The organism is Shinella lacus (assembly GCF_010994755.1).
GTDB lineage: Bacteria > Pseudomonadota > Alphaproteobacteria > Rhizobiales > Rhizobiaceae > Shinella > Shinella lacus.
In genome coordinates this window covers 342,968-453,817 of record NZ_WHSB02000001.1, presented here as the reverse complement: position 1 = coordinate 453,817, position 110,850 = coordinate 342,968, and the positions used below count along the sequence as shown (strand labels likewise).

The 110,850-nt window shown below is 64.4% G+C and carries 113 protein-coding genes and 1 other annotated feature (2 of these 114 only partly in view); of the genes, 58 read left to right on the top strand and 55 right to left on the bottom strand.

The annotated features are described in order from the left end of the window. On the bottom strand, positions 1-561 hold the 5' portion of the coding sequence (locus GB927_RS02115) for a fatty acid desaturase (protein ID WP_256114887.1). The gene continues 480 nt to the left of window position 1, outside the view; 561 of the gene's 1,041 nt are visible here — the first part of the coding sequence; its start codon is at positions 559-561; the stop codon falls past the left edge of the window. 224 nt (positions 562-785) lie between these two features. Here GB927_RS02115 and GB927_RS02110 point away from each other — a divergent pair, with 224 nt between their 5' ends. Next, positions 786-1,655 carry a bile acid:sodium symporter family protein gene (locus GB927_RS02110; protein ID WP_256114886.1) on the top strand — a complete coding sequence of 290 codons (870 nt, stop codon included), beginning with the start codon at positions 786-788 and terminating at the stop codon, positions 1,653-1,655. A 181-nt stretch (positions 1,656-1,836) separates the two neighbouring features. On the opposite strand, the gene GB927_RS02105 is transcribed toward GB927_RS02110, so the two are convergent. Further along, positions 1,837-2,667, bottom strand: coding sequence for an oxidoreductase (locus GB927_RS02105; RefSeq protein WP_256114884.1), 831 nt, complete (start codon positions 2,665-2,667; stop codon positions 1,837-1,839). A 120-nt stretch (positions 2,668-2,787) separates the two neighbouring features. Here GB927_RS02105 and GB927_RS02100 point away from each other — a divergent pair, with 120 nt between their 5' ends. Further along, positions 2,788-3,672, top strand: coding sequence for a LysR family transcriptional regulator (locus tag GB927_RS02100; RefSeq protein ID WP_256114883.1), 885 nt, complete (start codon positions 2,788-2,790; stop codon positions 3,670-3,672). Positions 3,673-3,844: 172 nt separating this feature from the next. Here the strand turns inward: GB927_RS02100 and GB927_RS02095 are convergent, their stop codons facing one another. Further along, on the bottom strand, positions 3,845-3,997 hold the full coding sequence (locus GB927_RS02095) for a hypothetical protein (protein ID WP_256114882.1): 153 nt from the start codon (positions 3,995-3,997) through the stop codon (positions 3,845-3,847). Between the two features lie 52 nt (positions 3,998-4,049). Here GB927_RS02095 and GB927_RS02090 point away from each other — a divergent pair, with 52 nt between their 5' ends. The 3 genes from GB927_RS02090 to GB927_RS02080 are packed head-to-tail and all read left to right on the top strand — an operon-like array spanning position 4,050 to position 5,515. Continuing rightward, positions 4,050-4,421 (top strand): hypothetical protein, encoded by a 372-nt coding sequence (locus tag GB927_RS02090; protein ID WP_256114881.1) that lies wholly within the window; start codon positions 4,050-4,052, stop codon positions 4,419-4,421. 13 nt (positions 4,422-4,434) lie between these two features. Beyond that, positions 4,435-5,355 (top strand): dihydrodipicolinate synthase family protein, encoded by a 921-nt coding sequence (locus GB927_RS02085; protein ID WP_256114880.1) that lies wholly within the window; start codon positions 4,435-4,437, stop codon positions 5,353-5,355. Between the two features lie 13 nt (positions 5,356-5,368). Further along, a complete protein-coding gene (locus GB927_RS02080) occupies positions 5,369-5,515 on the top strand; it encodes a hypothetical protein (RefSeq protein ID WP_256114879.1) in 147 nt (48 codons plus the stop codon). A 302-nt stretch (positions 5,516-5,817) separates the two neighbouring features. Here GB927_RS02080 and GB927_RS02075 read toward each other — a convergent pair whose 3' ends face one another. From GB927_RS02075 to GB927_RS02055, 5 genes are all read right to left on the bottom strand, one after another. Then, positions 5,818-6,603, bottom strand: coding sequence for an SDR family oxidoreductase (locus GB927_RS02075; RefSeq protein WP_256114878.1), 786 nt, complete (start codon positions 6,601-6,603; stop codon positions 5,818-5,820). Between the two features lie 40 nt (positions 6,604-6,643). Beyond that, entirely contained in the window at positions 6,644-7,594 is a 951-nt protein-coding gene (locus tag GB927_RS02070; RefSeq protein WP_256114877.1) for a sugar-binding transcriptional regulator, read from the bottom strand. A gap of 22 nt (positions 7,595-7,616) precedes the next feature. Further along, positions 7,617-9,086 (bottom strand): FGGY family carbohydrate kinase, encoded by a 1,470-nt coding sequence (locus GB927_RS02065; protein WP_256114876.1) that lies wholly within the window; start codon positions 9,084-9,086, stop codon positions 7,617-7,619. Between the two features lie 81 nt (positions 9,087-9,167). Then, on the bottom strand, positions 9,168-10,136 hold the full coding sequence (locus GB927_RS02060; RefSeq protein ID WP_256114875.1) for a transketolase family protein: 969 nt from the start codon (positions 10,134-10,136) through the stop codon (positions 9,168-9,170). After that, a complete protein-coding gene (locus tag GB927_RS02055) occupies positions 10,136-10,945 on the bottom strand; it encodes a transketolase (RefSeq protein ID WP_256114874.1) in 810 nt (269 codons plus the stop codon). The genes GB927_RS02060 and GB927_RS02055 overlap by 1 nt, the downstream gene beginning before the upstream one ends. Positions 10,946-11,155: 210 nt before the next feature. Between GB927_RS02055 and GB927_RS02050 the strand changes: the two genes are divergently transcribed. The 4 genes from GB927_RS02050 to GB927_RS02035 all read left to right on the top strand — a co-directional run bounded on the left by GB927_RS02050 (position 11,156) and on the right by GB927_RS02035 (position 15,499). Further along, a complete protein-coding gene (locus tag GB927_RS02050) occupies positions 11,156-12,130 on the top strand; it encodes an ABC transporter permease (RefSeq protein WP_256114873.1) in 975 nt (324 codons plus the stop codon). A 120-nt stretch (positions 12,131-12,250) separates the two neighbouring features. Next, positions 12,251-13,183 carry a substrate-binding domain-containing protein gene (locus tag GB927_RS02045; protein WP_256114872.1) on the top strand — a complete coding sequence of 311 codons (933 nt, stop codon included), beginning with the start codon at positions 12,251-12,253 and terminating at the stop codon, positions 13,181-13,183. Between the two features lie 25 nt (positions 13,184-13,208). Further along, the gene (locus GB927_RS02040) at positions 13,209-14,696 is read left to right on the top strand and encodes a sugar ABC transporter ATP-binding protein (protein ID WP_256114871.1); all 1,488 of its coding nucleotides are present in this window, start codon (positions 13,209-13,211) and stop codon (positions 14,694-14,696) included. Between the two features lie 14 nt (positions 14,697-14,710). Next, positions 14,711-15,499, top strand: coding sequence for an SDR family oxidoreductase (locus tag GB927_RS02035; RefSeq protein ID WP_256114870.1), 789 nt, complete (start codon positions 14,711-14,713; stop codon positions 15,497-15,499). Between the two features lie 21 nt (positions 15,500-15,520). Here the strand turns inward: GB927_RS02035 and GB927_RS02030 are convergent, their stop codons facing one another. After that, complete coding sequence (locus GB927_RS02030) at positions 15,521-17,005, bottom strand: MDR family MFS transporter (protein ID WP_256114869.1); 1,485 nt, start codon at positions 17,003-17,005, stop codon at positions 15,521-15,523. 214 nt (positions 17,006-17,219) lie between these two features. Between GB927_RS02030 and GB927_RS02025 the strand changes: the two genes are divergently transcribed. Further along, positions 17,220-19,007, top strand: coding sequence for a diguanylate cyclase (locus tag GB927_RS02025; protein ID WP_256114868.1), 1,788 nt, complete (start codon positions 17,220-17,222; stop codon positions 19,005-19,007). Positions 19,008-19,016: 9 nt separating this feature from the next. On the opposite strand, the gene betI is transcribed toward GB927_RS02025, so the two are convergent. After that, on the bottom strand, positions 19,017-19,655 hold the full coding sequence (betI, locus tag GB927_RS02020; protein WP_256114867.1) for a transcriptional regulator BetI: 639 nt from the start codon (positions 19,653-19,655) through the stop codon (positions 19,017-19,019). 102 nt (positions 19,656-19,757) lie between these two features. Between betI and choX the strand changes: the two genes are divergently transcribed. Then, positions 19,758-20,705: a choline ABC transporter substrate-binding protein gene (choX, locus tag GB927_RS02015; RefSeq protein ID WP_256114866.1), complete on the top strand. Its 948-nt coding sequence runs from the start codon at positions 19,758-19,760 to the stop codon at positions 20,703-20,705. Positions 20,706-20,710: 5 nt separating this feature from the next. Further along, complete coding sequence (locus tag GB927_RS02010; RefSeq protein ID WP_256115405.1) at positions 20,711-21,727, top strand: alcohol dehydrogenase catalytic domain-containing protein; 1,017 nt, start codon at positions 20,711-20,713, stop codon at positions 21,725-21,727. Positions 21,728-21,734: 7 nt separating this feature from the next. Here the strand turns inward: GB927_RS02010 and GB927_RS02005 are convergent, their stop codons facing one another. Beyond that, a complete protein-coding gene (locus GB927_RS02005; RefSeq protein WP_256114865.1) occupies positions 21,735-22,436 on the bottom strand; it encodes a GntR family transcriptional regulator in 702 nt (233 codons plus the stop codon). A 124-nt stretch (positions 22,437-22,560) separates the two neighbouring features. On the opposite strand from GB927_RS02005, the gene GB927_RS02000 reads away from it, so the two are divergent. The 7 genes from GB927_RS02000 to GB927_RS01970 all read left to right on the top strand — a co-directional run bounded on the left by GB927_RS02000 (position 22,561) and on the right by GB927_RS01970 (position 28,927). Then, a complete protein-coding gene (locus tag GB927_RS02000; RefSeq protein ID WP_256114864.1) occupies positions 22,561-24,075 on the top strand; it encodes an aldehyde dehydrogenase family protein in 1,515 nt (504 codons plus the stop codon). 120 nt (positions 24,076-24,195) lie between these two features. Further along, the gene (locus GB927_RS01995; RefSeq protein WP_256114863.1) at positions 24,196-25,146 is read left to right on the top strand and encodes a sugar ABC transporter substrate-binding protein; all 951 of its coding nucleotides are present in this window, start codon (positions 24,196-24,198) and stop codon (positions 25,144-25,146) included. 69 nt (positions 25,147-25,215) lie between these two features. Beyond that, positions 25,216-26,235 (top strand): ABC transporter permease, encoded by a 1,020-nt coding sequence (locus GB927_RS01990; protein WP_256114862.1) that lies wholly within the window; start codon positions 25,216-25,218, stop codon positions 26,233-26,235. Then, complete coding sequence (locus GB927_RS01985) at positions 26,235-26,966, top strand: ATP-binding cassette domain-containing protein (RefSeq protein ID WP_256114861.1); 732 nt, start codon at positions 26,235-26,237, stop codon at positions 26,964-26,966. Before GB927_RS01990 ends, GB927_RS01985 begins: the two co-directional genes overlap by 1 nt. Before the next feature lie 31 nt (positions 26,967-26,997). Further along, positions 26,998-27,840 (top strand): 5-dehydro-4-deoxy-D-glucuronate isomerase, encoded by an 843-nt coding sequence (gene kduI / locus GB927_RS01980; protein WP_256114860.1) that lies wholly within the window; start codon positions 26,998-27,000, stop codon positions 27,838-27,840. Further along, a complete protein-coding gene (gene kduD / locus GB927_RS01975; RefSeq protein ID WP_256114859.1) occupies positions 27,837-28,592 on the top strand; it encodes a 2-dehydro-3-deoxy-D-gluconate 5-dehydrogenase KduD in 756 nt (251 codons plus the stop codon). The genes kduI and kduD overlap by 4 nt, the downstream gene beginning before the upstream one ends. Positions 28,593-28,600: 8 nt before the next feature. Beyond that, entirely contained in the window at positions 28,601-28,927 is a 327-nt protein-coding gene (locus GB927_RS01970) for a cupin domain-containing protein (RefSeq protein ID WP_256114858.1), read from the top strand. 25 nt (positions 28,928-28,952) lie between these two features. Here the strand turns inward: GB927_RS01970 and GB927_RS01965 are convergent, their stop codons facing one another. From GB927_RS01965 to ehuR, 4 genes are all read right to left on the bottom strand, one after another. Further along, positions 28,953-30,149, bottom strand: a complete 1,197-nt coding sequence (locus GB927_RS01965; protein ID WP_256114857.1) for a M20 metallopeptidase family protein — start codon at positions 30,147-30,149, stop codon at positions 28,953-28,955. Continuing rightward, positions 30,136-31,314, bottom strand: coding sequence for a M24 family metallopeptidase (locus GB927_RS01960; RefSeq protein ID WP_256114856.1), 1,179 nt, complete (start codon positions 31,312-31,314; stop codon positions 30,136-30,138). The genes GB927_RS01965 and GB927_RS01960 overlap by 14 nt, the downstream gene beginning before the upstream one ends. Positions 31,315-31,331: 17 nt before the next feature. Beyond that, positions 31,332-32,105, bottom strand: a complete 774-nt coding sequence (eutA, locus tag GB927_RS01955) for an ectoine utilization protein EutA (protein WP_256114854.1) — start codon at positions 32,103-32,105, stop codon at positions 31,332-31,334. 80 nt (positions 32,106-32,185) lie between these two features. Beyond that, entirely contained in the window at positions 32,186-33,568 is a 1,383-nt protein-coding gene (ehuR, locus tag GB927_RS01950) for a MocR-like ectoine utilization transcription factor EhuR (protein ID WP_256114853.1), read from the bottom strand. A gap of 121 nt (positions 33,569-33,689) precedes the next feature. On the opposite strand from ehuR, the gene GB927_RS01945 reads away from it, so the two are divergent. Beyond that, positions 33,690-34,139: a GNAT family N-acetyltransferase gene (locus GB927_RS01945; protein ID WP_256114852.1), complete on the top strand. Its 450-nt coding sequence runs from the start codon at positions 33,690-33,692 to the stop codon at positions 34,137-34,139. A gap of 89 nt (positions 34,140-34,228) precedes the next feature. After that, on the top strand, positions 34,229-35,776 hold the full coding sequence (locus GB927_RS01940; protein WP_256114851.1) for a T6SS phospholipase effector Tle1-like catalytic domain-containing protein: 1,548 nt from the start codon (positions 34,229-34,231) through the stop codon (positions 35,774-35,776). A 56-nt stretch (positions 35,777-35,832) separates the two neighbouring features. Here GB927_RS01940 and GB927_RS01935 read toward each other — a convergent pair whose 3' ends face one another. From GB927_RS01935 to GB927_RS01915, 5 genes are all read right to left on the bottom strand, one after another. After that, positions 35,833-37,338 (bottom strand): calcium-binding protein, encoded by a 1,506-nt coding sequence (locus GB927_RS01935; protein WP_256114849.1) that lies wholly within the window; start codon positions 37,336-37,338, stop codon positions 35,833-35,835. 106 nt (positions 37,339-37,444) lie between these two features. Then, positions 37,445-38,383 (bottom strand): AraC family transcriptional regulator, encoded by a 939-nt coding sequence (locus GB927_RS01930; protein WP_256114848.1) that lies wholly within the window; start codon positions 38,381-38,383, stop codon positions 37,445-37,447. A 222-nt stretch (positions 38,384-38,605) separates the two neighbouring features. Beyond that, the gene (locus GB927_RS01925; RefSeq protein WP_256114847.1) at positions 38,606-39,247 is read right to left on the bottom strand and encodes an Isoquinoline 1-oxidoreductase subunit; all 642 of its coding nucleotides are present in this window, start codon (positions 39,245-39,247) and stop codon (positions 38,606-38,608) included. A gap of 13 nt (positions 39,248-39,260) precedes the next feature. Continuing rightward, positions 39,261-41,414, bottom strand: coding sequence for a xanthine dehydrogenase family protein molybdopterin-binding subunit (locus GB927_RS01920; RefSeq protein ID WP_256114846.1), 2,154 nt, complete (start codon positions 41,412-41,414; stop codon positions 39,261-39,263). 3 nt (positions 41,415-41,417) lie between these two features. Then, positions 41,418-41,876, bottom strand: a complete 459-nt coding sequence (locus tag GB927_RS01915; RefSeq protein WP_256114845.1) for a (2Fe-2S)-binding protein — start codon at positions 41,874-41,876, stop codon at positions 41,418-41,420. Between the two features lie 303 nt (positions 41,877-42,179). Here GB927_RS01915 and GB927_RS01910 point away from each other — a divergent pair, with 303 nt between their 5' ends. After that, positions 42,180-42,479: a hypothetical protein gene (locus tag GB927_RS01910; RefSeq protein ID WP_256114844.1), complete on the top strand. Its 300-nt coding sequence runs from the start codon at positions 42,180-42,182 to the stop codon at positions 42,477-42,479. A 33-nt stretch (positions 42,480-42,512) separates the two neighbouring features. Here GB927_RS01910 and GB927_RS01905 read toward each other — a convergent pair whose 3' ends face one another. From GB927_RS01905 to GB927_RS01895, 3 genes are read right to left on the bottom strand one after another with little or no spacing between them, the layout of a single operon-like run. Beyond that, positions 42,513-44,870 carry a xanthine dehydrogenase family protein molybdopterin-binding subunit gene (locus GB927_RS01905; protein WP_256114843.1) on the bottom strand — a complete coding sequence of 786 codons (2,358 nt, stop codon included), beginning with the start codon at positions 44,868-44,870 and terminating at the stop codon, positions 42,513-42,515. After that, positions 44,867-45,340, bottom strand: coding sequence for a (2Fe-2S)-binding protein (locus GB927_RS01900; protein WP_256114842.1), 474 nt, complete (start codon positions 45,338-45,340; stop codon positions 44,867-44,869). Before GB927_RS01900 ends, GB927_RS01905 begins: the two co-directional genes overlap by 4 nt. Continuing rightward, the gene (locus GB927_RS01895; RefSeq protein WP_256114841.1) at positions 45,337-46,188 is read right to left on the bottom strand and encodes an FAD binding domain-containing protein; all 852 of its coding nucleotides are present in this window, start codon (positions 46,186-46,188) and stop codon (positions 45,337-45,339) included. The genes GB927_RS01900 and GB927_RS01895 overlap by 4 nt, the downstream gene beginning before the upstream one ends. Before the next feature lie 203 nt (positions 46,189-46,391). Here GB927_RS01895 and GB927_RS01890 point away from each other — a divergent pair, with 203 nt between their 5' ends. Further along, a complete protein-coding gene (locus GB927_RS01890; RefSeq protein WP_256114840.1) occupies positions 46,392-47,351 on the top strand; it encodes an AraC-like ligand-binding domain-containing protein in 960 nt (319 codons plus the stop codon). On the opposite strand, the gene GB927_RS01885 is transcribed toward GB927_RS01890, so the two are convergent. Beyond that, positions 47,309-48,199, bottom strand: a complete 891-nt coding sequence (locus GB927_RS01885; RefSeq protein ID WP_256114839.1) for a LysR substrate-binding domain-containing protein — start codon at positions 48,197-48,199, stop codon at positions 47,309-47,311. The genes GB927_RS01890 and GB927_RS01885 overlap by 43 nt on opposite strands. A 31-nt stretch (positions 48,200-48,230) precedes the next feature. Beyond that, positions 48,231-49,139 (bottom strand): LysR substrate-binding domain-containing protein, encoded by a 909-nt coding sequence (locus GB927_RS01880; protein ID WP_256114838.1) that lies wholly within the window; start codon positions 49,137-49,139, stop codon positions 48,231-48,233. Between the two features lie 108 nt (positions 49,140-49,247). Between GB927_RS01880 and GB927_RS01875 the strand changes: the two genes are divergently transcribed. The 6 genes from GB927_RS01875 (at position 49,248) to GB927_RS01850 (ending at position 53,381) form a co-directional block, all read left to right on the top strand. Next, entirely contained in the window at positions 49,248-49,922 is a 675-nt protein-coding gene (locus tag GB927_RS01875; protein ID WP_256114836.1) for a cysteine hydrolase family protein, read from the top strand. Continuing rightward, on the top strand, positions 49,919-50,221 hold the full coding sequence (locus tag GB927_RS01870; RefSeq protein ID WP_256114835.1) for a GYD domain-containing protein: 303 nt from the start codon (positions 49,919-49,921) through the stop codon (positions 50,219-50,221). The genes GB927_RS01875 and GB927_RS01870 overlap by 4 nt, the downstream gene beginning before the upstream one ends. Before the next feature lie 120 nt (positions 50,222-50,341). Further along, positions 50,342-51,181, top strand: coding sequence for a transporter substrate-binding domain-containing protein (locus GB927_RS01865; protein ID WP_256114834.1), 840 nt, complete (start codon positions 50,342-50,344; stop codon positions 51,179-51,181). A 17-nt stretch (positions 51,182-51,198) separates the two neighbouring features. Then, positions 51,199-51,876, top strand: a complete 678-nt coding sequence (locus GB927_RS01860) for an amino acid ABC transporter permease (RefSeq protein ID WP_256114833.1) — start codon at positions 51,199-51,201, stop codon at positions 51,874-51,876. Between the two features lie 24 nt (positions 51,877-51,900). Further along, positions 51,901-52,641, top strand: a complete 741-nt coding sequence (locus GB927_RS01855) for an amino acid ABC transporter ATP-binding protein (protein WP_256114832.1) — start codon at positions 51,901-51,903, stop codon at positions 52,639-52,641. A gap of 11 nt (positions 52,642-52,652) precedes the next feature. Then, positions 52,653-53,381: an MBL fold metallo-hydrolase gene (locus GB927_RS01850; protein ID WP_256114831.1), complete on the top strand. Its 729-nt coding sequence runs from the start codon at positions 52,653-52,655 to the stop codon at positions 53,379-53,381. Between the two features lie 16 nt (positions 53,382-53,397). On the opposite strand, the gene GB927_RS01845 is transcribed toward GB927_RS01850, so the two are convergent. The 5 genes from GB927_RS01845 to GB927_RS01825 form a co-directional block, all read right to left on the bottom strand. Continuing rightward, positions 53,398-54,882, bottom strand: a complete 1,485-nt coding sequence (locus GB927_RS01845) for a SulP family inorganic anion transporter (RefSeq protein ID WP_256114830.1) — start codon at positions 54,880-54,882, stop codon at positions 53,398-53,400. 67 nt (positions 54,883-54,949) lie between these two features. After that, positions 54,950-55,005, bottom strand: a sequence feature (sul1 is cis-regulatory element that is thought to sense ions involved in sulfur or methionine metabolism; They are found in Alphaproteobacteria). A 130-nt stretch (positions 55,006-55,135) separates the two neighbouring features. Continuing rightward, complete coding sequence (locus GB927_RS01840) at positions 55,136-55,462, bottom strand: Atu4866 domain-containing protein (protein WP_369431616.1); 327 nt, start codon at positions 55,460-55,462, stop codon at positions 55,136-55,138. Continuing rightward, positions 55,462-56,190: an SDR family oxidoreductase gene (locus GB927_RS01835; protein WP_256115403.1), complete on the bottom strand. Its 729-nt coding sequence runs from the start codon at positions 56,188-56,190 to the stop codon at positions 55,462-55,464. Before GB927_RS01835 ends, GB927_RS01840 begins: the two co-directional genes overlap by 1 nt. 159 nt (positions 56,191-56,349) lie before the next feature. Further along, positions 56,350-56,481: a hypothetical protein gene (locus GB927_RS01830; RefSeq protein WP_256114827.1), complete on the bottom strand. Its 132-nt coding sequence runs from the start codon at positions 56,479-56,481 to the stop codon at positions 56,350-56,352. A gap of 104 nt (positions 56,482-56,585) precedes the next feature. Then, complete coding sequence (locus GB927_RS01825) at positions 56,586-57,476, bottom strand: LysR family transcriptional regulator (RefSeq protein ID WP_256114826.1); 891 nt, start codon at positions 57,474-57,476, stop codon at positions 56,586-56,588. A 106-nt stretch (positions 57,477-57,582) separates the two neighbouring features. Here GB927_RS01825 and GB927_RS01820 point away from each other — a divergent pair, with 106 nt between their 5' ends. Next, complete coding sequence (locus GB927_RS01820) at positions 57,583-58,071, top strand: carboxymuconolactone decarboxylase family protein (protein WP_256114825.1); 489 nt, start codon at positions 57,583-57,585, stop codon at positions 58,069-58,071. A 132-nt stretch (positions 58,072-58,203) separates the two neighbouring features. Then, a complete protein-coding gene (locus GB927_RS01815) occupies positions 58,204-59,211 on the top strand; it encodes a magnesium and cobalt transport protein CorA (protein WP_256114824.1) in 1,008 nt (335 codons plus the stop codon). A 55-nt stretch (positions 59,212-59,266) separates the two neighbouring features. Here GB927_RS01815 and GB927_RS01810 read toward each other — a convergent pair whose 3' ends face one another. From GB927_RS01810 to GB927_RS01800, 3 genes are all read right to left on the bottom strand, one after another. Beyond that, positions 59,267-61,231 carry a methyl-accepting chemotaxis protein gene (locus GB927_RS01810; RefSeq protein ID WP_256114823.1) on the bottom strand — a complete coding sequence of 655 codons (1,965 nt, stop codon included), beginning with the start codon at positions 61,229-61,231 and terminating at the stop codon, positions 59,267-59,269. A gap of 126 nt (positions 61,232-61,357) precedes the next feature. Continuing rightward, the gene (locus GB927_RS01805; protein WP_256114822.1) at positions 61,358-62,533 is read right to left on the bottom strand and encodes an MFS transporter; all 1,176 of its coding nucleotides are present in this window, start codon (positions 62,531-62,533) and stop codon (positions 61,358-61,360) included. A gap of 13 nt (positions 62,534-62,546) precedes the next feature. After that, on the bottom strand, positions 62,547-62,762 hold the full coding sequence (locus GB927_RS01800) for a DUF1127 domain-containing protein (protein ID WP_256114821.1): 216 nt from the start codon (positions 62,760-62,762) through the stop codon (positions 62,547-62,549). A gap of 113 nt (positions 62,763-62,875) precedes the next feature. Here GB927_RS01800 and GB927_RS01795 point away from each other — a divergent pair, with 113 nt between their 5' ends. Beyond that, positions 62,876-64,384, top strand: a complete 1,509-nt coding sequence (locus GB927_RS01795) for a winged helix-turn-helix domain-containing tetratricopeptide repeat protein (protein ID WP_256114820.1) — start codon at positions 62,876-62,878, stop codon at positions 64,382-64,384. Between the two features lie 49 nt (positions 64,385-64,433). On the opposite strand, the gene GB927_RS01790 is transcribed toward GB927_RS01795, so the two are convergent. The 5 genes from GB927_RS01790 to GB927_RS01770 all read right to left on the bottom strand — a co-directional run bounded on the left by GB927_RS01790 (position 64,434) and on the right by GB927_RS01770 (position 69,422). Further along, positions 64,434-65,168: an SDR family NAD(P)-dependent oxidoreductase gene (locus tag GB927_RS01790; protein ID WP_256114819.1), complete on the bottom strand. Its 735-nt coding sequence runs from the start codon at positions 65,166-65,168 to the stop codon at positions 64,434-64,436. Between the two features lie 11 nt (positions 65,169-65,179). Next, a complete protein-coding gene (locus tag GB927_RS01785) occupies positions 65,180-66,148 on the bottom strand; it encodes a quinone oxidoreductase family protein (protein WP_256114817.1) in 969 nt (322 codons plus the stop codon). Between the two features lie 54 nt (positions 66,149-66,202). Continuing rightward, positions 66,203-66,769 (bottom strand): TetR/AcrR family transcriptional regulator, encoded by a 567-nt coding sequence (locus tag GB927_RS01780; RefSeq protein WP_256114816.1) that lies wholly within the window; start codon positions 66,767-66,769, stop codon positions 66,203-66,205. A 104-nt stretch (positions 66,770-66,873) separates the two neighbouring features. Continuing rightward, entirely contained in the window at positions 66,874-67,632 is a 759-nt protein-coding gene (locus tag GB927_RS01775; protein ID WP_256114815.1) for an alpha/beta fold hydrolase, read from the bottom strand. Positions 67,633-67,664: 32 nt separating this feature from the next. After that, the gene (locus tag GB927_RS01770; protein WP_256114814.1) at positions 67,665-69,422 is read right to left on the bottom strand and encodes a cytochrome c biogenesis protein DipZ; all 1,758 of its coding nucleotides are present in this window, start codon (positions 69,420-69,422) and stop codon (positions 67,665-67,667) included. Positions 69,423-69,694: 272 nt separating this feature from the next. Between GB927_RS01770 and GB927_RS01765 the strand changes: the two genes are divergently transcribed. The 5 genes from GB927_RS01765 to GB927_RS01745 all read left to right on the top strand — a co-directional run bounded on the left by GB927_RS01765 (position 69,695) and on the right by GB927_RS01745 (position 73,595). Then, a complete protein-coding gene (locus GB927_RS01765) occupies positions 69,695-70,732 on the top strand; it encodes an alpha/beta fold hydrolase (RefSeq protein WP_256114812.1) in 1,038 nt (345 codons plus the stop codon). An 89-nt stretch (positions 70,733-70,821) separates the two neighbouring features. Then, entirely contained in the window at positions 70,822-71,562 is a 741-nt protein-coding gene (locus tag GB927_RS01760) for a response regulator (protein ID WP_256114810.1), read from the top strand. After that, positions 71,559-72,863: an ATP-binding protein gene (locus GB927_RS01755; protein ID WP_256114809.1), complete on the top strand. Its 1,305-nt coding sequence runs from the start codon at positions 71,559-71,561 to the stop codon at positions 72,861-72,863. Before GB927_RS01760 ends, GB927_RS01755 begins: the two co-directional genes overlap by 4 nt. Before the next feature lie 168 nt (positions 72,864-73,031). Then, positions 73,032-73,448, top strand: coding sequence for an organic hydroperoxide resistance protein (locus tag GB927_RS01750; RefSeq protein WP_256114808.1), 417 nt, complete (start codon positions 73,032-73,034; stop codon positions 73,446-73,448). A 24-nt stretch (positions 73,449-73,472) separates the two neighbouring features. Then, positions 73,473-73,595 (top strand): hypothetical protein, encoded by a 123-nt coding sequence (locus GB927_RS01745; RefSeq protein ID WP_256114807.1) that lies wholly within the window; start codon positions 73,473-73,475, stop codon positions 73,593-73,595. Positions 73,596-73,686: 91 nt separating this feature from the next. On the opposite strand, the gene GB927_RS01740 is transcribed toward GB927_RS01745, so the two are convergent. Then, positions 73,687-73,836 (bottom strand): DUF1127 domain-containing protein, encoded by a 150-nt coding sequence (locus tag GB927_RS01740; RefSeq protein ID WP_256114806.1) that lies wholly within the window; start codon positions 73,834-73,836, stop codon positions 73,687-73,689. A 170-nt stretch (positions 73,837-74,006) separates the two neighbouring features. Between GB927_RS01740 and GB927_RS01735 the strand changes: the two genes are divergently transcribed. From GB927_RS01735 to GB927_RS01725, 3 genes are all read left to right on the top strand, one after another. Continuing rightward, positions 74,007-74,567, top strand: a complete 561-nt coding sequence (locus tag GB927_RS01735; protein ID WP_256114804.1) for an SDR family oxidoreductase — start codon at positions 74,007-74,009, stop codon at positions 74,565-74,567. Between the two features lie 89 nt (positions 74,568-74,656). Beyond that, on the top strand, positions 74,657-74,929 hold the full coding sequence (locus tag GB927_RS01730) for a CopG family ribbon-helix-helix protein (protein WP_256114803.1): 273 nt from the start codon (positions 74,657-74,659) through the stop codon (positions 74,927-74,929). Next, positions 74,917-75,210, top strand: a complete 294-nt coding sequence (locus GB927_RS01725; protein ID WP_256114802.1) for a type II toxin-antitoxin system RelE/ParE family toxin — start codon at positions 74,917-74,919, stop codon at positions 75,208-75,210. Before GB927_RS01730 ends, GB927_RS01725 begins: the two co-directional genes overlap by 13 nt. Positions 75,211-75,236: 26 nt before the next feature. Here the strand turns inward: GB927_RS01725 and GB927_RS01720 are convergent, their stop codons facing one another. The 4 genes from GB927_RS01720 to GB927_RS01705 form a co-directional block, all read right to left on the bottom strand. Further along, positions 75,237-75,476, bottom strand: a complete 240-nt coding sequence (locus GB927_RS01720; RefSeq protein WP_256114801.1) for a BrnA antitoxin family protein — start codon at positions 75,474-75,476, stop codon at positions 75,237-75,239. 138 nt (positions 75,477-75,614) lie between these two features. After that, positions 75,615-75,995, bottom strand: a complete 381-nt coding sequence (locus GB927_RS01715; protein WP_256114800.1) for a DUF6481 family protein — start codon at positions 75,993-75,995, stop codon at positions 75,615-75,617. A 34-nt stretch (positions 75,996-76,029) separates the two neighbouring features. Further along, positions 76,030-76,254, bottom strand: a complete 225-nt coding sequence (locus GB927_RS01710) for a hypothetical protein (protein WP_256114798.1) — start codon at positions 76,252-76,254, stop codon at positions 76,030-76,032. A 128-nt stretch (positions 76,255-76,382) separates the two neighbouring features. Further along, positions 76,383-76,592 (bottom strand): cold-shock protein, encoded by a 210-nt coding sequence (locus GB927_RS01705; protein WP_256114797.1) that lies wholly within the window; start codon positions 76,590-76,592, stop codon positions 76,383-76,385. A 322-nt stretch (positions 76,593-76,914) separates the two neighbouring features. Between GB927_RS01705 and GB927_RS01700 the strand changes: the two genes are divergently transcribed. The 7 genes from GB927_RS01700 to GB927_RS01670 all read left to right on the top strand — a co-directional run bounded on the left by GB927_RS01700 (position 76,915) and on the right by GB927_RS01670 (position 85,128). After that, positions 76,915-77,418, top strand: a complete 504-nt coding sequence (locus GB927_RS01700; protein WP_256114796.1) for a hypothetical protein — start codon at positions 76,915-76,917, stop codon at positions 77,416-77,418. A gap of 117 nt (positions 77,419-77,535) precedes the next feature. Next, a complete protein-coding gene (locus GB927_RS01695; protein ID WP_256114794.1) occupies positions 77,536-78,033 on the top strand; it encodes an RNA polymerase sigma factor in 498 nt (165 codons plus the stop codon). Positions 78,034-78,116: 83 nt separating this feature from the next. Further along, positions 78,117-79,067: a FecR family protein gene (locus GB927_RS01690; RefSeq protein WP_256114793.1), complete on the top strand. Its 951-nt coding sequence runs from the start codon at positions 78,117-78,119 to the stop codon at positions 79,065-79,067. Positions 79,068-79,169: 102 nt separating this feature from the next. Beyond that, complete coding sequence (locus GB927_RS01685; RefSeq protein WP_256114792.1) at positions 79,170-81,578, top strand: TonB-dependent receptor; 2,409 nt, start codon at positions 79,170-79,172, stop codon at positions 81,576-81,578. A gap of 2 nt (positions 81,579-81,580) precedes the next feature. Continuing rightward, a complete protein-coding gene (locus GB927_RS01680) occupies positions 81,581-82,462 on the top strand; it encodes an ABC transporter substrate-binding protein (protein ID WP_256114791.1) in 882 nt (293 codons plus the stop codon). Between the two features lie 3 nt (positions 82,463-82,465). Next, the gene (gene fhuB, locus GB927_RS01675; RefSeq protein WP_256114790.1) at positions 82,466-84,439 is read left to right on the top strand and encodes a Fe(3+)-hydroxamate ABC transporter permease FhuB; all 1,974 of its coding nucleotides are present in this window, start codon (positions 82,466-82,468) and stop codon (positions 84,437-84,439) included. Continuing rightward, positions 84,436-85,128, top strand: a complete 693-nt coding sequence (locus tag GB927_RS01670) for a siderophore-interacting protein (protein WP_256114789.1) — start codon at positions 84,436-84,438, stop codon at positions 85,126-85,128. The genes fhuB and GB927_RS01670 overlap by 4 nt, the downstream gene beginning before the upstream one ends. Before the next feature lie 23 nt (positions 85,129-85,151). Here the strand turns inward: GB927_RS01670 and GB927_RS01665 are convergent, their stop codons facing one another. From GB927_RS01665 to GB927_RS01645, 5 genes are all read right to left on the bottom strand, one after another. After that, positions 85,152-85,691 carry a chromate transporter gene (locus GB927_RS01665; RefSeq protein ID WP_256114788.1) on the bottom strand — a complete coding sequence of 180 codons (540 nt, stop codon included), beginning with the start codon at positions 85,689-85,691 and terminating at the stop codon, positions 85,152-85,154. Beyond that, complete coding sequence (locus GB927_RS01660) at positions 85,684-86,244, bottom strand: chromate transporter (RefSeq protein ID WP_256114787.1); 561 nt, start codon at positions 86,242-86,244, stop codon at positions 85,684-85,686. Before GB927_RS01660 ends, GB927_RS01665 begins: the two co-directional genes overlap by 8 nt. A gap of 41 nt (positions 86,245-86,285) precedes the next feature. After that, positions 86,286-87,293 (bottom strand): aldo/keto reductase, encoded by a 1,008-nt coding sequence (locus GB927_RS01655; RefSeq protein ID WP_256114786.1) that lies wholly within the window; start codon positions 87,291-87,293, stop codon positions 86,286-86,288. Between the two features lie 2 nt (positions 87,294-87,295). Further along, on the bottom strand, positions 87,296-87,535 hold the full coding sequence (locus GB927_RS01650; protein ID WP_256114785.1) for a hypothetical protein: 240 nt from the start codon (positions 87,533-87,535) through the stop codon (positions 87,296-87,298). 89 nt (positions 87,536-87,624) lie between these two features. Continuing rightward, on the bottom strand, positions 87,625-88,977 hold the full coding sequence (locus tag GB927_RS01645) for a Rieske 2Fe-2S domain-containing protein (protein ID WP_256114784.1): 1,353 nt from the start codon (positions 88,975-88,977) through the stop codon (positions 87,625-87,627). A 215-nt stretch (positions 88,978-89,192) separates the two neighbouring features. On the opposite strand from GB927_RS01645, the gene GB927_RS01640 reads away from it, so the two are divergent. The 4 genes from GB927_RS01640 to GB927_RS01625 all read left to right on the top strand — a co-directional run bounded on the left by GB927_RS01640 (position 89,193) and on the right by GB927_RS01625 (position 92,678). Next, positions 89,193-89,945 carry an IclR family transcriptional regulator gene (locus GB927_RS01640; RefSeq protein WP_256114782.1) on the top strand — a complete coding sequence of 251 codons (753 nt, stop codon included), beginning with the start codon at positions 89,193-89,195 and terminating at the stop codon, positions 89,943-89,945. A 65-nt stretch (positions 89,946-90,010) separates the two neighbouring features. Beyond that, positions 90,011-90,964, top strand: coding sequence for a PDR/VanB family oxidoreductase (locus GB927_RS01635; protein ID WP_256114781.1), 954 nt, complete (start codon positions 90,011-90,013; stop codon positions 90,962-90,964). 55 nt (positions 90,965-91,019) lie between these two features. After that, positions 91,020-91,718 (top strand): class II aldolase/adducin family protein, encoded by a 699-nt coding sequence (locus GB927_RS01630; RefSeq protein ID WP_256114780.1) that lies wholly within the window; start codon positions 91,020-91,022, stop codon positions 91,716-91,718. 21 nt (positions 91,719-91,739) lie between these two features. Next, positions 91,740-92,678, top strand: a complete 939-nt coding sequence (locus GB927_RS01625) for a LysR family transcriptional regulator (protein ID WP_369431623.1) — start codon at positions 91,740-91,742, stop codon at positions 92,676-92,678. Positions 92,679-92,723: 45 nt separating this feature from the next. Here the strand turns inward: GB927_RS01625 and GB927_RS01620 are convergent, their stop codons facing one another. Next, positions 92,724-93,776 carry an ABC transporter substrate-binding protein gene (locus GB927_RS01620; protein ID WP_256114779.1) on the bottom strand — a complete coding sequence of 351 codons (1,053 nt, stop codon included), beginning with the start codon at positions 93,774-93,776 and terminating at the stop codon, positions 92,724-92,726. A 256-nt stretch (positions 93,777-94,032) separates the two neighbouring features. Here GB927_RS01620 and GB927_RS01615 point away from each other — a divergent pair, with 256 nt between their 5' ends. The 3 genes from GB927_RS01615 (at position 94,033) to GB927_RS01605 (ending at position 97,955) form a co-directional block, all read left to right on the top strand. Next, entirely contained in the window at positions 94,033-95,025 is a 993-nt protein-coding gene (locus GB927_RS01615; protein WP_256114778.1) for an ABC transporter substrate-binding protein, read from the top strand. Positions 95,026-95,090: 65 nt separating this feature from the next. After that, positions 95,091-96,815, top strand: a complete 1,725-nt coding sequence (locus GB927_RS01610; RefSeq protein ID WP_256114777.1) for an ABC transporter permease — start codon at positions 95,091-95,093, stop codon at positions 96,813-96,815. Positions 96,816-96,830: 15 nt separating this feature from the next. Beyond that, the gene (locus GB927_RS01605) at positions 96,831-97,955 is read left to right on the top strand and encodes an ABC transporter ATP-binding protein (RefSeq protein WP_256114776.1); all 1,125 of its coding nucleotides are present in this window, start codon (positions 96,831-96,833) and stop codon (positions 97,953-97,955) included. Positions 97,956-98,000: 45 nt separating this feature from the next. Here the strand turns inward: GB927_RS01605 and GB927_RS01600 are convergent, their stop codons facing one another. Beyond that, positions 98,001-99,416 carry an aldehyde dehydrogenase family protein gene (locus tag GB927_RS01600; RefSeq protein WP_256114775.1) on the bottom strand — a complete coding sequence of 472 codons (1,416 nt, stop codon included), beginning with the start codon at positions 99,414-99,416 and terminating at the stop codon, positions 98,001-98,003. A 96-nt stretch (positions 99,417-99,512) separates the two neighbouring features. On the opposite strand from GB927_RS01600, the gene GB927_RS01595 reads away from it, so the two are divergent. Next, the gene (locus GB927_RS01595; protein WP_256114774.1) at positions 99,513-100,412 is read left to right on the top strand and encodes a LysR family transcriptional regulator; all 900 of its coding nucleotides are present in this window, start codon (positions 99,513-99,515) and stop codon (positions 100,410-100,412) included. A 4-nt stretch (positions 100,413-100,416) separates the two neighbouring features. Here GB927_RS01595 and GB927_RS01590 read toward each other — a convergent pair whose 3' ends face one another. From GB927_RS01590 to GB927_RS01575, 4 genes are all read right to left on the bottom strand, one after another. Further along, on the bottom strand, positions 100,417-101,379 hold the full coding sequence (locus GB927_RS01590) for an aminotransferase class IV (protein WP_256114772.1): 963 nt from the start codon (positions 101,377-101,379) through the stop codon (positions 100,417-100,419). 87 nt (positions 101,380-101,466) lie between these two features. Further along, positions 101,467-102,711 carry an aminotransferase class III-fold pyridoxal phosphate-dependent enzyme gene (locus GB927_RS01585; protein WP_256114771.1) on the bottom strand — a complete coding sequence of 415 codons (1,245 nt, stop codon included), beginning with the start codon at positions 102,709-102,711 and terminating at the stop codon, positions 101,467-101,469. Between the two features lie 55 nt (positions 102,712-102,766). Continuing rightward, the gene (locus GB927_RS01580; protein WP_256114770.1) at positions 102,767-104,368 is read right to left on the bottom strand and encodes an ABC transporter substrate-binding protein; all 1,602 of its coding nucleotides are present in this window, start codon (positions 104,366-104,368) and stop codon (positions 102,767-102,769) included. A gap of 45 nt (positions 104,369-104,413) precedes the next feature. After that, complete coding sequence (locus GB927_RS01575) at positions 104,414-106,588, bottom strand: alpha-ketoacid dehydrogenase subunit alpha/beta (protein WP_256114769.1); 2,175 nt, start codon at positions 106,586-106,588, stop codon at positions 104,414-104,416. Positions 106,589-106,715: 127 nt separating this feature from the next. On the opposite strand from GB927_RS01575, the gene GB927_RS01570 reads away from it, so the two are divergent. The 3 genes from GB927_RS01570 to GB927_RS01560 are packed head-to-tail and all read left to right on the top strand — an operon-like array spanning position 106,716 to position 109,778. Continuing rightward, a complete protein-coding gene (locus GB927_RS01570; RefSeq protein WP_256114768.1) occupies positions 106,716-107,861 on the top strand; it encodes an acyl-CoA dehydrogenase family protein in 1,146 nt (381 codons plus the stop codon). A gap of 3 nt (positions 107,862-107,864) precedes the next feature. Next, complete coding sequence (locus GB927_RS01565) at positions 107,865-109,121, top strand: four-carbon acid sugar kinase family protein (protein ID WP_256114766.1); 1,257 nt, start codon at positions 107,865-107,867, stop codon at positions 109,119-109,121. A 12-nt stretch (positions 109,122-109,133) separates the two neighbouring features. Next, positions 109,134-109,778, top strand: coding sequence for a class II aldolase/adducin family protein (locus GB927_RS01560; RefSeq protein ID WP_256114765.1), 645 nt, complete (start codon positions 109,134-109,136; stop codon positions 109,776-109,778). Between the two features lie 3 nt (positions 109,779-109,781). Here the strand turns inward: GB927_RS01560 and GB927_RS01555 are convergent, their stop codons facing one another. Beyond that, on the bottom strand, positions 109,782-110,850 hold the 3' portion of the coding sequence (locus GB927_RS01555) for an acetoin dehydrogenase dihydrolipoyllysine-residue acetyltransferase subunit (RefSeq protein ID WP_256114764.1). It continues 218 nt past the right edge of the window; the window shows 1,069 of its 1,287 coding nt (coding positions 219-1,287); its start codon lies off the right edge, out of view; the stop codon is at positions 109,782-109,784.

Sequence of the window (110,850 nt, the reverse complement as noted above, 5' to 3'; positions counted from 1 at the left end):
TGCGCCGGATCGCATCATGCCGAACGGCAGTCTCTGTTGGAAGAGAAAGAGCCAGGCAGGGCCAATTCCGAACATGACCAGGGGATGCCGGTAGAGGCGATAGCCGAGCCGCCCCCGCGGCTTCAAGGCCCGGTATTCCGCGACGGTGAGGGTGGTGATGTCACCCACTCCGCGCTCATCGAGGTTGCCCGCCGAGGCATGGTGCTGCGAGTGGGCGCGGCGCCAGTAATCGTAGGGCGTCAGGGTGAGAACGCCGATCGCCCGGCCCGTCCAGTCATCCAGGCCGCGCCGGCCGAAGAGCGAGCCGTGCCCGCAATCATGTTGCAGCATGAAGAGGCGCAGCAGAAAGCCTGCGGCCGGGACGATCAGGATCAATCCGAACCAATAGCCAAAATGCATCGAGGCCCATGCGGCGGCCCAGAGGAGCGCGAAGGGGATGAGCGTCACCGCCAGTTCGAACACGCTGCGGCCCGTACTCGGCTTGCGATAGGCGGCGAGGATCTTGAGCCAGGCTTTTCCCGGGTCGCCGCCGTCATGGGCGGTCGTTTTTATGGCAGTCATAGGTGTGGGGTGACTTTCGGTTCTGCAGTGCATGCTGCTCGGCGCCGATGGCGTAGCCTGCCGACGCCTCCTGGGCAAGCGATAGATCCTCTTTTTCGTGTTCCCAACGTGTTTGTGAACGGGCGTGCGCATCTTGGCGGGATCGATTGCATCTGGCGGGACAATGGAACAATGCTACGATCCACACGGGCGCGATCAACGGCCTCTGTGGAAAAGGAAGAAAGATGGAGCAGTCCGCCCTGATCGAGATTGGTTTGCCGATCGCCGTGTTCGTCATCATGACCGGCATCGGCATGACGCTGGTGCCCACCGATTTCCAACGGGTGGTGGCGCGGCCGAAAGCGCTGATCTGGGGCATCGTTGCCGCACTCTTCCTTGTCCCGATGGCGGGCATGCTGATTGCCATACTCCTCGGCCTGCCGCCCAAGATCGCCGTCGGCCTCGTGATCGTTGCCGCCTGCCCGATCGGCACCACGTCCAGCCTGTTTTCCTATTTTGCGCGCGGAAACGTCGCGCTGTCGATCGCGTTGAGCGCGGTCGGCAGCCTCGTGGCGATTGCCACGCTGCCGCTGTTTGCCAACTTCGCCATCGAGCGCTTCAGCGATGGCGACGGGCGTGTCTACCTGCCCGTGCTGCGCACGATCGGCATCATGGTCGGCCTCATCCTGCTGCCCGTCATCGTCGGCATGGGCATCCGGCACAGGATCCCGACATTCGCAGCCCGCGCCGAACGGATGGTGGGCGCATTCGGCGCGGTCGTGCTGGTGGTGCTGATCGTCGGCATCGGTGTTTCGGTCTATGGCCGCTGGGCGGAAATCCTTGCCAGCGCCGGGCCTGCCGTCATCGCTCTGGTCTTCAGCGGGATCGCCATTGGTTTTCTCGGCTCCCGCATTCTCGGCCTGTCCGGCCCCGAGACGGTGACCGTCGCCCTGTCGATCAGCATCCGAAACGCCGCGATCGGCATGTTGCTCGCGATCACCATGATGAATTCGCCCGAGATCGCCGTCCCGCCCGCGCTGTTCGGCCTGCTCATGTACGCCGTCGGCTTCAGCCTCGTCGCCTATGGCCGAATGACCATAAAGCCATCATCCTGAGGCTCAGTCGACGAGGCGATCGCGCTTTCGCAATTGCGGGAACATGATCGCCCAGGAGAGCGAGACGAGAAGCGTGCCGGCGGCGCAGATGACGATGGCGCCGTCCCACAATCCCGCCGACCATAGAAAGCGTGTCGGCGGGGATTGATTCTTCCAGATCCAAGAAGGCCAGCAGCACGCGTTATCGCGTGAAGTCGGTTGAGACCGAAACGCTCCGCCAAGCTGCCAGGATTTCGGCATCGGAGGCATGTTTCTTCTCGATCGCCGCGACGGTGTCGCTGCCGAGGGGCAGGCGGACCGGCGGATTGGGGGCGTCGACGAAGTCGATCAGTACGTCCGCCAGTTTCGAGGGATCGCCCGGCTGGTTGTGGCTCACTTCGGCGGCCAGCCGCCGGACGGCGCCCGCGGTGCCGTCATAGTCTTCAATGATCGGCGAGCTGACGGAGAGCGAGGAGGCATCCAGGAAGTCCGTCCGGAAATATCCGGGCTCCACGGCGGTAACGTGGATGCCGAGCGGGGTGAGCTCCGCATGCAGCGATTCGCTGAGGCCCTCGACCGCGAACTTTGCCGACGAATAGACGCCGAACCCGGCGCCTGCCCGATACCCGCCGATCGACGAGATGTTGAGGATGCGGCCCGAACGGGCCTTCCGCATATGCGGCAGGACGGCGCGCGTGACATTGAGGAGGCCGAACACATTGGTGCGGTAGATCGCTTCCACTTCGGCCGCGGTTGCCTCCTCGATGGCGCCCAGCAGGCCGAAGCCGGCATTGTTCAAGAGGACGTCGATGCGCCCGAAGCGCTGGATGGCCGAATGGGCGGCGGCGATCGCCTGGTCCTCGTTGGTGACGTCGAGCGCCACTGCGAGCAGGTTGGCATGGTCGCCGAAGCGGTCGAGGATGGCTTTGGGATTGCGCGCCGTGGCGACGACGTTGTCGCCCTTGGCAAGCGCGCGTTCCGTGATGAGGGCGCCGAAGCCACGCGAGGCGCCAGTGATGAACCAGGTTTTCATAGGAATGACCTCAGGTTTGAATTTGAGCGGCCATCGTTGGCCGGCAAGATGAATTTAGGCCTTTGCCATTCCGCCGATTAGCGAGATAATATTGTCGATCATCATGAATCTGGCTCAGCAATGCGCGCGACCGACCTTTCCGAACTCGCAGCCTTCGAGGCTGTCGCCCGCCATCGCAGTTTTCGAAAAGCGAGCGAGGAGCGCGGCGTGACCGCTTCGGCGATCAGCCATGCGGTGAGCAATCTGGAGACCCGCGTCGGCATCCGCCTGCTGAACCGCACCACGCGAAATGTCTCCGCCACCGATGCGGGCGCGATGCTTCTTGCGCAGCTGTCGCCGGCCCTGCGCGATATTGGTTCGGCGCTCGACGCGCTCAACCAGTTCCGCGAGACGCCCTTCGGCAAGGTCCGCATCAACGCCCCCAATTCGATCGCGCCCTTCGTGCTGGGGCCTGTCATGGGCGAGCTGATCCGGGACAATCCCAAGCTGGAACTGGAAATCGTCGCGACCGATCGGCTCGTCGACATTGTCGAGGATGGGTTCGATGCGGGCATCCGGCTGGGCGAAAGCCTTCGGGAAGGCATGGTGGCCGTCAAGATCAGGCCGCGGCTGCGCTTTGCCGTGGTGGGATCTCCCGCCTATTTTGAAACGAAGCCCATCCCCCGGTCGCCGGCCGACCTGACGGCCCATGTCTGCATCCGCAACATGTACCCGAGCGGCGCCTTTTATCCTTGGTCTTTCGCGCGGGACGGCGAGGCGATCGACGTCGAACCGCGCGGACCGCTGGCCTTGCATGACCACGAATTGATGGTGGAGGCAGCCCTTGCCGGCATCGGGCTCGCCTATATCTGGGAGGCGCGCGCCAAGCCCTACGTCGAGAGCGGCCGGCTGGTCGAGTGCCTCCAGGCGTGGTGCCCGCCGGAGGATTGGCTCTATCTGTATTACCCGACGCGCCGGCACATGTCCGCGGGCCTGAGAGCCGTCATCGACGCCATGCGGGTGTGATGCGCCGAGGCCGCAGCCGTCTTTATGAAATCCCTATTCGTTCCGCCCTGTTTCCCAATCGAGAAGTTATGCCGGCGCGCCTAACTTGAGATGGCAGTCAGCAATGGATGGCTGCGATCTCTTGTGAGGTGCCGCCATGCGGAACGATTTTCCGAAACACTCGCTTCCACCGCTATCGACGCGGATGATCTTTCTCCATCATCGCGTGCGGATGCACCATCGTTTTCACCACGGCAGCGTGGGAACGCAAAGCCCGTCGCTCGCTGTGCGTCTTTCGCTCCTGGCGCTTGCCGTCGCCATCGTGGTTTTGATCGGCGTCATCCATGCCTAGGGCCTCCACGTCCAACGCGCATCGTTCCCAAGGCGGCGAGGGTGTGTTGACCGCTGCGCATGAACTCGCGGAGCGGATCAGCGCCGCCCGGCGCCTGCGCGAACATCACCTGTGGGAAATCCTGCGCTGCTTGCCCTCGCTTGCCGAAGTGCGCGACGACGTCGTCTTCCGGCAGCAGTTCCGCGCGTTGATGGAACGCGATGACCTGGAGGGTGCAAGCCGCGCGCTGGTCGATGCGGCCCGTCCGAGGCGCCATCTGGATCGCCTGCAATTCATCGACGGCAACTGGATCGCCCGCATTCTCTCCCGCGAGACCACGCCCTCCCGCTCCGTCGCCGTCCATGTCGACCGCGTGGCCGCCATCATGGCGGCCCTGGTTGCGGCGGACCGGCGGGCTGACGGTCCCGCAAAACACTGAAAGGATTTGCATCATGCAGGATTATCGACGCCGTCTTCCCGTGCAGGGATTGGTCTGCGACCTCGTTACGCCCTTCCGCGGGGATGCCGTGGACCATGACGGCCTTGCCGTGCTCGTGCACTGGCAGATCGCCAGCGGCGTCTCGGGGCTCTCGGTCTGCGGCAGGGTCGGCGAGGTCGGCGCGCTCAGTCGCGAGGAGCGCCGTGCCGTGCTTGCCACGGTGGTGCGGGCGACGGGGCTCGCCGTTCCGGTTCTGGCCTCTGTCGGCACCTATGCGACGGAGACCACCATCGGCCTCGCGCTGGATGCGGAAGCGGAAGGTGCAGACGGACTGGTCGTCACGACACCCTATTACAGCAAGCCGACGCAGAAAGGCATCATCGCCCATCTGCGCGCCGTTGCGGAAGCCACCACGCTTCCGGTCCTGGTTCTTGCGGATCCTGCCGTAACCCGATCGGACGTCACGCCCGAAACGCTGAGCGAACTCGGCGAGATCCCCGGCATTCATGGCTTCATCGACGCCTCCGGCGACATCGCGCGGCTCGCCGTGATCGACCGGCCGTTGCGCGAGCGGTTGGCGCTCTATTCCGCCCACGACGCGACCGCCTTCGCCTTCAATGTGCTCGGCGGATGCGGAACGCTATCGCCCGCCGCAAATCTTGCCCCGCGCATGACAAGCGCGCTCCACCAGGCCCTGCGCACCCGCAGTGTCGATCTCGCGCTCGACCTGAAGGATCGGCTCGCCCCGCTCTTCGCCGCCCTTGGCGACATGCCCGATCCCGCCATGCTCAAGCACGGTCTCGCGCCCTTGCTGGGCATCGACGAAACGGTGCGGCTACCGCTGGTATCCGCCTCAGTGCCGGCCGGTGTGGCTATTCGCCATGCGCTGGCTGGCCTGCCGGAATGCGCGGCACAGCTCGCCAAGGCAAGCTGATCTGGAGGCTCCCATGAAACGCAAACGGAAAAATCCCAAGGCCGTCGCGACCACCATGCCGTCGCCACGGCCTGAACTCCCGATGCCGGCGCTGGTGTTGCGTGTGGTCCTGATCCTCGCCGCGGCCGCGCTCGTCCAGCATTTCCTGCCGCATCCCTGAGCCACCTCTCCCCATTGAAGAAAGGAAGAACCATGCATCCGCATGCCAGACAGCCGCGTCCTCCTCGCGTGACGAGCCGGACAGAACCACCCCGCTTCACCGTCGGCCGCGATTGCCACGGCTGGTGGGTCGTCGATGATCGCCTCGGCCGCGTCGGCGGCATTTTCGCAAGCGAAGACGCCGCGATGCATTATGCCTTGGAAGAGAGCAACCGGGACCGGAACGCCGTGCGGTGCCAGCGCCGCGGCAAACCCGTCGAGTTCCGGCCTCCTGTGGCTCCACCGTCGCGTGTCAGGCGCTGATCAAGACATGATCAGGCCGCCATCCACATTGATCGTCTGGCCGGTGATGTAGGCGGCATCGGGCGATGCGAGGAAGGCGACGAGGGCGGCGACTTCGGCGGGCGTGCCGGCGCGGCCCATGGGGATGCCTTCCACCCATTCGGCCATCAGCTCGCCCGGGCCGTATTCGCCGAGCATCTGGCCCCAGACGCGGTCGTTATAGTCCCACATCTCGGTGTGGATGATGCCGGGGCAAATGGCGTTCGCCGTGATGCCTTCGCGGGCGAGTTCCTTGGCAAGGCTCTGCGTCAGGCCGACCACGCCGAATTTCGAGGCGGCATAGTGGGGCGTGTAGATGAAGCCCTGGCGGGCCTGGCCGGAGGCGGTGTTGACGAGGCGTCCCTTGGTGCCGCTGGCGCGAAAGCGGCGGATCGCCTCCTGGCAGCACAGGAAGACGCCCTTGGTGTTGACGTCGAGGTTGAGGTCCCATTCGCGCTCGGTGAGGTTCTCGACCTTGGCGATGGTGATGACGCCGGCATTCTGGACGGAGACGGACAGGGCGCCGAGCTTCGCCTCGGCCTCACCGTAAGCCTCCTGAACGGCCTTGGCGTCGGTCACGTCCAGCGCGAGGCCCAGCACCTCGGCGCCGGTTTCCTCGGCGAGCGTCGCGGCCGCCGCGACCGTATCCTTCTCGATCGCGGCGATGGCGACCTTCGCGCCTTCTTCCGCGAAGCGCTTGGCGATGCCGCGCCCGATGCCCTTGTTGCCCCCGGTGACGAAAACCGTCTGGCCTGCAAAACGTCTCATGGTCTCTTCTCCATAATGCGCAGCAGGCCGGCGGCTGAAATCAGGCCGTCAGCCGCGCTGCTGTGAACTTGTCGGTGACAAGCACATCGATGACGCCCAGTTTCAGGGCGCCGGCGATGGCCTGGGTTTTCGATTCTCCGCCCGCGAGCGCCATGACGCGGTTCGTCCGGCGCAGGTCCTCCAGGGAGATACCGATGACGCGCTCGTTGAGTGGTGTTTCCACCGGCTTGCCCTGGCTGTCGTAGAACCGGTAGGAAATTTCGCCGACCGCGCCGGCCTCGTGCAGCATCGCCATTTCCTGGCGGGAAAAGGTGTTGCCGGAGCGGGCGAGCAGTTCGGACGGCTCGACGGCGCCGATGCCGATGATGGCGAGGCTGAGGCGGCCAAAGAGGTCCATCGTCTCGCGCACGACCGGGTCGGCCAGCATGACGAGTTTTGCCTCGCGCGACGAGGTGATGCCCTGCACGAGCAGCAGCCGCGGCTCACCGCCGGTGAGCCTCGCGAGGCGCGCGGTAAGCTGCGTGGCATGCGTTTGCACGGATGCATCGCCCATGCCGCCGAGGATTTGCGCGATGTATTTGGCCTTGGCGTTCTTCAGCGGATGGATGTTGTCCACCATGCGCAGGATCGTCTGGCTCCAGCTGGAGACGCCGATAATCTCGTCCTGCTGCAGGGTGACTTCGAGGAAGTGGGCGGCGGCTTCACCGATGCGGGCCATGATGGCGCCGTCGCGGTCTTCTGAACAGTCTATGACGATGGCTTCGGTGAGGCCGTAGCGTTCGCGCAACGCGTTTTCGAGGTCCGCGAAGGTGCCGGCGGGGGGGATGACCGTGGTGCGCACGATGTCTTCCTGCTCGGCCCGCTTCAGCATGCGCGAAACGGTGGCCTGCGACATGTGCATGGTCTCGGCGATCTCCGCCTGCCGCTTGCCCTCGATATGGTACATCTGGGCGATGCGGGCGATCAGTCGCAGCTCGTTCAATCGTCCCATGCAGTCCTCCATTGGTGAATTTTTATTCACTCATAGTTGAAGGACCCGGAACGGTCGAGCGGTAGATTGCGTCCTGCCAGACCGCAAGACGATCCGCGGTATCGGCGTTGCGCGGGACGATGGGATTACCGGCGCGCGGCAGGGCGGCAATGGCGGCAAGATCGGTCCAGACGCCCAGCGAAAGGCCGGCGAGATAGGCGGCGCCAAGGGCCGAAGCCTCCGGCGCATCGCATTGCGTGATGACATGGTTCAGCGTGTTGGCGACGCATTGCATCAGGAACGTGTTCCGGCTCGGCCCGCCATCGGCATAGAGGCGGCCGAGCGGCGTCGGCGATTGCGCGGACATGGCCTTGAAGACGTCATGGACCTGGAACGCCATGGAATCCGTCACCGCGCGGGCCATCTGGGCGCGGGTGGTGGTGAAGGTGATGCCGGAAAACAGCGCCCGCGCATCGGCCTGCCAATAGGGCGCGCCAAGGCCGACGAAGGCCGGCACGAAGCCCGGCCCGCCGGGCTGGGCGGTGGCGGCGAGATCGGTGAGGGCCTGCACATCCGGCAGGCCGAGCATCTCTGCCATCCAGGGCAGGGCGGCCGCGGAGACGAGGATGTTGCCCTCGAAGGCATAGGTCGGCTTGCCGCCGATCGACCAGGCGATGGTCGTGGTGATGCCCTGTTCGGGCGCGATGAACCGGGGCAGCGTCGTCATGATCGACGAGCCGGTGCCGAAGGTCACTTTGCCGTCGCCGGGATTGAAGGCGCCGTGGCCGAAGAGCGCGGCATGGCTGTCGCCGATGGCGGAGGCAATCGGGATGCCGTCCCGGAGGCCCGGCACGTTCTTGGTGGCACCGAAGCGGGAGGCGCTGTCGCGCACCTCGGGAATGGCGGATTTCGGCACGCCGAAGAGGGTGCAGAGCTCGTCGCTGCAGGTCTGCCGGTTGAGGTCGTAAAGCTGGCTGCGGGCGGCATTGGCGGCATCGCAGGCATGCACCGCGCCATCCGTGAAGCAATGGATCAGCCAGGCGTCGATGGTGCCGAGTCGGACCGTTTTTCCAGCGGGCACGCGGTCGAGCAGCCACTTCATCTTGGGGCCGGGGAACATCGGGTCGATGGGCAGGCCGGTGAGCGCCTGCACGCGCGGCGCATGGCCGGCCGCGATCAACTCGGCGCAGGCCGGCGCGCTGCGGCGGCACTGCCAGCTCACCACCGGGCCGAGCGGTTCGCCGGTCTCGGCATCCCAGACGGTGACGGATTCGCGCTGGTTGGAGATCGCGATGCCGAGGATATCGACTGCGGGTCCGGCCTGCAGGCAGGCGGCGATCGCTTCCTGAACCGATTGCCAGATGCGCAGCGGGCTCTGTTCGACCCAGCCGGGTTGCGGATGCTCGATGCCGACCGGAGAAGCGCCGCGCGACAGAATTTCGCCGGCCGTGGAGACAAGCACGGCCTTGGAATTCGTGGTGCCCTGGTCGATGGCGAGGATGGCGGTCGTCATGGCGGCTCCGGCAGGCAGAAATGGGGGGCGCGGCGAAAGGGAGGCCTTGCCGCGCCCGGCACGTCATCTAATCCAGCGCGATCACGCGCGGGAAGACTTCCGTGCAATCAAAGCGATGGCGGCCTCGGCGATTGCCGCGGGCGACATGCCGAATTCGTTGAGCAGGAACTCAGCCGAACCGGTGGGGGCGAAGATGCCGGGCACGCCGAGGATCTTCATCGGCACGGGCGCTTCGGCCACCACATATTCAGCGATGGCCGAGCCGAGGCCGCCGATGGTGGAATGTTCCTCCGCCGTCAGGATGGCGCCGGTTTCGCGCGCGGCAGCCACCACGGCCTCGACGTCGATCGGACGGACCGTCGCCATGTTCAGCACACGGGCCTCGATGCCCTGCTCGGCGAGAAGCTCGGCCGCTTTCAGGATGCGGTGCGTGACCGTGCCGTTGGCGATGAGGGTAACGGCATCGCCGTCACGCAGCAGGTTCGCCTTGCCCAGCTCGAACTTATGGCCCGCCGGCAACAGGTCCGGCACGCCGACGCGCGAGAGGCGCAGGAAGACCGGCCCGTCATAATGCGCGGCCCATTCCACGGCGGCGGCCGTCTCGATCGAATCGCAGGGCGCCACGACCGGCAGGTTCGGCAGCACGCGGGTCCAGGCGAAATCCTCGATGGAATGGTGCGTCGGGCCGAGTTCGCCGTAAGCCATGCCGGAGGAAATGCCGATCAGCTTCACATTGGCGTTGGAATAGGCGATGTCGGCCTTGATCTGCTCCAGCGAGCGGCCGGTCAAAAAGCAGGCGGCGCCGCAGACGAAGGGCAGCAGCCCGCCATTGGCAAGGCCGGCGCCGACGCCCACCATGTTCTGTTCGGCAATGCCGACATTGACCAGCCGTTCCGGCCAGCGGGACTTGAAGCCGCCGAGCTTCGAGGAGCCGACGGAATCGTTGCAGACGGCCACGATCTTCGGATTGTCCGCCCCGAGGCGTTCCAGCGTGGCGACGAAGGCGTCGCGGCAATCGTGCAGCTTGGGAGAGGTCATCACGTCTTTCATCACAGCGTCTCCGAAAGCTCAGCCACGGCAATCTTGTATTGTTCGGCGTTCGGCACCTTGTGGTGCCAGTCCACCGTGTCCTGCATGAAGGAGATGCCGTGGCCCTTGTTGGTGTGGGCGACGATGCAGTGCGGGCGGCTGCCGCGCTTTTCCAGCGCCGGCACGATCTCGTCCATCACATTGCCGTTGATCTCGGTGACATCCCAGCCGAACGCTTCGAGCTTGGCCGGGAAGGGGGCAAGGTTGTTGGTGTCCTTCAGCGACGCGCCCTGCTGGAAGCGGTTGTGGTCGATGATCAGCGTCAGGTTGTCGAGGCCGAACTGTGCGGCGGCCGCAATCGCCTCCCAGTTCGAGCCTTCCTGCATTTCGCCGTCGCCGGTCATGACATAGGTGCGGTAGGCGGCCCCCGTCAGCTTGGCGGCCTTCGCCATGCCGACCGCGACCGGCAGGCCATGGCCGAGCGGCCCCGTATTGGTCTCGACGCCCGGCACCTTGTTGCAGTTCGGATGGCCGTTGAGGCGCGAATGCGGCTTCAGGAACGTCGCGACCTCTTCTTCCGGAATGAAGCCGCGCTTGGCGAGCGTCACGTAAAGCGCCAGTGCCACATGGCCCTTCGACAGCACGAAACGGTCGCGGTCCGGGTTTGTCGGCTGGTCGGGCCAGATGCGCAGCACGCGGAAATAGAGCGCGGTCAGGATGTCGATGGCCGACATCTCCCCGCCAATGTGTCCGGCGCCGGCTTCGAAAACCGCTTGCAGATCGCGAAGGCGGATCTGGCGAGCGATGCGGTCGAGATCGTTCGGCTGCATGAAACCCTCATAGTGAATAAATATACAGTTGCCTATATACTTGCATGGAGATCGGGCAAGTCAAGCGGAAATCGCGGATGGGGGCACAAAAATTAGCTGGCCGCATCGTATTGACAGGACCCGGATCGATCATATACGAATTTACACACGGTAATGAATATTTATGCGTGCCGCCAATCTAAGGTGGCTGGCTGACCGGGAGGAGCGTTCATGCTGGTTGCAGCGAAGGAAAAACAGGGCATCGTGGGCGGGCTGCTGCCATCCCTGCGCGGGGCCACCGGGCCGCTGATTGGCCTGATCGTTCTGTGCCTTTTCCTCACGTTTGCGACGGACAAGTTCCTGTCGATCCGCAACTTCCTCAACGTGCTCGACCAGATCACGGTGCTGGGCGTCATGGCCGTGGGCATGACGCTGGTCATCCTGATCGGCGGCATCGATCTTGCGGTGGGTTCCGTCATGGCGCTGGCGATGATGGTGCTCGGCTATCTCCACGTCGTTGCCGGCGTGCCGATGGGGCTTGCCATTCCGCTCGCTTTGCTCGTCGCCTCGCTCAACGGTCTCGTCGCGGGCCTGTTGATCACGCGCTTCAACGTGCCCGCCTTCATCGCGACGCTCGCCATGATGTCGATTGCGCGCGGCCTTGCGAACATGATCACCGACGGCCAGCAGATCATCGGTTTTCCGACCTGGTTCAACATGATGGCGATCGTGCGTTTCGGCGGCTTCCTGACGCTGACCGTCGCCGTGATGGTCGTGGTCTTCATCGTCGGCCTGCTCTATCAGCGCTACCGCCATGGCGGGCGCGTGCTCTACGCCATCGGCGGCAATGCGGAAGTGGCGCGGCTTGCCGGCATCAATGTCCAGCGCGCGACCGTGCTCGTCTATGTCGTGTGCAGCTTCCTCGCCGGACTTGCCGGCATGGTGCTCGCCGCGCGCCTCGACTCGGTCCAGCCGTCCTCGGGCGTTTCCTACGAACTCGACGCCATCGCGGCGGTCGTTATTGGCGGCACGTCGCTATCGGGTGGCACGGGCGGTATCGGCGGCACGATCATCGGCGTTCTCATCATCGGCGTGCTGCGCAACGGCCTCAACCTGCTCAGCGTCTCGCCCTTCATGCAGCAGGTCATCATCGGCGCCGTCATCGTGCTCGCCGTCACGGCCGAAACCTATCGCAAGCGCAAATAACGGCTTTCACCCCGCGGCCACGCGGCGGGGTGCGGAAAACGGTCGGCAATGGTGCGGACCGGCAAAAGGGAAGGTGGTCTCCGGCAAACGGAAACCACCGGGAAACTCGGAGGAGAAACCATGAAACTGTCCAAACTGCTGATGGCGGCAACCGCGGCTGCGGTCCTTGCCTCTCCCGCGGCTGCCGCGGAGGTCAAGACGATCGGCCTTGCCGTCCCGAACCTCCAGGCCGACTTCTTCAACCAGATCAAGCTCGGCGTCGAAAAATACGCCAAGGAAAAGGGCCTCACGGTCATCGTCGTCGACGCGAAGAACGACACGGCCACGCAGGTCAGCCAGGTGCAGGACCTGATGACCCAGGGCATCGACGCCTTTATCTACATTCCCGCCGGTGCTGCCGCTGCCGCCGTGCCGACCCGCCTTGCCCGCGAAGCCGGCATTCCGGTGATCAACGTCGACCGCGTTCCGGATGGCGCACCGGGTGACACCTTCATCGCCGGCGAGAGCGTCGAATCCGCCTATGCCGTCTGCAAGCACATCATCGAGAAGGCCGGCGGCTCGGGCAAGATGGCGATCATCCACGGCCAGAAGGGCACGACACCGGAAGTCGACCGCTTCACCGGCTGCAAGCGCGCCATCGACGAGAACAAGGGCATCGAGTTGGTCGACCAGCAGTGGAGCAACATGTGGTCGGCCGACGAGGGCTTCACGATCGCGCAGAACATGCTGCAGGCAAACCCGGACATCACGATCATCTTCGGCCAGGCTGACGGTCTCGCCATGGGTGCGGCCAAGGCGGTCGACGTCGCCAATCTCTCGGACAAGGTGATCATCGGCGGTTATGACGGCGACGTCTCGGCGCTCGAATACCTCGCTAAGTGCAACGGCCCGTTTATCGCCACCGCGACGCAGAGCACGCAGAAGATGGGCGTCCTCGCCGTCGAATCCGCGCTCGCTGTTGCCGCCGGCCAGAAGGTCGAAGAGCGCCAGACGCCGAATGCCGTGCTGACGACCTGCGAAAACGCACCGGAATTCGTCAAGAGCCATCCGTAATCCGGACACGAAAGGCAGCAGCGCCATGACGACACGCTCTCCCATCCTGTCGCTCCGTGGGATCCAGAAATCCTACGGTCCGGTCAAGGTTCTCCATGGTGTCGATCTCGACATCCATCCGGGAGAGGTCGTGGCGCTGCTGGGTGAAAACGGTGCCGGAAAATCGACCCTGTCGAATATCATTTCCGGCACCGTGCAGCCCTCCGCGGGCGAGATGACCTGGCTCGGCAAGCCCTATGCGCCCGCCAATCCGCGCGCCGCGATGGACGAGGGCGTGGGCATGATCCACCAGGAACTGAAGCTGCTGCCAAAACTTTCCATCGCCGAAAACGTCTTCGTCGGCCGCTATCCCATGAAGGCCGGCCGCATCGACCGCAAGGCGATGGAAGAGCGGGCGAGGAGCGGCCTCAAGCGGCTCGGCCTCGACATTTCGCCCGATCGTCTCGTCGAGGGGCTTTCGACCGGGAAACAGCAGCTCATCGAGATCGCCAAGGCACTGACGCTCAACGCGCGCCTGCTCATCCTCGACGAGCCGACCGCGGCACTTGGCGGCGAGGAGACCCAGCTTCTCTTCCAGCAGATCGAACGGCTGAAGGCTGACGGCGTCGGCATCGTCTACATTTCGCATCGCCTCGAAGAAATCCGCCAGATCGCCGACCGCATCGTCGTTATGCGCGATGGCGCCAAGGTGCAGGAATTCGACAGCGGCGACGTGCCGGTCCGCACCATCGTCGAGGCGATGGTCGGGCGCTCGCTGGAGCGAATGTTCCCGACGCTGCCCGCGCCGACGGATGAGGTGACGCTGGAGGTGCGCAACCTCTCCTCGCCATCCAATACGTTTCGCAACATCAGTTTTTCCGTTCGCAAGGGCGAGGTCTTCGGCATTGCCGGCCTCATGGGCGCGGGCCGCACCGAGCTCGTGCGCGCCATCACGGGCGCCGATCCGATTTCCGGCGGCGAAGTGCTGCTGCGCGGCAAGGCCGTCACGCCGCGCTCGCCGATCGACGCGATCCGCAACGGCATTGTGCTCGTGCCGGAGGACCGCAAGCTCCAGGGCGTGGTGCTCGAACATTCGATCGCGGAAAATATTGGCTATGCCAATCTCGGCGAGATTTCCCGCAATGGCTGGCTCTCGTCGCGCCGCATCCGCGAATTCGCCGAGGACTATATCACGCGCTTCGGCGTGAAGGGTCGCGGCGGGCAGAATGCGGGTGAACTCTCCGGCGGCAACCAGCAGAAGGTGGTGCTTGCCAAGTGGCTGGCGCGCAAGCCGCAGGTGGTGGTGCTGGACGAACCGACGCGCGGCATCGATGTCGGCGCCCGCTCCTCGATCTACGATCTGATCATGGACCTTGCCCGCGCTGGCGTCGCAGTCATCGTGGTCAGTTCCGACCTTGAAGAAGTGCTCGGCGTCTCCAGCCGCATCATGGTCATGGCTCAGGGCAGGCAGGCCGGCATCCTGGACCGCGCGGACGCCAACGACGTCTCGGTCATGGAATTGGCGACGATTTGAACAGGAAGAGCATCATGTCCGAAATCACCCTCAACGCGCCGAAATTGTTCGATCTTTCCGGAAACGTCGCCTTCGTGACCGGCGCCGGCAGCGGCATCGGTCAGCGCATCGCCATGGGTCTTGCCCAGTGCGGTGCGGATGTCGCACTGCTCGATCGCCGTACCGATGACGGCCTCGCGACCACCGCCGATTTCATCGCGAAGGCAGGCCGTCGCAGCATCCAGATCGCGGCCGACGTTACCAGCGGTGCGGCGCTGAACGTGGCGGTCGCTCGCACCGAGGCGGAACTGGGCGCGCTCACGCTCGCCGTCAACGCAGCCGGCATCGCCAATGCGAATCCGGCGGAGGAGATGGAGGAAAGCCAGTTCCAGACGATGATGGACATCAACCTGAAGGGCGTTTTCCTCTCCTGTCAGGCGGAAGCGCGCGCCATGCTGAAGACCGGCCGCGGCTCCATCGTCAACATCGCCTCCATGTCCGGCGTCATCGTCAACCGCGGCCTCAGCCAGTGCCACTACAACGCCTCCAAGGCCGGCGTCATCCACATGACGAAGTCGATGGCGATGGAATGGGTGGGCCGCGGCATCCGGGTCAACACGATCAGCCCCGGCTATACGGCAACGCCGATGAACACGCGGCCGGAAATGGTGCACCAGACGAAGCTGTTCGAGGAGCAGACGCCGATGCAGCGCATGGCCAGCGTCGACGAGATGGTCGGCCCCGCCGTTTTCCTGCTGTCCGGCGCGGCAAGCTACGTGACCGGTGTCGACCTTCTCGTCGATGGCGGCTTCTGCTGCTGGTGAACGTCGGCTTCCTTCGACGCCTTATTCGATGGCAGGCGGCATCTCGCCGTCTTCGCGGCCGCGCAGCGGCTTTTCCGGCATGAGTTGGAAGATGACGAGCGACAGCGCCATCGTGACGGCGCAGGCGAGGAAAATATAGGTGAAGGGTAGTGCCGAAGTGACGCCGGTGCTCACCGTCTGGATGGCTTCGCCGCCGAGCGGCAGGCCGTTGCCGAGCGCGATGGCGCCGAGGATCGCGACGCCGAGCGCGCTGCCGAGGGAGCGCAGGAATGTCAGGACGCCCGTCGCGACGCCGAGATGCGCCTGGTCGACCGCGTTCTGGACGGAGACGGTCGCGACCGGGAAGGTCATGCCGGTGCCGAAGCCCACGCCCGCCGTCAGAGCTTCCAGCACGAGCAACGACGTGCGCCCGGCGAGAAATGCGAGCGCGATCAGGCAGAGGAAGCTGATCACGCCTCCGACCAGCGCGATCCTTTTGTAATGGGTGAAACGCGGGATCGTCCGTCCGCTGGTCGTCGCGCCGAGCACGGTGCCGAGCAACAGGCCCAGCAGGGCGATGCCCGATCCGCTTGCGGAAAGCCCGTGGAACGACTGCACATAGACCGGAATATAGACCGAAAGGCCGACATTGGCGGCCTGCACCAGGAACATGGCCAGGGTTCCGTAGCGCACGATCGGATTGCCGAGCACTTCGAGCGAGATCAGCGGCTCGGCCGTCTGCCGCAGCCGCAGGGCAAAAATCGCCCAGATGACGGCCGAAGCGCCCAGCAGCCCGATGATGACGGGCGAGACCCAGGAATAGCGGCTGCCGCCCCAGTTGAGGGCGAGCAGCAGGAGCGTCGTCGCGACGATGAGCAGCACCGCGCCGGCACCGTCGATGCGGTGTTTGCGCGTGATGGCGGGCAGCTTCTTCAGCGGGTTGTTGATGATCATCATCGCCGCCAGCCCGAGCGGAATGTTGATCCAGAAGATCAGGGACCAGTGGAGATGCTCGGCGAAGGTGCCGCCGAGCAGCGGCCCCGCGATGCAGGCCACCGCCCAGGTTCCGGATATCCAGGCGGCGTAACGCGCGCGTTCGCGGGGCGGAACGAGATCGCCGATCACCGTTTGCGAGAGCGCGAACAGGCCGCCGCCGCCAAGCCCCTGCACGGCGCGGCCGATGATCAGGGTCAGCATGTTGGGCGCCAGCGCGCTGATCAGCGATCCGACGAGGAAGATAATGATGGCGGCGAAGATCGTCGGACGTCGCCCGTGCACATCGGCGATCTTGCCGTAAAGCGGCGCCATCGCGGTGGCGGTCAGGAGGTAACCCGTGACGATCCACGGTAGGTAGTCGCTGTGCCCGAGCGCCCTGCCGATCGTCGGCATGGCGGGGGCCACGATCGTCTGGTCGAGCGCGGCGAGCAGCATGGAGAGGAGAACACCGGCGATGATGACGTTCTTTTCCGGCTCGGACAAAGCGGGTATCGCCGTTACCGTTCCGCTCGGGTGACGTGCTTCATTCATTCCTGCAATTCCGATGTCGACAGCTGGATTTTGGCCCGTCGGCTCTGGCGAGTCGGCCGCCTGTTCGTGCGTGGACACCGGTAAAGCACCTTCCTTGCCGCAAAGTCCATCGAATAGAGTATATTAGCGGTACGATGCAGGCGGGTTTCGGCCCCAGCACAATCAGCAATATTTCCTTAATCCTCCCGCAAGCAGAGGCTGGCACTGTGCGGGGATGCGAATCACTACCATCACCAATTGGGCCTACGGCATCACCGTCGTTCTGACGGCGCTTTCCGGTGCGTCCTTCATCATGTCTTCCCGCAGCGCCCTTCATGAACGGGTCGCGGTCGAGGAGCACCTGACGCTCGACACGCTTGCCGAGGAACTGGCACTCGGCGCCGAGGTGCGGAGCGACGAGGCGCGGCTTTACGTGATGCGCGGCGAGGAGCGCCACCTGCAGGCGTTTCACGCGGAAGAGCAGACGGAACGGCGCCGCGAGGACGCCGCGCAGAAACTCGGCGCGCAGAAACTGACGCCGGCCGAGGTGGCGGCGCTGGCGGATGTCGCGAGAGACGCGGAGGAACTGGACAAGATCGAGGTGGCTGCGGTCGAGGCATTTCAACGTGGGGACAAGGTCGCTGCGCAGGGCGTTCTCTTCGGTGCGGAGCATGAACGGGTCCAGAAAGCCCTTCTCCAGACGGTTGCCCATTTTCGCGACCTGACGGCGACGCGTGCGACGTCGGAGCTTGAAGCTGCCCGCGCGCGCAGTGACTGGTGGAGCCTCGCCGCCGAGATCATGCTTGCCGTCACGGGTGCGCTGTTCGTCGCCGTGCTTTATTTCGTTTTGAGGCGACGGGTAGCGATGCCGCTGATGCGCATGACGGGGATCGTCAGCCGGCTCGCCAAGCAGGATTACACCGTCGAGCTCCCTATCGACCGGCGGGGCGACGAAATCGGCGAGATGAACGAGGCGATCGACGTCTTCCGGACAAACCTGATCGAGCGCGAGCGGCTTGATTCCGAGCGCCGCGCCGACCAACACACCAAGGACCTCATTCTCCAGATGATGCACCGCGTGCAGGCGTGCCAGAACCAGGCAGAATTGACCGACGTCGTCGTCCGGTTTGCGCCGCAGATCTTTCCGGGCCTTGCCGGCGGCCTCTATATTCTGAACGAAGGCAATACGTCGCTGGTGCGCACGGGGGCATGGCTCGATCCGCAACATTCGGCGGCGGTCTTTCCCGCCACCGCATGCTGGAGCATGCGGCGCGGCCGCTCGCACCAGAGCAGCGCCAACGGGTCCGATGTGCCCTGCCAGCACCTCGATCCGCCCGGCGTGACGGCGCTCTGCGTTCCCCTGACGGCGCAGGGCGACATGATCGGGCTTCTCTCCCTCGAAGAACGCGACGAGGACGCGCTCGGACCCTTGGGCGCGCGGCTCTATCTCGAACTGATTGCCGAGAATGTCGGCCTGGCGATCGCGAACCTGCAATTGCGGGAGAAGCTGACGACGCTTGCCGTGCGCGATCCGCTGACCGGCCTCTTCAACCGTCGCTTCCTGGAGGAAACCTTGCAGCGTCACACCAGGGACCATGCCGGCGAACCGCTGGTCTGCCTGATGATCGACATCGACCACTTCAAGCGCTTCAACGACCAGTTCGGGCACGATGCGGGCGATCTCGTCATGCAGTTCGTGGGGCAGACGCTGCGCGAAACCTGCGCGCCGACCGGCAACGCCTTCCGGTTCGGCGGGGAGGAGTTCACGGCCCTTCTGCCGTTCCTCGGCGAACAGGAGGGGATCGAGCTTGCAGACACGCTGCGCGACAAGATCAGCAGCGTCGCGCTCTCCCATGCCGGCCAGATCCTCGGCACGGTTTCCATCTCCGTCGGGGTGGCGGCGTCGCCGGGGGAGGGCTCGGTGGAAACCCTTGTCACGCGTGCGGATGCCGCGCTGCTGCAAGCCAAGGCGGAAGGCCGCGACAGGGCGATTGCCGCAAGCGCCATTCACCGGAAGAGTTGATCCGCGCCGTCAGACCCCGGGCGCACGCACGCTGTTCAACTGGCGCACCAGTTCCGGGCCGAGCGTGTTTCGCGCATAGTCGATCAGGATGGATTTGGCCGCTTCCAGCGGGAGGTCGATATCCGCATGACCGCGGCGCAGCCAGAGGCCGTCGATGAGCGCCGCAAAACCGCGGATGAAGTGGTCGATCTCGGTCGGGCCGAGATGGGGCTTCAGGATATCCGACACATTGGACTTGAGACGGCGGTAATAGGGGCGCAGCAGGCGCGCGTAGCGCTCGTTGTGCGAGGCTTCTGAGTAAAGCGATATCCAGGCGCTCGCCGTGGGCTGGTCGAAACGCTGTGCGGGAAAATTTCCGTCGATAAGGGCGATGAGCCGCTCCCAGCCGCAGCGCGAGCGGCGCAGGTTGCCGACGATCTCGTTGGCGAGGATGCGGTTGTTCATCCGTACCATCTCGAAGAGCACCTCTTCCTTGTCCTTGAAGTAATAGGTGAGGATGCCCTGCGAGAGGCCGGCCTCCGCGCAGATTTTTGCGCTCGTCAGGCCGCGCAAACCCTCCTTCAGGAAGATGCGATGGGCGGCGTCGATCAGTTCGACGCGCCGGACGTCCTCGATGCGGGTGCGCTGCTTCTTTGGCTTCTGCTGCATGGTTTTCCCTAGCAGATCAAATTTTTGTACGCTTTAACAATTTTTTGCTTGTCTTAAAAATTACCGTCCGTATCCTTTGTCAAAACCACAAGGGGAACGCCAATGAACAGGACAGTTTTTGCGATGATCGTCGCGGCCGGTGCCGCATGTCTGCCGGCCCATGCGGCATTCGCGGCCGATGCGCCGGAATGCAAGGCGGTGCGGCTTTCCGATCTCGGCTGGACGGATATCGCGCTGACCAACACGACGGCGGAGATCATTCTGGGCGCGCTCGGCTACGAGCCCAGCCAGACGCTGCTTGCCCTCAACATCACCTTCGATTCGATGCGCAATGGCGATATCGACGTGTTCCTCGGCAATTGGCGTCCCGTGCAGGATCTCGATTACAAGCCCTATTTCGACGACGGTTCCGTCATTCCCGTCGCCACCAACCTGACGGGCGCGAAATACACGCTGGCCGTCCCGAAATACGTCTTCGACGGCGGCTTGAAATCCTTCGACGACCTCCAGAAATTTGCCGACAAGCTCGACCATAAGATCTACGGCATCGAGCCCGGCACCAACAAGCCGCTGCTCGACATGGTCGAAGCCAAGGCGCATGGCCTGGAGGGCGACTGGGAGGTTGTGGAATCCAGCGAGGCCGCGATGCTCACGCAGGTGCAGCGGGCGGCCGAGGCCAAGGAATGGATCGTCTTCCTCGGCTGGCAACCGCACCCGATGAACGTCAACATGGAGATCGCCTATCTTGCCGACGGCGATGCCGAATTCGGCCCCGATTTCGGGGGCGCGACCGTGCGCACGCTGGTGCGCAAGGGCTATCCGGAGCTGTGCCCGAACGTCACGGCCTTCTTCAGCAATCTCGTCTTCGACATCGACTACGAAAACACCGGCATGAACATGATCATGACCGACGGGCTGGAAGCCAAGGACGCGGCCATCAAGATGATGCAGGCGCATCCGGAAAAGCTCGATGCCTGGCTCAAGGACGTCGTGACGCTTGACGGCAAGCCGGGACTGGCCGCCGTCAAGGCGGAGCTCGGCATCCAGTGACATCCATGCCCATGATGCGGGCCGCCGTGCTGGCGGGCTATGGCGAACCCTTGCAGATCCGTCAGGTGCCCCAGCCCGTTGCCGGACGCGGCCAGTTGCTCGTTCGCCTGAAGGCCTGCGGCATCTGCCATTCCGACGTGCATATCTGGAAGGGCGACGTGTTGCCGCCGCATGCGCCGGAGCCGTTTATCCTGGGCCATGAGGGTGTGGGGGTGGTTGAGGCGGTCGGGGAAGGCGTCGAGGGCTGGGCAGCGGGCGACACGGTGGGCGTGCCCTGGCTGCACGATACCTGCCTTCGCTGCGATGAATGTTCGGATGGCCATGAGGCCTTCTGCCAGCACCAGCGGGCACATGGTCTGAACGTGCCGGGCGGCTTTGCGGATTATGTCGCGGTGGATGCCGCCTTCGCCGTCGCGCTGCCGGCCGACGTTGATCCGCTGGCCACCGCGCCGGTGATGTGTGCGGGCGTCACCGCCTATGGTGCGATCCGTCGGGCAGGGGTGGTGCCCGGCGAGCACCTTGCGGTGTTCGGCTGCGGCGGCCTCGGCCTTTATGCGGTGCAGATCGCCGCGCGCATGGGTGTTCATGTGCTGGCGGTGGACCGCGACCCGGCCAAGCTGGAGCATGCACGTTCCTATGGCGCGGCTGAAGTGATGACGGCGGGTCCGGATCTCGACCGCCATCTCGCCGGCGGTGCGCGCTATCACGCGGCGATCAACTTTGCCCCGACGCCCGCGACCTGGGCGGCGATCGTGGCGTCGATCCGGCCGCGCGGCCGCATCGTTGCTGCGGCGTTGGTTTCAGAGCCCGTTCCCTTGGTTCAGGAATGGCTGACGGCGACGGGCGTCACGATCACCGGCACCAGCGTCGGCACGCGGCAGGAGATGCGCGAGGTCGTCGCGATGCATGCCCGTCAGCCGCTCCTCAACCCGATCGAGGAAATCGACCTCGCCCGCGCCACCGAGGCGCTGGAGGCGCTCGCAAGCGGGCAGGCCAAGGGCCGTTACGTCATACGCTATTGACGATCCCTCATTCGAAAAGGCCGGGGTGATCGGCCTCGATCTGGGGCAGGTCGGCGAGGATGCCGTTGAGGTGACGCCGCATGGCGGCCGCGGCGGCATCGGCATCGCGCGTGTCGATGGCGGCGATGATCGCCTCGTGTTCGGAAATCAGCCGCGTCATGGAATCGGGATGGCGGAGCTGCAGGTTGCAGACCCGGTCCATATGGGCCTTGATGTCCGATATGGCGTTCCAGGCGAGGCCGCAGCCGGCGCCTTCCGCAATCGCGATGTGGAACTGCTCGTCTTCCCGGCGGAAGGCGTTGTGGTCGTGCGCCTCCATCGCCGCGGTCTGGCGGGCGAGGATCGTATCGATCTTGCGTCGCGTCCACGCGTCGAAGGTTTCGCTGGCGCGCCGCGCAACCGCGGTCTCGATCGCCTCGCGCACGAAGCGCGCTTCCATCATCTGCCGTGCTGAAATCCTCACGACGACCGTGCCCCGGTTGGGGCGGATGTCGACCAGCTTCGACTTGCCGAGCGCGATCAGCGCCTCGCGCACCGGCTGGCGGGATACACCCATGCGGGTCGCGATTTCCTGTTCGGAAAGCCGCACTCCGGGGGCGAGTTCGAGGCGGATGATCGACTCCCGCAGGTCGCGCTCGACCTGCGCCGCCGCTGTTTCGCCGGTGTCGATCTTCAGGGATTCAAGGTTCATCTCTTTCGCCGCCGTCATGCGTTGACATCCAATTTAAACCACCATACAGTACCATACAGATCAAACGCAACAGAAATCCGGTGGCCTTAAAACCGGATGAACAGGGAGGGGCCGGCGCCATGTGTCCGGCCTTGGAGAGATATTGCTGTCCAATTTTATTGCACCCGATTCCAGTGATCCCCGCCTCGGCATTAAATCCCGCTACCGGATGCTTGTCGATGGCAAGTCTGTGGACGCGGCCTCGGGCAAGACGATCGATCGGGTGAGCCCCGGCCATGCCGGCGCCGTGGTCGGCACCTGGCCGGAGGCTTCAGCGGATGATGTGCGCCTGGCTGTCGCCGCCGCGCGCCGTGCCTTCGATACCGGCCCGTGGCCGCGCATGTCGGGCGCCGAGCGCTCGCGCCTGATGTTCAAGGTGGCGGACCTTATTCTTGTGCATCAGGAAGAGCTGGCGCTCGCCGAGAGCCTGGAGGTCGGCAAGCCGATCGTCCAGGCTCTCGGCGAGATCGGCTTTTGCGCCGACCTCTGGTCCTATGCGGCAGGGCAGGCCCGGGCGCTGGAAGGCCAGAGCCACAACAATATCGGCGACGACCGCCTCGGCCTTGTGCTGCGCGAAGCGGTCGGCGTCGTCGGCATCATCACGCCCTGGAACTTCCCGTTCATCATCGCCTCCGAGCGCGTGCCGTGGGCGATCGGCGCCGGCTGCACGGTGGTGCTGAAGCCCTCCGAATTCACCTCCGGTACCTCGATCCGCATGGCGGAACTGGCGCGCGAGGCCGGCATTCCCGACGGCGTGTTCAATGTCGTCACCGGCTATGGCGATCCGGCCGGCCAAGTGCTGGCCGAAGACCCTGGCGTCGACATGGTCGCCTTCACGGGCTCCGTGCGCGTCGGCACCAAGCTTGGCGAGATCGCGGCCCGCAGCGTCAAGCGCGTCGGGCTGGAACTCGGCGGCAAGGGGCCGCAGATCGTCTTCGCCGATGCGGATCTCGACGCCGCGGCCGATGGCATCGCCTACGGCGTCTACCACAATGCCGGCCAGTGCTGCATTTCCGGCAGCCGGCTGCTGGTGCAGGAAGGCATCCGCGATGCGCTGATGGAGCGCCTGCTCGACATTTCGCGCAAGGTGACCTTCGGCGACCCGCTGAACGAGCGCACCAAGATCGGCGCGATGATCTCCGAAGCCCATGCGGACAAGGTGCATTCCTATGTGGAGGCCGGGATCGCCTCCGGTGCGGAACTGCTGCTCGGCGGCGAAAGGGTCGGCAGGGAGGCCGGGCTTTATTACGCGCCGACGGTCTTCGGCGGCGTGACGCCCGACATGTCGATTGCCCGGGAGGAGATCTTCGGGCCGGTGCTCTCGACGCTGACGTTCAAGACGGCGGACGAGGCCGTCGCGATGGCGAATGCCAGCGAATTCGGTCTGTCGGCTTCCGTCTGGTCCACCAATCTGGAAACCGCGCTGCAGAGCATCCGCCGCATCCGTGCCGGCCGCTGCTGGATCAACAGCGTGATCGACGGCACGCCGGAACTGCCGATCGGCGGCTACAAGAAGAGTGGCCTCGGTCGCGAACTCGGCCGCTACGGCTTTGACGAATATTCCCAGTTCAAGGGCGTGCACGTCACGCTCGGGCGCCCCGCGCCCTGGTTCGCATAATCCGCTGCATCTGTGGCGAGAGGAGGAAAATCTCGGCTGGCGTGATCTTTGGTCGGAGCCCGCCAGCCGAGACTTGGGTCTTTTGGACCCGCATTGCACATCCAAAGGGAGGATACGCAAATGAAATTGACCAGGTTGAGAACCGCTGCATTGGCCGCGGGCCTGACCACCATGCTGGCATCTACGGCGCTTGCCGCGGATGTCAAGGCCACGATGATCATCTACCTCGATCCGAGTGTCCAGTTCTTTAACCCCGTGGTGAAGGGCGCGCAAGACGCGGCCGCCCAGTTCGGCGTCGATCTCGACGTGCAATATGCCAACAACGATCCGGTGCGCCAGAACGACCTGATCGAGAGCGCGACCGCGAGCGGCGTCGACGGCATCGCCGTCGCCATCTCCTCGTCGGACGCCTTCGACGAAAGCATCTGCGCGGCGGTGAAGGCCGGCATCGTCGTCATCGGTTTCAACAATGACGACCTCGACGGCGCCAAGGGCAATTGCCGCCAGGCCTATGTCGGCATGAACGAATTCGCCTCCGGCTACGAGCTCGGGAACCGGATGATCAAGGAATTCGGCCTGAAATCCGGCGACGTCGTCTTCAACCCGCGCGAAATCCCCGAGGCGAGCTTCGCGGTCGCCCGTGGCGGCGGCATCGAGAAGGCGATGACGGAGGCCGGCATCAAGGTGGAAACAGTCCGCGCCGGCCTTGATCCCGCGGAAGCCCAGAACATTATGGCCCAGTTCCTGATTGCCAACCCGACGGTCAAGGCGCTGTTCGGCACCGGCTCGGTCACCTCCACGGTCGGTGCTGGCGCCATCAAGGATGCCGGCATCAACATTCCGTTCGGCGGCTTCGACCTTGCGGTCGAGATCGTCAATGCGGTGGAATCCGGCGCGATGTTCGCGACCATGGACCAGCAGCCCTATCTCCAGGGCTACTACCCGATCGCCCAGATCGCGCTCTCGAAGAAGTACGGCCTGACCCCGACCGACATCGACACCGGGCAGGGCGCCTTCCTCGATAAGTCGCGCATCAGTTCGGTCAAGCCGCTGATCGGCAGCTTCCGCTAATCGCCTTGAAAGGGAGCCTGCCGGCATGCCCGGCGGGTTCCCTGGTCCCAAACGATCGAGTGCCAGACCGTGACCCCTATTCTAGCAGACAGTGCCGCGCCCCGGTCGCGGACCCAGAGACAATCCATCCTCAAGCAGATCATGGGCATGCCCGCAGGCGCGATCTTCCTCGTCTTCATGACGTTGCAGATCGTCTGCATCGCCGGTGCGCTGCTCTATCCCAACGAATTCCGCTATCTCTCGCCGCAGAACCTGACGATCCTGATGAAGGCGATCCCGGTGCTCGGCTGCCTGGCGCTCGGCGCTGGCGTGCTGATGATCGCCGGAGAATTCGACCTCTCCATCGGCTCCGTCTACACCTTCACGGCCGTCTTGATGGCGACGCTTGTCGGTGCCGGCGTCAGTGCCTTCATCGCCGCCCCGCTCGGCATCCTGGCCGGCGTGATGATCGGCCTGCTCAACGGCCATATCACGCTGCGCTTCGGCCTGCCGTCCTTCATCGTCACGCTCGGCGGCCTCCTGTTCTGGCGCGGCGCCGTGCTGCTCTATAACGGCGCCGTCCAGGTGCGCTTTGATCCGGAGCCGATCTTCACCAGCCTGTTTTCCGGCACGCTGCTGGGCGTCAACGCCGCCTTCATCTGGATCGTGCTCTTCGTCATCGGCTTCCACCTGCTCCTGCACCGCCACCGCTTCGGCAATCACGTCTTTGCGACGGGCGGCAATCCGGGTGCCGCGACCGCAATCGGCATCAACACGAACCGCGTCAAGCTCATCGCCTTCGCGATTGCCGGCGGCATGGCGGCGGTGGCGGGTATTCTAGCCACGGCCCGCGTCGGCAGCGTGCAGCCGGGGCAGGGCGCCGGGCTTGAACTCCAGGCGATTGCCGCCTGCGTCATCGGCGGCCTGTCGCTGCGCGGCGGCCGGGGCTCGATCATCGGCATCTTCCTCGGCGTGCTGCTCATCCACACCATGACGGACGTGCTGCTCTTGCTGCGCGCCCCCGGCTTCTATCTCGACATGTTCATCGCGACGCTGATCGTGCTGGCCGCCATCTTCAACCATCTCATCGAGCGGCGGGGTCTTGCGTGATGTCGAACCTTCTCGAACTGCACAATATCTCGAAAAGTTTCGGTGCCCTCACCGCGCTCCGGAACCTCAGCTTCCATATCGGCGAGGGCGAAGTGGTGGGCCTGCTCGGTGACAACGGCGCCGGCAAGTCGACGACCGTCAACCTGATCTCCGGCATCCACAAGCCGACCGAGGGCTACCTCAGCGTCGACGGCAAGAAGACGGCCTTCACCTGCCGTTCGGATTCGGCGGATGCCGGCATCGAGACGATCTACCAGCATACCGCGCTGGTGGATTCCCTCTCGATCACCCGCAACATCTTCATGGGCCGCGAGCTGACGGACCGCTTCGGTTTCCTTCGGCAGGCGGAGATGCGCGAGATCGCCATGGACGTGCTGCAGAACGCCGTGCACATTTCGGGCATCGATTCCCCGGATACGCTCGTCGGCAACCTTTCCGGCGGCCAGAAGCAGGCCGTGGCGATCGCCCGCGCCGTCTACTTCAAGAAGCGCGTGCTGCTGCTGGACGAGCCCACATCGTCACTCTCGGTACGCGAGACGGAGGCACTGCTGAACCAGGTGCTGAAGCTCAAGGCGGAAAACGTCTCCAGCGTGCTGGTGACCCACAACATCTACCACGCCTATCAGGTCTGCGACCGGTTCGTGATCATGAGCCACGGCACCAAGGTGTTCGACGTCGACAAGGCCGACACGACGATCAACCAGCTGACCGAATATGTCGTGCTCACCTGACCCCCATTTTGAAAGACAAGAGGCAAACGCCGTGACACTTTCCGTATCTGTACGACAGGCCGTGGGGCCGCAGGACGCCGCAAGGCGCGACACGAAGGGCCTGCGCGATGGCTTCGTCATCGAGGACCTGTTTCGCCCCGGCGAGGTGAAGCTCACCTACAGCCATCTCGACCGCATGATCGTCGGCGGCGTGGTGCCGACGACGAACACGCTGGTGGTCGACAGCGTGCCGGAGACGGGCACCGAACGCTTTCTCGACCGCCGCGAGGTGGCGATCGTCAATATCGGCGCCGCGGGCACGGTCAGCGTCGGCGGCAAGGACTATGCGCTCGGCTTCCAGGAAGCGCTCTATGTCGGCATGGGCGGCGGCGCCCTTGGCTTTGCGAGCGGTGACCCGGCCGCTCCGGCTCTGTTCTATTTCCTGAGCGCGCCCGCGCACCGCGTTTGCCCGACCGTGCACATCACCCGCGAGATGGCGAAGAAGGTCGTGCTCGGCTCGGCGGAGGAATCCAATGCGCGCACCATCAACCAATATGTGCACCCGGATGTCTGCGAGAGCTGCCAGCTGCTCGTCGGGCTGACCATGTTCGAGCCGGGTTCGGTCTGGAACACCATGCCGGCCCATGTCCATGACCGGCGCATGGAGGTCTATCTTTATTTCGGCATGCAGGAGGCGACGCGCATCTTCCATTTCATGGGCGAACCGGGCGAGACGCGGCATGTCGTGCTTAAGAACCACCAGGCGGTATTGTCGCCGGGCTGGTCGATCCATTCGGGTGCTGGCACTGGGCGTTACGCCTTCATCTGGGCCATGGCCGGCGACAATATGAGCTTCACCGACATGGACAAGGTGCCGATGGACGCGCTTCTATGACCATATTCGATCTCACCGGCCGCTGGGCGATCGTCACCGGCGCCAATACCGGCATCGGCCGTGCCATCGCGGTCGGGCTGGCGCAGGCCGGCGCCGACATCGTCGGCGTGGGGCGATCGGCGATGACGGATACGGCGGCGGACGTGACGTCCGCCGGGCGGACCTTCCTGTCCATCACGGCCGATCTTTCGCAGGCGGGCGCGGGAGCCGGCGTCATCGCGCAGGCGTTGACGGCCGGCGCCACGCCGGATGTTCTGGTCAACAATGCCGGTATCATCCGCCGCGCCGATGCGCTGGATTTCACCGAGGAAGACTGGGACGCGGTGCTCGACACCAACCTGAAGTCCGTCTTCTTCCTGTGCCAGGCCTTTGCAAAGGCGGCGGTCGCGGCGGAGCGGCCGGCAAAGATCATCAACATCGCCTCTCTTCTTTCCTTCCAGGGCGGCATTCGCGTGCCATCCTATACGGCGGCGAAGAGCGGCCTTGCCGGCCTGACGAAGCTCATGGCAAACGAATGGGCGGCGCGCGGCATCAACGTCAACGCCATCGCGCCAGGCTATGTCGAGACCAACAACACGGTTGCGCTGCGTGCCGACGCGGAGCGCAGTGCCGACATCTTGAAGCGCATTCCGGCCGGCCGCTGGGCGAAGCCCGGCGACATGATCGGTGCTGCGGTTTTCCTGGCGGCACCGGCTTCCGACTATGTACATGGCACCATCCTGCCGGTGGACGGCGGATGGCTCGCCCGCTGAGAGGACACATGCAACATTATACCCAGCCCGAAGACACCGCCTGGACTGAAGTCGCGCCCGGCAACAGCCGCGCGGTACTGAGCCATCGCCCGGAAATGATGCTCGTCGCCTTCCGCTTCGAGGAGGGCGCCATCGGCGCGCTGCATTCGCACCCGCACACGCAGGTGAGCTACGTCGCCGAAGGTGCCTTCGACGTCACGGTGGATGGCGTGACCACCCGCCTTGCACGAGGAAGCAGCTTCATCGTCGCCCCGAACCTCGTGCACGGCGTGGTCGCGCTGGAGCCCGGCCTGCTGATCGACACGTTCACCCCCCGGCGCGACGATTTTCTTTGACCTCGGGAAGGTTTGGTGAAAAGCCCTACTCCGGCGGCTGGAGGAAAGTCCGGGCGGCGGCGCTGAGTACCAGGGCGCCTTGCGGCAGGGCGGCTTCATCCACCCGGAATTTCGGGTGATGCAGCGGGTGAACGGCGTCGATCGCGTCGTTGCGAATGCCGAGGCGGAAATAGACCGATGGGCATTTTTCGCTGTAGAAGGCGAAGTCGTCGGCCGCGGTCCAGCCGGGCAGGGCAAGCACATTTTCCTGCCCGACGATCTCGCTCCCGGCACGCCGGACGACCTCGACCATTTCCGGCGCATTGACGACCGGCGGCTCGCCACGTTGCAGGTGGATGTCGACCTTGGCGCCATGGGTTGCCGCCACGCCTTCCAGGATTTGGCGCAGTCGCGTCCAGGCCTTTTGGCGCGTTTCCTCATGTCCGCTGCGGATTGTGCCCTTCAGCCGGGCCTCGGCCGCAATGACATTATAGGCCCCGCCGCCTTCGATGCCCGTGACGGAGATGACGAGCGGATCGTAGGGATCGATCTCCCGCGCCACGATCTTCTGCAATTCCGTGACCATCGAGCAGGCGACCGCGATGGCGTCGACCCCCTCGGAGGGTTTTGCGGCATGGGCGGAATTGCCCGTGACGACGACGTCGAAAATATCGCAGGCAAGCGTGTAGGGTCCGGCGCCGACCGCAATCCTGCCCGTTGCCGTATAGGGATCGACATGGATGCCGATTGCCGCATCGACGTCGTCGAGCAATCCTTCCGCGATCACCCGCCTGCCGCCGAGCGGCTCGGCCTCTTCGGCCGGCTGGAAGATGATGCGCACGGTGCCGCTGAACGATTGTTTCTGCTGGTCGAGCAGCACCGCGGCGGCATAACCCATTGCGGCATGGGCGTCGTGCCCGCAGGCATGCATGACGCCGGGGCGCTCGGAGCTGAACGGCACGCCGGATGTCTCGGTGATCGGCAGTGCATCGATATCGGCGCGGATGACGACCTTGCGGTTGGACGGGCCGGCCGTGCCGACGATATCGACGGCGAGGCCGAAGCCGGCGACGGGCCGGACATCGCCCAGGCCGGCCTCTTCAAGGACCTGCTTCAGGTAGGCCTGCGTCTCGCGCTCTTCGTTCGAGAGTTCCGGATTGCGATGCAGGTGGCGTCGGATGTCGATCATCCGGCGCTCCAGTGCACCCTCCATCGCGCCCGTGCCGCTGTCAGCATTTAACATGGATGTCTCGCGGGAAGCGGGTCAGCGTCTCGTTGCCGTTCTCCGTCACGAGGATCGTTTCGCTGACCTCGATGCCCCAGCCGTCCATCCACATGCCGAGGATGGAATGCAGGACGTTGCCGGGTTGCAAAACGGTCTTGTCGCCGGGGCGCAGGCTGATCGTGTGTTCGCCCCAGTCGGGCGGATAGGCGACGCCGATCGAATAGCCGATGCGCGATTCCTTCTTCAGGCCGTAGCGCTGGATGACCTGGCGCCAGCTTGCCTCGACCGCCTCTGCGGTGACGCCCGGCTTGATGGTCGCGAGCACCGCCTCCATGCCTTCGAGCACGGCCTTGCTGGTATCGCCGACCTTGGTCGGCATGGTGCCGAGCTGCATGGTGCGCGCGAGGCCGGCCGTATAACGGCGCACGACGCCCGCAAGTTCGAGTGCCACGGTTTCGTTTGCGCCGAACCGGCGATCGCTCCACATGACATGCGGCGCCGAGGCATTCTCGCCGCCAAGGATGGTTGGCGGCAGGGCGGTGATGTCACCGGCGAAATCTGGAGAGCCCGCCACCTGCGCCGCCTGGATCCTGGCGATCGCATCGCATTCGCGCACACCGGGCGCAATGACCTCATAGGCCGCGGTAACGGCCGCTTCGGCGAGCCGCGAGGCCTTGCGGAGATAGTCGATCTCGGCTTCCGACTTGACGCTGCGAATCCAGTTCACCAACAGGTCCGCATCCTGGAAGGTGGCGTTCGGCAGGCCCGCGGTGAGGCGCGCATGGGCCTTGGGCGAATAATAATAGGCTTCGAGCTCGATGCCGATCGTGCCGCGGCCCCAGCCTTTCCGGCTGATCCATTCGGCAATCCAGTCCATCGGGTGCCGGTCGGCGCGCTGGACGTGGTCTTCGGGGAAGCCGACGACGTTTTCGGGCTTCATCCAGGCGGTGAGCAGGCCGCCCGCCGCGTCCATGGCGCGGCCGATCCAGACCGGCTCCTCGTCGGCAAGGGGCACCAGCACCACCTGCGGCGTATAGAACGACCAGCCGTCATAGCCGGTGATGTAATGCTGGTTGGCGACGTCGTTCACGATCAGCAGATCGAGATTGCGGCGCGCCATCTCTGCGCGGATGGCCTGGAGCCTGGTCCTGTATTCGCTCAGCGCGAAGGGCAGTTGGATCATTGGAATTCATCCTGTTCTTAGGCGGGTAGGTCGGGTGTGCCGGCAAGCGCGAGCAGGCGTGCGTTGGAATGCGGATCGGCACCGACGCCACACAGCCGGAGGCTTGCCCAGGCGGCGGCGAGATTGCTGGTGACGACCGGCAATCCGGTTCGCCTCTCGATCTCCGCCACGCATTCGGCGGCGCGCAGGGCCGTGCAGGCGATGAAAAGCGCCTGCGTCTCCGGCGTCACCGTCTCGATGGCGAGCCGGACGATTTCGGCGTGCGGCAGGCGCGCCATGTCGCGATCGTCTTCCATGCCGAGGCAGGCGAGGCGATCGACCTGAAAGCCTTGTGCCGTGAAGAAGGCATGCATGGGCTCGGCCGTTCTGCGGACATAGGGTGTGAGGATAGCAATGCGGTTGGCCTGCAACACACGTAGCGCGGCAACGGCGGCGCCAGCCGGCGTGACGACGGGTACGCCCGGTTTGCCTGCTTCGATGGCTTTGGCGATTTCCGGTTCGCCGATGATGACCGAGGCCGAGGTGCAGCCATAGACGATCGCATCCAGCGCCTCATCCGGCAGGATGAGGGAGGCCGCGGCGGTGAGGTGCGGCTGCATTGCCAGCAGGTTTTCCGGCGTCGTCGGGTTGGCGTAGCTGACGCGCGTCACATGGACCGCAATGTCGTCGCGCGCGACGAGCCGCCGGAAATCCGCCTCCACCGTGTGATCCGTGGCAAGCGCGATGAGACCGATCCGCTTTCCTGCCGGGCGGTCATCCAAAGTCGACTTATGCTGCCTCTCTTCGATCATGCCAGCTCCGGTGGGTTCCGCGAGCATTGAGCAATGGAAAGAGATGCGCGTCAATTGGTGAAAAAGACACGTGTCAATTTCTAGATCGTCAGCACGCTCCGGTCGGGCGCTGCGCGCAGCAGCGAGGCGAGGATGTCGAGCCCGGCGCGAAGCTCGTCCGCCTCCGTCGCGCCGACCGACACCCGGACGGCCCCCACCGGCAACCCCGAAAGAGAGAAGGGCATGCTGGGGGCGACCGCAACGCCGCGAACCCGGGCCTGCGACACGAAGGCCAGTTCGTCGTGATCCGGCGGCAGCGTCAGCCAGACATGCAGCGCTTCCGGATGCGCGCGATAATGCGCGCCGTGCAAGGCGTCCGCGACGATCCGGTGGCGTGCCCGCAGGGTCTCGCGCTGCCAATCGACGAGTTTGCCGATCGTGCCGTCGCCCAGCCAGAGCGTGGCGAGTTCGGCGATCATCGGTGTCGCCATCCAGTTTGCCATCAATTGCCGGTTGGCGATGGTCGCCGCAAAGTGATCCGGCGCCGCGATATAGCCGATCCTCAGTCCCGGTATGGCGACCTTCGTGAAGCCGGTAAAGTAGATCGTGCGTTCGGGGGCGAGTGCCGCTATCGGCCTTGGCCGGTTGGTGATCAGCGGGCCGAACACATCGTTTTCGATGATGGTCAGGTCATATTTCCGCGCCATTTCGGCAAGCGCCAGGCGCCGGGCTTCCGGCATCAGCGTGGTCGTCGGATTGGCGAGGTTCGGCTGGAGAACCAGGACGCGCACCTTGTCCCGCAGGCAGGCCTCTTCGAGCGCCTCGGGCAGCATGCCGTCCCCATCGGCGGCAATCGCGCGCACGCGCATGCCCAGATAATCCGATAGCGGGCGGATCACGTGGTAGCAGATTTCCTCCGCCGCCAGCACCGTTCCGGGGCCGGCGGCGGACATCAGCGCGATGGTGAAGGCGGAGGAGGCGCCATTCGTGACAAGCAGGTTCTGTGGCGACGTGCTCACGCCCAAGGTGGAAAGCCAGGTGACCGCCGCCTCGTTGTGACGCGGGAAAATCGTGTTCGGCCGAAACGACAGCACGGCAGCCGGCGGCAAGGTGTCCGCCAGCCGGTGCAGCGCATCCTTCATCCGGTTCAGATGAAAGGAGGTGCAGACGGGCGTGACGATGGAAAGATCGATGACATTGGCCAGGCGCTCGGCGATGTAGGGAGATTGCAGGGAAGGGCCGGTCGACGTCACATAGGTGCCGCGGCCGACCTCGCCCGAAACCAGCCCGCGCCGCGCCAGGACGTCATAGGCCTTGCTGACCGTCTGGATCGAGACCTTCAGGTCATAGGCGAGGTCCCGGTGTCCCGGCAGCTTTTCCTCGTGCAAAAGCCGGCCGCTCTTGATGGCCGCGGTGAACTGGTCCGCAAGAGAAATGTAAACGGGCCGCCGCAATTGGCCGGCATCGGGTCGCCACTTTGTCATGCATTCTTGTCGGCCAAATGCAGGACAATTTCAATCCTCATGGGAATCTTTCCCGGTGGCACGCGCGAGGCTTTCGCTGCTAACATTTCTCAACGGCCAAACTCCCCAGAAAGGTTTTTCAATGCCCGACATCACGGTTCGCGCGCTTCATCTGGATGATCGCGCGCAATGGGACGCGCTCTATCAGGGCTATGCGACCTTCTACAACGTCACCCAGACCGCGCAGATGCGCGACACGGTCTGGTCGTGGCTGCACGATGCGAACAAGGACCCACGCGGCCTCGTCGCCGCGCGTGCGGATGGCACCCTGATCGGTCTCGCGCATTTCCGGCCGTTCCCGCGGCCGCTCTCCGCCACCACCGGCTGCTTCCTCGATGACCTTTTCGTCTCGCCCGATGCCCGCGGCACCGGTGCCGCCGACGCGCTGATCGAAAACGTCCGCTCGATTGCCGCAGGCGAAGGATGGTCCGTCGTGCGCTGGATCACCGCCGAGAACAATTATCGCGGCCGCGGGGTCTACGATCGGGTGGCGAGCAAGACGGCCTGGGTGACCTACGACATCAAGATCTAAAAGGGATCGCCTTTAAATTGTAAAACCTTCTTTCCTTCCGCCGATTTGGCGGCATACTTTCCGGCAGAAACGTCTCGGAGGAGGGGAAGATGCATCTCATCGTATTCTGCGACGGAACCTGGAACACGCCCGATCAACTGGAAGACGGGCTGCCGGCGCCGACCAATGTCGTGAAACTGCACCACGCGCTCGCACCTCTGGACGGGGCCGGCCGGGAACAGCGGGCCTATTACCATCCCGGCGTCGGCACCGACGGCGGTGTGTGGGATCGCCTTGCCGGCGGCGGCATGGGCGAGGGGCTCGATCGCAATATCATGAGCGCCTACAACTGGCTGGCGCGCACCTACGAGGACGGCGCACAGATCTGGCTCTTCGGCTTCAGCCGCGGCGCCTATACCGTGCGCAGCCTCGGCGGGATGATCTCCCGCTGCGGCCTGTTGAAGGCCGCGGGGCTGGAGGAAAAGGCGATCTGGGCCGCCATCGAGACGCTTTTCGAGAATTACCGCACGCCGGAAAAGACCGCAAAGCCCGTGACTGCGACGAAGCGCCTGCCGTTCCATGGCGTCGCGAGCGGCCAGAAATGCAAACATTCGATGCCGATCCACTGCATCGGCGTGTGGGATACGGTCGGCGCGCTCGGTGTGCCGGATGACCTGGCGCTGCTCAACCTACTGGACGACCCGGCCAAACACAGCTTTCACGACACGGAGCTGAGCCCGGTCGTCAAGAATGCCCGCCACGCCATCGCCATCGATGAGCGCCGCCAGAGCTTTACGCCGACGCTCTGGACGAATGTCGAGGATCGCCCGACGGTGCAGCAGATCTGGTTTCCGGGCGTGCATGCCGATGTCGGCGGCGGTTATGGCCGCAGCGGACTCTCCGACGGCGCGCTCGACTGGATGATCGAGGAGGTGCGGGCGCTGGGCCTGAATTTCCGCGAAAACATCCAGCAGCAGCTCGTCGCCGATCCGCTCGGCCTGCTGCACGATTCGGTGACCGGCGTGTTCAAGACCTTGCGGACCCGGCCGCGCAGCGTGCCGCTTTTCTCTGCAAGCAGCACGGAGCTGCACCGCTCCGCGCGCGATCGCCACGACAACCCGCCGCTCACGCAGGGCGACTACTGGAAGACCAAGCGCCTCGACAAGGGGCAGGAGGTGACGGTCGACGTTTTCGCGCGCGAACGGTGGAATTTTACCGGGCTCTTTCTGGAGGCCGGCGTCACCTACCGGTTTTCCGCCAAGGGCGAATGGATGGACGGCGAGATCACCTGCCCGCCCTCCGGCACCAATGACGGCAAATTCCACCTCGGCGAGGCCGTCCAGATCGCCTCGTCGATCTTCGGCAAGGGCGAGCAGCTCTTCACGAAGCTGACCGGCAATCACCAGGTGGATTTCTGGTACACCAAGCGCGCGGAGGACGCCCCCTGGTTCTCGCTGATCGGCATGGTCGCCAATGGCGTGCTGCCGGAAAAGAAGCCGGAGGACCGGCTCAGCTTCGCGCCGCACGAGGAGTTCGAAATCGGCACCGGCAAGGATTTCACGCCGAAGAAGAACGGCTACCTCTACGCCTTCGCCAACGACGCCTGGCAGACTTACGACAACAACCGCGGCAGCGTGCGGCTGACGGTCAAGCGGTAGCGTCCGGCTTTGCCGGCAGCATGGCGGCCCGATCGGCCGCCATGCCATCCGACATGCTAAAGCACGAGGATATCCGCCGAGGTCAGGCGCAGGCCATCGTCCAGGGTGGCGATGAGCTGGCGGGCGGCATCTCCGGAGCCGTCGGCGTCGTAATAGAGGGCGCCGGTCTTGTTGTCGTAGATTACCCGGTCACTGGCATCGACCTTGGCATTGCCGACGCCGATCGTCTTGAACAGCGCCGAGCTCAGCTTGCCGAGCGGGCCAAGGCCGGCGAAAACGTCCTTTTCCAGGCCGATCGTGTCGGCCGCGCGGTTGAAGTCGGTGATCGTGTCGCGGTTGGCCGCCGTCGGCCTGTTCATGAAAATGAAGGTGTCGTTTCCGCCGCCGCCGGTCAGGATGTCCTTGCCGGCGCCGCCATAGAGCTTGTCGTTGCCGGCGCCGGCCGACAGCCTGTCCGCGCCCGCGCCGCCATAGAGAAGGTCGTTGCCGCCGAGACCATTGAGGAGATCATTGCCGCCAAGGCCGCGCAGCGTGTTGGCGGCGGCGTTCCCGAGGATCGTATTGGCCGAGGCATTGCCGACGCCGGTGGCGGCCGTGCCGAGCAGCGTCAGCTTCTCGTGGTAGCGCCCGAGCGTGTGGGAGATGGAGGACATGACGAGGTCGATGCCGTCGTCGTAATAGTCCCATTCGAACGTGTCACCCGCGCCGAAGACATAGGTGTCGTTGCCGCCGCTGGCGCAGCGATAGATATCGGCGCCCGCGCCGCCGTCGTAGACGTCGTTGCCCGTGCCTCCGTTGAGAACGTCGTTGCCGGCGCCGCCGTATAGCCGGTCGTTGCCGGAGAAGCCGAACAGCTGGTCGTTGCCATTGCCGCCATAGAGCAGGTCCGCTCCGTCTCCGCTCGCCGTGGCATAGTAGCCGCCGCCCTCGATATAGTCGTCGCCGTCACCGCCATAGATGACGTCCGCGCCGTTGCCGCCGGCGAGATCGTCGTTGCCACCGGCACCGTTGAGCTGGTCGTTGTCGTCGCCGCCGTCCATCTCGTCACTGCCGGCGCTGCCATAGAGCCGGTCGTTGCCGGCATCGCCGAACAGCGTGTTGCGGACGGTTTCGAAGGTCATGTCGTTCTGGAGGCCCGCCCAGAGCACGTCGTTGCCGTTCCCGCCGCGCAGGGCGTCCGTACCGCTGCCGCCGACCAGCAGGTCGTTGCCCGTGCCGCCTTCCAGCCGGTCGCCGCCGGCCTGGCCGTAGATGCGGTCGCCACCGGCGTCACCATAGAGCACGTCGGCGGCGCCGTTCTCGCTGGTCTGCCAGTTCGGTTCGTCCTCGCCGCAATCGCCGTAGATGATGTCGTTGCCGTCGCCGCCATAGGCGGTGTCGCCTTCTGTGTGATCGTCGCCGTTGTTGTAGATGTCGCCGAAGATCAGGTCGTCGCCGCCAAGACCGCGCAGCGCGCTGTCGCTGTAATTGTCATATGTGCCGTCGCTGAGCACCAGCGCGGTGCCCCACAGGATGTCGTTGCCGCCAGTACCGTTGATGTTGCCGTTTGGATCGCGTGCCATGATGTCCCTCGTTTTTCTCGCCAGGAGCGATGGGCACGAACTTACATGCCCTTACGTCACGCTGGCTTGGGGAGGGTCTCAGGGTTTTGGGATACTCGCGGCGGTCTCAGTTCGAGACGATGCTTTGGCGGATGTCCGACGGCGTCGCCTGAAAACGTCGGCGAAAAACCTGGTTGAACCAGGAAATATCGCCGAAACCGACCATCAGCGCGATGGCGGCGATGGTGTGGTGCCGGAAGCCGGGATCGCCCAGCAGCCCATGCACATGGTCGAGCCGCTCGGCCGTCACATGGTCGGTGAAGCTGGTACCTTCCTCATAGAATAGCGCCCGCACATAGGGCACACTGATGCCGTGACGCCGGGCGAGCCATTCGAGGGAGAGGCGCGGATCGCACAGATGGACGGCGATATCGGCCTTGATCGCCTGCAGGCGTGCGGCGCGCACGCCGTTCCTGCGGGCCTGCTGCCCGCTGTCGCGCTTTGCGCCCAGCATCAGCACCGCAAGGTCAACAAGGTGCGCGGCGAAGACCGCCTGGTCCGCCTCCGGAATATCGACATGGTTGTGCAGCAGCGAAACGGCGTAGCTGTTGAGAAGATGGGCGGCGGGATCGCGGAGCGAGCGCGTCTTGAGGAGGTTGTCGCTGGAGGAAATGCGATCGACGACAAGGCGGCGCGGAATGGCGATGCTGAGGCAGGAACTGCGCTCGGCGACGGTGGTCACCGTCGTGCGGTCGCGCCGCATCACATTGACGTCGCCCGGCCGGATGTAGAGGTCCTCGCCCCGCGCATCATGCACGCCATTGCCGCCGGCGACGCTCAGATAGAGCAGGTCTTCCTCGTCGGACGGGGTGACGAGTGTCACGGGCGTCGTGTTGGCAAAGGCGATATGCACATCGCCGACGCCACGCAGCGCCACGTCGATCTCAACCGGCCCCTCGCCATGAAAATCGAGGCCGGTGCGCACATGCCCGTTATAAACCGCCTCGACAAGCTCCCGGCGCAGGTTTTCGGCCGTATCGCGCGTGGAGAACTGAACAACGGACATAACGACCCCAAGCAAAGGTGGATTGTTCGACCTGCGATGCACAGACTAAGCAGGGCGAGGCAGCAAGATCAAGACGTCCGGTACAGTGTCTCTATTCTCGCCGGCGCTCTCGTGGCTCCGTCGTTCCGGTGACATTAACGTGAGCGGTCGTGAATTGCTCTACTCTCAGGTGAGCATCGCACGGAACCTCGGATCCATGCGATGCGCATTGTTGATGTTCCGTCAGGACGCCGGACAGACTGCGCCGGTGTCCACCCAGGCCTGGATGATCTTGCCGAACTCTTCTTGTGTGCCCGGCACGGGTTCGCGGCCTTCGCCCGGATCCCATCCCCAGCCGACGAGGTCGTCATGGGCCATGTGTTCGACCATCTCGGCCATGGTCTTGTCACCGTTGCGTTTGGGGTCCTTCAACTGTTCGCAGATCTGGCGGAGCGTCTTGCCCTCCCAGGCCATCTCGATCGGTGCGAGATGCCAGGCGGGGTTGCCGGGGATGCTCTTCAGCGTATCCGCCTGGCCGACGACCGGCGTGTTCTCCGCGCTGTGGCAGGTGTTGCACTGCATGCCCACCAGACCCATGCCGCCATCGCCGCGGAAGACCGGCGGTTGGTGCGGATGCATCGTCATATCCTGCAAGGGACGGTCCGTCGCCGGATGACAGTTGACGCATCGCGGATGCTGGATGACCTTGCCGGCCTCTTCGAAGAGGGCGATCGAGCGGGCGCGTTCGTCGGAAATTGACTGGAACGTTTCCGCCGGCTGCAAGGCGTTGGGGTTCTGGGCAACGGAGGCGGGGGCGAGCGCGAGGCCCGCGCCCACGATGAGACAGTGCGCAAGAACGCCCGAAAACAGGAGCTTGATTTTCATCTGACGGTATCCCTCACGAGGAAATAAGGCTGACGATGGGAAGCTGGCGAACGGGGGCGTTCGTCAGCTTTCGCCACGCATTGGCGACCGCCGGTCCTATGGGCGGCACGCCGGGTTCGCCGACACCGGTCGGGCTTTCCGCCGACTTGATGATCTCCACCGCGACGTCGGGCATCTCGTTGATACGGATCGACCGATAGTCGTGGAAATTCGACTGCATGATCTTTCCGCCCTTGCCGAGCATGACCGCATCGAAGAGCACGGCGCCCAACCCGTAGCCGATGCCGCCCTCCATCTGTGCCTTGATGATGTTGGGATTGACCGCGACGCCGCAATCGACCGCGCACCAGACCTTGTGCACGCGCGGCGCGCCATCGGAGCCGACCGAGACTTCCGCCACTTGGGCGACGAACGAACCGAAGCTTTCGACGACCGCAACACCGCGCGCCCGCCCCTCCGGTGGCGTCGCCCCCCAGTCCGCCATCTCCGCCGCCTTGCGCAGCACGCCGGCATGGCGCGAGTCTTTATCGAGCAGCGCCAGCCGCCCTTCCACCGGATCGCGGCTCACGCGGGTCAGCAACTCGTCGACGAAGGTTTCCACCGCAAAGCCGGTATGGGTATGGCCGACCGAGCGCCACCAGAGCGGTGGGATCGGCAGCGTGATGTTATGCGAGGTGACCTTGAGGTTGGGGATCTGGTAGGGGAGGTTGGACGCACCCTCCACTGATGTCGAGTCGAGATCGGCCTTGGCCATGATCGACTGGCCGACGATGATCTGCTCCCAGGCGGTGATCCGCCCCTCCGCGTCGATCGCGCCGCGCATCCTGTGGGCATACATCGGGCGGTAGAAGCCGCCCTGGATATCGTCTTCCCGGGTCCACATATGCTTGAGCGGCCGGTCGCCGCCGATTGCGGCATAGACCATCGCCGCCTCCTGCATATAGGGCGAGCCGAACTGCGCCTTGCGGCCGAAACTGCCACCGGCGAGCTGGGTGTTCACGCGGACCTTCGTCTCGTCGAGCTTGAGGATCTCGGCCGCTACCTGCTGGTCGAAGCCGGGAAACTGCGCGCCGTTATAGATGTCGACCGAGCCGTCCGCCGCCTTGATGAACACCGCATCGAGCGGCTCCATCGGAGCATGCGCGAGGAAGGGAAAGACGATGTCCGCCTCGATGGTCTGGAGCCCTTCCTGCTGGAAGGCCGTCGCGACATTGCCGGTATTCGTCGCCTCGATGCCGGGCTTGGCAAACTGGCGGGCATATTCGGCGGCGAGTTCGCTGGAGGAGCGGGTTTCCGCCTTGCTGAGATCCCATTCGATTTTGAGCGCGTCACGGCCCTTCAGGGCGGTGAAGGTGTTGTCGGCGTAGACGGCAATCCCCTGCGGGATCTGCTTGACGTCGACCACACCCTTGACCTTGTGTGCCTCGCTGTCGTCGAAGGATTTCACCGTGGCGCCGAAATGCTTGGGGTGGGCGACCACGGCGATCAGCAGGTTGTCCGGCGTGATGTCCAGCGTGAAGATCGCCGTGCCATTGATCTTCTCGCGGGTGTCGAGCTTCGGCAGATCGGTGCCGATCAGCACGAAGTCCTTGGGGTCCTTGAGTTTCGGATCCTGGGGCACAACCTGTCCCTTCGCCTTCTCCGCAAAGGCGCCAAAGCCACTTTCCTTGCCCGACGCGGCGTGCCGCATGCGACCCTTTTCGACCGTGATCTCGGCTGCCGGCACGTTCCATTCCTGGGCGGCTGCGGCCACCAGCATTGCCCGCGCCGTGGCGCCGGCCTTGCGCATCTGCTCATAGGCATTGGCGATTGAGCTCGACCCGCCGGTGCCTTGCAGCCCGAAGGCGAGGTTTGCATAGATCTTGTTGTCGGTCGGCGAATGGACCGCCCGCATCTGGCTCCAGTCGGCGTCGAGTTCCTCGGCCACCAGCGTGGCGAGCCCCGTGAACGGCCCCTGTCCGAACTCGATGTGCTTCGACAGGATGGTCACGGTATCGTCCGTGCCGATCTTCACGAAGGCGTTGAGCGGCAGGAGCTCCGAGCTTCCGCCAGCGGGCGTGCCGGTCGGCGATGCCCGCAGCATCTTCGGCGCAATTGCCACGCCGATGACGAGGCCGACGCCGGCGAGGAAACCGCGGCGGGTGGATGGGATTTCGTGGATGGTCATGGCTCAACCCTCCATCGCGTCGGCAGCGTTGTGGATCGCCGCTCGAATGCGATGATAGGTGGCACATCGACAGATATTTCCGGTCATGGCGCCGTCGATCTCGTCGTCGCTGGGTTTCGGCACCATCTGGAGGAGGGCGACCGCCGACATGATCTGCCCGGATTGACAGTAGCCGCATTGCGGCACGTCGAGCCCGGCCCAGGCGGTCTGGATGGCCTCGGCCTCCTTGCCGGAGATGCCTTCGATCGTCACGACGTCAGAGCCTTCGATCGTCGCGATCGGGGTGATGCAGGAGCGGCGCGTCATGCCGTCCAGATGCACCGTGCAGGCGCCGCACTGCGCGACGCCGCAGCCATATTTCGTGCCGGTCAGTTTCTCGAAATCGCGGATCACCCAGAGCAGTGGCGTGTCGGGGTCTCCGGTGAACGAGCGTTGTTTTCCATTGAGGGTGAAGGTCACCATGTCCATGCATCCTTCCAGCAAGGAGCCGCGGGGCGGGGCTCATATTTCAAAGAGGTATGGCGTCAGTCGACGATGGAAAGGGACTGACGGAAGAGGCAATCAAACCAGTCAATCGGCATAGTATCGGCCGATCAAATCAAATGCGTGTGACGCGAGGGGCAGGGGTGAGGCCGCGACCCCGACGCGGTCGAACGCGCAGGATCGATATTTGTTCCTGAAGACCGGGCCGCTGCTTCCTTGATTATGACAGGGAATTGCTGGATTCAGTTGTAACAATTGTAATATTTAACGGAGTATGAATTAGTGAGTGGCAAAATAAACAGGATTTACGAAGCCCTGATCGAGGGAGCGGAGACGGGTTTGTCGGGTGACGAGCTGTTCAAGCATGTGGCGAGCCACTGTCCCAATGCGAGCAGCAAGAAGATCGTGAAGGCCTCGCTTCTCGCCCTTTCGGATCCGGACCTGAAAGACGCCAACATCCTTCAGGTCGTCTATGCGCTGGCGATAAAGCACCGGCTCGACCCCGTGTCCAAGGGCGACCTGGAAGATACGGAAGAGCCTTCGGCCGACAAGGCCCAAATCAAAGAGCGCAAGCAAGCATGAGGCCCTGAGCCGGCGAACGCGATGCCGGCTCCCTCACCGCCGCGCCAGATTGGCGTGCCAAACCGGGCTGATGTGGGCGAAATCCAGCGCCTTCGCATGGCCTTGAATCATCTCCAGCACCCGCGGCGGCGTCAGCGGCAGCTCCGCCACCGGCCTTCCTGTCGCGCGCGCAACGGCGCAGGCAATGGTGGCGCCGACATTCAGGATCGGTATTTCGCCCGCACCCTTGGCACCCAGTGGGCCGATAGATGGGGCACCCTCGTGCAGCACGATCTCGACCGGCAGCACGTCTTGCGCGAGCGGCAGGAGATAGTGCTCGAAGCCGGACTGCTCCATGGAGCCGTGCTCGTCAATGGTGATATTTTCGTGCAGCGCATAGCCGAGACCCTGGGTGACGCCACCCTGGATCTGGCTCCTGATCGCGCGCGGATTGATGGCGACGCCGACATCCTGAACCACCCTGTAGCTCAAGACGTCGACATGGCCCGTATCCGGATCGACGGCGACCTCGCAGTCGTGCACGGTGAAGATCGGGATATCGATGGCATCGATGAAGTGGCCTGCGGCGCAGCCGGGCAGGGATGGCACGCCGGGCGCCGTGAAATTGCCGGTGCCGGACATGGGGCCGAAGAGTTCTTCCGCGCGCTGGACGACTGCGGCGATCGTCATGCCGCTACCGGGACGGCCGGCGATCTCGACGCGTCCACCCCGGAGCGCCAGGCCCGATGGGGGCGTTTGCAGCATTTCGGAGGCGATCTCCAGGATCTGCTCGCGGATCTTCTCCGCGGCCATCTTGCTGGCGGAGCCGATGGAGACCGTGGTGCGCCCGCCGCCGACACCGAGATCGCGGCCGGAAGCGTCGGTATCGGCGGTCTTGACGATCACGTCTGCGGGATGAATGCCGAGAATCCCCGCCACGATCTGCGGCAGCGACTGGACCATCGTGCCGGACCCGATCTCGACGCCGGAGGTGACGAGCGTCGCGGAGCCATCCGCATTGAGGTTGATGGTTGCCGCCGACGGGCCGACGAAGACGAACCAGGTGCCGACCGTGGTGGCACGTCCATAGAGCCGGCCATCGGCCGGGTCCCGCCTCTCCGCGCCGGCACTGATCGCCTCCATTCGCTCCAGCATGGGGCGCAGCACGTCGCCCTGAAACACCTGCCCCGTGGCGCCGATATCGCCATCGCCGAGCACGTTTTGCTTGCGGAACTCCATGGGGTCCATGCCGATCGCCGCGCAGATATTGTCGGTGTGGCGTTCAAGAAAGAAGGTGTTGTAGACGCCGTTGCAGGCGCGGAAGGCGCCGTTTGGTGGCGTGTTGGTATAGACCGCGCGGCTGTTGAGCTTTACCGCGCCCAGCCGGTAATTGCCGCCGAGCGTATGGGCGGTCATGGTGGAGAGGAAGATCTGCTCGCCGCCATAGGCGCCGCAATCCATCAGCACGGTCGCCTCCCGGCCGACGATTTCTCCATCGGGTGTTACGGCGGAGCGGATGCGGACCTCGGCATTCTCCCGGCAGAGGCAGGAGAGGAATTCTTCCTCCCGCGAATTGCAGAGCGAGACGGTTTTCCCGGTTTTTCGCGCGAGGAGGGCCGCGACCGGCTCGATGGTGCAGTCGAATTTCAAGCCGAACCCGCCGCCGACGGCGGGCACCGTGACGCGGACGCGCGAGGCGGCAGCGCCCAGCACCTTGGCGGTCACGTTGCGCACCGTCCAGGGCACCTGGGTCGAGCACTGGATGTGGAACCGGCCGTCTTCGTAGCTGGCGATGGCGCAGCGCGGTTCGAAGGGTACATGGCTCTGGCGGCCGACGCGGAAACAGTCGTCGACGACGGTGACGTCCGGGCGGGCGAAGGCCGCGTCCGTATCCCCGCGCGTGACATGGGCTTCCCAGGCGACGTTGCCGGCGCGCGGCGCGCCCTCCTTCAGGAGTTCGTAGCGCTGCCAGTCCGGGTGGATGAGGGGGGCGTGTTCGTCCAAGGCTTCGGCCATGGTCAAGACTGCGGGCAGGAGCTCGGTCCTCACCAGCACGGCTCTCGCGGCCGCGTGTGCGATTTCCAGCGTGTCGGCCGCGATCGCTGCGATCGGCTCGCCGTGATAGCGTATGAGGTCGCTTGCAAACAGCGGATGGTCGGCCACGCCGATGCCGTGCAGGCCCGGCGCATCCGCATGGGTGACGATCGCCCGCACGCCCTTCATTGCCAGCGCCTTCGAGCAGTCGATCTCCAGAATGCGGGCGGATGCCACATCGGAGCGCACCTGCACGGCGTGCAGCATGTCCGCGCCGATATTGTCGATCGTGTAGCGGGTGCGGCCGGTGAGCTTGTCCTGCGCGTCGCGCCGGGGCAGGTCCATCACCACGGAGGCGAGATCGGTCACAGCGTTCATCGGCCGGACACCTTTCGCATGTCCTGGATCGACAGGACGGCATCGACGATGCGCTCGTAGCCGGTGCATCGACAGATATTTCCCGAAAGCGCCGCCTTCACCTCACCCCGGCTGGGCGCGGGGTTGGTTTCCAGAAACGCCGTCAGCGTCATCACCATCCCGGGAAAACACATGCCGCATTGCACCACGTCATGGTCGATGAAGGCCTGCTGCACCGGATTGGGCGTCTCGAAATGGGCAAGGCCCTCGATGGTGACGATGCTGCGGCCGTCGAGCATGCCGATAGGTCTGAGGCAGGACGGAACGGCCTCGCCATCGACCAGGACGGTGCAGGCACCGCAAAAACCTTCGCGGCAGACCGCCTTGGCGCCCGTCAGGCGACAGCTATCGCGCAGCACATCCAGCAGCGCCGTCCGAGGATCGGCCGTGACGGTGCGGACCTCTCCGTTGATGGTCAGTTCGATGGTCATGATGCCCTCGTTTCGTAGTCGGTCCGGATGGTTTCGAAGGCGCGGCGCAGGAGGACGGGCAGGACGCTGGTGCGATACCAGCCGGGCGCATCGACGGCATCGCGTCCGGTGAAATCGGCAATGAGGTCTCGTGCCGCGGTCTCCGTGAGCGCGGGGTCCACGGGCTGGCCTTCCAGCGCCTGCTCCAGGTTTTGCCAGCGGCGAGGGGCGGCCTCGACGGCGCCGACGCCGATGCGCGCATCATGAATCCTGCCCCTATCGTCGACCGCTATGGAGACGCTGGCGATGGCACAGGGATAATCGCCCGCCTTGCGCATCGGCAGACGCTCGTGGGCACTCAACCGTACCGTTCGCGGAACGATGATGCGCGTCACGAGCCAGGGCAGTTCGCGGCTTTTCCGGCTTTCGAGAAAGGCCAGCACCGGCAGCCACTCCAGCCCTGCCTTGTCGCGCACCTCGATCTGGGCGTCGAGGCTCAGGAGGGCCGGCGCGAAGTCGGAGGCGGCGAAGGCGGCAGTGCAGATATTGCCGCCGATCGTCGCGATGCGCCGGACACCGGGATTGGCGGAGCGGGCGCTCGCCCGCTTGAGCGCCTTGAGATCTGGATTCGGCGGAAGTTTCTGCGCGAGCGCGTCATGGGTGGCGAGCGGGCCGATCGATACCGCTTCGTCGGTGACGTCGATGCGCTGAAAACCCTCGATGCCCGAGAGGGCGACGTAGACCGGCGCCATTACCTCATGCCGCAGCGGGCTTCGCATCACCCAGGTGGCCCCGGCGACGGGGATGGCGTCAGGCCCGGCGGCGGCGAGATCGTTCAGCGCTTCGTCGACCGATCGCGGGAAGGTCATCCTTGGTCGTGATGGTTCCGTCAGCATGGCCAGTTCACCCGTTTCGTTTCGCAAAAAGGTAGCCGGGTGATGGACGGCCGCATGCAGGAAAGCGCACGATTTCATGGAGGAAAGCGCGATGCCATTGCCGCGTGGATGTTTGCGTGCCCCGGCATCCTTTGTTACCCTTCGATCCTGGCTCCCCAACGGAGGATGGCGGATAGATGGCAGCGGGCGCGGGTCGATCGGTCGATGACGGTCTCGCCGATTGGCAGCAGAGGGTTTCTGCGGCCTATTTTCCGCTCGTCACCGAGGGACGCCGGGGGAAGAATTTTCGCGGGCGGCTGGATATGTGGCAGCTTGGCCTCGTCAGCGCCACGCGCATCGATTGCGACGCAGTGCTCTATCGCCGGACAGCCCATCACCTGCGCGAGGAGCGGGAAAGCGCTTTCCTGATCTCCATCCCCGGATCTGCCGAGGTGACCTTCCACCAGAGCGCGCGCCAGGCGCAGTGTCGGCCCGGCGGTTTCGTCATCGAGCGCAGCGACGCGCCTTACGAATATTGGCATGAGACGCCCGATGTGCAGTGGGTGGCGAAAATCCCGCGCGACAGCGTGCGGGCACGCATCGGCTCCTTCGAAAAATTCCTCGGCCTGAGCATGGATGCCCGCTCGGGCATCGCCTCCTATTTCCTGTCGAGCCTGTCCTCGGCCGTCACCCATGCGGATGCGATGGATGAGACCGCCCGGGCGCTTGCGGGCGAACACCTGATCGAGGTTCTCTGTCTGGCGCTGCTTGCCGGCGAGCGGGCGCTCGACAGTTCGGAATCCGCCGTCCGCCGTGCGCATCTCCACCGCGCGGAAACCTTCATCCGCAAGAATCTCAAGAATCCCGGTCTTTCGGCGGGCATGGTGGCGGAGGCGTGCGGTATTTCGCTGCGCTACCTGCAACAGCTTTTCGAAGGCACGGGCTTCACCGCCAGCGGCTATATCCGCGAATGCCGGCTGGTGCGCTCGGATGAGGACCTGCGCCGCGGTGCCGATACGATCACCACGATCGCCTATCGGTGGGGGTTTTCCGACCAGGCCCAGTTCAGCCGCCACTATCGTGCCCGCTTCGGCCTCACGCCCAGCGAGGCGCGTCACGGCGTTGCCGCTTCCTCGATCAGCCAGTTGATGAAGTAACCGACCTCTGCGGTTTCGCGTTTCGCCTCGGCGCAGATGCAATAGTAGTTGTGCACGGCCGGCACGCTGAGCTGCAACGGCTGCACGAGGCGGCCTTCATCGAGATCGCGGGCGGACACGACTTCGTCGCTGAGTGCGACGCCAAAACCGTCTCGCGCAGCTTGAAGGACAATGCCGAAATCGTCGAAATAGACGTCCGACTCGCCCATATAGGCGATGCCGGCTTCGGCCTGCCAGCGCCGCCATTGCGAGCCGTCATCCTCGTGCAGCAGCCGGTGATAGGCGAGGTCGGAGGGCTGGCGGATGGCGTTCGGCCCGCGCAGGAGCTGCGGGCTGCAAACCGGCGTCATGTGGATGCCATGCAGCAGGCGCCACCAGAAGCCCGGCCACGGCGGCACCCCATAGACGATCGCGACATCCGTCTTGCGCCAGTCGACACCGTGGAAATGGCTGGAGGTGACGACCTTCAACTGGAAATTCGGGCTTTCCGCCATGAAGGTGAACAGCCGTGTGGCAAGCCAGGCGACGCCGTGCACCTGTGGGATGGAGATGGTGAGGGACTGCCGCGCCGCCCCGCCATATTTATGCGCCGAGAGTTGGCGCACGCCGGTGTGGATCGCGTCCATGGCGCTTGCCACCGAGCGCTGGAGTTGGCTTCCGCTCGGCGTCAAAGCCAGTTGCCGGCCGCGTTTTTGAAAAAGGTCGACGCCGAGTGCCACCTGGAGCGCGCGGATCTGCTGGCTGACGGCGCCCGGCGTCACATGCAGCTCCGCCGCCGCCGCACTGACATTGCCGAGCCGCGCGACGCTTTCGAAGACGCGGAAGGCATGAAGGGGTGGTAGCGCCATCGGTTTCTTCCTTCAATTGCTGTTCAACGGATCAGGCATTCTGCTCGCGGCCCGGGCGCAACTGCTCGACCACCCGGTCGGCCAGAGCGCGCAGGACCGGGTCGTTCGCGCGGTCAACGGGGCAGACGATGTAATATTCCCGCGCCGCATTGATCGTGGTGGAGAACGGCTGGATGAGCCGCCCTTCGCTCAGATAGTTTCGCGTCAGCACATCCGAGACCAGCGCCACGCCGCGGCCCTGGACGGCAGACGCAATCGCCTGCGCCACCGAAGTCACCCGCACGCGGGTATTACCCTCAAGGCCGATGCGCGCGGCAACGGACCATTTTGCCCATTCCCCGCCGTCGTCTTCATGCAGCAGCGCGACGGAACTCAGCTTCCTGTCGCGATTGCGCAGGTCGAGCCGCGGAAACAATGTCGGCGAGCACACGGCGCAGAGCCGGACTTCGCTGAGCGAGCGCCAGTATTTTCCGGTGAAGGGCGGGTTGTCGTAGACGACAGCCAGGTCGTTTTCCTCCCAGTCCACGTCCGCGGCGGTGATTGCCTCGTTGATGGTGAGATTGGCGATGCCGTGCGATTGCGCAAAATCGACGATCGTCGCCGTCAGCCAGGCAATCCCGAGCGCGGTCGGCACGGAGACCGAGAGGGAGGTGGGCTGGTCGCCGGCGGTTATTTTCCGCGATGCCCGCGTCGCCGTGCCGAGCTGTCCGAGCGATATGGCGACGGCCTGCGAAAAATCCCTGCCCGCCTGCGTGAGGGCGACATTCCGGCCCGACTTCTGGAACAGGATGATGCCCGTCGCATCGCTCAGTTTCTTCAACTGCAACGAAATCGCGCTCGGGCTGAGGTTCAGTTCCTCCGCCGCATGCCGCACCCCGCCAAGGCGCGCGGTCGCTTCGAAAGCGGGCAGATATTGCAGGTAGGGCGGGAGGCGGCTCATCTGGATATCCAATTTATCGTTTAGCTTTATAGAACGATATAGGTGATTTTAAATTGATTTTTTCAAACTGTTAAGAGTGCTATCCCATCGACAAAGAGGAGCTTGTTCATGATCTCGGCAAAACCATTCGACTACCCCTATGACGGCAATCTCGATGCGCGCAAAACGGCGCTGATCGTCATCGACCTGCAAGAGGATTTTCTCTCCACCACGGGGTATTTCGCCCTGCAGGGTTATGATCCCGCACCGCTGCGCGCGATCCTTCCCGCGGTAAACCAGCTCATCACCGCCTGCCGCGAGGCTGGCATCCAGATCATCCATACGCGGCAGGGTTATCGCGGGGACCTCGCGGACATGACACCTTACGAAAAATGGCGCCGGCAGCGGTCGGGCCTGGAGGGCACCACCGCGCTGCTGCGCTCCAGCCCCGGCTTCCAGATCGTTCCCGAACTCGACGTGCGCCCGCAGGACATCATCGTCGACAAGACCTGCAACGGCGCCTTCACCTACACCGATTTCGAGCATGTTCTGCGCGCGCAGGGCATCACCCATCTGCTGTTCACCGGCTGCACGACGGATGTCTGCGTTCACACCACGCTGCGCGAAGCCTGCGATCGGAATTTCCAGTGCCTGACCATCTCGGACGCCTGCGCCAGCGGCGATCAATATGCCCATGAGGCGGCCCTCCACATGGTCACCGTCGAGAACGGAATTTTTGGCGCACTCACCGACACGGCGGCCGTGCTTGAAGGCCTGAAAAAGCTGGGAAATTCCACGACATGAGCGAGACCCAGAAATACGTTTCCCTGATGCGCCTCACGCAAAAGGGCCTCGCCGAGCTGACCGACAGCGCCAAGCGCCGGAAGATCAGTGAGGACCGCGTGGCGGCGCTCGGCGGGCGGTCGATCGCCTTTTACGCCCTGCTCGGGACCTATGATTTCATGCAGGTTTTCGAGATGCCGAGCAATGAAGCGATGATGCAATACGTGCTCACGGCGCGCCGCGATGGCCATGTCGAGCCGCTCATCCTGCCCGCGTTCGACACCGAGATTTACGGCCAGATCCTCAACGCGGTGGGTTAGTCCAATCGTTTAGTTTTTCTGCGCATTTGCAGCGAAAACATTTAGCTTGTCTGCAAAAGGCCTTCGTATACGACTTCACAAAACGTCAATGCAAGAAGCCAAAAACAAGGGAACACGACCATGATGAAAGCAAAACTGGGAATAAAAACCTCTCTTCTGGCAGGCGCGATGCTTGCCAGCATACTCGGCGCGGGCACGGCTCTTTCCGCCGACAATAAGCCCGATTTCGTATCGGGCGGCGTCCTGAAAGTCTGCACCAGCGGCGAATTCCCGCCGATGGAATATTATGAGAATCCGGGCGACAAGGATCTCGTCGGTTTCGAAATCGACGTCATCGACGCGATCGCCAAGGGTTGGGGCGCAAATGCGGAATATGTCGTCGGCGACTTCAAGGGCCTGCTGCCGTCGCTCGATTCCAAGCGTTGCGACCTGGTCGCAAGCGGCATCCTGATCACGCCGGCTCGCCTCGAAAAATACGATGGCATTCCGTATTTCAGCTCACACATCGTGATGGTTACGGCGGCAAGCGACACGGAGACGAAAGTCCCCGCCGATGTCAGCGGCAAGGTGATGGCGATCGAAGCCGGCACGTCCTACGAAAAGATGGTCGCCGATCTTAACGCCGAACTCGAAGCCGCTGGCAAGGCGGCGATCCAGGCGCAGACCTATCCCTCCGCCTCCGGTGTCATCGAGCAGATTCTCGTCGGCCGCGCCACCGCGACGATCACGCAGGATACGACGGCCGCCTATCGCATGCTTCAGGTGCCAGGCCGGCTGGCCATTCCCTATACCTATGAGCAAAGCGAAAACTACGGCATCTACCTGCGCAAGAGCGATGGCGACCGGCAGATGCTGAAAGAGGCGATCGAGGCTTTGCAGGCGAGCGGCGAGATGAAGACGCTGCTTGAGAAATGGAAGTTGCCGGAAACGGCGACCGACGTTTCCCACGACGTCAACTGACGACAGGACGGATCGCGTTGTTCCAGCTCGACCTCTTCCTGCAGGCGATCTTCAGTGCTCCCCTTTTCCAGGGGGCACTCCTGACAATCGGCCTCTCGCTGTGCGTCATGGCCGTCTCCCTCGTGCTCGGCATGGGGCTCGGCTCCATGGCGGGCTCGCCGCGGCGCTCCGTCCGATGGCTGGTCACGCTCTATGTCTGGCTTTTCCGCGGCGCACCCGCACTGCTCGTGCTCTTGTTCGTGTGGAACGGCCTGCCGCAGATCTCCGAAATCTTTCGCGCCGGCTGGTTCACGCCCTTCGTCGCGGCCTTTCTGGCGCTGTCGCTGATCCAGATCGCCTATCTGGCGGAAATCCTGCGCAGCGCCTTTGCCGCCGTGGGGCGTGGGCAGCAGGAGGGTGCGGCTGCGCTTGGCATGCATCGCTGGCAGATTTTTCTGGTCATCACCATGCCGCAAGCGCTCCGGATTGCGGTTCCTTCGTTGATGAACGAGTTCATCTCGCTGTTGAAGACCACGTCGCTTGCGACCGTGATCTCGCTCAAGGAACTGATGACCGTCTCGCAGTTCGCGATCGCAACGAGCTTCCGGTTTCTCGAATGGTATGGCGCAGCGCTCGTCTACTACCTCGTCATCGTCTCGGTGCTGACACTCGCCCAGAACCGCATCGAACATGTGCTTTCGCGCGGCTATCGCTGATCGCCGCAAACCCACGGGTCGGATATGAACACGCAAACCGCAATTCAGGTTGCCGGCGTCAACAAATGGTATGGCGCCTTCCAGGTCCTCAAGGGCATCGATCTCACCGTGCGCAAGGGCGAACGCATCGTCATCTGCGGCCCCTCCGGCTCCGGCAAATCGACGCTGATCCGCTGCATGAACCGTCTGGAGGTGCACCAGGAAGGCTCGATTATCGTCAACGGCATTGAGCTCACCAGCCAGCTCAAGCGCATCGACCGCGTGCGAAGCGATGTCGGCATGGTCTTCCAGCACTTCAACCTGTTCCCGCACCTGACGGTTCTGGAAAACTGCACGGTCGCCCAACGCTGGGTGCGCAAGCTGCCGAAAAAGCAGGCGACAGAGATCGCCATGAAATATCTGGAGCGCGTGCACATTCCGGAAAAGGCCGATAAATATCCGGGCCAGCTTTCCGGTGGCCAGCAGCAGCGCGTCGCCATCGCGCGTGCCCTTTGCATGAACCCCTGCATCATGCTGTTCGACGAGCCGACCTCGGCGCTTGACCCCGAAATGGTCAAGGAGGTGCTGGACACGATGATCTCGCTTGCCGCCGATGGCATGACGATGGTCTGTGTTACGCACGAGATGAATTTCGCGCGCGAGGTCGCCAGCGAAGTGGTCTTCATGGATGGCGGCCAGATCATCGAGCGCAACAAGCCCGACATCCTGTTTTCCGCGCCGACGCATGAGCGCACGAAGCGCTTCCTCGGCAAGCTGCTGCATTGAGCGAGGCCATCGTGAACAACACGGACTGGTTTTTAAAGGAAGCGATCTCGGATCGGCTCACCCGGATCTGCGAGCCGCATGTCCATAAATTCTTCCGGGCCAACATGTTCCACGTCACCGGCCGGGACGCCGACCTCGTCATCGATTTCGGCATGGGTCTCGCCAACCTCAGAAGCGAGTTGCACATCCCTCCGGGCAAACCGGTTTTCGCGGTCGCGACGCACGTTCACGTCGATCATATCGGGTCGTTCCACGAATTCGAGACCCGGCTGGGTCACAAGGCCGAAGCCGAGGCCTTCGCGCGCATGCCGGATGCGGACACGCTGGCCGGCTATTTTCGCACGCAGCCGGACGCCCTGACCGCGGTGCCCCCCACGGGCGTGACGCCGGAAGCCCATAAAATCCCACCCGCACCGCTAACCACGATCCTGGCGGAGAACGACGTCATCGACATCGGCGACGCCTGCTACACTGTCCTGCATCTTCCCGGGCATTCTCCAGGCTCCATCGGCCTGCTTGACCAGAAGACCGGCACCTTTTTTAGCGGCGATGCGATCTACCAGGGCGGCCTCGTGGATGACCTGCCGGGGTGTGACAGGGGCGTTTATCGCGAGACGATGGCACGGCTGTCAGATCTCGATGTCCATGTGGTGCATGGCGGCCATGGCGCGGAATTCGGCAGGAGCCGCATGCAGGAAATTGCGCGGGGCTATCTTGCCGCAACGTCCGCCGCAGAATGATGCAAACCTTCCCTCATCAGTGCCGCTCCGCTGAAAAAGCGGCATGGTCCTTGTCATGCAGGGCGAAACGGTCGAGCATATGTGTACTCGCCTCGTTGGCGCCGATCACCGAGACATCGACGCCCAGCCGGCGATATTTGAGCACGACCTTGTCGAGTGCGCCGACCGCAGTGATGTCCCACAGATGGGCCTCCGTGACGTCGATCGTCACCTTTCGCAGCGGCTCGGCGAAGTCGAAGGCCGCCGTGAAACTTTCCGCGGAGGCGAAGAAGACCTGGCCTGCCACGTGGTAGGTGCGTTCGGTTTCGTCCACATTCAGCACTGAACGGCCGCGGAAGAGTTTTGCCACCTTGCCGGCAAAGAACACGCCGGACAGCAGCACGCCGACGAGCACGCCCTTGGCCAGATCATGCGTACCGACCACGGTTGCCACCGTCGCCAGCATGACGATGGAGGAGGGCAGCGGATTGCGGCGGAGATCCAGGATCGACCGCCAGGAGAAGGTGCCGATCGAGACCATGATCATCACGGCAACGAGCGCCGCCATCGGGATGATGCGAACGAGGTCGTCGAGCACGAGGATGAGGAACAGCAGGAAGGCGCCGGCCACGAGGGTGGACAGGCGTCCGCGTCCGCCCGAGCTGGCATTGATCACCGACTGGCCGATCATCGCGCAACCGCCCATGCCGCCGATCAGGCCGGAGGCGATGTTGCTTGCGCCTTGCCCGATGCATTCCTGGCTCTTGGAACTGGGCGTATCCGTCATGTTATCGACGATCTGCGCGGTCAGCAGCGATTCGAGCAGGCCGACCGCCGCGAGCGCCACCGAATAGGGGAAGATGATCTGCAAGGTCTCGAAGGTCAGCGGCACCTGCGGCAGCGCGAAGACCGGCAGCGCCGAGGGTAGCGCGCCGAGATCGCCAACGGTGCGGATGTCCATGCCGCCCCAATAGGCGAGGCCGGTAAGCACCAGGATCGCCACGAGCGGCGAGGGGATGGCCTTGGTGAGGTAGGGAAAGAGATAGATGATCGCGAGGCCGGCGGCGATCATCGCATAGGTCAGTCCCGGCACGCCGATGAGCTCCGGCAATTGCGCCATGAAGATAAGGATCGCCAGCGCATTGACGAAGCCCGTGATGACCGAGCGAGAGACGAAGCGCATCACGCGCCCGAGTTTCAGGAAGCCGGCCGCGATCTGGATGAGCCCCATCAGAAGCGTGGCGGCAAAGAGATATTGGAGGCCGTGCTCCTTGACGAGCGTGACCATGAGCACCGCGGTCGCCGCTGTCGCCGCCGAAATCATGCCCGGCCGGCCGCCGAGGAAGGCGGAAACGCAGGCGATGGCAAAGGAGGCAAAGAGCCCGACCTTCGGATCGACGCCGGCGATAACTGAAAAGCCGATGGCTTCGGGAATGAGCGCAAGCGCCACAACGATGCCGGAGAGAATATCGGCGCGGATGTTCGAGAACCACTCGCGCTTGTAGGTCGTCAGATTGAACATGGAAATTCCGCAAGAGTAGCATCCAGGCCGGAGGACATCCGGCATGTGAACTGGTTTGATGCTTTTGCGTTGTCTGGCGGATCGGCGGCCAGAAGAGCCACCCGGAGTTTCACCGGGTCCGTGGTGAGTGGGCTCGTTATATAAGAGGCTGCGCGCGGGTCAACGGTGATTTGTACACTGTTGACCCGCGTACCCGTTCAGCCGAACGTCACGAGATTGAGCGCCGGCAGCCTCGGCTGACCGGCAAAGGCGGTCATGGCTCGCGATAGAGGATCATGCCCCCATGGTGCAGCACGCCGTCGATAAAGTCGCCGTCTGCGGTGAAGCCCGTATCGTCCCAATAGTCGATATGGTTGCCGGTCACGGCATAACGCCCCTGATAGGCGCTCTTGCGCGCGCCGCGCGCTTCGTCATAGCGCCCGTTGGGCAGCAGTTCGTGGCGGACGTGGCCGTCTTCGGTGACCCACATGCCGACATAGGGATGCGTTTGCGTGTTCATGTTCGCCTCTGCGGAGGTGTGGTGGAAAAGTGCGGAAGCGAGCGTCGCTCCAGCGAGATGGAGAAGGGAGCGGCGGCGCATCAGGGCGCCGCCTTCGTCGGCCGCACGACGATCTCGTTGACGTCGACATCATCCGGCTGCTCGATGGCGAAGCGCACGGCGCGGCCGATGGCGTCCGGCTGGAGCGCGATGGCGCGATAGGTCTTCATGGCCTCAACCGCCACCGGATCGGTGATGGTGCCGGCAAGCTCGCTTTCCACCACGCCGGGATGGATGCAGGTGACACGGATATCATCCCGCTCCTGGCGCAAGCCGTCCGAGATGGCGCGCACGGCATATTTGGTGGCGCAGTAGACCGCTGCGGTGGGCGACACTGCCAAGGCGCCGATCGAGGCTATATTGATCACATGGCCCGCACGGCGCGCGGTCATTTCAGGCAGCACGGCCGCGATGCCGTAAAGCACGCCCTTGATGTTGACGTCGACCATCTGGTCCCACTCGTCGACCTTCAGGGAGGCCATCAGCGACAGCGGCATGACGCCGGCATTGTTGACGATAACGTCGATCCGGCCGTAAACGGCGCGTGCTGCCTCGACGAAGGCGACGAAATCCGCGCGGTCCGTCACATCGAGCCGGCGGGTTTCGACGATCCCGCCCTTGGCCCTGATCTCGTCGGCAAGGCCCGACAGGCGATCGGTTCGGCGCGCGCCGAGCATGAGCTTCATGCCGGCCACGCCCAGTTCACGCGCTATGCCGGCGCCGATGCCGCTGGACGCGCCGGTGATGAGAACGACTTTGGACATTTTGATTTCCTTTCCGGTGACGCTCGAAAGGCGTTCGAGCGTGGGAAGGAAATTTAGCGATCATCCATTGTCGCGATAAGTCATCCAGTGATTTCCACGTTGGGAAGATTTTCTAACCAATTCTTTTTGCTTGAATGCTTTTGTGTCTGAGAAAGCCATTGTCAATTACGAAAGAAAAGCCGCCATGAAGAGCAGCATGGCAGCGCTGAGCAGCAGGCCGACGGCCAGGTTTACGAGGGGACGGGCTTCGAACGTCGCCTTTCGATAGGGAAGGTGGGCGTGCTTGTTCTTATCCATGTCGCTACTCCTGTTAAGTGCACAGGATGTACGAACGCGACCCCTGCTTCAGTAGGTGGCCGAATGTGAGCAGTGTGGTTAGATTTCTTGGACAATCAGCCCGGTCAGCGGAGGTTTTGTACGTGCCTGACCAGGGCGCGCAGCTTCGGGGCGACGTTGCGGCGGCTTGGATAATAGAGGTAGAAACCGGGGAAGCCGGCACAGAAATCCCCCAGGATGGGGATGAGTTCGCCGCGCTCGATGGCGGCGCGATAACTTTCCTGCATGCCGAAACTGATCCCGGCTCCGGCGATGGCGAGTTTTATCATCAGGGCCATGTCGTTGGTGGTGATCTCGGGTGAGACGGCGACGCTGAAATCCTTGCCGTCCTCCGTGAACTCCCAGCGATAGGGTGCCGCCTTCGGCGCCGGCCGCCAGCCGATGCAGCGGAAACCGGGAAGCTCGCGCGGGTGGGCGGGGATGCCGAACCGGTCGCGAAAAGCCGGCGCGCAGACGGCGATCTGCCGCTCTTCGCCGGCAATGGGCACGGCGATCATGTCCTGCTCGATCACCTCGCCGAGCCGCACGCCGGCATCGTATCCGGCCGCGACAATATCGAATTCCTCGTCCGTCACGGTGATGTCGAGCTGGATTTCCGGGTTTTCCTCTGCAAAGGCCGCCAGCATGTCGCCGCAGAGAAAGCGGTCGGCGATAGACGAAACGGCCAGCCGCAATTGCCCGCGCGGCGGGCCGCGCAGGTTCACGGTCACCTCGACCGCCGCGCGCATGTCGGCGATGGCCGGCGCCACTTCATTGTAAAGCCGTTCCCCCGCTTCCGTTAGGTTGACGCTGCGCGTGGTGCGCTGGACGAGCGCTATGCCGAGCGCGCCCTCCAGGCGCGCGATCGTCTGGCTGACCGCCGAGCGGGAGACGCCTAGGCGGTCTGCCGCCGCACGAAAATTCTTCTCTTCGGCGACCAGGGCGAAGATCGCGAGCGCGTTGAAATCGGCATCCATTGGTTAGCAGTTCTTTCCAGGGAAGAAAGGAATGGCAAACTTATCACAACAATGGCGCGCGTCTATCCTCGTGGTCATGCCAACCAACGATCGGAGAAACAAGACGATGACATTTCTTTCCAGCATTTCCCTCGCCGGCGCCACGATCGCGCTGTCCCTTGGCGGGCCGGCGGCGGTCGCCGTCGCCGAAACGACCGAACGCCGCTTGCAGCGCGGCGAGACCGTGATCCGGGACCTGAACCTCGGGGCCCCGCAGCCCACGCTGGAGCGCATGCGGCAGGAATTTCCGTTTTTGGCGGAGGCGACGCAGGCCTACGCGCTCGGCGATGTCTGGTCGCGGCCCGGCCTCGACAACCGAACGCGGCAGATCGCCGCCGTCGCCACGTTCGCCGCCATGGGCGAGACCGCTTTCATGAAGATCCACGCCGAATACGCCCTCAACATCGGCGTCTCCGAGGATGAACTCAAGGAGGTCGTCTACATGATCACGGTCCCGGCCGGTTTCCCACGCGCCATCGCCGCCTCGCAGGTGTTGTCGGATCTGTTTGCAGAGCGCACAGCGTCGGGCGAGCAGCCGGACGGTGGCGGAAAATGACCCGCGTCTCTGGGTTTGCCGTCTAGACAATCTCTAGATCGATCCCCTCCTCGAACCCGAGCCAAAACTGCGCTAGATTAGCGGTCCTGCGCATTCGTTGCGCAGGGGAGGCATCGCGGTCGGGAGGTGGTGATGGATTATGCCCATAAGTTCGCGCCGGTCTCTGGGGAAGAGGGGATCGTCGCCTCGAGCGCCTATACGGCCGGCCGGCGCGTTGCCGATATCGCCATCGAGGAGGCCGGGGAGTGGGCGGCCAAGGATGGCCATGTCGTGTGGATCGGGCTTCTGGAGCCGAGCCGGGAGCTTCTCCTGCGCGTCCAGGCGCAGTTCAACCTGCATGACCTCGCGATCGAGGATGCCGAGCATCCACACCAGCGGCCCAAGCTGGAGCAATATGGCGATGCGCTGTTCATCGTCGCACGCACTGCACAACTGATCGAGCGGCGCGTCATCTTCGGTGAAACGCATCTTTTCGTCGGCAAGGGCTATATCGTCAGCGTGCGGCACGGCCCGTCGACCTCCTACGCCACGGTGCGCCAGCATTGGGAAAGCTGCCCGCATTCGCTGGCCAAGGGCGAGGATTTTGTCCTTTACGCCATTCTCGATTTCATCGTCGACAACTACATGCCGGTGCTGGAACAGCTCGAATACGAGGTCGAGGAGATCGAGGACAAGGTCCTGGTGAGGCCAATGACGGCCACGGATATCGAGCGGCTCTACATGATGCGCCGCGACCTCCTGCGGCTGCGCAATGCCGCCCTTCCGCTGGTCGAGGTCTGCCGGCGGCTGACGAGCGCCGACCTGCCGCAGATCCAGGCGGCCATGCACCCGCTGTTTCGTGACGTGACCGATCACATCCGCACGGTGCAGGAAAAGATCGACAGCCTGCGCGAGGTGCTGGCCTTCGCCTTCGAGGCGAGCCTGCTGGTCGGCCAGAGCCAGGAAACGGCGATTTCCAAGAAGCTCGCCTCCTGGGCGGCGATCCTCGCCGTGCCGACCGCGCTCGCGGGCATATACGGCATGAATTTCAATGACATGCCGGAGCTGCGGATGGAATACGGTTATCCGATGGTGCTCAGCGCCATCATTGCCACCTGTACCTTCCTCTACTGGCGGTTCCGCAAGAACGGCTGGCTGTGAACCGCCAATAAGAAGACCGGTGCGACATTGATCGCGCCGGTCTTTTTGTTCCTTCTCAGAACTCGTCCCAGCCGGGCTCCGCGGCCGCAGCGGCGCTGCCGCCGCCGAAGGCGCTGGCCAGCTTGCCGACCATGCGCTTGGCCGGGGAGGCGACGTGGAGCGATGCGGTATTCGCCACCTTCAGGTGCGGGCGGGTGGGGGCCGGTGCAAAGCCTCGGCCGGCGTCGGATGCGGCCGCCGAGCCCACCTGGAACTGGCCGACCAGCTCACGCAATCTGTCGGCTTCTTTCGCCAGCGAGGCGCTGGCGGCGGTCGACTGCTCGACCATGGCGGCGTTCTGCTGCGTCGTCTGGTCCATCTGGTTGACGGCGGAGTTGACCTCGACCAGGCCGACCGACTGCTCGCGCGCCGAGGTCGCGATGGCGTCGAGCTGGGCGTTGATGTCGTTGACGTGCTGGCCGATCACCTTCAGCGCCTCGCCGGTTTCCGTCACGAGACGCACGCCGCCTTCAACTTCGCCGGCAGAATTCCGGATCAGCTCCTTGATTTCCTTGGCCGCCTGGGCGGAGCGCTGGGCGAGTTCGCGCACTTCCTGCGCGACCACCGCGAAGCCCTTGCCGGCCTCGCCGGCGCGCGCCGCTTCGACTCCGGCATTCAGCGCGAGCAGGTTGGTCTGGAAGGCGATCTCGTCGATGACGCCGATGATGTTGGAAATCTGGCCGGACGACCCCTCGATGCGCTGCATCGCGGTCACCGCCTCGGAGACGACCTTGGCCGAGTGATGTGCGGCGGCATTGGCCTCCGAGGCCTTGCTGCGGGCCTCTTCGGCGCGCTTGGAAGACTGGGAAACATTGGCTGTGATCTCGTCCAGCGCCGCGGCGGTCTCCTCCAGGGCGGCGGCCTGCTGCTCCGTGCGGCGCGACAGGTCGTTGGCGGCCTGGCTCAGCTCACGCGAGCCGCTATCGATCGAAACGGTGGTTTCCGAAACCGCCTGCAGCGTCGTGCGAAGCTGGCTGACGGCGGCGTTGAAATCCTGGCGCAGGCTTTCGAATTCTTCCGAGAAGGCTTGCGTCAGCTCGAAGCCGAGGTCGCCGCCGGCCATGCGCTTCAGGCCCTCGGCAAGTCCGCCGGTCGCCTGCGTCATCGCGGCGGCGCGCACGCGGTCCACTTCCGTGTTGCGTTCGCGCTCGGCCTCGGCGGCGGTGCGCTCGGCCGCGGAGCTTGTTTCCAGCGCGCGGGTGCGCAGGCCGTTGTCCTTGAAGACCTGCACGGCGCGGGCCATGCCGCCGATTTCATCGCGGCGTTCCGTTTCGGCGATCATTACGGAGAGGTCCCCACCGGCGAGCGTCGCCATGGTGGCAGACAGGGCGTTAAGCGGGCGGGCGATCCAGGCGCGCACGGCGAAGAAGCCGGCGATCATGATGCCGATGAGGCCGGCGATGACGCCGATGATGGTCGTCACGATGGTCGAGCGCGACATCTCGCCCAGCTCGGCCCTGCGGGCGTTTGCGATATCGGTGATGACTGTGATTTCGTCCGTCAGCTTCGCGATAGTTGCGGTGAAGACGGGTTGGCAGGTCGTCCGGAACTCGGCCTGCGCGCGTGCGGTATCCGCGTCGCCGGTTGCGGCGGCGATCAGGGGGGCACATATCGTGTTTAGGGCGTTCAGCCCTTCGTCCTTTAGGACCTTGAAGCTCGTTCTGGACGGCATGGCCGCGCTCGCCAAATCTATCTGCTGGACGAAGAAGCCTTTGCTCAACTCGATATCGGCAAGTGCTGCCTTTCTGGCCTCCTCCGTGTGGGCCAGCAGCAGATCCGCGATGCCGGAGCGGATGGATACAAGGCTGCGGCTGGTGCGAGCAAGCGTCAGGGCAGCGGTGGATTCCTGTTCCAGCAGCGCCGTGTAGGAGGTGTTGATCAGGGACAGTCTGGAGCTGCTGTAGGCGATGACGCCGGCCACGAAGAGGCCGAAGGCGCAGAGGATGACAAGGAACTTGCTGATGATCGGAATATTTCGCATGGGCGCTCGCCTATCGTGGAGGAACTGCACCGGGATACGAGGAGATCGTTAGATTTCGCTTAAATTTTTTAAATATTGCATGCAATTACTGAATGACAATAATTTGTGGACGGTTTGACGCCGCGATCAGGTCCGCCATCTAGCGCCCATCAAAAACGTCGCCAGAACACAGCACAGCAGGCCAAGCGACAGTGGCAGTCCCTGATGGCCGACCAGTTGCATCGCCAGTCCCGTCGCCGGTGAGCCGACGATGCCGCCCATGCCCCAGGCGAAGGCGAAGGCCGCATTGCCGGCGATCAGGGCCTGGCCGGTGAAACGTTCGCCGAGCTGGATCAGCGCCATGGTGTAGATCCCGAACGAGACGCCGCCCCAGACGAAGACGAGCGGCCAGATGAGCGGCGCGTTGAAAAGCAGCGGCAGCAGCGTGCAGCCGGTGAGCGAAGCCAGGACGCAGAAGAGCATGGTCCGCTTCGAGCCGAACCGTTCGGCGATGCGCCCGAGAACAATCTGCAGCACCGCATTGCCCGCGACGAAACAGGTGATGAGCGACGCGGTGCGTTCTTCGGCGCTGGCGAGTGCCGCGCCATAGACCGCGAACAAGGACAAAAGGACTTGCTCGAAGGCGGCAGCCGTGAAAACGGCGAACAGCAGCAGCGGCGCGAGCGCGAAGAAACCGCCGACCGATGTCGCTTCGCCCTCCCGCGGCATCTTCGGCAGGCGCGGCACGACGGCGAGCATGATGGCGCCGCAGACAAGGAAGGCCACGATGCCGATCAGGAAGGGTGGCCAGCCCTCGGCCCCGACCAGGCCCAGCGAGAGCGGGCCGATGGCGAAACCGCCAGAGACGATCGACGAATAGAGGCCCATGATGCGACCGCGCCGGGAGGCCGGCGTGATCGAGAGCAGCCAGGTCTCGCTGATCACGGAAAGCGGATTGGCGAAGAAGCCGAGCAGGAAGCGCAGCGGCATCCAGGCCCAGACGTCCTGCGTGAGCGCAATCGCGACCAGAATGAGCGCGGCCAGCACCGAACACAGGATCGCAAGTCCGGCCCCGCCCACGCGCAGCACCAGCATCGGAATGAAGGGCGCAGAGACGATGAAGCCCAGCGGCGTCATTGCCGCCGACAGGCCGATCAGGCCCGATGTCGTGCCTTGCCGCTCCAGGATGAAGCTGAGCAGCGGATAGGTCAGCCCCTGCGCCACGGCGAACACCGTGACAGTCGCGATGATGCCCGCCATCGCGGCCCAGGGAATCCGGTCATCCTGCGATGCCGTCGTGCAGGCTTGCTGATCCGATGTCATTGCAGCATTCGCCTCACACCTGCCAGAATGGCTTGGCGATCTCCGCCTCCACCTGCCGCTTCGTCAGGCCGATATCGTCGATCAAATGGGGATTGGCCTTGGATTTCTGCGCAAGGTCCCGGCGAAAGCGTTTCCGCGCGTCCCAAATCGCGATCACCTTACGCAGTGTCGCGAAGCTTGGGTGCCAGTTCGATACGTCGGCCGACCGTGCAGAAAGAGTATGGCTCATGGCAGCCTCCTTTGGCCTGAAAGAGGATGAATTCTGCCGGATACGGACAGCGCCGTAATTAAGCCCTCCCAAAAAGTTCTCAAAAACATCCAAACCGATTATAGATGCGCCGCATGCAGGGATCGCGTTTTGCCTTTGGTCCGTTCGTGCTTGATCCGGCGGCGGGAACGCTCCTTCGGGACGACGAGCCCGTTGCCGTAGGCCATCGCGGGGTCATGCTGCTGGCGGCTCTCGTCGCCCGGCCCGGCGAAATCCTCGACAAGGCCGCGTTGATGGACGCGGGATGGCCGGGCATGGCCGTCGAGGAGGGCAATCTCACCGTCCAGATTTCGCAGCTGCGCAAGCTGCTTGGTCCGACCGCCGACGGGGGTGAATGGATCGCCACCGTCCCCCGCATCGGCTATCGCTTCACGGGCGCCGTCGAACAGCACGGCGGTACGAAGCGAAAACCTCTGCCGCTACCCGACAAGCCCTCGATCGCCGTGCTGCCCTTCGTCAATCTCGGCAACGATCCCGAGCAGGAATCCTTTGCGGACGGCTTGACCGAAGACCTGATCACCGACCTGTCCAGGACCGCCGGCCTCTTCGTCATCGCCCGCAACTCGGCCTTCGCCTACAAGGGCAAGGCGATGGACGTGCGTGATATCGCCGAGGATCTTGGCGTGCGCTACCTGCTGGAGGGCAGCGCAAGGCGCGCCGCGGGGCGGGTGCGCATCAACGCCCAGCTCGTCGATGCGGTGAGCGGCGATCATCTCTGGGCGGAACGGTTCGATCGTGGCCTGGACGATATCTTTGCCGTTCAGGACGAGGTGACGGGCAAGATCGTGGAGGCGCTGCTCGGCCGGCTGCAGGCATCGCCGCCGCGCAATCGGCCCAAGAATATCGAGGCCTACGATCTCTGCGTGCGGGCGCGCAAGCTGATGGACGACACGCCGCAATCGGCGCGCGAAGCGCATCTGATGCTCACACGCGCGGTCTCGCTCGATCCGGACTATGCCGAGCCCTATCGTTGGCTGGCCATGAACCATTGGATGGGATGGGTGCATAGCGGAGGGCCGACGGAGCCGAACCGCAACATCGCCCTGGAACTGGCACGCAAGGCCGTCCAGATGGATCCCAACGATGCCGGCTGCCGCTGGGTCCTGGCCTACCTGCTCGCCTATGAACGCAGCTTTGCCGAGGCGGATGCGGAATTCGCCAAGGCGATCGCGCTCGACCCGAACGAGGCCGACACGTTTGCGGCATTGTCCGATATCGCGGTCCTGGCGGGCCGCGTCGAGGAGGGCCTTGAGCATATCCGCAAGGCATTCAGATTGAACCCGTTTCCGGCAAGCTGGTACTATCTGACGCTCGGCCAGGTACTATATGCCGCCGGCGACTACGAAGCCGCCGTCGAGACGCTGCGCCGGGACGAGACCTACCGCACAAGCTCCCGCCGCTTCCTGGCGGCGAGCCTTGCCCAACTCGGCCGGCTCGACGAGGCACGCGCCGAGGCCGAACTGTTCCTCGTCGGCAACCCGGATTTCACAACCTGCCACTGGGCCGCGACCGAGCCGTTCCGCGACGCCGCGACGCTTGCACATTTCATTGACGGCTATCGCAAGGCCGGTCTGCCGGAGTGACCTCAGGCGCCGCCGTTTCGTTTTGGTCGGCAAGCGGCGGCGCGCAATCTCAAAGAATGTACCCGCCGTCGATGGTCAGGCTTGCGCCGGTCATGTAACCGGCCTCCGCACTCACGAGATACGAGGCGAGGGCGGCGATTTCTTCCGGCTGTCCGACCCGCTTCAAGGGAATCTGGTCCTTCAGGACGGAGATCATGTCGGCCGTCAGGTCGGTCTCCGTCGGGCCGGGCTGGATATTGTTGACGGTGATGCGCCGCGGCGCCAGGTCAAGCGCAATGCCCTGGCTCATCGCCGCAACCGCTGCCTTGGTCATGGCATAGACGGTGCCGGCCGAAGAGGCTGTTCTGGATCCGATATTGCTTCCGATCGTGATGATCCGGCCGCCATCCCGCATCTGCCGGGCGGCCGCCTGGATTGCCAGATAGACGCCGCGGATATTGACATTGAGCGATAGGTCGAGGTCCTTAATCGGGAAATCGTCCAGCAGCCCCAGCTTGAGAACGCCGGCATTGACGACAGCAACGTCGAGCGGGCCGTATTCGGCCACGGTGCGATTGACGCCTGCGCGGATTTCGGCGGGATCTGCGCTATCGGCCCTGATCGCCAGCGCCTTGCCACCCATCGCCTCGATTGTGGAGACCACCACGGCTGCCTTTTCCGGGCGAGAGACGTAGGTCAGCGCCACCTGAAATCCATCCGCGGCGAGGCGCTTTGCGATCGCCCCGCCAATGCCGCGCGAGCCGCCGAAAACCAGGGCTGTCCGGGTTTGTTGTGTCTTGTCCATCGGTCTCTCCATCAGGGAATGAGCAGGAGTTTGCCGGTCGTGCGGCGGCTTTCCATGTCCGCATGGGCTTGCGCGGCCTCGGCGAGCGGATAGGTGCCGCCGACCGTCACCCGCAGGGCGCCGCTTTCGATCCAGTCGAACAGTTGCCGGCTGCGGGTGCGCAGCAGGTCGGGCGTGTGGATATGGTCGTAGAAGGTGGCGTAGCCGATCTTGATGCTTCTCGGCAGGCTCATGATATCGAGCGGCCCCGGACCGCCGAGCACCGGACCGTACCAGCAGAAGGTACCGGATCGGCGCAGCGAGGCCAGCGAACCGGCGAAGGTTTTCGGCCCGGAGCCGTCATAGACGACGTTGACGCCCTCTCCATCGGTGAGGCGGAGCACTTCGTCGGCAAAATTCCCGTCGCGATCGACGATGACATGATCCGCGCCGGCCTCGCGGACGATGGCGCGCTTTTCCTCGGAGGAGACGCGGCCGATGACCTGTCCGCCCCGGAGTTTTATGATCTGCGTGAGGAGCAGGCCGACGCCGCCGGCCGCCGCGTGCACGAGCGCGACGTCGCCGGGCTGGACGGGATAGAAATCCGTCGCAAAATGGCTGGCGGTGAGGCCCTGCATCATCACGGAGGCCGCCGTCCGGAAATCCAGTCCATCGGGGATCTTTACCAGAGCATCCGCCCGCACCGACACCTGCTCGGCATAGCTGCCCGGCTCATAGACCCAGGCGACACGATCGCCGATCGAAAACTGATCGACGCCATCGCCTACGGTGATCACCCGGCCGGCCCCTTCGACGCCGAGGACTTTCGGGTTCGGCACATCGGTCCAGGCCATCCCCTGGCGCACGCCAATATCCATGAAATTGACGCCGGCAGCGGCGACCTCGACGACCACCCGTCCTAGTGCCGCCGTGGGCGGCTCGCGATCGACCACCGCCATTTCCTCGGTGCCGCCGATGCCGTTCATAACCACTGCTTTCATTATATTTTCCTTTCTTGACTGTTCATTCCAGAATTAAGCAAAAAATTTTGCCGTTTAGATCACGGCGCGCAACGCCAAGGTGCTGAGCGATTGCAGATGGGCATGGTCGGCGCCGCCGCGGCCGGCGATGCGTATGCCGGCGACACTTGCGAAAAGGAAATCCGCCGCCGCCGCGGCAGAGAGTGACCGATCGATATCGCCGGCGGCCTGCGCTTCGACGATCCGCTCCCGGGCGGTGGTCTTCAAACGAAGATCGGCGGCCTGGTGCAGCGCGGAGAGTTCGGGACGGCTGCGGCCGAACTCGCAGATGGAACCGATGCCAAGGCAACTCTGCCCGGCGGTATCGACGACGCGCGCCAGCATGGCGCGGATCCCGTCCAGCGCCTTTGCCTCGCCACGCAACGCTGCGATATGCTCGGCCGTCTCGCCCGCCGTGTAGTGCTCGACGGCGGCGCAATAGAGCTGCCACTTGTCCCCGAACGTATCGTAGAGGCTCTGGCGGCCGATCTTCATGGCCTCGACCAGCATGCCCGTCGATGTTCCTTCGAAACCATGCTCGCGGAAAACGCCGATCGCGGCGTCCACGGCAGTGTCCCTGTCGAATTCCTTCATCCTTGCCATGAAAGGGAGATAGGAATTCTGGAATGATCTGTCAAGAATAATGAAGAGAAGCCGGCTGCCTCGGGGAGAGAGGCAGCCGGCCTTTCAGGTTTTTCGGCCCAGTGTTATTCCGAAAGCGCCTTAGCTGCCGCGTCGATCACATCCGCGACCTTTTCCGGCTGCGAGGCGAAGACGGCGTGGCTGGCTTTGATCTCGGTGACGGCGCTGCCGGCGCGTTTGGCCATATCGCGTTCGAGCTCGGGGTTGATCGAGCGGTCTTCGGTCGCGACGATTGCCCAACTGCGCTTGTTTTTCCAGGCGGGTTCGCCGGCCTTTGCGGAGAAGGCTTCCTTCGCGGCGAAGACCTGGGACCTTGCGAGGAAGGCCGTTTCGTCCTTCGGCAGGTCGGCGGCAAAATCGTTGGGGAAGGCCACGGGGTCGATGTAGAGGAACTTGCCGTCCTTCGTTTCGCGGATGCTCATGCCGCTTGCCGGCTTCGAGCTTGCGAGGCTGAGCAGGCTCTCGCCCTTGTCCGGCTGGAAGGCTGCGACATAGACGAGGCCGGCGACCTTGTCGTCATGGCCCGCCTCGGTGATGACGATGCCGCCGTAGCTGTGGCCGACGAGCAGGGTCGGGCCGTCCTGGAGATCGAGCACGCGCTGGGTGGCCGCGACGTCGTCCGCCAGTGAGGTGATCGGCTGCTGCACGATCGTGACGTTGAAGCCGCGGTCCGTGAGGATGTCCGTCGCCTTGCGCCAGCCGGAGCCGTCGGCGAGCGCACCGTGGACGATGACGATGTTCTTCACCTCGGCGGCCTGCGCCGCAAAGGCGATGACGCTGGTGGCGAAGGCGAGGGCGAGGGTCGAGAGGATCTTGCGGGTCATGGTTTTCTCCTGTGGTTTAAGGGTCTTTGGGATCAGCCGAAAGTGAAGGCGTAGGCTTCGACGCCGGGATCGAGGAAACGGATTTCGAAGGTGCGTGCCTCCACCGCGCCGGCCTGGCGGACGAGCTGGTAGAGCCGCGTGGAGGAGACCGTGCCGCGGCCGGCGGTGTCGGTATCGGCGCCGTGATCCGCGCCGGGGGGCTTGCCGTCGATCGTTACCTCGAAGCGCACCGGCTTGCCATCGGCGCCCGGCCCGAGCACGAGATGCAGGTCGCGGGCGCTAAAGCGATAGGCGATGCGGCCGTCCGGGCGGTCGAGCGTTGCCTGCTCGGCATGCACGGTCCAGCTTCCGGCGAGGCCCCAGGCATTCAGGCTCGGTTCCGCGACGGAGTAGGTCTGCGACGCATCGGCGGCGATGCCTTCCGGAGAGGCAAAACTCGTTGCGCGCTGGTAGCCGAGATAGGTTTCGCCCGAGCGGATGTTCTTGAGGTCCGGTCCGGCCTCGGCGCCCTTGGTGTCGGGCGTTACGGCCGCACTTGCCTGCATGTTGCTGCCGGCTTCGCGCAGCAGGTCCTGGATCGCCTTTTCGGTCTCGGCATAATTGCCCTCGCCGAAATGGTGGTAGCGGATCTGCCCTTCGGCATCGATCAGGTAGTGGGCCGGCCAGTAGCTGTTCTCGAAGGCGCGCCAGATGCGGTAGTCGTTGTCGACGGCGACCGGATAGCCGATGCCGAAATCGCTGACCGCCTTTTTGACATTGTCGATTTTCTTTTCGAAGGCGAATTCCGGGGCGTGCACGCCAATGACGACGAGGCCCTGCCCCTTGTACTTTTCCGCCCAGGCGCGGACGTAAGGCACGGTGCGAATGCAGTTGATGCAGGAATAGGTCCAGAAATCGACGAGCACGACCTTGCCCTTGAGCGCCGCATTGTCGAGCGGCGGCGAATTCAGCCATTCCACGGCGCCGTCGAATGAGGGGGCGGCACCTTCGACCGGCAGGTCGCTGCGGAAGGGCTGGGTGCTATCGGCGGCGGTGACGATCGCACCGGCCATCTCCTTCTTCGGCTTGGCATGCAGGCGGTCGAGCACGGCCTGTTCGAAGGTCGCGGTGCTGGCATAGGAGAGGCGGGAGAGAAGCCCGGTATCGAGGCCGAGCGCGATGGCGGCGACGCCGACCAGAACGGCAACGCCCAGCGCCTGGCGGACCCTTTCGCTGACGCCGAGCGAGCGCTTCATGCCGGCAAAGACCCGGCCACCGACGAGGAGGGCGACGGCCAACGAGGTGGCGGCGCCCGCGGCATAGGCGAGAAGCAGGAATGTGGTTTCGAGATTGGCGCCTTGGAGGGCGGCACCCGTCAAAACGAGGCCGAGGATCGGGCCGGCGCAGGGTGCCCAGAGCAGGCCTGTGGCGACGCCGAGCAGGAGCGAGCGTGTCGTGGTGCTTCCGGGAGCCGCGGGGCCGGAGGCGTTCAGCAGCCTGTTGCCGAGATCGACCACCGGGCGGCTGACGATGCTGGCGATGCGGGGCGAGAGCAGGCTGACGCCGAAGACGGCGAGCAGCGCGATTGCGGCGAGGCGGCCATATTCATTGGCGTGGACCGCCCAGCTTCCGCCGACCGCCGCCAGCGTCGCGACGAGCGCGAAGGTGGCGGCCATGCCGAACAGCATGGGCAGCGTGCTGTTGAGGAACGGCTGGCCCGCTCTGGCGAAGACGAAGGGCAGGATGGGCAGGATGCACGGACTGAGAATGGTCAGCGCACCGCCGAGATAGGCAATGACAAAGAGCGTCATCATCGTTTCCTTTGAACCGGGGTTTCGGGCGCTGGACGACGCGGCCAGCAATGGCAGCGATATGGCCGGCGCGACGTATCCCGGATGTGTCCGGGACCGGGCGGATTTGTACCGAAGTGTAGAAAGGGGGATGCCGGTTGGGATTTGTATCAGAACGTATCCGGAGGGGCGGAGGCTACATGGGCATGCGATAGTGCCCGGTCGCGAACACACCGGCGATACATCGGGCCGGCTTTCTTGGCGCCATGTTCGATCCCTTCAGGAGAAAGCCCATGTCCGACACGATCAACCACCAGCGCCGCCGCTTCTTCGGCCTCGCGGCCATCACGCTCGCCGCCACCCAGTTCGGCACTGCCGCCATCGCCAACGCCCAGTCGTCCATGATGAAGGCGTCCACCACCAAGGCGCATACATCTTTTCCGGCGCTGAAGCAGGTGAGGGCCGGCGTGCTGGATGTCGGTTATGCCGAGGATGGTCCGGCGGATGGCCCGGTGGTCCTGCTCGTGCATGGCTGGCCCTACGACATCTACAGCTTCGTCGATGTCGCACCGATCCTCGCGGCCGCCGGCTACCGAGTGATCATGCCCTATCTCCGCGGCTACGGCACCACGCGCTTCCTGTCCGAAGAGACGCCGCGCAATGGCCAGCAATCGGCACTGGCCGCCGATATGATCGCGCTGATGGATGCACTCGGCATCGAAAAGGCGATCGTCGCCGGCTTCGACTGGGGCGCGCGCACCGTCAACATCATGGCCGCGCTCTGGCCCGAGCGTTGCACGGCGATGGTGTCGGTCAGCGGCTACCTGATCGGCAGCCAGATGGCGAATGCCAAGCCGCTGACGCCGGCCGCGGAACTCTCCTGGTGGTATCAGTTCTACTTCGCGACGGAGCGCGGCCGCCTCGGCTACGCCGCCAATACGCGTGAATTTGCAAAGCTGATCTGGCACAGCGCCTCGCCGACCTGGGCCTTCGACGACGCGACCTTCGAGCGCTCGGCAGCCGCCTTCGACAATCCGGACCACGTCGCCATCACCATCCATAACTATCGCTGGCGGCTGGGTCTTGCGGAAGGCGAGGCGCAGTTCGACGCCTATGAGAGCCGGCTTGCGGAAGCCCCCTCCATCGCCATTCCGACGATCACGCTGGAAGCGGACGCCAACGGCGCGCCGCATCCCGATCCGGCCGCGTATGGCAAAAAATTCACCGGAAAGTACGCGCACCGCACGATCACCGGCGGCATTGGCCACAACCTGCCGCAGGAGGCGCCGGAGGCGTTTGCACAGGCCGTGCTCGACGTCGTCCGGTTGTGAGCGATTTCTCCCCTTCGCGGGAGCGGGTGCAGGGTCTAGAACAGGGCGGCGGCAGATGGGCCGCCCCGAGCGCTTTCGAAAGTCCGACCATGGAGCATATCGACCATATCCTGATCGTCGACGACGACCGCGAAATTCGCGAGCTGCTGTCCTCGTACCTGACGAAAAACGGACTGAGGGCCAGCATCGCCGCCGATGGCCGGCAGATGCGCGCCTTTCTGGAGGCGAACATCGTCGATCTCATCGTGCTCGATGTGATGATGCCCGGCGATGACGGGCTCGTGCTGTGCCGGGAGCTGCGCGCGGGAAAACACAAGGCGACGCCGATCCTGATGCTGACGGCGCGCACCGACGAGATGGACCGCATCATCGGCCTCGAAATGGGCGCCGACGATTATCTGGCGAAACCCTTTGCGGCGCGCGAACTGCTTGCCCGCATCAAGGCGGTGCTGCGGCGCACGCGCATGCTGCCGCCCAATCTCCAGATCAGCGAGGCCGGCCAGTTGCTGACCTTCGGCGACTGGCGGCTCGATACCGTCGCCCGCCATCTTCTCGACAAGGAAGGCACGGCGATTGCGCTGAGCGGCGCTGAATACCGCCTGCTGCGCGTCTTCATCGACCATCCGCAGCGCGTGCTCAACCGCGACCAGCTCCTGAACCTGACGCAGGGCCGCGACGCGGATCTCTTCGACCGCTCCATCGATCTTCTGGTCAGCCGGCTGCGCCAGCGGCTTGGCGACGAGGCGCGCGAGCCCACCTATATCAAGACCGTACGCAGCGAAGGCTATGTGTTTTCGGTGCCCGTCGAGATATCGGAACCCCGCTTATGATGGCCGCGCTGCCCTGGCCGAGCACGCTGCGCGCCCGGATCTTCCTCATCCTCTTCATCGGGCTGGTCCTCGCCTACGGCCTCTCCTTCACCGTGCTCTACCTGGAGCGCTACATGTCGGCGAAGGCGGTGATGCTCGGCACGCTGGAAAACGACGTGGCGACCTCGATCGCCGTGCTGGACCGCCTTCCGGCGGGCGACCGCGCCGGCCTCGTCGATCGCCTTAGCCGCGGCAATTACCGCTTCGTTTTGGGCGAAGGCCTGCCCGGCGTGCCGGATACCTCGCTCCGCAGCGCCGAGATCGCGGCCCGCATCGAGGAGGCGGTCGGCCATCGTTTTCCACTGCGCGTCGAGGCCATTCCCGGCGATGTGATGCGCTTGCAGGCCCATCTGACGCTGAGCGATGGCAACCCGCTGACGATCGACATCACGCCGCGCGGCATCATGCCTTTGGCGGACTGGCTGCCCTATGTCTTCGTTGTGCAGATGGCGCTGCTCGTGCTCTGCGCGTGGTATGCCGTTCGCCAGGCAGTGCGGCCGCTGGAAACGCTGGCCGCGGCCGCCGATGCGCTTGACCCCAACCGGCCCGGCCTGCCGCTTGGCGAGACCGGCCCGAGCGAGGTCGCCCATGCGGCGAGCGCCTTCAACGCCATGCGCGGCCGCATCGCGCATTATCTGGAGGAGCGCGTGCAGATCCTCGCCGCGATCTCCCACGACCTCCAGACGCCGATCACCCGCATGCGGCTGCGCGCCGACATGGCCGACGACACGCCCGAGCGGGACAAGCTGGTGCGCGATCTCGGCGAGATCGAGCGCCTGGTGCAGGACGGCATCGCCTATGCCCGCAGCGCCCACGGCAATGGCGAAAAACCCTCGCGCATCGACCTGTCTTCCTTCATCGACAGCATCGCCTATGACTACCAGGACATGGGCAAGGCTGTCGCGGTGCTGGGCACGGTCTCCGGCACGGTCGCCACCAAGCCGCATGCGTTGCGCCGCATCCTCACCAATTTCGTCGACAACGCGCTGAAGTTTGGCGGCAGTGCCGAGATCGGCGTCGAGCGGGGCGGGGACGGCGGCACGGTCATCACCGTTTTCGACAAGGGGCCGGGCATACCGGAGAATAAGCTGGAGGCGGCCATGCAGCCGTTCTTCCGGCTGGAGCAATCGCGCAACCGCGAGACGGGCGGTTCGGGCCTCGGCCTTGCCATCGCCCAGCAGCTTGCCGTGTCGCTCGGCGGCGCGGTGCGGCTCTACAATCGCCCCGGCGGCGGCCTTGCCGCGGAAGTGTCGCTGCCCTGAAAAATGCCCCGGCCTGTCCGGGCATTTGTATGAAAAGGTAGCCCGGCAGGCGGGTGCTACGCTCTGATACATTTCGCTCTTTTCCGGAAACATGCCGGATACGTCGATCCGTCAAAACCACGCTCGTCAACAACGTCGCAGCGTGCGACAGAACGAAGGAGTTTCCTCATGACCAAGATCGAAAAGGTTCTCTACACCGGCAGGACCCACACCAACGGCGGACGCGATGGCGCGGCCCGCAGCGATGATACGCAGCTCGACGTGCGCCTCTCGCCTCCGGGCAGCGGCAAGCCGGGCACCAATCCCGAGCAGCTTTTTGCCGCTGGCTGGTCCGCTTGCTTCATCGGCGCGCTCGGTCTTGCCGCCGGCAAACGCAAGATCCGCCTGCCGGCCGAAACCGCCATCGATGCCGAAGTCGACCTCGGCACGGCGGGCGACGCCTATTTCCTTCAGGCCCGCCTGAACGTCAGCCTGCCGGGCATCGAGCCGGATGTCGCGCGCGCCCTGATCGACGAAGCCCACCAGACCTGCCCCTATTCGAAGGCGACGCGCGGCAATATCGACGTCGTGCTGGCGCTCGTCTGACGGGCCGGGACGGTAGAGGTTTCGATGAAACGCATCCTCGTCTTGATGCTGGCGGCCGTCATCTTCGCAGCACCCTGCGCCTATGACGCCTTCTCGCCGGAACCGTCGCCGCTGGCCGGTCTGCTTGCGGCCACGGCCGGTTCCTGAAAACAAAAAGGGCGGCTGTCGGAAACAGTCGCCCTTTTACTTGAATTTTTTCAGAGGCCATCGGCCCGCGCCCGGCTTCCCGGGCGTCGTATCAGCCGAGGACCAGGAGGCCGGCAACGGCGGAACGGATGTTCGAACGCGAGATGCCGAGGTCCTGGAGGGCGCGGTCGTCGAGGGCACCCAGTTCGCGCACGGCGCGGCGTTCAGCGTTGTACTTCTTGAGCTTTGCGAAAACGTTCATGATCAACTCCTTTTGTGTTGCCCATTACATAAGCAATCCTATGCCCGGATAAAATGCATATGCTTGCAGTGTAGGCATGCTCCTGCTGCATGGCGGAGACGCCGGTGGACGCTTCGGGACGACGCTGGTAGAACGACGTGGATGCCAAGGGTGAGCAGCGGCGAGGGCTTGTGACAGTCACGATCAAGGACATTGCCAGGCGTGCCGGCGTCTCCACGGCGACCGTCTCCAAGGTCCTCAACCGGAAAGATTCGTTCATCGGCGAAGAAACCCGCCAGCGCGTTTGGGCGCTCGCCCGCGAGCTCAACTACACGCCGAACTCGCTTGCCCGTTCGCTGGTCATGCGCAAGTCCCATGTCATCGGCATCATCGTTCCCGATATCCTCAACCCCTATTTCACCGAGCTGGTCAGAGCCTGCGACGACGCGGCGCGCCTGCGCGGCTACACGACGCTCGCCTGCAACGCGGGTGGCGTGGCGGAGATCGAGGCGTCGCGGGAACTGGCGGACCAGAACATTACCGTCAACATGGTGTCTCCCGGCTGGATTCCTGTCGAGCGACACGCCGGGATGACAACGGAACGAAAGCAGCGTTATCTCGACCAGGTCCCGATGAAGCGTTTTGGTTCGCCGGAAGACATTGCCCACGCGGTGGCGTTCCTGGCGTCGGATCGCGCACGTTTCATCACTGGCCAGCGCCTGACCGTCAACGGCGGCCGCACCTTCTCGTAAACGCCTCTGGGTCTGGAGCGCGAGTCGACAGGAGAGGAGCGAGGGGCTATAGTATCACGAGGTATTACTCTGTGATAAGAGGTGCAGCCATGGCGACATCCCTGAAGATCGACGATGGACTGAAAAGCCGCGTGCAGCAGCTTGCCAGCCAGCGCCGCCGTTCGCCGCACTGGATCATGCTGGAGGCGATCCAGCAATATGTCGAGCGCGAGGAAGCGCGCGAGAGCTTCAAGCAGGAGGCTTTGTCGTCCTGGGCGGCCTATCAGGAAACCGGCCGGCACCTGAGCGGTGCGGAGGCCCGCGCCTGGCTGAACACCTGGGGCACTGAGGACGAAAAGGCCGTGCCCGAGTGCCACGACTGATCGTTACGGAAGGGGCCGCGCAGGGTCTTGAGCGCTGCCGCCAGTTCCTGGCGGCCAAGGCGCCGGAAGCGGCGAGGCGCGCCGGCCAGGCCATCGAGCGGCAATTCCTGCTGTTGGAAGCAAAGCCGGATATCGGCCGCCCGTTCCCCGATCTGCCGGAACTGCGCGAACTGGTGATCGCCTTCGGCGATTCCGGCTATGTCGTGCTGTATCGCCACGAACCTGCCGACGATGCGGTCTACGTGCTGGCCTTCCGGCATCAGAAAGAGGCCGGGTATTGAATGACGGACGGTGACTGGCCTCGGATTTAGCTGCCGGCCGCCTGCTTCATGGCGGCGCGCAGGGTGTCGTTCATGCGATCCTGCCAGCCGGGTCCGTCGGCCTGAAAATGCGCCAGCACATCGGCGTCGATCTTCAGCGAAACGAGTTCCTTGGTGTTGGGAATGGCAGGCCGTTCGACCGCAGGCGCTGCGACCTTCTTGATCGGCTTGAACAGTGCCTCTGCGGCGTCTTTCGGATTCACGTGTCTGCGTGGCGTGGTTGCCATGATTGATTCCTTTTCTGGGCCGATTGGGTTGTGCCATCCTTACCGGGAGGATGTCGAGCGGTGCTCGCCTTACACTTGCTCGGCAAGGCGATTTAGCACGTCCATTCGTCCTTGGTGCGCATGAAGGCGCACCAGGATTTATCCGCGTCTGGCTTTGCGGGCGGCATAACGCAGGTCGCGTTCGGCCTTGCGCGCAGCTTCGTCTTCGATGACGCGGGCGACCCGGGCTTTTTCGGCTATTTCACGCGCTTCCGTCTCGGCTCTCGCCTCGGCCTGGGCAGCGGCTTCGCGCTCGGCGGCTTCGCTCGCGATACGGGCCTGTTCTTCCTGCTTGATGCGGTCGCGCTCAAGGCGGCGCTCTTCGCGGGCTGCGGAGATGGCGGCGCGTTCCGCCTGGCGTGCGGCCTGGGCGGGTTCGGATGCGGCGCGGGCGGCCCGGAAGGCCTCCAGTTGAGCGGCCTTCGCCTCTGCGGCCGCACTGCGGCGATCGGTAAGCTGGTTGTCTCTGGCGTTTTTCAAATTCGTGTCCTGACTGTGAGGGTTGCCGAAAGGGTCATTTCGCGGCCGCGCGCTTGGCGAGAAGGGCGGACGTCGCCGAGACGCGGTCCTTCAATTCCTTGGCAAGGCGGGCTTCGCGAAGCCGCAAGGTCTTGGCCTCGCGCGACTGGGTGATGGAGGCAAGCTCTTCGGCTGCCTCGGCTTTGGCGAAGAACGGCGTCTGGAGATTGCTGAACGCAGCCTCCGCCTTCTGGCGCGATGGGCTGAATTTTTCGGTCATGAGATGTCCGATCCTGGGCTCGTGAACGAGCGGAAATTAAAAAGGCCAGGCAAATCGCCTGGCCTCGCATGGTTACCGTGCTTCCGGCAGTGCCAGTACATCCGTGGTCAAAGGGAAGCACAAACCGCTTAGGCAGCCTGGAGATTGCAGGCCGACATCTTGCCAGACTTCTTGTCGCGCTCCAGGTCGAAGGCAACCTTCTGGCCTTCGACGAGTTCGCGCATGCCTGCACGCTCGACGGCGGAGATGTGAACGAATGCGTCCGCATCGCCGTTGTCAGGCTGAATGAAGCCGAAGCCCTTGGTGGAATTGAACCATTTAACTGTGCCAGTGGTCATGATGAACCCTTTCATAGCAACATTGAGAGACCGCTGCGCCAGGGCGCCGCGGATGATGATAGCGATTTTGAAAGGAAGTTCGTTCAGGGCGCGGCGTTAGGCGCGCGATAACCAAAGCTCAGCAAGCAAATTCGATGCGCCCTTGTATCCTGCCTGCGCCGCCGCGTCAACCATTCGTTCCTCGAATGTTTCACTTCGTCGAAAGGTTGTGATTGCCCGGCATTGATCGGCAGCGGCTTCGGCACGGAAACCAGTGTCGCCCCCGGTCAGCGCATGCTAGGGCAAGCCGCACTTTTGAACGAGACAGCACGGGTGAGGCGCCATGACCGTCGCATTATACGCAGACTACATTGCCGAGTTGAAAAGCCTCTTCGCGGAGCTGGATCGATATCCTGAACGATTTCAGACCTATACCGCCCGTTTCGAGCTGGCCGCGGCAGGCAATCTCGTCGTCTACGAAACGCGAAGGCGGAAAGGCCAGACGGACAGCCTGTACTACGGCCGCTCCGGCGCAACCGGCGCCAACCAGCAGATTTCCCAGGCCACGGCCTTTGCCGCGATCGACCGGTTTTTCGCCCTCGGCGAGTTCGTCGCCCTGACCGGCGAAGCGGGCGCCCGCGTTGAGGTGGATACACACTATCCCCACTGCGCCGTCAATTTTTCCTATCGCAAGAAGGGCCAACCGGTCACGCGCTCGACGCTGATGGTGTTCGCCGCGTTCAACGACGAGGCGGATGCGTTGCAATATGTCTCGCAGGCCGGCGATCCCCCGGCTTTCGTGATCGAGCGGCCGTGGCGCGCGGAAAAATCCTACGAGTGGAAGTGAAAGGCTGACGTTCCAGCGGTTTTGCGCGCGATATGGAGGTTGAAAGATGATGTTGATCGTCTTAAACATGAGTATCGAACGCAAGTTAAGGCGCTTGCCGCTGGGGGCCAGCCTTGAATGGCATGGGATATTCATAATCTTTTCAAGCGCCATGCGCAGGAATTGAAACGGTCGCTGCGCCGTCGGGGGCTGTCGGAGGACAACGCGGCCGACCTGACGCAGGATACGTTCCTGCGGGCGATGACGGCGTCTCCGCGCGGCGTCGACGACAATCCGCGGGCCTACCTGTTCCAGGTGTCGCGCAATCTCGCGACGGATTTCGAGCGGCGCGCGCGCTCCGCCCCATTCCTTTCGATCGGGGAGGATATTGTCGAGGCGGTGGCCGATCCGCGACCCTCTGCCGAAAGGGCGCTCTATGACAAGCAGCGATTGCTGGCCTCGGCAAGGGCGCTCGCCGAACTTCCCGAGCGCACCCGCAAGGCCTTCGAACTGCACAGGCTCGATGGGCTGTCGATTGCCGAGATCGGCCCGCTGGTCGGCCTTTCCACCACGCAGACCTGGTCTTTGATCCGCGATGCCTACCGGCATGTGCGCGACCGGCTCAAGGAAATCTGAGCACTTTCAGCGAAATTGACAGCGGTTGCTGCGTTACACCATTCAGGGTAGCGCTACCGCGACGCCATATCCATGGGACCACCATGACCGGACCAGCGACAGACAGGGACAGGTTGTTCGACGAAGCCGTTGATCACATGATCCGGCTGCAGAACGAACCGAACAACCCCGTGGCCATCGAGCTGGCGCAGGGTTGGCGGCTGCGCAGCCCCGAGCATGAACTGGCCTGGCAGGAGGCCGGCGAGATCTTCGGCATGACCGGCAAGGTGCTCGATCGCCAGCGCAAGGCGGAGCAGGGGCCGGCACGGCTGTCGCGCCGGAAACTCATCGTCGGCGGGCTGGTCGTCGCAACGGCGGCCGCGACCGCCGGACCCGAGCTCATCGTGCAGGCGAGGGCCGACTACCTGACGAGCACGGCGGAAATCCGCCGCGTCGTGCTTTCGGATGGCAGCGCCGTGACGCTCGGCCCGGAAAGCGCCATCGCCTTCCATGTCTCCGAAAGGGTGCGCCGTGCGGACCTTTTGCGCGGCATGGGCTATTTCGAGATCGCCGAGGATGCGGCGCGAGCCTTCGAGGTCGGATCGGGGCCTGTGCTTTCTATAGGCGCAGGGCCGTCCTTCGACATCAGCATCGACGACGATTTCGTCAATGTCGGCGTGGACCAGGGCCGTATGGACGTGCGCTTCGCGGGCGTCGAGAATGGCGAGGTCGTCGCGCTTCTCGATGGCGAATGGGCACGGCTCGGCGGCGAGGGCCGCGCGATCGTCCGGGGCGCGCGCGACAAGGCGCAGATCGCCGCCTGGCGCCAGGGCCTGATGTTTGCCGACAATGAACCGATCGGCGCCGTCGTCGCCAAGATCGCTCGCTGGCAGCCGGGGCGCACCATCCTCGCCAATCCGGCGCTCGGCCGGGCAAGCATCAGCGGGGCCTTCGACCTCAGCAATCCGATCGCCGCACTGCGCGCCGTCGTGCATCCCTATGGCGGCAAGGTCCGCCAGATTTCCCCCTATCTGACGATCATTTCCTCGGTCTGAAGAATTTTCGAAAAATCACCGAAAACCCGCGCAGCAACTTCGTTTCAACGATGAGGCCGGGTTTTGACGCGGCGTGGTTGGACATATGCCTGGGGTAGACGCATGAGACGGGACGTTCGCAAGAGCACTGGAAATTCAACGGGGAAGGGCCTTCTGGCAACGCTTCTGGCGGGTGTTTGCCTCTCGGCCGCCTTCGCCCCGGGGCTTCGCGCCGAGGACGATCCCGTGAAATCCTACTCGGTGGAGGCAGGCCCGCTCAGCAGCGCCCTTGCGGCGTTCAGCCGGCAGGCGGGCGTGCAGGTGACCTATATTCCCTCGGTCGCCGCCCGCAAGCGCACGCAGGGCGCCTCCGGCGCAATGACCCGCAAGGTCGCCCTGGACAAGATTCTCCAGGGCTCGGGACTGGTCTATGCCTATCCCTACGGCTCGACGATCGCGATCTCCGATCCGCAGATGGACACGACCGAGGTCGGCGCCGTGACGAACACGGCAACGACGCTGGAGCGCGTCGTCGTCGATGGCGACGCTACCGCGATCCTGCAGAACGACGGCCTGGCTTCCGCCGGATACAAGGCCGAGATGATCTCCGGTCTCGGCCTGCTCGACGGGCTTTCCCTGAAGGACACGCCCTTCGCCGTGAGCGTCATGCCGCGCGAGCTTTTGCAGAACATCCAGGCGCAGTCGCCGGACGATGTCTTCCGGCTCAACCCCTCGACGCGCTCCTCCACGCCGCAGATCAGCGGCTGGTCGCCCATGGTCAATATCCGCGGCTTCACGACCTATGATTCCGCTCAGGACGGGCTGCGGCGCTCCTACAGCCACGCGACCTCGCTTGAGGACGTCGAGCGCATCGAGATCCTCAATGGCCTTTCCGGCTTTCTCTACGGTGCCTCCGCGCCCGGCGGCATGATCAACTATGTCAGCAAGCGGCCGACGGACGAGCGCTACAACAGCATCACGCTCGGCAGCTATGGCGGCGAGCAGGGTTACGTGCACGGCGATTTCGGCGGCCCGATCGACGCGGAAGGGCTGTTCGGCTACCGCATCAACGTCGTCAAGCAGGCGGGCGATACCGCCATCGACGACCAGAACATCAATCGCGGCCTGATCAGCGGCGCTTTCGACTGGCAGGTGACGGACCAGCTCAAGCTGGAGCTGAACGCCTCCTACGGCAGGTACAAGACCGAAAACCCGTCGACCTACTGGTATTTCGCCATCCCCCACGACGTGGTTCCCGATCCGGAGAAGAACTGGGGGCAGAAATGGATCCGCGACGAATTCGAGAAGAAGAAGGTCCAGCTCAAGGCGACCTATGAGCTCAACGACGCGATCACCATCCGCGGCGCCTATTCGAAGGAATTCGTCGATCGTCCCGTGCAGGACCACATCATGAACTCAGTGGAGGTGCCGGGCGAATATACCCAGATCGGCATCCATTCCGGCCGCACGAAAAACGAGTTCGATGCCGCGCAGCTCTTCGGCGACTTCGTGTTCGATACCGGATCGATCGGCCACAAGGTGACGGTGGGCTACCAGATGTTTTCCGACAGGTCCTGGAGCACGTCGTACAATCCCAATACGGGCTGGATTGGTCCCTTTCCGCTGACGACGCCGACCCACCTGCCGCGGCCGCTCTTCCCCAGGGACGATAGCGACTACTATTATGCCGGCCGCGTGAAGAACGAGAGCTTCGTGCTCGGCGACCAGATCGACTTCAACGAGCGCTGGAGCGCGCTGGTGGGCGCGAGCTACAGCAAGATCTACGCCTCCGGCTATGACAGCGAAGGCGGGCTTTCGTCGCCCGTCTATGACGAGGGGCGCCTGTCGCCCTCCGTGTCGCTGATCTTCAAGGCCACGCCCTCCATCTCGATCTATGGCAGCTATATCGAGGGCCTGGAACAGGGCGGTGTGGCGCCGGACGGCACGACGAATTCCGGCGCGATCATGGCGCCGATGGTGAGCACCCAGAAGGAATTCGGCATCAAGGCCGAGGTCGGCGACGTGCTGCTGACGGCGGCGCTGTTCGACATCGAGAAGGCCTACGAATTCACCAACGGCAACAATGTCTACACGCAGGACGGCCGCCAGAACCATCGCGGCATCGAATTCACCGCGACCGGCAATGTCACGGACAACCTGACGGTGCTCGGCGGCCTCACGCTGCTGGACACCGAGGTGAAGGGCGGCGAGTTCGCAGGCAACGACCCGACAAATGTCGCGGCGGTGCTCGCCAAGGTCTATGCGGAATACGAGCTGCCCTCGGTCGAAGGGTTCTTCCTGACGGCCGGCGTGCAGCATACCGGCAAACAATGGGCCGATGACGCCAACACCGATCGCCTGCCGTCGTTCACGACCTTCGATCTCGGCCTGCGCTACACGACCACGCAGTTCGGCGATCCGCTGACGGTGCGCCTTGCCGTGACCAATGTGGCGAACAAGGGCTACTGGCAGACCAGCAACTATCTCGGCGCGCCGCGCACGGTGGCGTTTTCGATCCAGAAGCAGTTCTGATCGTGGCACCGGGGTCGGCGTTGTCGCGCCGGGCGCTGCTCGGCGCGCTTGCCTTCGTCGGGCTCGGCGCGCGCGCGCGGGCGGCCTTGCCGGAGCGAATCGTAGCGCTCGACTGGCCGAGCGCGCAGAACCTCCTGGCACTCGGCGTGAGCCCTCTGGCCCTGCCGGAACGGGCGCTTTATGGCGAACTCGTCGTCGAGCCGGCCCTGTCGCCGGCAACGCTCGACCTCGGCCTGCGCTCCGAGCCGAACCTGGAGCTCGTGCTGCAACTCGCCCCCGATCTCGTGCTGATGGGCGACGACCTGACGAGCCTGCGCGAGCGCATCGAGGCTGCCTCACCCGTCGTTATGTTTTCCGCCGATGGTTTCGACGGAACCGATCCGGTGCTGAAGGGCGACGCCGCCTTGCAGGGCCTCGCGCAACGTCTCGGGCGCGTTGACGCGTACCGCCTGTTTCGGCAGGGCTTCGACCGGGAACTGGACGAGGCGCGAAAACGCCTGCGCCATTATGACCGCCGGCCCGTCTTCATCGCCACCGTCATCGACGGCCGCCGGCTGCTGCTCTTCGGCAAAAACAGCCTGTTCCAGAGCGTCCTCGACCGGTTCGGCATCGTCAATGCCTGGACGGGTTTCACCTCGGCCTACGGGCACACGACCGTGACGGCCGACCGCCTGGCGCAGCAGAGGGATGCCCGCCTGCTTTGCGTCGGCGATTCAAGCACACTCGCTTTGGAAAAACTGCTGGCATCCCCGGTCGTCGCAAGTCTGCCCTTCATTAGGAGCGGCCGTGTCGCGCGCATCCCCGATGTGCTCTTCTACGGCGGGCTGCCTTCCGCCAACCGTTTCGCACGCCTCGCCTCCATGGCGCTCGCTGCGGAAGGCTGACGCATGGGCGTGACGCGAAATCCCATGCTCCCGGTCATGCTGTGCGGGCTTTCGCTGTTCGGCCTCGTCATGATCGGCGGCAATATCCTGTCCGTATTGCCCGGCAACGTGTCGATCTGGGCGGTGGTGTCGCCGCAGGCCGACGCGACCGAGGAAATCCTGCTGCACTATACGCTGCTGCCGCGCATCGTGGTGGCGCTGATGGCGGGTGCTGCGCTCGGCGTAGCCGGCTCGATCCTGCAAAGGGTGCTGCGCAATCCGCTCGCCGAGCCCGCGACGCTCGGCGTCTCTGCGGGGTCCTATCTCACCCTGACGATCGCAACCCTGTGGTTCCCGCTCGCCGCCAGCAACGCCGCGGAATGGGTGGCGCTTGCCGGTGCAGCACTGGCGCTCGCGGCCATCCTGGGGCTTTCCTGGCGAAAGGGCCTGTCGCCCGCAACCGTCACGCTTTCGGGCATGATCGTCAGCCTGTACTGCGGCGCCGCAAGTGCCGTGCTCATGCTGTTCAACCACGATTTCCTGACGGGCATCTATCTCTGGGGCGCCGGTTATCTCGACCAGCAGGATTGGTCCGGCGTCCTGTTCCTCGCGCCCCGCCTTCTCGTGGCGATCGCCGTGGCCGCGCTGATCCAGCGGCCGCTCGCGCTGCTTTCGCTCGACGACAGCAATGCCAGAAGCCTCGGCCTGAACATCGAGGCCTTCCGCCTACTCTCGCTGCTAGTCGCCGCGGTGATCATCGCGGTCGTCACGGCCGCCGTCGGCGTCATCAGCTTCATCGGCCTTGCCGTGCCGGCGCTGGCGCGTGCCACCGGAGCCCGCAGCCCCGGTCGCGAGATGGCCTGGTCCGCCATCTTCGGCGCGCTTGTGCTGACCGCTACCGACCAATGTGTCCAGGCCCTGCCGGTGACCTACCGCATCTTTCCCACCGGCGCCGTCACCGCCCTGATGGGCGCGCCGCTGCTGCTCGTGCTGGTGCGCCGGCTGAAATCGCTCTCCCCGCCCGCGATGACCGGGATGACCGAAGCCCGGCGGCTGAGGTGGCCCTGGACCGTCATCGCGTTGGCCGCCGTCGCGCTCGGCATCGCCCTTCTCCTCTCCGTATTTGCCGGCCGCGGCCCCTCCGGCTGGCATGTCATGGCGGCGCCCGAGGGGGTGTATTCGATGCGCACGATCCGCTCCGTCTCAGCCGTTGCCGGCGGCGCCATGCTTGCCCTTGCCGGCGCGATCCTGCAACGCATGACCGGCAACCCGCTCGGCTCGCCGGAAGTGCTAGGCGTCTCCTCCGGCGCCATGCTGGGCGTCATCGCCGCGACGCTGTCGGTAACGGCCGTCTCGCGCGGCTTGCAGATTTCGGCGGGTGCCGTCGGCGCCGGCATCACGCTCGCCTTCATCATGGCGCTTGCCCGCAAGGGCGACTTCCAGGGCGATCGCCTGCTGCTGATCGGCGTGACGCTGAGCTCGATTTCGGGCTTCGTCATGGCCGTCCTGATGGCGGCGCAGGACCCGCGGCTCGACCAGCTCCTCGCCTGGATGTCGGGCTCGACCTATGCGGTGCGCAAGCAGGAAGCGATCGCCGCGGTTGCTATTCTGGGCGCGGGACTGGCCGTCGGGGCGCTGCTGCGCCGCTGGCTGGAGATCCTGCCGCTCGGCGAAACCGTGGCACTCTCCCAGGGCGTGTCGTTTCGCAGCGCGACCGCCATTCTTCTGCTCCTCTCGGCAGTCCTGACCGCCGCGGCGACCATCCTGGTCGGGCCACTCAGCTTCGCTGGGCTGATGGGGCCGCATCTCGCGCGCCTCGCCGGATTCCAGCGGCCGGCTGCCCATCTGTTTGCCTCGGCACTGGTCGGCGGCGCCATCCTGCTTGGCGCCGAATGGCTCGGCCGCAACATCATCTTCCCTTACCAGATCCCGGCCGGCCTGCTGGCAACCGTGGTCGGCGGACCGTTCCTGTTGCTTCTGATTGGGAGACGCCTATGACGGAACGAAAGCCGCGCGGGTTCCGCCTCGTCACGGTCCAGGCATCCCGACGCCTGACGCCTTCCATGCAGCGCCTTCGCTTCATCGGCCGCGACCTGCACCATTTTGCGACGAACGAAAACCTGCACGTCCGCCTGCACCTGCCGGTCACGACGGACCCTGATCCCGAAATCCAGACGCGCTATTACACCATCCGCAGCATCGACGCCGATGCCGGCTGGCTCGACATCGATTTCGTGTTCCACGACGACGGCCCCGGTTCCAATTTCGCGCGGCGGGCAGCACCAGGCACGGCCTGCGGCGTCTCCGGCCCCTGCGGTCTGGGCATCAAGCCGGCTTGCCACTACTTGCTTGCTGGAGACGAAACCGCCCTGCCGGCCATCGCCCGCATTGCCGAAATCATGCCGAGGCACGCCCGCGGCCGCATCCTCCTCGAAATCCAAACCCCCGAGGACAGGATCACCCTCGATACTCCACAGGATGTCGAAGTGCATTGGTTCTACCGCCATGCAGCGCCACAAGCCGCGGACTTCCTGCAAAAGCTCTCCTCCGAAGTCGCCGTATTCAAGACCTTGCCGGACCGTTTCATCTGGATCGCCGGAGAACACACCGCCGTCATGCCCTTCCGCCCAATGCTCCGAGGCATCCCCTCCCTCTGCGTCCCCTATTGGCGCCGAGGCGGTGATTGAGGGAGCGGTCGCGACGGAGCGTTCTAGGGCATCGCCGTGTGGTAAAGCACGGCGAGCCCTGCGCCGCAGAGCAGGTACAGCGGAACCGGCACGCGGGGGGCCACGACGACGACGATGGCGGAGAGGGCGGCGAGGAGGAGGGTCAGGGGGCCGCCGTCGGAGAGTTGCAGGATGGCGATGACGGAGCTGATGACGAGGCCGGTGCCGACGGGGGCGAGGCCCTGGCGGACGGCGCGGTGCCAGGCTTTTTCGCGGTGGGCGTTCGACAGGCGGAAGACGCCGTAGCAGAGCAGCGAGGAGGGCAGGAAGAAGGCGAGCGTCGCCACCACGGCGCCGAGCCAACCGGATATCTGCCAGCCGATCAAAGTCGCGATCATGGTGCCGGGACCGGGCGCGGCACGGGAAATGGCGAAAAGCTGGACGAAATCCTGCGCGGTCAGCCAGCCGCGCACCGCGACGATCTCGTGCTGGATGCCCGACAGTACGCTGATGCCGCCACCGATGGAAATCAGCGAGAAGGGCACGAAGACGGCCAATAGTCCGACGAGGTGATCGTCACGCATCCTTGTTTCCCCGCCGCCAAGCAATCGCGATGCTGATCGGCGCGACGAAGAGCGTGACGAGCAGGAGGTGAAGCTTGAGCACGCCGACGCCGATGACGACGGCCGCGATGATGCCGAGCATGGCAGGATTGCCGCTCTCCCGTCGCACGCCGCGCCAGCACAGGTTGATCAGGAATCCGATCGCGGTCGCGGCAGCACCGCCGAGCGCGATATCGAGCAACTGCGTCTGTGGAATGCTGCCGATCAGCGTTGCCATGGCGATGACCGCGAAGAACGGGCCGACCAGCAGGCCGAAAACCGCCGTCGCCGCGCCCAGCGGGCCGCGCAATTGTTCGCCGAGGCAGACGACGAGGTTGGCGACATTGCCGCCCGGCAGCATCTGCCCCATGGCGAAACTGCTGGCGAAATCCTCATCGCTGATCCAGCGGCGGCGCACGACGAAATCCTGGTAGACCCAGCCGGAAAGCCCGCCGCCGAAGCTCAGCAGGCCAAGCTTGAGGCAGGCCAGGAAGAGGGTCGACAGACTGACGCTGGGATTGTCATCGGTGCGCACGGAGGCGGAATCACTTGAGCGAGCAGGAAGGGCTTCAGCCATTAGGCTGCCGACCAGATTTTTTCAATGGACTCGAACTGGACAACATCGAGTGGTCCGGCCGATGCGGCGGCGACGGCTGCATCGATCTGTTCGGCATCGGAAAATCCGCCGATCAGCGTGCTGACGCCGGGGTCACTCAGGATGAAGCGATAGGCGAGTTCGGCGAGGCTGGTGTCGCTCTCTTGAGCGATTGCCTGGAACCGGCGCGCGCGGGCGAGATCGCCCTTTGCCTCCAGTTGGGCGTGATCCTTCTGCCGGGCGAGCGGATGGGTCTGCTGGCCGGAGAGCAGCGTATCCGTCAGCAGGCCGCCGGCAAGCGGGCTGAAGACGGCGATGCCGGCGCCAGAAGCGGCGGCCGCGCCGACCACGTTGCCGTGGTCGTTGCCCGTCGTGCGTGCTGCTTTGAAACGGCCAGCTGTCGGATTGAGCAGCGTGTAGGGCGTGTTCACGACATGGAAGAGGCCGGTCTGGAGGAGCGTGCCGACTTGGGCGGCATCATTGCCGCGGCAGATGAAGCCGGAGTGGCGCGCCTTTCCGCTTTCCAGAAGACGGCGCACGCCGTCCAGCACGCCGCCGGGCCGTATGAAATCCTCAAGCCAGAGTGTGGCGTAGTAGGAGCCTTCCAATAGGGGCTGTGCGGCCACCGGGCCGTTGTGGATCTGCACGATATCGACGCTGTCGACCTGCAGGCGGCGAAGGCTCTCCTCCGCCGAGCGCACGATATGATCGGCGATGTCGTCGAGGTTTTCGGCGCGGATTTCCACCTTGGTGTTGATGACAGGCGAGGCCCCGAGTTCCTTCAGCGCCCGTCCGAGATTGACCTCCGCCAGGCCGTCGCCATAGTCGGGCGCATTGTCGAAATAGGTGATGCCGCTTTCCAGCGCGTGGGCAATGATGCGCCGCTGTTCGGCGGCGTCGCCCCTGATCATCAGTCCGGCATTGCCGCCGCAGCCGAAACCGACTTCGGAGACCATGAGGTCGGTGGAACCGACACGGCGTATCTTCATGGTCAGTCCAGTGCCTCGTCCGGGTCGTTGAGGTCGATGACGCTGGCCGAAGAGAGGCTGCCATTGCCGTCGATCTCGCAATAGACGAGCCGGTTGTTGGAGACGTCGATCCTGGCGATCACGGCGTCGCCGTCCTTCGGATGTTCGGGGATCGTGGTGATTTCCCGAACAGTCATGGTCGGCACCTGGTCGATGACGACCTTCAGGACGGCATCGATGATCTCGCGTGTGTTGCTTGACATGGTGAAGCTCCGCGGCCCGAGGGACCGGTATTGAGGGTCGAAAGTCCATGCCGCGCGCGTGGGGCGCGGCATGGATCGACGGTTTCGGGTCAGGCGTGCGCGGGATCGCGCTGCTGCCCGGCGGCGCGCCTGATCTCGAAATCCTCGATGGCCCGGTGCAGGTCCTTGACCGTTTCGATCAGCGGGCCGTAGCGGTCCGCGTCGTCGTTCGCGAAACCCTTGTGGTAGTATTTGCGGAAGCCATGTTTGTTGAGCGATTCCGGCTTGTCGTAGTCGGGCGCCGAACCGAGCGGGTGAATGATGTCCGGGCTCTTCTGGAAGTAGTTCATCGGCTCCAGGCCCTGCTCGACACGCTTGATCTGCTCGTCGAGCTGCCGGCGCAGCACGACGATCGGAATGTCGGTGCGACCGAGCAGTTCCGTCGTGCGGTCGGCGATCGGCCCCTGGGCAACCCAGACGATGGCGTCCTGTGCCAGCACGTAGTCGAGGATCGGCCGGCCGGTGTCGTCATGCGTCGGCGGAATGTAGTAGGGCACCACGTCCTGCTCGGGTGCTTCGACGCCGGGAGGGGCGGCGTAACACTGGTAGCAGATGTGGTAGGTGTGCGTGTCGTCGATCGGCACGCGGATCTGGTATTCGCTGCGCGGCGCGCCCGTCTTGCCGGTCTGGGTGTAGAACGGGAAGATGACGGTCGAGTGCTCGACGTCCTTGTCGGCATCGGCGCCGAGATCCTTGGAGTAGCGGATGCCCTTGCGGAAGCCGTGCTCGGTCTGGCTGGCGTAGATTTCCTTGATGCCGACGCCGACGCGCTTGCGCTGGTGCAGCGTGTGCAGGTTGTCGGAACTGCGCTCGTCGAGCTTGCCGTTGCGGCTCAGCTCATATTCGAACAGGTGGCCGTGCGCCCAGGCGCTATGGGTCGGGTCGCCGGTGTTTTCCTGGCATTGCAGCCAGTTGCAATCGATGACGGTGAGGCCGATCTGGCGGATCGAGTTCGGCCAGACGAAAAGGTCCCAGCGCGGCAGGTCGGGTGCCGGCAGCGGTCCCATATAGGCGAACACCAGGCCGCCCATTTCCTGCACCGGATAGCCCTTCAGCTTCTGCTTGATCTCGGCCTGCGGGGCACCTTCCATCGGGCGCTCGACGCATTTGCCGGTCTCGTCGAACAGCCAGCCGTGATAGGGACAGCGCAGGCCGCATTTGTCCGGGATGCCGAATTGCAGGTCGACGTTGCGGTGCAGGCAGCGGTCGCCGATGAGGCCGAGGCCGCCGCTGGTATCCTTGTAGAGGACGAGGTCCTCGCCGAGGATGCGCACCTTGCGCACGGGATTTTCCAGAAGCTGCGCTGAGGGCGCAATCGGTATCCAGTAGCGGCGCATGAGTTCGCCGCAGGGCGTACCCGGTCCCACCTGTGTCAGGCGATCGTTCTGTTCCTTGCTGAGCATTTTCTTCTCCCAAAATCACGGAGCACCGGAAGGAAAAAGTCCGGCGCCGGATACCCAAGGCAGCACGACGCTCCCCGCGTGGAATGCCACGCCCCGCGCATGCTATGCCGTTGCTGAAACCAAGGCGTCGTGCCTTGCCGGGATAGATGTAACAGAGGAAATCGTTCTGTCAAGCAGACCATGTTTCGCTAGACAGAATTATTGAGGAATGCTAAATGACAAAAATGGACGCAGGCAATGACGAGATCGATGCAGGCAGGGATCGGGTTGAAGCGGTGGAACGCGCGATAACTTTGCTGCAGTGCTTTTCCGAGCCAGGGGAGACCCTGACGCTTTCGGGGCTTGCGCAGCGTTCGGGCCTCTACAAGAGCACGATCCTGCGGCTTGCCGGATCGCTGCTGCATACCGGCTTCCTCGACCGCGGGGCGGACGGGCGCTACCAACTCGGGCCGGAGCTTCGCCGGCTGGGTGATCTCAGCCGCTCGCAGTTCACGCTGGAGGATGTTGTGCGCCCGGTGCTGCGGCACCTGACGTCGGTGACGCAGGAGACTGCGTCCTTCTATGTGCCGGATGGCAGCGAACGCGTCTGCCTCTACCGGGAGAATTCGCCGCGCAGCGCCCGCCACCATCTGGAGGAGGGCACGCGCCATCCGCTGACCTCCGGCGCCGCCGGCGTTCTGCTGTCGCATTACGGCGATGCCTCCGACCATCCGAGCGCGATCGAGCTGCGCACGACGGGGTCCATCGTCTCCAAGGGCGGGCGTGACGAGGATCTCGCGGCCGTCGCCGTGCCGATCACCAATATGGCGGGCGAACTGGTGGGCTCGCTTTCGGTTTCAGGCCTCATCGGCCGGTTCACGGACGAGCGGATCAACATGGCGCGCGCGCTTTTGAAGGATGCGGCCGACGGGCTGAGGCCCCGCCTGCCGCGGCTGGAGCAGATCAATCTGCGCCGCAGCAACGAATAGCGGTTCTAGAACAGTGTCCGGCAGGAGGATTTCCATCCTTGCCGGGCACGGACAGGGAGAGAGAGTTGGAAATAACCGTCACCAAAACCATCGAGATGCGCCTTGTCGCGGTGCGTTATCTGGCGCATGAAACGAGCCTGTTCGAGTTCGAAAGCGTCGATGGCAGCAATGTGCCGCCGGCCGGTGCCGGCGCCCATATCTCGCTGCATCTGCCCAACGACATGGTGCGCCTCTACTCTCTCGTCCATCCGGTTGAAAACGGCAATCGCTACACGATCGGCGTCAAGCGCGATCCGGGCGGGCGCGGCGGATCGGTCTGTCTGCATGACATGGTCCGTGTCGGTTCGGTGCTGAAGATTGGCGCCCCACGCAACAATTTTGCGCTCAACGAAGCGGTCGACCACAGCGTGCTGATCGCCGGCGGCATCGGGATTACGCCGATCTGGTCGATGGCCCAGCGCCTCACCGAACTCGGCCGCAGTTTCGAAGTGCATTATGCCTGTCGCGACCGGCGCGACGTCGCCTTCTCGGACGTGATCTCCACGCTTCCCAAGGCCAGCATCCATGTCGATTCGGAAGCGGAAGGTTTCCTCGACATCGGCACCATCGTCGAGCGCGCGCCGGCGGGTTCGCACTTCTATTGCTGCGGGCCGGGGCCGATGCTCGATACGTTCGAGGCGCGCACCAGCGCGCTTGCGCCGGAGCAGGTCCATCTCGAACGTTTCGCGCCGGCAAAGGCGCCGGCACTCGACGGCGATTTCGTCATAGAGCTTGCCGATAGCGGTCAGGAATTTGCCGTGCCGAAGGGCCAGTCCATTCTCACCGTGCTGCGCGATGCCGGTTTCAGCCTCGATTTCTCCTGCGAGATGGGCATCTGCGGCGCCTGTCAGGTGCGCGTGCTGGACGGCGTTCCCGACCACCAGGACATGGTCCTGAGCGACGAGGAGAAGGAGCGCGGCGACACGATGATGATCTGCTGCTCCGGCTCGAAGAGCCCGCGCCTGACGCTCGCGCTCTGAACCAGCCTCCGGCGGTTCACCCCATTTTTCATCACACAGGAGTTCCATGCTGCCCATGAGCCAGCACGTCAAACAGCGGCTGATCGAAGCCGGCCTCATCCTCGGCGATGCCGATCTCGGCGATTTTACCCGCGGCCATGTTTCCATCCGCGATCCCGAAAACCCCGCGCTGTTCTTCATGAAGCCGCACAGTCTCGGCTTCGAGGAGATCACGATGGAAAACATCGTGATCTGCAACCTCGACGGAGAAAAGGTCGGCGGGGGCGGGCGGCGCCACAGCGAGGTCTTCATCCATTCGGAAATCTACAAGGCCCGGCCGGACCTCAATTCGGTCATCCATTCCCATCCGAAATATGCAACGATCTGGTGTTCCTCCGAGCGCCCGTGGAAGATCGTCTCGCAGGCCTGCGTCGCCTTTTCCGACGGACTTGGCTATTATCAGGACACCGTCAATCTGATCCGCTCGCCGGAGACTGGCCGCGGCGTGGCCAGGGGGCTGGCCGGTCACAAGGTTGTGATGATGCGCGGCCACGGCGTGACCGTTACCGGTGTCTCGGTCGAGGAGGCCGTCATCCGCACGCTGACGCTGGAAAATGCCTGCCACGACCAGGTTCTCTGTCTTGCGATGGGCGGAGAGATCGTGGAGTTTGCCGCAGACGATATTGCAAGCCTGACCGCCAATCTCGATGGCCGCGAGCAATATGTCGTCAATTTCGACTACCTGGCGAGAAAGGCGAAACGACGCCTCTCGTAAACGGGAAGAGGAGATCCCGCCATCAACCTGAAACAAATCAACAATTTCATGAAATCGGTCGATGCGGGCAACATGACGAAGGCGGCCGAACAGCTGCATGTTTCGCAGACGGCGCTCGGCCTCCAGATCCGCAACCTGGAGACCATGCTGGGCGTCGAACTGCTCGTGCGCCATTCGCGCGGCATCTCGATGACCGATGCCGGCCGCCTACTCTACGAGCGCGGCGTCGAGATCATGCGCCTCGTCGACGAGGCGCGGCGGGACGTCTCGGCCTTCAGCAAGTCCAGCCAGCAGGTCGTGTCGATGGGGCTGACGCCGAGCACGATCCGCATGCTCGGCGCCGATTTCCTCGTATCCGCCCATTCCGAACTTCCCGGCATCTCGCTGCGCGTGGTGGAGGAGCTGAGCTTCATTCTCATCGACCTCCTGATGCGCGACGAGATCGATATCGCGCTCGCCTATGACGCCTCGGAAAATACCAGCGCATTGCGCATGCCGTTGATGGAGGAGCGGCTGTTTTTCATCACGGCGCCGGGCGCTCCCTTTCCCGAAGGGCCGGTTCCCTTCAACGAGGTCATTGCCTCGAACCTTGCGCTGCCGGGCGACCGCGACAATGTCTGGCATGCCGTGCACCGTGCGGCGCGCAACTCGACGCTGCCCGTCAACATCCGCTTTTCCATCCAGTCGCTGGAAATGATCAAGACGCTGGTGGAGCAGGGGCATGCCACCAGCATCGTGCCCTATGGCGTCGTCAAGCAGAAGATCGAGGAGGGCAAGATCGTCGCCCACCCGATCGAGAATCCGGAACTTGGCCGCACGCTCTACCTGATCGAGACGCCCGGCCGCCTGTCCGTCACACGGGATGCGAAGCTGAAGCTCTTCATCGATAGGCTGGTGGATACGCTCGCCGAAAGGCTGGGCGACGGTGCGCGCGTGATCGGCCGTTGCAGCGAGCCATAAAAAAGCGGGCCAGAAGCCCGCTTTTCATTGTCGGGTTCGTCCCGATCAGTCCGGATTGCCGCGCACGATGATGCGATCGTAGAGCGGCTGCCACTTCTTGGCATTGTCGAGCTTGTCCGCCGGGTCGGCGATCTTGATCTCGACGCCTTCCAGCGGCGATTTGACCTTCGTCGAGGTCGGCACGTAGTTGAGCCCGACCAGGATGGCCTGTCCGTCCGTCAGCATGAACTCGGTGAAGAGGGCGGCCGCGTTCGGGTGCGGCGCGGTCTTCACGACACCTGCGCCGTTCGAGCGGGCGACGGCCGGCTCAAGTGCAAACCAGTCGATCGGCGCGCCGTCGTTCTTCGCCTGCACCGGCATGTAGTTGTAGATCGTCAGGCCCATCGGGACCTCGCCGGCGACCACCAGATTGTTCAAGAGCGAATGGCCTTTGCGGATGGAAAGACCGTTGGTTCGCACGAGATTGCGGAAGTATTCCAGGCCCTTTTCCTCGCCCATCGTCTCGACGACGGTGGAGAACCAGTCGATGTTCTCGACCTCGTAGCCGAGCTTGCCCTTCCACTTCGGATCGAGCAGGTCCTCGTAGGTCTTCGGCAGCTCTTCCTTGGTGATGAGGTCGGTATTGTAGCCTTGGACCCAGACGGAGAGCAGCGTGCTCACCCATTCGCTGTGGGCCGGCACGGCGCCCGGAAGCAGCTCGGCGAAATGCGGCGAGACGATCTTCTGGAAGATGCCTTCGCGTTGCAGCGCTTCCATTTCCGGCGCGCTGATATGGATCAGGTCCACGGTTGCGCGGCCGGCCTTCTGCTCCTGCACGACGCGTTGCAGCACGTCGTCGCCGCTCGCGCGCCAAACGGTCACCTTGATCCCGTATTTCTCCTCGAAGGGGCGGACCAGCGGGTCGACGTCCTTCTGGGCGATCGAGGTGTAGAGCATCAGCGAGCCCTCGGCCTTGGCGGCCTCCTCGAGCTTGGCGTCGCGGTCGGGCGCCGTCGAGGTCAGAAGCGTCGAATCCTGGGCAGCGGCCGGCAAAACCATGCCTGCCAGTGCAATGGCCGAAGCGGTCGCAAGCATCAGCAGGCGTCTATTGATCGTCATGTTTTCTCCTCCTGGTCGGCGCGACGTCTCCTCCTCGCGCCCTGTGATCCCACCCTTTCCGGCCGACCGATCGTCGGGGTCGTGGTTGAGAGTGGCCGGACCCTACACACAATGAATGGGGGCTAAAACAGCAAATATCTGCGCTCTGCCCCATGAAAATACTCTTGGTCACGGCCGCTGCTTTTGACTACTCGAAGGACAGCCGGGACACCGAGGAGACCCGCAATTGCTCATGAAAAATGGTGAGGAGACGACTATGGCCGATTTGCGTTTGACGATGGGGTGCTGGGATTACGACCGCACGCGTGGCGTCATGGACGGCTCGATCAAGCCCGACGGCATCAACCTGACGAGCCTCAATCTGCCGGTCGAAGAAACCTTCTTCCGCATGCTGCGCTACCGGGAATTCGATATCGCCGAGATGTCTTTGTCCTCGTATGTCGTCTCGCTGTTCAAGCCCGAGCGCGCCTTCGTCGCCATTCCTTTCTTTCCGTCGCGTTACTTCCGCCATTCGTCGATTTACGTGAATGCGGATGCCGGCATCAACGAGCCGAAGGACCTGATCGGCAAGCGCATCGGCTGCCCGGAATACCAGATGACGGCGCCGGTCTGGATCCGTGGCGTGCTGTCGGACGAATATAATGTGCCGGTCGACAGCGTCACCTATTATACCGGCGGCGAGGAATCGCCGAACCGCAGCGAGAAGCTCAAGATCCAGCTTCCCGACAACATCAAGCTGGAGCCGATCGGCCCCGAAAAGACGCTGGCCGCTATGCTGCGCGACGGCGAGATCGATGCGCTCTACACCGCCCGCAAGCCCTCGACCTTCAATTGCCGCAGCGGCAAGGTTCGGCGCCTGTTTCCTGACTATGTCGGCATCGAGCGCGACTATTATGCCCGCACCGGCATCTTTCCGATCATGCACACGGTTGTGATCCGCCGGGAAATCTACGAAAACAATCGCTGGGTCGCGCAATCGATCTTCAAGGCGCTCAACCAGTCGCAGCGCAAGACCTATCAGGACCTGCGCGAGACGGCCGCTCTCAAGACCATGCTGCCCTGGGCGATGGCGCATTTCGAGGAAGCCGAAGGCGAGATGGGCGCGGATTTCTGGCCGAACGGCTTCGAGAAGAACCGGAAGGTGCTCGATACCTTCCTGCGCTACTCCTACGAACAGGGCCTTTCCAAGCGGCAGCTGGACGCGGAGGAGATTTTCGCACCGGAGACGCTCGACGCTTTTGTAATCTGATTGCAGCCCTTGGGTTGCCGACGTGCGCTGCCTGAGGGTGGCCTGTCCACTGGGAGGAGGACGATATGGCGATGATGACGCCGACAAACGAGGCCATGGGCCTGCCGGGCCGGGTAATGCGCCGGCTCGATACGAAATGGTTCGTCATTGGCGGAGCGACCCTTGTCGTCGCCTGGCTGACGCTCATTCCGCTCGGTTTCCTGCTGTGGCAGAGCTTTCATTCGACCGGCACGATGCAGGAGCCGGCGGTTCTCACCATGGAGAACTACATTACCGCGTTCGAAAGCGCGGAATCCCTGGTTCTCATGGGCAATTCGCTGCAATTCGCCTTCCTGACCGCCGCCTTCGCGCTGGTGGTGGGCACGTTCTTCGCCTGGGTGAACGAGCGCACGAACACGCCCTTCAAGTCGCTGTTCTTCGCCATGTCGATCATTCCGCTGATCATTCCGGGCATCCTGTTCACGGTGTCCTGGATCATGTTGGCGAGCCCGCAGATCGGCATCCTGAACAAGGTCTTTGGCAGCTGGTTCGACATCTATTCGATGGCCGGCATGGTGTGGGTCGACGGCCTGCACTATGCGCCCGTCGCCTTCCTGCTGGTGACGGCGGCGTTTCGCTCCATGGACCCGTCGCTCGAAGAGTCGGCGATGATGAGCGGCGCATCGGTGGTGCAGACGGCCTTCAAGGTGACGCTGAAGCTCGCCTGGCCGGCCATCCTCGCCGCCTTCATCATCCTGTTCATCCGCGCAATCGAATCCTTCGAGGTGCCGGCGCTTCTCGGCCTGCCGATCGGCTTGCGCGTCTTCACCTCGGCGATCTACGACGCGGTGCACAGCTATCCGAGCAATATCGGGCTCGCCTCGGCCTATGCCGTGGTGCTGCTTTTGATCACCTCCGTCGGCATCTATTACCAGTCGCGGCTGTCGAACCAGGGCAGCAAATATTCCACCGTCACCGGCAAGGGGTTTCGCCCGCGCGTAGCCGATATCGGGCGCTGGCGTTATCTCACCGGCGGGATCTTCATCCTCTACGTCATCCTGGTGGTGGGGCTGCCGTTCCTGGTGCTGCTCTGGGCATCGCTGCAACGCTACTATTCGGTGCCGTCGTGGAACGCCGTGCAGCATCTGTCTTTCAATGCCTATGCCAAGGTTCTCGCCTATCCCGGCTTCTACACCGCCGTCTGGAACAGCGTGAAGCTCGCGCTCGGTGGCGCCACCATCGTCATGCTGCTCACCTCGATCATCTGTTGGATCACCATCCGCACGAAGATCCAGGGGCGCTGGCTGCTCGACGTGCTCGCCTCGCTGCCGCTGGTCTTCCCCGGCATCGTGCTCGGCCTGTCGCTGATGGTGTTCTACCTGAATTTCGACATCGGCATCTACGCCACGCTGTGGATCATGCTGATGGCCTATGTCATCAAGTTCCTGCCCTACGGTATGCGCTACAACTCGACATCCATGGTGCAGATCCACAAGGAGCTGGAGGAATCCGCGGCGATGAGCGGCGCCTCCTGGCTGATGACCTTCCGCCGGGTCGTGCTGCCGCTGATGAAGCCGGGCCTCATGGCTGGCTGGATCTACATCATCGTCGTCTCCGTGCGGGAACTGTCGAGCTCGATCCTGCTCTACAGCCCGGGCAATGAAGTCATCTCGATCATGATCTGGGAGTTCTGGCAGAACGGCCAATATGTGGAATTGTCCGCCTTCGGCGTGATGATGATCACCGCGCTCTTCTGCTTCATCATGCTCGTGCAATCCGTTTCGAAGCGCTTCGGCGTCAAGGGAATGTAATCTGGGAGTGAGGCCATGCTAACCATCGAAAACCTGAGCACCGTCTATCAATCGCCGTCGGCAAAGCCGGTGCTCGCTGCAAGCGACGTCAACTTCTCGGTTCCCAAAGGCCGGCTCTTCACGCTGCTCGGCCCGAGCGGCTGCGGCAAGACGACGACGCTGCGCTCCATCGCCGGCCTGGAGCGGCCGACGACGGGGGTCATCACCGCCGGCAACCGCGTCGTCTTTTCCGGCGATTCCAAGATCTTCATCGCCCCCAACCGGCGCCAGTTCGGCATGGTCTTCCAATCCTACGCGATCTGGCCGCATATGAGCGTCTTCGAGAACGCCGCCTTTCCGCTGCGCGTGCGCAGCAAGCGGCTGCCGGAAAAGGAGATCAAGGACAAGGTGATGAAGATGCTCGCCGCCGTGTCGCTCGATCATCTTGCCGAGCGGCAGGCGACGCAGCTTTCCGGCGGCCAGCAGCAGCGTTTGGCGCTCGCCCGCGCGCTGGTGATGGAGCCGGAACTGCTGCTGCTCGACGAGCCGCTCTCCAACCTCGACGCCAAGCTTCGCGAAAAGATGCGTTTCGAATTGAAGAAGATCCAGCGCGAGCTCGGCATCACCACGATCTACGTGACCCACGACCAGAGCGAGGCTTTGGCGCTGTCGCACGAGATCGCCGTGATGAACCAGGGCAAGATCGTGCAGATCGGCTCGCCGCGTGACATCTACGAACGCCCGAAGACGGCCTTTGTCGCGGATTTCATCGGCAGCACGAATTTCATCGAAGGCGTCATCCGCGACCGCTCCGACCATGGCTACATCGTCGACAGCGCGATCGGCTCGCTTGCCGCCGATCGCAAGGATGATCTGACCGTCGGCACCGCGGTGTCGATGTCGATCCGCCCGGAGGACCTGCGCCTCTCCGAGACGCCGCCGACGGACACCAACCACACGGTGATCCAGGGCACGGTCTCCGCCAAGGTCTTCCTCGGCGAATGCATCGACTTCAAGATCATGGTCAACGAGGTGGAGCTTCTCGCCCGCTGTCACCCGTCGATCCGCACGCCCGTCGGTGGCACGATCTACATGTCCGTCGATCCGTTGAAATGCGCCATCCTGAACGGCACCGCATCCCGGACCGCCAGCCTCCACTAGGCAGGAGCCGGCATGTCGCCCGGCCGGGCGACATGCCGCAGATCCTCAGCCGAGGATCGCCTTCGGTTCGAGGAAGGCTTCCAGGCCGAAGGCGCCGAACTCGCGGCCGATGCCGGAGTGCTTGAAGCCGCCAAACGGCGCCCGCGGGTCCATCGGTGCCTCGTTCAACACGACGCGCCCGGCCTCCAGCTCGCGTGCGACACGGCGCATGCGATCGACGTCGGTTCCCAGCACATAGGATTGCAGGCCGTAGTCGGTGTCGTTGGCGATGGCGATCGCCTCCGCCTCGTCGCGGTAGGCGATCACGCTCAGGACGGGGCCGAAGATTTCCTCCCGCGCGATCCGCATCTCGTTCGTTACGCCCGCGAAGACCGTCGGGCGCACGAACCAGCCGCGATCCTGGCCTTCGGGGCGGCCCTCGCCGCCGGCGAGCAGGGTCGCGCCCTCTTCCTGGCCGAGCCGGATATAGGACTGCACCCGCTCCCATTGTTTCGCGCTGACCATCGGGCCGATATCCGACGCAGGGTCGCTGGAGGGGCCTGCCTTCAGCGCGGAAACGGCGGCGGCAAGGTGTGACGACACCTCCTCGTAGCGATGGGCCGGAACCAGCAGGCGCGTGCCGGCAATGCAGGCCTGTCCGCTGTTGCGGAAGGCCGAGGTGAGGATGTGCGGGATCGCCTGGTCCAGATCGGCATCGTCGAGAAGGATCTGCGGTCCCTTGCCGCCAAGCTCCAGCGTCACGCGCTTGAACGTCTCGGCGGCGCTGCGAAGGATGGTCCGTCCGGTCGCTGTGGAGCCGGTGAAACTGATCTTGGCGATATCCGGGCTCTGCGTCAGCGCGGTGCCGACGACGTGGCCGTAGCCGTTGACGATATTGAGCACGCCGCGCGGCAGGCCCGCCGCGTGCAGCGCCTCCGTCACGGCCTGGGTCTGGAGCGCGCTCATCTCGGACGGCTTGATGACGATGCTCGTGCCGGCGGCGATGGCCGTTGCGAGCTTGGAGCAGATGAAGCCGATATCGCTGTTCCAAGGCGTGATCGCGGCGGCGACGCCCACGGGCTCCATGATCACGTCTGTGTTGCCGATGCGGCGGGTGAAGGCATAGTCCGCGACGGTCCTGGCCGCCATCTCGAACACCCCGGCGGCATAGGGCACCGAGAAGGCGAGGAACGACTGCGGTGCGCCATATTCCGTGGCCATCGCTTCCGTCAGCGCTTCCGCTCTCGCCGCGACGGCATCGCGCAGGGCATGCAGCATTTCGATACGCTCGGCCGGGCTCGTGCGGCGCATGGCGGGGAAGGCACGCTTGGCGGCGGCGATCGCCGCATGCGCATCCTCGGCATCGCCCAGCCTGACCTTGCCGATCTTTTCTTCCGTTGCGGGATTGAAAAGGTCGAAGCGCTCCGTGCCGTGCGGGGTGACGAAGGCGCCGTCGATATAGATTTGGTCAATGGCTTTCATGATGCGGTCTCCTGATTTGACAGGGAGGATATGCATCCGATCGATCATCAGGATAAGATCACCAATCGCCAACAGCTTAATGAGGTAAATAGCGCAATGAAGGCCAGCCTGCCCGAACTGGAAGCCGTGACGACGATCGCGCGGCTCGGCGGTTTTCGCGCCGCCGCGCGGGAACTCGGCGTTTCGTCGTCGGCGCTGAGCCATGCCGTCTCGACGCTGGAGGCGCGCCTCGACGTGCGGCTCTTCAACAGGACGACCCGGTCGGTGGTGCTGACCGCTGCGGGTGAGGCTTTCGTGGCCGAGATCGCGCCAGCACTTGCCGCCATAGACAGCGCCGTCGAGCGGGCGACCGTGTCGCAGACGCGCCCGACCGGCACCTTGCGGCTGAACACGTCGCTGGGCGCCGCGCGCATGCTTTTGCGGCCGCTCCTTCTGGAATATCTTCGCCGTTATCCTGACATGGCGCTGGAAGTTGTGACCGACAATGCCCTGGTGGACATCGTCGGCCAGGGTTTCGATGCCGGTTTCCGACTGGCCGAGGCGGTGCCGCCGGACATGATCGCCATACCGATCCTGCGTCATGCGCGCATGGTCGTCGTCGGCGCGCCGGGCTATTTTCAGGGCAGGGACGTCCCGCGCCAGCCGGCCGATCTCAAACATCACCAGTGCATCCGCGCGCGCATGGCGAGCGGCCGCATCTATCACTGGGAGTTTTCCCGCCACGGGGAAAATGTCGAGATCGATGTTCCGGGGCCGCTCATCCTCGATGAAAGCGGGCTGATGCTGGATGCGGTGCTGGAAGGCGCGGGCATTGCCTATCTGTCGGACTTCGCGGTGCGCGAACACCTCGCCGCCGGCCGGCTCGTGCAAATGCTGGACGACTGGACGCCGCCCTATGACGGCCTTTGCCTCTATTATCCCGGCCGCCGCCATGTCCCGGCGAAACTGCGCGCCCTGATCGATCTCGTCCGGGCACTGCCGCTCGACCAGGGTTGAAGCGTCACGCGTAGTCGATCGCGAAGCTCAGCTCCGGGTCGGCATGGGCGTCCCAATAACCCTTCCACAGCGCCTTGCTGATGGGGCCGACCTCGCCATTGCCGACCGGCTGGCCGTCCAGCGTGGTGATCGGCATGACGCCGCCGGCCGTGGTGACGAAGAGGATCTCGTCGCACTGATAGGCGAGTTCCACGGGCACATCATCAATCGTCGAGGGATAGCCGAGCTTTTCGGCGACGGCGAGCACGGACTTGCGTGTCACACCCTCCAGCACGCCCTTCTTCGGCGTATAGAGCTTGCCGTCCTTGATCAGGATGACATTGAAGCCGGAGCCTTCGGTGAGGTTCGCGTCGCCATCCGTCAGGATCGGATACATTGCGCCGCGGTCGCGCGCCTCCAGCAGGCCGCGGGTGAAATCGCCCCATTGCAGGTTCTTGACGGTCGGGTCGATCGCGCCCGGCGGCACACGGCGCACGGTGCGGGTGATGACGGCGGTGCCGCCGGTTTTCTGCGTCGCCTCGTCCATCACCCAGAGATAGGGCATGACCATGAGGTAGCAGAAATTGTCGCATTCCTCCGGGGCGTATTGGCGGACGAAGCGCAGGCCGCGCGTCACGATCATCATGACATAGGCGTCGCGGATGCCGCTCTTCGCTGTCATCTCGACAAGCCGGTCGCGGATTTCCTGCCGCCCGAGCGGGCTTTTCAGCCGAAGCTGGGCACAGCTCTTCTCGAAGCGGTCGAGATGGTCGTCGAGCCGGAAGAACCTTCCGTTCCAGACGGCGGGAACGTCATATGTCAGGTCCGAATGAAGGAAGCCCTGGTCGAGGATCGGGATGCGCGCTTCGTTCAGCGGCACGTATTCACCGGCAATATAGGCGATGCCCTTGGCGAAGGGATTGTCGCTTGCCGCGAGCGCTTCAACACGCTGGCGATAGTCCGTGAAGATGTGGTCCGTGTAGGACATGTTACGCGCTCCTCAAAAGGGAAATGGTCATGCGCTCTCGCACGCCGTCCGCAGGGACGGCGCGTGAGGCTTGGAAAGCAGCGTGGTTCAGGCCGCGAGGATGCCCGCGGAAAGGATGTCGGCGAAGGCTCCGTCGGCTGCTTCCAGCGCCCGGTCGATGTCGTCGGGCGTATGCGCGGCGCACAGGAACATGTTGTGCTTGGGATGCAGGTAGATGCCGTGCCGCAGGGCCGCCGCGCAGAAGGCGTTGGCGATCCTCAGATCCTGGTCGCCGTCGAACAGCACCATCGGCATCTGCGCCGGTCCCGTCTGCCTGAGCGTGAAACCGTGGCGGGCCGAGATCGTCGAAAGGCCGGCGCGGAAACGTTCGCCCATCGCTTCGGTATGCGCCAGCGCGTCGCTGTCGCGCAGGATCTGCACGGTCTTGACCGCAGCCGCCATGGCGGCGGAGCCGTACCAGAAAGAGCCCGTGGTGAAGATTTTTCCAGCACCCTCCCGGAAACGCTCCGAACCGGCGACGGCGGCAAGCGGCCAGCCGTTGGCGATGGCCTTCGAATAGGCCGCGAGGTCCGGCTTCACGCCATACCGCGCCCAGCTTCCGCGCACATCAAGCCGGAAACCGGCGCGCACGTCATCGAGGATCAGGGCCGCACCCGTCCGGTCGCAGGCGGCGCGGGCGTGCGCCAGGAAGGCCTTCTCCGGCAGATGCTGGTCCTTGCCGACATCATGCTTGAAGGCGGTGAGCAGGATACCGGCGAGATCGTCGCCAGCCTCATCGATTGCGGCATCGAGGCTCGTGATGTCGTTGTAGTCGAAGAGGATGAGATGGGCACGATCCTCCGACGTCACGCCGACGAGTGACGGAGAGCACCACGGAACTGCGCCATGATAGGCGCCGCGCGCGACGAGAATCTTGCGGTGGCCGGTGGCGGCGCGCGCGATGGTGACGCAGACGGTCGTGGCGTCGGTGCCGTTCTTCTGGAAGAGCGTCCAGTCGGCGTGGTCCAGCGTATCGACCAGCAGTTCGGCCAGTTCCACCATTTTATCCGTGGGGCCGTTGCCGATATCGCCCTTGTCCATCTGTGCCAGAGCGGCGGCGTCCACCTCGGCATGGCGGTAGCCGAGCACGTTCGGCCCCCAGGCGCACATGAAGTCGATATATTCGTTGCCGTCCGCATCCCAGACGCGGCAGCCGTCCGATTTCGAAAAGAACTGCGGGTAATCCGGCCCGATCGCCCGGGTCGCCATATGGCCCCACACACCGTTCGGCACGACGCGGCCGGCGCGTTCCAGGAGTTCGGTGTCGCGGCTGTTCAGCAGTCTCGCTGTCATCTTGCTCTCCAATAGTGGCCGGGAGAGGCGTTTCCACCCCTCCCGATTAGGCGGATCAGTTCGAGATTTCGGCGAGCGGCAGGTTGCAGCAGGCGCTGTAGCGGACGCCCTTGACGCTCGGGCTATGCGCCAGGATGAGGTCCGGGCTGACCATCGGGATGATGATCCGGGCCTTGGCCATCTGCTCGCCGGCTTCGAACCAAAGCTTTTCCGCGTCCTCGACGGAGGGCGCGGCGAGCGCCTGTTCGCGAAGCTTCGCCGTTTCCGCGTTGATGAAGGACGGATCGACCTCGCCCCCGGCGCGCTTCGCCCAGACGGACCCTTCCGACAGGCCGAAGACGTCGACATATTGCGAGGTGCCGAAGAAGTCGGGCGCGAAGAAGACGGCCGTCAGCGGGATATGGTCGCCGTTCGCCGCCTCACGCCAGTTGGCGAAGGGCACCGGCGAAAGCTCGACCGTGATGCCGACCTTGGCGAGATCCTGCTGGATCTTCTGCATCATCAGCGAGAAATCGACGCCATAGACGTTCATGTCCGGATAGATCGACTTCAGCGTGAAGCCGTCGCCCGCACCGGCTGCGGCAAGCAGCTCCTTGGCGCGATCCGGATTGTAGGCGGGGATCTCGTGGCCGTCGCCGCCGGGGAAGCCGAGCGGGATCGGCGAGGCGATCGCCCGGCCGGCGCCGCCGACGGTGAAGTCGATCAGCGAGGTGCGGTCGATGGCGATCGAGATCGCTTCGCGCACTTCCGGCGTCAGCTTGACGGTGTTGGCTTTGGCACCCGGCGAAAGCGCGATATAGACGAAGTTGTAGGACGGCACCTTCTCCACGACGACGTCGCTGCCTTCGAGCGTCTTGGCGGTCTCCGGGTCGATCTGCATGGCGATGTCGGCGGAACCCGACTGCAGCATCTGCGCCTGCGCCACGGCATCCTTCACCTGGCGGAAGATGACCTCCGGCAGGACCGGGGCCTTGCGCCAGTAATTCTCGTTGCGCTTCAGGCGCAGCTCGGAATTCGGCTCGTAGGAGGCCAGAACGAACGGCCCGCTGCCGGCGGAATTGCTGAGGAACCAGTTTTCCGACGTGTCCTTGTCGACGGCCGTCGCATCGGCAAGCGCGCCGTTCTCGCTTGCGACATCGCTGTTGATGATGCCGAGGAAGCCGGCGGCCGCCTGGTTGAGGAATTCCGAATTCGGCGCGGCCAGCTTGACGATGACCGTCTGCGCATCGGGGATCTCGATCGAGCTGATCGGATCGGCGATAAAGGCGCCGTTGCCCTTGATGTTCTTCAGCCGCTCGAACGACCATTTCACATCCTTCGCCTCGACCGGCGAACCATCGGAGAATTTCGCCGCCGGATCGAGCTTGAAGGTCAGCTGGGTCTGCTCCTTGTTGACCTCCCAGCTCGAGGCGATCAGCGGCTGCACCTTGTTGTCCTTATCGAGCGTGACGAGCTGCTCGTAGACGGAGGTGTTGTAGATCTGGCAGGTGTCGCACCAGGCGCGCGCCGGATCGAGCGAGTTGACGTCCATGTCACGCGCGATGACGAGCGCCCGCTCTTGCGCCGTCGCCTGCTGGACCGGCCCGCCCAGCATGGTGGCGGAGAGGGCGAGGGTGAGAAAGGCCAGTCTGGATTTCGACAGAAGAAGTCGTTTCATCGGTTGGATACCTCCAGTTTGATGGGCCGCGGTTGCCCTGTTCCACTATTTTTCCGCAATTCGAAGCAGTGCGTTCTTGACGTCGGCGACCGTTGCGAGCGCCGCGCGGTTGAGGGCTGCCGAAACCGTGGGGGCGGCAAGCCCGCCGGTGACGCGCAGGATTTCGTGATCGAGACAGTCGAAGAAGCGTTCCTGGATCTCGGCCGCCCAGGTGCCGCCCATCGAAAGGCTGCGGGCGGTCTGCTCGGCGATGACGACGCGTCCGGTCTTGTCGATGGATTTGCCGATCAGCGCCCAGTCGATGCCGTGATGATCGATGTTGCGCAGGTCGATGACCTCGGCGTCGATGCCCGTCTCCTCCGCGGCCTTGACGGCGTTCTGGACCATGACGGAGGTGGCGAGCACCGTGCAGGCGCCGCCGGGGCGCACGATGCGCGCCGAGCCGAAGGGAATATGGAATTCCCGGTCGCCGGCCGGCACGTCGAATTCCTTCTGGTAGAGTTCCGTATGCTCGAAGACGACGACGGGGTCGTCGCAGGCGAGGGCGGAATTCATCAGGCCGATATAGTCGAAGGCGTTGGACGGCGTGACGATGCGCCAGCCGGGGAACATGCCGAACAGCGCGGACGGATCGCCCGAATGCTGCGAGCCGTAGCCGGTGTGCGGCGAGATGCGCACGCGCAGGACGATCGGCACCGGAAAACCGTCGCCGAACATGTGGCGCACCTTGCCGACGCCATTGGCGATCTGGTCGGCGGCGGTGAAACAGAAATCGCCGAACATGATCTCCACGACAGGACGCAGCCCGTTGAGGGCCGCGCCGAGCGCCACGCCCGTAAAGCCGTTTTCGGCGATCGACATGGGCAGCACGCGTTCGGGCCAGCGTTCCAGCGCGCCCTTGGTGAAGCCACTGACGCCGCCGCGCATCTGATGGGCGTCCTCGCCCATGACGATGATGCGCGGGTCGTGCGCCATCGCGGCGGCCAGCGTCTCGGAGGCGGCGGTGACGAATTTCACCTTCTCGATGGCATCGGGCCGCATGTCGTCGTGATCGAGCATGCGCTTGCCGGCGAGTTCGGAGAGGTCACCGAGAATGCCGTTGTCTCGTGTCGCCGGGTCCGGCCAGAGGCCTTCGGGAATCCTGAGCGTATTTCCGCCAGGAACCGGCTCCGTCAACCGACCGGCCGCGGCGGCGATGCGGTCGGTCACCAGCGCATCGATGCGCGCGAATTCGTCGGGGGAAAGCAGGCCGAGCGCCGTCAGGCGGGCTTCGGCAAGGGCGATCGGGTCACGCTCGCGCCACGCGGCTTCCTCTTCCTTCGTGCGGTAGCCGAAGTCGCTGCCGCTGCGGGAACCGGACTGGTGGAAATGGCGATAACAGAGCGCTTCGACCACCACGGGCCCGCCGGTCTCGCGGATGATGCGCCGGGCCTCGACCATCGCCCGGTGCACGGCGACGACGTCCATGCCGTCGCATTCGATCGACGCGATGCCGAGCATCGCGCCGCGGGACGACAGGCGCGTCTCGCGCGTCACGTCGGAAATATGGGTGGCGACGCCGTAGAGGTTGTTCTCGATGAAGAAGATCACAGGCAGGCTTTGCGCGGCTGCGATGTTCATCGCCTCGTAGCTGGCGCCGTTCTGGGCGGCGCCGTCACCGAAGAAGGCGACGGAGATGTGGTCGCGGCCGAGCATCTTGTCGGCCAGCGCATAGCCCGCCGCATGGGGCGGATTGCCGCCGACGATGGCCGATGTGCCGACGACGCCGGCACCGGCAAACCGCATATGCATGGAGCCGCCGCGGCCGCCGCAATAGCCGGGCGTCAGGCCCATGATTTCCGCCATGAAGCGGTAGATCGCCTCGTCCATGCCGGGCGCGAAATCATCCGTGCGGATGTCGAAATCGGTTGGAACCGACGGATTTAGCAGTTTCAGCAGCACCTGGTGGTGGGCGCGGTGCGTGCCGTTGATCTTGTCGTCGGTGCCGAGCGCGGACATTGCGCCGACGGCACCCGCTTCCTGGCCGATGCTGGCATGGGCCGGGCCGTGGATCAGGCCGGCCTTTTCCAGATCGAGCAGCTTTTCCTCGAACCGGCGGATCAGGAGCATCTGGCCGTACCAGTGGATCAGGTCCTGAGCCTGTTCCCCGCTCCAGTCCGCTTCGTCCAGTTCCAGCCGGAACCAGGGCGCGGAAGGGGCGAGGGGTATCTGGCGTGCCATTCGTGTCCTCGGCTTCGTTTTTCGTTTATGGAAATAAATTCCGATTTCTGTTGAATGGCACACTAAGCTGTGCCAGCCTTTGGATGCAACAGAAATTTTCGTGAGCTGTGAAAGAGGAAGAAAAGCGATGATCCGGGACGCCGAAGTGCTGAACGCGCTGGTTGAGGTGGTGCGCCGGTTCGTGCGCGAACGCCTGCTGCCGGCGGAGGCGCGCGTGGAGGAAGACAACGCCATTCCGCCGGAAATCATTGCGGAAATGCGCACGCTCGGCCTGTTCGGCATGTCGATTCCGGAAGAGCATGGCGGGCTTGGCCTGACGATGGAGGAGGAGGTGTTGGTCGCCTTCGAACTCGGTTACGCGTCCCCTGCCTTCCGCTCCGTCATCGGCACGAATAACGGCATCGGCTCGCAGGGCATCATCGTAGATGGCACCGAGGCGCAGAAGCGCTATTGGCTGCCGCGCATGGCGACGGGCGAGGTCATCGGCTCCTTTGCGCTCACCGAACCCGATGTCGGATCCGACGCCGGCTCCGTGAAAACCACGGCGAGACGAGACGGCGACCACTACGTCCTCAACGGCACGAAACGCTACATTACCAACGCCCCGGTGGCCGATGTCTTCACCGTCATGGCGCGCACAGGCGGGCCGGGACCGGCGGGCGTGACAGCTTTCCTCGTGCCGAAGGACAGCCCCGGCCTCAGCCTCGGCCCGGTCGACAGGAAGATGGGGCAACGCGGCACCCGTACCTGCGACGTCATCTTCGACAATTGCCGGATTGCAGCCGACAGCGTCATCGGCGGCGTGGAGGGCGTGGGCTTCAAGACGGCGATGAAGGTGCTCAATCGCGGGCGCCTGCATATCTCGGCGGTCTGCGTGGGGGCGGCGGAGCGATTGTGCTACGAGGCCGTGCGCTTTGCGCGCGAGCGTGTGCAGTTCGGCAAGCCCATCGCAGAACACCAGCTCATCCAGGCCATGCTCGCCGACAGTTCGACCGAAGCCTTTGCCGGGCGCGCCATGGTGCTGGAGGCGGCCCGCCAGTTCGACAGAGGCGAGCGGGTCATCCAGCAGGCGGCGAGCGCAAAGCTGTTCTGCTCGGAAATGGTGGGGCGTGTCGCGGATCGCGCGGTGCAGATCCACGGCGGCGCCGGCTACATGCAGGACTATCCGGTGGAGCACTTCTACCGCGATGTCCGGCTGTTCCGGCTCTACGAGGGCACCTCGCAGATCCAGCAGATCATCATCGCCCGCGAAATGCTGAACGCCGAGGCCTGACCCATGCAGCGAGCCCTTGGAATCGTCGCGGATGACTTTACCGGTGCCCTCATGGTCGCCGGCTATCTGGAGGGGGCGGGCATTCACTGTCCCGTGCTCTTCAGCCCCGACGCCGAAATCCCGCCCTCGGCGGTCGTGATTGCCGGCACCCGGGCGCGCACCGTGCCCGTCTCGGATGCGCTTGGCGAAGTTGGCCGGTTTGCCGATGCGTTCACCCGTGCAGGCTGCAAGCGCCTGGCCTACAAGGCCTGCGCCACGTTCGATTCGACGGAGGACGGCAATATCGGTCCCGTCGCCGATTATCTTGCCGATCGCGCGGGCGTGCGGCCGGTGCTGATGAGCGCCGGCTTTCCGCGCTTCGGCACGACGGTGCACCAAGGCTACATGTTCTATCGCGGCCGCCTCGTTTCCGAATCGATCAAGCGTTTCGACCCGCTGACCCCCATGTCCGACCCCGACCTCGTGCGCTTCCTGGGACGCCAGACGCCCCACCGGATCGCGCTCTTGAGCCATGGGGTTCTTCGCAACGGGACGGAGACCGCGGTCGCTGCCATCGAAGCCTTTGCCGCCGACGATGTGGGCCACATTTTCCTCGATACGACGGATGACGGCGACGTCGAGGTCGCGGCGGAGGTCGCGGCGGCGATGAGCCGCGTCGTCGTCGCCAGCGATCCCCTGATCATCGACTATGCGATCCGCCTCGGCCGCGCCGAGCAACTGGCTCCGGTCCCCTGGCCGCGGCATGTCGAGGGGCCTACGGCGGTGCTGGCCGGAAGTGTCGGCCCTGTCATGCTGGCGCAACTTGCGGCCTTTTCGGCACGCTACCCCGTGCTGACGCTGGATCTGCTCGACCCGGCGGGGGAGGACGGGCTGATTTCCAAGGCGCTCGACTGGGCTTCCGGTCGGATCGGCGCAGCACCCCTGGCCATTTCGACGTCGGTCGGGCCGGACGAGGTTGCCGCCGTGCAGGCGGCTTTCGGCGCGGTTGGGGCTGCCCGTCGCGCCGAGCGGATTTTTGGCGCCATTGCCAGAGGGTTGCGCGATCGCGGGGTTCGCCGGTTCGTCGTCGCGGGCGGCGAGACCTCGGGCGCCGTGGTCAATGCGCTCGACATCGCCTCCGTTCGCGCCTTGCCGGAGGGCGCACTGGGGACCGGTTTCTGCGTGTCACCGGGGCCTGTGCCGCTTTCGCTTTACCTCAAACCCGGCAAGCTCGGCGCAGACGATATCCTGCTGCGGGCAATCGAAGACATGAACCGATAGGAGTGGACGATAATGGACGAAGCTGCGGCGAGAGTGGCGCTGGTCGAGGCGAGCCGGCGGTCGGTGGCGATCGGGCTCAATAGCGGAACCGTGGGCAATTTCAGCGTGCGCCACGGGGCGGGAATGCTGATCACGCCGACGGGCATCGTGCCCGAGGACCTCAGGCCCGAGCAGATCGTTTCGATGGAGTTCGGCGGGACGTGGGCCGGCGACTGGCGGCCGTCCTCGGAATGGGCGATCCATGGCCGGCTGTACGAGACGACGAATGCGGGCGCCGTCGTTCACGCCCATCCCGATCATTGCGTGGCGCTCGCCGCCCTGCGCCAGCCCATTCCGCTGTTCCACTACATGGTCGCCGGATTCGGCGGCAGCGAAATACCGTGCGCGGACTATGCCTGCTTCGGCAGTCCGCCGCTGGCGGAAACCGTGATCGCCGCGATGGGCACGACCTATTCCGCCTGCCTGATGGCCAACCATGGCGCCGTCACCATCGGACCTGACGTCACCACGGCGCTGGCGCGGGCGGAAAAACTGGAAATGCTGGCGCGCCAGTACCTGCTTGCCCGTTCGATCGGCGAGCCGGTGCTGCTGACGCCGGCGGAGCTGGAAGACGTGCGCGACCGCTACGGCACCTACGGCCAGCAGGCGAAGCGCTGACCGTCAGGCGCTTCGTCTGATCTCGCCGAGGATTTTCATCACCAGTTCCGGATATTCGAGATGCGGCATGTGCCCGCAATTGTCGAGCGCATGCAGCCCGACATTGCCCGGCAGGCCGGCCGTGGCGCCGAAGGGCAGGATGCGATCCTGCCTCCCGGCGACGACCCGCACCGGATAGGGCAGGCGGGCGAGCTCGTTGCGGATCGAGACCGCCTGGGTTCCATCCGGAAAGAACCGCGCGGCAAAGGCGCGCATCGCTTCCGTCAGGCCCTCATCCTCCCGTTGCTGCACGGTGGCCTGAAGGAAGGCCGGCGAGATGACGGCGGGGTCGTTGGAAAGCAGTTCAAGCCACGGCTTCAGGCTCTCCTTCTGCCGCGCGCGCAGGACGCCCTCGACAAAGGCTGCGTTGATTTCCGGGCCAAGACCGGCCGGGGATACGAGACAGAGGCCACGGACATCCAACTGCCCACGGCTTGCCAGCCGCGCCGCAAGCGCGCCGCCGAAGGAATGGCCGGCGAGCACGAGCGGGCCGACCTCCTCGGCGGCAAGGGTCGCTTCGACGCTTTCGGCCATGTGGTCGAGATCGTCGGGAACGGCACGCGGCGAGCGGCCATGCGCCGGAAGGTCGATCGCCAGGGCGGGCCAGTCCGCGCGTGCGCCACCCAGCATGCCGCGCCAGTTGTTGAGGTCCGCGCTGAACCCGTGCAGCAGGACGATGGGAAGGCCTTCGCCCTTGCGCAGCCAGACGGCGTTGAGGCTTGAATGCTCGCTCTTGCGCTGAGGAATGGTGCCACTCTCGGCCACCGCGGGCCGGCGTGTCTCCACAGCGTCGCCGATCTTCGCAACGACATCCGTCTTCTGTATGCGCCCACCCGGTCCGGTGCCGTGAACGCCTTCCAGCGAAATACCATGCTCCCTGGCAATGCGGCGGGCGAGGGGGGTGGGGTTGGGGCCGCGCGCGTTGCGTTTCATGTCCGGCAGCAGAATGGCCGCCTTGGTCTCGTCGGCCGCGACTTCGCTAGCATCGGAGGCCTTCGCTGCACCAAAAACTTCGCCCTCCGCGTAGATGCGC

Excerpts from the sequence above, each read along its gene's own strand:
- GB927_RS02110 (WP_256114886.1), top strand. The coding sequence starts at position 786 with ATGGAGCAGTCCGCCCTGATCGAGATTGGTTTGCCGATCGCCGTGTTC.
- GB927_RS02105 (WP_256114884.1), bottom strand. The coding sequence starts at position 2,667 with ATGAAAACCTGGTTCATCACTGGCGCCTCGCGTGGCTTCGGCGCCCTC.
- GB927_RS02100 (WP_256114883.1), top strand. The coding sequence starts at position 2,788 with ATGCGCGCGACCGACCTTTCCGAACTCGCAGCCTTCGAGGCTGTCGCC.
- GB927_RS02095 (WP_256114882.1), bottom strand. The coding sequence starts at position 3,997 with ATGGATGACGCCGATCAAAACCACGATGGCGACGGCAAGCGCCAGGAG.
- GB927_RS02085 (WP_256114880.1), top strand. The coding sequence starts at position 4,435 with ATGCAGGATTATCGACGCCGTCTTCCCGTGCAGGGATTGGTCTGCGAC.
- GB927_RS02080 (WP_256114879.1), top strand. The coding sequence starts at position 5,369 with ATGAAACGCAAACGGAAAAATCCCAAGGCCGTCGCGACCACCATGCCG.
- GB927_RS02075 (WP_256114878.1), bottom strand. The coding sequence starts at position 6,603 with ATGAGACGTTTTGCAGGCCAGACGGTTTTCGTCACCGGGGGCAACAAG.
- GB927_RS02070 (WP_256114877.1), bottom strand. The coding sequence starts at position 7,594 with ATGGGACGATTGAACGAGCTGCGACTGATCGCCCGCATCGCCCAGATG.
- GB927_RS02065 (WP_256114876.1), bottom strand. The coding sequence starts at position 9,086 with ATGACGACCGCCATCCTCGCCATCGACCAGGGCACCACGAATTCCAAG.
- GB927_RS02060 (WP_256114875.1), bottom strand. The coding sequence starts at position 10,136 with ATGAAAGACGTGATGACCTCTCCCAAGCTGCACGATTGCCGCGACGCC.
- GB927_RS02055 (WP_256114874.1), bottom strand. The coding sequence starts at position 10,945 with ATGCAGCCGAACGATCTCGACCGCATCGCTCGCCAGATCCGCCTTCGC.
- GB927_RS02050 (WP_256114873.1), top strand. The coding sequence starts at position 11,156 with ATGCTGGTTGCAGCGAAGGAAAAACAGGGCATCGTGGGCGGGCTGCTG.
- GB927_RS02045 (WP_256114872.1), top strand. The coding sequence starts at position 12,251 with ATGAAACTGTCCAAACTGCTGATGGCGGCAACCGCGGCTGCGGTCCTT.
- GB927_RS02040 (WP_256114871.1), top strand. The coding sequence starts at position 13,209 with ATGACGACACGCTCTCCCATCCTGTCGCTCCGTGGGATCCAGAAATCC.
- GB927_RS02035 (WP_256114870.1), top strand. The coding sequence starts at position 14,711 with ATGTCCGAAATCACCCTCAACGCGCCGAAATTGTTCGATCTTTCCGGA.
- GB927_RS02030 (WP_256114869.1), bottom strand. The coding sequence starts at position 17,005 with ATGAATGAAGCACGTCACCCGAGCGGAACGGTAACGGCGATACCCGCT.
- GB927_RS02025 (WP_256114868.1), top strand. The coding sequence starts at position 17,220 with ATGCGAATCACTACCATCACCAATTGGGCCTACGGCATCACCGTCGTT.
- betI (WP_256114867.1), bottom strand. The coding sequence starts at position 19,655 with ATGCAGCAGAAGCCAAAGAAGCAGCGCACCCGCATCGAGGACGTCCGG.
- choX (WP_256114866.1), top strand. The coding sequence starts at position 19,758 with ATGAACAGGACAGTTTTTGCGATGATCGTCGCGGCCGGTGCCGCATGT.
- GB927_RS02010 (WP_256115405.1), top strand. The coding sequence starts at position 20,711 with ATGCCCATGATGCGGGCCGCCGTGCTGGCGGGCTATGGCGAACCCTTG.
- GB927_RS02005 (WP_256114865.1), bottom strand. The coding sequence starts at position 22,436 with ATGACGGCGGCGAAAGAGATGAACCTTGAATCCCTGAAGATCGACACC.
- GB927_RS01995 (WP_256114863.1), top strand. The coding sequence starts at position 24,196 with ATGAAATTGACCAGGTTGAGAACCGCTGCATTGGCCGCGGGCCTGACC.
- GB927_RS01985 (WP_256114861.1), top strand. The coding sequence starts at position 26,235 with ATGTCGAACCTTCTCGAACTGCACAATATCTCGAAAAGTTTCGGTGCC.
- kduD (WP_256114859.1), top strand. The coding sequence starts at position 27,837 with ATGACCATATTCGATCTCACCGGCCGCTGGGCGATCGTCACCGGCGCC.
- GB927_RS01970 (WP_256114858.1), top strand. The coding sequence starts at position 28,601 with ATGCAACATTATACCCAGCCCGAAGACACCGCCTGGACTGAAGTCGCG.
- GB927_RS01965 (WP_256114857.1), bottom strand. The coding sequence starts at position 30,149 with ATGTTAAATGCTGACAGCGGCACGGGCGCGATGGAGGGTGCACTGGAG.
- GB927_RS01960 (WP_256114856.1), bottom strand. The coding sequence starts at position 31,314 with ATGATCCAACTGCCCTTCGCGCTGAGCGAATACAGGACCAGGCTCCAG.
- eutA (WP_256114854.1), bottom strand. The coding sequence starts at position 32,105 with ATGATCGAAGAGAGGCAGCATAAGTCGACTTTGGATGACCGCCCGGCA.
- ehuR (WP_256114853.1), bottom strand. The coding sequence starts at position 33,568 with ATGACAAAGTGGCGACCCGATGCCGGCCAATTGCGGCGGCCCGTTTAC.
- GB927_RS01945 (WP_256114852.1), top strand. The coding sequence starts at position 33,690 with ATGCCCGACATCACGGTTCGCGCGCTTCATCTGGATGATCGCGCGCAA.
- GB927_RS01940 (WP_256114851.1), top strand. The coding sequence starts at position 34,229 with ATGCATCTCATCGTATTCTGCGACGGAACCTGGAACACGCCCGATCAA.
- GB927_RS01935 (WP_256114849.1), bottom strand. The coding sequence starts at position 37,338 with ATGGCACGCGATCCAAACGGCAACATCAACGGTACTGGCGGCAACGAC.
- GB927_RS01930 (WP_256114848.1), bottom strand. The coding sequence starts at position 38,383 with ATGTCCGTTGTTCAGTTCTCCACGCGCGATACGGCCGAAAACCTGCGC.
- GB927_RS01925 (WP_256114847.1), bottom strand. The coding sequence starts at position 39,247 with ATGAAAATCAAGCTCCTGTTTTCGGGCGTTCTTGCGCACTGTCTCATC.
- GB927_RS01920 (WP_256114846.1), bottom strand. The coding sequence starts at position 41,414 with ATGACCATCCACGAAATCCCATCCACCCGCCGCGGTTTCCTCGCCGGC.
- GB927_RS01915 (WP_256114845.1), bottom strand. The coding sequence starts at position 41,876 with ATGGTGACCTTCACCCTCAATGGAAAACAACGCTCGTTCACCGGAGAC.
- GB927_RS01905 (WP_256114843.1), bottom strand. The coding sequence starts at position 44,870 with ATGAACGCTGTGACCGATCTCGCCTCCGTGGTGATGGACCTGCCCCGG.
- GB927_RS01900 (WP_256114842.1), bottom strand. The coding sequence starts at position 45,340 with ATGACCATCGAACTGACCATCAACGGAGAGGTCCGCACCGTCACGGCC.
- GB927_RS01895 (WP_256114841.1), bottom strand. The coding sequence starts at position 46,188 with ATGACCTTCCCGCGATCGGTCGACGAAGCGCTGAACGATCTCGCCGCC.
- GB927_RS01890 (WP_256114840.1), top strand. The coding sequence starts at position 46,392 with ATGGCAGCGGGCGCGGGTCGATCGGTCGATGACGGTCTCGCCGATTGG.
- GB927_RS01885 (WP_256114839.1), bottom strand. The coding sequence starts at position 48,199 with ATGGCGCTACCACCCCTTCATGCCTTCCGCGTCTTCGAAAGCGTCGCG.
- GB927_RS01880 (WP_256114838.1), bottom strand. The coding sequence starts at position 49,139 with ATGAGCCGCCTCCCGCCCTACCTGCAATATCTGCCCGCTTTCGAAGCG.
- GB927_RS01875 (WP_256114836.1), top strand. The coding sequence starts at position 49,248 with ATGATCTCGGCAAAACCATTCGACTACCCCTATGACGGCAATCTCGAT.
- GB927_RS01870 (WP_256114835.1), top strand. The coding sequence starts at position 49,919 with ATGAGCGAGACCCAGAAATACGTTTCCCTGATGCGCCTCACGCAAAAG.
- GB927_RS01865 (WP_256114834.1), top strand. The coding sequence starts at position 50,342 with ATGATGAAAGCAAAACTGGGAATAAAAACCTCTCTTCTGGCAGGCGCG.
- GB927_RS01855 (WP_256114832.1), top strand. The coding sequence starts at position 51,901 with ATGAACACGCAAACCGCAATTCAGGTTGCCGGCGTCAACAAATGGTAT.
- GB927_RS01845 (WP_256114830.1), bottom strand. The coding sequence starts at position 54,882 with ATGTTCAATCTGACGACCTACAAGCGCGAGTGGTTCTCGAACATCCGC.
- GB927_RS01840 (WP_369431616.1), bottom strand. The coding sequence starts at position 55,462 with ATGCGCCGCCGCTCCCTTCTCCATCTCGCTGGAGCGACGCTCGCTTCC.
- GB927_RS01830 (WP_256114827.1), bottom strand. The coding sequence starts at position 56,481 with ATGGATAAGAACAAGCACGCCCACCTTCCCTATCGAAAGGCGACGTTC.
- GB927_RS01825 (WP_256114826.1), bottom strand. The coding sequence starts at position 57,476 with ATGGATGCCGATTTCAACGCGCTCGCGATCTTCGCCCTGGTCGCCGAA.
- GB927_RS01820 (WP_256114825.1), top strand. The coding sequence starts at position 57,583 with ATGACATTTCTTTCCAGCATTTCCCTCGCCGGCGCCACGATCGCGCTG.
- GB927_RS01815 (WP_256114824.1), top strand. The coding sequence starts at position 58,204 with ATGGATTATGCCCATAAGTTCGCGCCGGTCTCTGGGGAAGAGGGGATC.
- GB927_RS01810 (WP_256114823.1), bottom strand. The coding sequence starts at position 61,231 with ATGCGAAATATTCCGATCATCAGCAAGTTCCTTGTCATCCTCTGCGCC.
- GB927_RS01805 (WP_256114822.1), bottom strand. The coding sequence starts at position 62,533 with ATGACATCGGATCAGCAAGCCTGCACGACGGCATCGCAGGATGACCGG.
- GB927_RS01800 (WP_256114821.1), bottom strand. The coding sequence starts at position 62,762 with ATGAGCCATACTCTTTCTGCACGGTCGGCCGACGTATCGAACTGGCAC.
- GB927_RS01795 (WP_256114820.1), top strand. The coding sequence starts at position 62,876 with ATGCAGGGATCGCGTTTTGCCTTTGGTCCGTTCGTGCTTGATCCGGCG.
- GB927_RS01790 (WP_256114819.1), bottom strand. The coding sequence starts at position 65,168 with ATGGACAAGACACAACAAACCCGGACAGCCCTGGTTTTCGGCGGCTCG.
- GB927_RS01785 (WP_256114817.1), bottom strand. The coding sequence starts at position 66,148 with ATGAAAGCAGTGGTTATGAACGGCATCGGCGGCACCGAGGAAATGGCG.
- GB927_RS01780 (WP_256114816.1), bottom strand. The coding sequence starts at position 66,769 with ATGGCAAGGATGAAGGAATTCGACAGGGACACTGCCGTGGACGCCGCG.
- GB927_RS01775 (WP_256114815.1), bottom strand. The coding sequence starts at position 67,632 with ATGACCCGCAAGATCCTCTCGACCCTCGCCCTCGCCTTCGCCACCAGC.
- GB927_RS01770 (WP_256114814.1), bottom strand. The coding sequence starts at position 69,422 with ATGACGCTCTTTGTCATTGCCTATCTCGGCGGTGCGCTGACCATTCTC.
- GB927_RS01765 (WP_256114812.1), top strand. The coding sequence starts at position 69,695 with ATGTCCGACACGATCAACCACCAGCGCCGCCGCTTCTTCGGCCTCGCG.
- GB927_RS01760 (WP_256114810.1), top strand. The coding sequence starts at position 70,822 with ATGGAGCATATCGACCATATCCTGATCGTCGACGACGACCGCGAAATT.
- GB927_RS01755 (WP_256114809.1), top strand. The coding sequence starts at position 71,559 with ATGATGGCCGCGCTGCCCTGGCCGAGCACGCTGCGCGCCCGGATCTTC.
- GB927_RS01750 (WP_256114808.1), top strand. The coding sequence starts at position 73,032 with ATGACCAAGATCGAAAAGGTTCTCTACACCGGCAGGACCCACACCAAC.
- GB927_RS01745 (WP_256114807.1), top strand. The coding sequence starts at position 73,473 with ATGAAACGCATCCTCGTCTTGATGCTGGCGGCCGTCATCTTCGCAGCA.
- GB927_RS01740 (WP_256114806.1), bottom strand. The coding sequence starts at position 73,836 with ATGAACGTTTTCGCAAAGCTCAAGAAGTACAACGCTGAACGCCGCGCC.
- GB927_RS01730 (WP_256114803.1), top strand. The coding sequence starts at position 74,657 with ATGGCGACATCCCTGAAGATCGACGATGGACTGAAAAGCCGCGTGCAG.
- GB927_RS01720 (WP_256114801.1), bottom strand. The coding sequence starts at position 75,476 with ATGGCAACCACGCCACGCAGACACGTGAATCCGAAAGACGCCGCAGAG.
- GB927_RS01710 (WP_256114798.1), bottom strand. The coding sequence starts at position 76,254 with ATGACCGAAAAATTCAGCCCATCGCGCCAGAAGGCGGAGGCTGCGTTC.
- GB927_RS01705 (WP_256114797.1), bottom strand. The coding sequence starts at position 76,592 with ATGACCACTGGCACAGTTAAATGGTTCAATTCCACCAAGGGCTTCGGC.
- GB927_RS01700 (WP_256114796.1), top strand. The coding sequence starts at position 76,915 with ATGACCGTCGCATTATACGCAGACTACATTGCCGAGTTGAAAAGCCTC.
- GB927_RS01695 (WP_256114794.1), top strand. The coding sequence starts at position 77,536 with ATGGCATGGGATATTCATAATCTTTTCAAGCGCCATGCGCAGGAATTG.
- GB927_RS01690 (WP_256114793.1), top strand. The coding sequence starts at position 78,117 with ATGACCGGACCAGCGACAGACAGGGACAGGTTGTTCGACGAAGCCGTT.
- GB927_RS01685 (WP_256114792.1), top strand. The coding sequence starts at position 79,170 with ATGAGACGGGACGTTCGCAAGAGCACTGGAAATTCAACGGGGAAGGGC.
- fhuB (WP_256114790.1), top strand. The coding sequence starts at position 82,466 with ATGGGCGTGACGCGAAATCCCATGCTCCCGGTCATGCTGTGCGGGCTT.
- GB927_RS01670 (WP_256114789.1), top strand. The coding sequence starts at position 84,436 with ATGACGGAACGAAAGCCGCGCGGGTTCCGCCTCGTCACGGTCCAGGCA.
- GB927_RS01665 (WP_256114788.1), bottom strand. The coding sequence starts at position 85,691 with ATGCGTGACGATCACCTCGTCGGACTATTGGCCGTCTTCGTGCCCTTC.
- GB927_RS01655 (WP_256114786.1), bottom strand. The coding sequence starts at position 87,293 with ATGAAGATACGCCGTGTCGGTTCCACCGACCTCATGGTCTCCGAAGTC.
- GB927_RS01650 (WP_256114785.1), bottom strand. The coding sequence starts at position 87,535 with ATGTCAAGCAACACACGCGAGATCATCGATGCCGTCCTGAAGGTCGTC.
- GB927_RS01645 (WP_256114784.1), bottom strand. The coding sequence starts at position 88,977 with ATGCTCAGCAAGGAACAGAACGATCGCCTGACACAGGTGGGACCGGGT.
- GB927_RS01640 (WP_256114782.1), top strand. The coding sequence starts at position 89,193 with ATGACAAAAATGGACGCAGGCAATGACGAGATCGATGCAGGCAGGGAT.
- GB927_RS01630 (WP_256114780.1), top strand. The coding sequence starts at position 91,020 with ATGAGCCAGCACGTCAAACAGCGGCTGATCGAAGCCGGCCTCATCCTC.
- GB927_RS01620 (WP_256114779.1), bottom strand. The coding sequence starts at position 93,776 with ATGACGATCAATAGACGCCTGCTGATGCTTGCGACCGCTTCGGCCATT.
- GB927_RS01615 (WP_256114778.1), top strand. The coding sequence starts at position 94,033 with ATGGCCGATTTGCGTTTGACGATGGGGTGCTGGGATTACGACCGCACG.
- GB927_RS01610 (WP_256114777.1), top strand. The coding sequence starts at position 95,091 with ATGGCGATGATGACGCCGACAAACGAGGCCATGGGCCTGCCGGGCCGG.
- GB927_RS01605 (WP_256114776.1), top strand. The coding sequence starts at position 96,831 with ATGCTAACCATCGAAAACCTGAGCACCGTCTATCAATCGCCGTCGGCA.
- GB927_RS01600 (WP_256114775.1), bottom strand. The coding sequence starts at position 99,416 with ATGAAAGCCATTGACCAAATCTATATCGACGGCGCCTTCGTCACCCCG.
- GB927_RS01595 (WP_256114774.1), top strand. The coding sequence starts at position 99,513 with ATGAAGGCCAGCCTGCCCGAACTGGAAGCCGTGACGACGATCGCGCGG.
- GB927_RS01590 (WP_256114772.1), bottom strand. The coding sequence starts at position 101,379 with ATGTCCTACACGGACCACATCTTCACGGACTATCGCCAGCGTGTTGAA.
- GB927_RS01585 (WP_256114771.1), bottom strand. The coding sequence starts at position 102,711 with ATGACAGCGAGACTGCTGAACAGCCGCGACACCGAACTCCTGGAACGC.
- GB927_RS01580 (WP_256114770.1), bottom strand. The coding sequence starts at position 104,368 with ATGAAACGACTTCTTCTGTCGAAATCCAGACTGGCCTTTCTCACCCTC.
- GB927_RS01575 (WP_256114769.1), bottom strand. The coding sequence starts at position 106,588 with ATGGCACGCCAGATACCCCTCGCCCCTTCCGCGCCCTGGTTCCGGCTG.
- GB927_RS01570 (WP_256114768.1), top strand. The coding sequence starts at position 106,716 with ATGATCCGGGACGCCGAAGTGCTGAACGCGCTGGTTGAGGTGGTGCGC.
- GB927_RS01565 (WP_256114766.1), top strand. The coding sequence starts at position 107,865 with ATGCAGCGAGCCCTTGGAATCGTCGCGGATGACTTTACCGGTGCCCTC.
- GB927_RS01560 (WP_256114765.1), top strand. The coding sequence starts at position 109,134 with ATGGACGAAGCTGCGGCGAGAGTGGCGCTGGTCGAGGCGAGCCGGCGG.